This window comes from Ruegeria sp. CE12, assembly GCF_056537525.1.
This window is the reverse complement of record NZ_JBQFRS010000004.1, coordinates 115344-230686: the sequence shown is the minus strand read 5'-3', so window position 1 is coordinate 230686 and position 115343 is coordinate 115344. Positions and strand designations below refer to the sequence as shown.

Sequence of the window (115343 nt, the reverse complement as noted above, 5' to 3'; positions counted from 1 at the left end):
GCTGCTTGATGCGCAGAACCAGACCATGGTTCCGGCCATCGTTGGCATGTTCAATCGCGAGACGACAACAACCGATCAGGTCGTTGCTGTGGCAGCTGCCGTGTCGATTACCGCGCCGTTGATCTTCCTCGTGCTGATTTTCCAGCGCCAGATTGTCAGCGGTCTGACTGCCGGGGCGGTGAAAGGCTGATGAGCAAGAACGCCCGACATAACGCCATGTCGCGCCACCCGGCGCTGAACAGGATGCCGAGGGACTTTCTGAGCATTGGGGTCGCATATCCCAATCCCTCCCCTCGGCAACCTGAAAGGATAGAAAGATGAAAGGTTCCCGTCCCGAACAAGCGGTTCTGACCCGCGACACGGACATGAGCAAAACCGACGACACACGCCGCGTCATCGAAACAATGGTTGATGGTCTGAACGACCACCGCATCGACGATATAGGAGAGTTCTTCACCCAAGGATTCCGATGGATGGGCAATCAGGGCTGTGGCACCAAGACCGGCCTGCAAGAGTTTCAGGACAATTGGCAGCGCCCGTTTCAGGCCGCGTTCTCAGATAAGGTCTGCATCGACGAAGCGCGCCTTTACATGGGTGAATGGGCTGCAGCTTTTGGACGCCAGGAAGCGACCCATTCGGGTGAGTTTCTGGGAATTCCCGCCACCGGTAAACGGGTCGAAATCCGCTACATGGATTTCTGGAAAGTTGTCGATGGCAAGATCGTCGATAACTGGGTCAATGTCGATTTCGCCCATGTTGCGGCACAGCTGGGCGTTGATGTGTTCAACGGTGAAGGTTGGGAAGCATTTGACCGGGGGGAAAAACTTCCACCCCGGCCCGAAAACTGAGGATTGAAAACATGGCAATCGAGTATCTTAAACGCGGCAAATCCGATGCTGACCGGGCACAAGACGATGCCAAGACCCGCGCCGTGGTTGAGGCGACGCTGAAAGACATCGAAACTCGTGGTGATGCAGCGGTGCGTGAGCTGAGTGAGAAGTTCGACAACTACTCACCTGCTTCGTTCCGCCTGAGCCAACAGGAAATTGATGACCTGATCGGGCAATTGTCCGATCGTGAGTTGGCCGATATCAAATTCGCGCAGGAACAGGTGCGCAACTTTGCCCAGGCGCAGCGCGACTCGATGCTGGATATCGAGGTCGAGACTCTGCCAGGTGTCATTCTGGGGCATAAGAATATCCCTGTACAATCAGTGGGTTGCTACGTTCCTGGGGGTAAGTTCCCGATGGTCGCGTCGGCGCATATGTCCGTGGCTACAGCCTCGGTCGCCGGTGTTCCCCGCATCATCGCCTGCACGCCTCCGTTCAACGGTAAGCCAAATCCAGCTGTGATTGCGGCAATGCACCTTGGAGGCGCGCATGAGATCTATGTCATGGGCGGCATTCAGGCGATTGGCGCGATGGCACTGGGTACCGAGACGATTGATCCCGTTCACATGCTGGTTGGTCCCGGCAACGCGTTCGTGGCCGAGGCCAAGCGTCAGCTGTTCGGACGTGTTGGTATCGACCTGTTCGCAGGTCCGACCGAAACGATGGTCATCGCTGACGAGTCCGCCGCAGATGCAGAACTCTGCGCCACGGATCTGCTTGGTCAGGCCGAACATGGGTACAACAGCCCCTGTGTGCTGCTGACCAATTCGCGCAAACTGGCCGAAGACACGCTGGCCGAAGTTGACCGTCTATTGGGTATCCTTCCAACAGCAGACACCGCCAAAGTGTCATGGGATGAATATGGAGAAGTGATTGTCTGCGACACCTATGATGAGATGTTGCAGGTTGCCGATGACATTGCCTCGGAACATGTGCAGGTGATGACTGACCGTGACGACTGGTTCCTTGAAAACATGACCTGCTATGGGGCGTTGTTCCTTGGGCCACGCACCAATGTTTCGAACGGGGACAAGGTGATTGGCACCAACCACACGCTGCCGACCAAGAAGGCTGGGAGATACACCGGTGGTCTTTGGGTTGGTAAGTATCTGAAGACACACAGCTACCAAAAGGTCCTGACTGATGAGGCGGCAACGCTGATCGGCGAGTATGGCTCACGCTTGTGCATGCTTGAGGGGTTCGTTGGTCACGCTGAACAGTGCAACGTTCGTGTGCGTCGATATGGCGGGATAAATGTTCCCTACGGTGCGCCAGCGCCTTACCGGGACGCTGCCGAATGAGTGACAAACACACACATCACAAGGCCCTGATCGAACCGCTCAGGGCTGCGATGTATGATTTCAACGAGGCTGGCGTGCGTCGGGTCCTCGCGGATATCACGTCATCGGATGCCGTGTTCCGTCTGTGTCATCCCTTTGGGGACAGCATCGGCAGTGATGATTTCTATGACACCGGCTATAAGGACTTGCTGGCCGCCTGGCCTGATCTTGAGCGTCGGGATTACATCGTCATGGCCGGGCCGGATGAGTTCGGCGCAGATTGGGTCGGATGCGGCGGGTATTACACCGGTGTTTTCGCCGGCCCCTGGCTCGATATCCCCCCAACGGGTCATCAGGTCACGATGCGGTTTCATGAATTCTTCCGCTTCGAAAACGGCAAGATTGTCGAGATGCAGGCACTATGGGACATCCCCGAAGTCATGATGCAGGCGAATGCCTGGCCGATGGCGCCAAGTCTGGGCCGTGAATGGCACATCCCCGGACCCGCCACTCAGGACGGGTTTGTCCCCGGTCCTTATGATGAAGCCAAGGGAAAACAGACCTGTCAGCACATCATCGACATGCTTGATCATCTGAAAAAGCACCCGTCCGAAGGTGGACCCGAAGTGATGGAGATGGAGCGGTTCTGGCACCCGCGCATGAACTGGTACGGTCCATCAGGCATTGGCACCGGACGCGGTATAGCAGGTTTCCGCAACTGGCATCAGATCCCGTTTCTCAACGGTATGCCGGACCGCGGAAAATATGTAGACGACATCACCTATCATTTCTTTGGTGACGGGGAATATGCGGCCGTGACCGGCTGGCCCAACATGATCCAAACCGTCACAGATGACGGTTGGATGGGTATCGCGCCATCAGGTAAGAAGATCACCATGCGCAGCCTGGATTTCTGGCGTTTGGAAGGCGGCAAGATCCGGGAAAACTGGGTGCTCGTTGATTTGTTGGATGCGTATCGTCAGCTTGGCGTTGACGTCTTTGCCCGTCTGCGGGAATTCAATAAAGCCCGAAATATGGGTCGTATTGAAATACCGGATGGAATGAACTGATGACTGAATTGCCGCGCACCCCATCATTTTCTCTGAGTGGAAAAACCGCCCTTGTGACCGGAGCCTCGTCAGGTATCGGACAGGGGTGCGCGGTAGCGCTGGCCGAGGCGGGTGCACATGTTGTTTGCGCGGCCAGAGGGGCGGATCGGTTGAATGAGACAGTTACCGCTCTGAAAGAGCAGGGATGGTCTGCCGAAGCGCTTGTGATGGATCAGGGTGATCTGGACGCCCTGAAACAGCTTTTTGATCACCGCATCTTCGATATCGTGGTGAATTCAGCGGGCGTGGCGCGCCACAGCCCGGCTATCCAGACAACACCCGATGACTTTGATGTTGTCACCAACATCAATTTGCGTTCGGCCTACTTCTTGTCGGCCAATGCCGCCCGCGCTTTGATCAAGGCAGGAAAGCCGGGTTCGATCATCCACATCTCCAGCCAGATGGGGCATGTTGGCGGGGTCGACCGGGCGCTTTATTGCGCGACCAAGCATGGGTTGGAGGGCATGGTCAAATCCATGGCCATCGAATGGGGCAAACAGGGCATTCGGATAAATACGGTCTGTCCGACTTTCATCCGAACGCCGCTGACCCAGTCCACATTCGACAATCCTGAACGTGCCGCATGGATCATGGAGAAGATCAAACTGGATCGCGTGGGCGAAGTCGAAGACATCATGGGCGCGGTACGCTACCTCGCCTCGGACGCCTCGGCACTGGTTACCGGCACCTCAATGTTGATTGACGGAGGTTGGACGGCAGACTGATGGCTGAGAAAGTAACATCCCTCCAGGTTGCCCAATTGGCCGGCGTTAGCCAGTCTGCCGTTAGCCGCGTGTTCACGCCCGGTGCCTCTGTCAGCAAAAAGACCGAGGAAAAAGTGCGCAAGGCGGCATCTGAACTCGGTTATCGCCCCAACGTACTGGCACGCGCGATGGTGTCCGGCAAAAGCAGGATCATCGGTTTGGTGGTCGCCTATCTGGACAATTACTTCTACCCCGAGGCGCTCGAGAAACTGTCCAATGCCTTGCAGGAACAGGGCTATCACGTCCTGATTTTCATGGCCTCCAGAACCGCTGGGAACATAGACGACGTGATGGAGGAAATCCTTGATTATCAAGTCGATGGCGTCGTTCTGGCATCCGTTGCCATGTCTTCAGACATTGCCACCCGCTGCCAGCAGGCAGGCGTGCCCGTGGTTTTGTTCAACCGCAGCCAGGACCTCGACGGGATCACGTCTGTTACTTCCGACAACTATGCCGGTGGTCGCAAAGTTGCGGAATTTCTGATCGCCGCCGGGCACAGTCGTATCGCGTATATTGCCGGTTGGCAGGGCGCCTCAACCCAGCGGGACCGCGAGGCCGGCTTCCGCGCCGCGCTCAACGATGCAGGCCGGAAATTGTATGCGCACGAAATAGGAGATTTTCACACCGAGAAAGCGCGTTTAGCTGCACGTCGGATGTTTGACGTCGAGCCGCAAAAAAGACCCGATGCAGTATTCGTCGCCAATGACCATATGGCGCTGGCCGTAATGGATGTCATCCGTTTCGAGTTGGGAATGCGCGTGCCCGAAGACGTGTCTGTCGTTGGTTACGATGACGTCCCTCAGGCCGGATGGCTTGCCTACAACCTTACGACCATTCGTCAGCGGGCCAATTTGATGGTTTCCGAGACCGTTGATGCTCTGCTGGATCATATCGAAAACCCGACAGCTGCGGCGGCACGCAAAGTCGCCATCGATGGGCCGCTGATCGTGCGCACATCGGCACGTCTGCCCAAAGGCTGGACACCTCAAAGGATGAATTCATGAAAGGCTTTGATCCCAAGTTTCGGGATTTCCCCGACTATATCATCGGTATCACCAAAGAGATCTGGGAAGATCGGGGTATCGCGACACTGCATGAGTATTACAGCGAAGACATCGTGGTACGCTCACCTGGATCGGTGGTGTTGGGCAATCAGAATGTAATCGGCGCAACCATGGCGACGCTGGCCGAGTTTCCGGATCGGCAGTTGCTGGGCGAGGATGTGATCTGGTCTGGCACACCGGAAGAAGGGATGCTGAGTTCGCATCGAATCATCTCGACGGCCACCCATTTGGCCGAGGGTGTATATGGTAAACCGACCGGCACTAAGCTGCGCTATCGGATTCTGGCCGACTGCCATGCCATCGATAATCAGATCAACGATGAATGGTTGATCCGCGATCAGGGCGCCATCGTCCGGCAGATGGGCTGGGATCCCAAGGAATACGCCGCCGATCTTATCGCCCGCGAAGGAGGCAAGGAAAACTGCGTCAAACCTCTGACCCCTGAAATCGATCAGCCCGGACCGTACAAAGGCCGTGGCAACGACAACGAATGGGGGCAGCGCTATGCCGATATTCTGACTCGGATCATGAACGCCGACATGGGTACGATTGAGGCGGAATATGACCGGGCCGTTCAGTCAGAATATGTGGGCGGCGTCACCGGGCATGGCTGGGATGCGGTCGACCGTTTCTGGATGGGTTTGCGGGCAAGCTTTCCGAATGCTGAGTTTAAGATCGAGCATCAGATCGGGCGTAGCGATCCGGATATGCCCCCTCGTGCGGCGATCCGCTGGAGCTTGTGGGGCAAACATGACGGGTGGGGCGTGTTTGGTGCGCCAACGGGCGCGCAGGTTTATGTTTTGGGGATCAGTCACGCCGAGTTCGGTGCACTGATTGGCGGTCAGCCGCAGCTGCGCCGCGAATATACTTTGTTCGATGAAACGTCGGTCTGGAAACAGATCCTGTTGCAAGGCAGCGAGGACTAAGTGGTTCACCCGGTCACATATCGCATACTTGTGGATGGTCTGCATGAGACCGGGGCCAGCCGACGGTTCCACATGTTCCGTCAAAGCCTGCGCGCACGCCGATTGAACCTGCGTCCACCGGGAGAGTGAGGACCTGTGCTGCACGAGCACAAGAACCTCCTTTCCTGAAAACGAAAAATCGGAACAAACGTCATGACCAAGTCAACCATTTCTTCCCGTATTGTTCGCTACGGTGAACTTCAGCCCTGTAAAACTGCCTTCATCGATGCCCACACACCAGGCAGCGATCAGAAAGAGAACTTTACGATCATTGGCGGCGGTGTCTCTGAATCCCCTGACCAGCACGTACACATCACCGACAAGATCGGCTTTAATATTGGTGCTGCGGGTCAGCCGCCGAAATGCCGAAACTCGCTGCACAGCCACACGACGGCTGAGGTGTTCTTTGTCGCCAAGGGCCGTTGGCGGTTTTTCTGGGGGCGCTACGGAACGGCAGGCGAGTTCATTGCTGAAGAAGGCGATATCTTCAACATCCCGACTGGTATTTTCCGTGGTTTCGAAAACGTCGGTCAGGATTACGGTATGATCATGTCGATCCTGGGCGGGGATGATGCCGGTGGCGGTGTGACCTGGGCTCCGCAAGTCATTGAAGATGCCCAAGCGCATGGCTTGATGCTGGGCGACAACGGCGTTCTCTACGACTCTAAAAAGGGTCAGGAACTACCCCATAATGTGCGCCCAATGCCGTTGCTGTCCGAGGAGGAGTTGAAAAACTACCCTGAGGTTCCGGTCGAAGATGTCGTTGGAAAATACGTCGCGCGGTATTGGGACTTGATGGCGTTATCGGCCAACAAACCCGCACAGGTGATTGGTGAAAACGGCCTGATCAAGGACAAACCTGGTTTCGACGTCGACTTCCTAGGACGTGGATCCAGCGTGGCCGACCCGGTGGCTGCAGATAAACCGGTTGTTCTGATGCCGGCCAGTGGTCATTGGCGTGTCTCGATTGATGGACATGTAGTCACTTTGTCGACCGGAGACACAGCTTTGGTTCTGCCCGGCGAATCCTATAGCGTACAACCATCAATGACCGGACAGGCGGGCCTGTACCGGATCACTGCAACCGATGACCCGGCAGGAGCAACCTGGACAGGATGAACGCAAACCCCGATGACACCCATGCCGTCTACGAGCGGCAGGCCACCGAGTACGACAAACGTCGTTCAAAGGCCTTGTTTGAAGCGCGCTGGTTGGCGCGCTTCACGGCCAGCCTGAAACCCGGCGACCATGTATTGGATCTGGGGTGTGGCGCCGGTGATCCTATTGCACGCTGGTTCATGGCCGAAGGCTTTGACGTTACAGGCGTCGATTTTTCCGAGGCGATGTTGTCCATCGCACGGGAACGCTGGCCAGAGGGTGATTGGCGATACGCCGATATGCGTGATTTCGAACTGGATCAGAAATTCGACGGCATCATTGCATGGAACAGCTTTTTCCATCTCACGGCGGACGAACAGAAGGCCTGTATCGCACGCATGTCGCATCATTTGCGGCCCGGTGGGATGCTCATGCTGACTGTCGGCCCAAGCGAGGGCGAGGCAAGCGGCACGGTAGGGGCGGAGATCGTTTATCACGCTTCGCTGTCCCCCGCCGGTTATGCCTCGTGTCTGGAGGAAAACGGGCTGCTGCTAACCGGCTTTCTCGCCGAAGACCCGGAAACCCAAAGTCATACCATTCTGATGGCCCGAAAAATCTGAGGAGGCTCTGATGACCGTCAAAACCACACATGTTGGGTCTCTGCCCCGCACACAGGAAGTGGTGGATTTTATCTTCGCCCGCGAAAACGAAAAGCCCTACGATGCCAGCGCGTTTGACAGCTGCATGGCAAAAGCCGTTTCTGAGACTGTGCGCAAACAAGTTGAGGCTGGTGTCGATATCGTCAGCGATGGCGAGACCTCAAAGATCTCTTATGCCACCTACGTAAAGGATCGCTATACGGGCTTTTCCGGCGACAGTCCGCGAAATGCCCCTGCGGACCTGAAGATGTTCCCCAGCTTTCTGCAGCGGCTTGCCGATGATGGTGGTACACCGCAATACGCACGCCCGATGTGTACCGGCGAGGTACGGTCCAAGGGGCAGGGTGAGCTTGAGAAGGATATCGCCAACCTCAAAGCAGCGATGGCGCAACATGGTGCGGAGCGCGGATTCATGAATGCCGCATCGCCGGGGGTGATCTCTCTTTTCCTTCAGAACGATTTCTACCCTACGCGCGAGGCCTATCTGAGCGCGCTGGCCGATGCCATGAAAGAAGAATACGAGACCATCGTTGGCGCCGGTCTGGATCTTCAACTGGATTGCCCGGATCTGGCGCTGTCACGCCATATGCTGTTCACCGACCTCTCCGATGATGAGTTCGTCAAGATTGCCGACATGCATGTTGCAGCGCTGAACCATGCGCTTGAGAACGTTCCGCAGGATCGCGTTCGCGTTCATATTTGCTGGGGGAACTACGAAGGCCCGCATTGCTGTGACATCGCTATGGACAAGGTGTTCAATACCCTGATGTCGACCAAGGCGCGCTATGTTCTGTTTGAAACCTCAAACCCGCGCCATGCCCATGAATGGACTGTCTTTCGGGATCGTAAGACTGAAATCCCGGACGATAAAGTCCTTGTGCCGGGGGTGGTTGATACGACGACAAACTTCGTGGAACACCCGGAGCTTGTTGCGCAGCGCATTGAACGCTTTACCGACATCGTGGGCGCAGACCGCGTGATTGCGGGCAGCGACTGCGGCTTTGGTACGTTCGCAGGTTTCGGCGCCGTTGATCCGGAAATCGCCTATGCCAAACTGACTTCCTTGTCCGAAGGCGCAAAGCTGGCTGCGCGATGACACCGCTGGTTCTTTTGCCGGGGATGATGTGTGATGCGCGCCTGTTTGGGCCGCAGATCAATGCGTTGTCCGGCTCAAGACCGTTGATGACGTTTCCTCTGTCGGGGCAAGAGAGCATTGAGCTCATTGCCTCAGAGATACTAGAAAACGCACCGCCCGTATTTGCCTTGTCTGGTTTGTCGATGGGCGGGATCGTTGCAATGGAAATCTTACGGCAGGCGCCTGACCGGGCTGAGCGGTTAGCGTTGCTGGACACGAACCCGCTTGCTGAAACTGATGAGGTAAAGGCACGACGAGGCCCTCAGATTGAAGCTGTTCGCGATGGCAGGCTTCGGCAGGTTATGCGGGATGAGATGAAGCCGAATTACCTTGCCGATGGCCCGAGACAGGGTGCCATTTTGGACCTTTGTATGGAAATGGCGATGGACCTTGGGCCTGAGGTTTTTCTGCGTCAGTCCATGGCTCTCATGAACCGCGCGGATCAAACGGAAACACTGTTGAATTATCAAGGGACCGCATTGGTCCTGTGTGGCCGAGAAGACGGGTTGTGCCCCGTTGAACGGCATGAATTGATGCATGATCTGCTGCCCAACAGCACGCTCGAAATCATCGAAGATGCAGGGCATTTGCCCACTCTGGAAAAACCCGACGAAACAACGGCGGCCCTGATCCGCTGGCTGGAGGATTCATGACACCGTCCCTTTTGGCATTGCTGCGCAAAGTTGATACCCCAACAGTCTGCAACGCCATCGAAGTCGCGCAGGGTAAACGCGGTTTTGATAGTTTCACACGCGGAACGATGCTGTGCTCGGCCCCGTCTGAACCCGCTATTGTCGGCTACGCCCGTACTGCAAAAATCGCTGCCGTAAATCCGCCATCCGAGCCGTCAGAAATCATCAAAGAACGTCGGATGGCCTACTATAAATACATGGCCGAAGCGCCCGCTCCGTCAGTCGCGGTGATCGAGGATCTGGATTATCCCGATTGCATCGGCGCGTATTGGGGCGAAATCAACACTACGGTGCATAAAGGGTTTGGTATGTCGGGCGCGCTGACAAACGGGGTCATGCGCGACCTTGGAGACCTTCCTGACGGATTTTCCGTTGTCGCGGGGTCGGTTGGGCCAAGCCACGGTTTTGTTCATGTTCGCGAGATCGACACGCCTGTTTCCGTATTTGGTCTTAGGGTCAACCCCGGTGATCTGATCCATGCGGACCGGCATGGGGCGCTGGTCATTCCACCCGATTTGATTGAGCTACTCGAAGCAGCAATTCAAAAACTCTTCGCTACTGAGCGCATAGTTCTAGATGCGGCCACACAGCCGGGTTTCGATTTCGACAAGTTTCGCCAGGCTTGGGAAGAATTCGAGCGGGCGCGGGTTTGACATGAGCCATCAGCTGTAGCAGCCCACAGACCGACACACGGGCCAATACCCTGGCCAGTCGGAAGGCGATAGCGCCGCTATATCACGCCACTCATGGAACAAGTGAATCTGTCCGCCGATGCGAACCCATCGGCGGACAGGAGTGACCGGCACTTACGTTGTGTAATGGGGTGCTTCGACATCAAGGCGTCTGCGAATGGCCAGCCATTCCAATTCGCCTTCATAGCCATACCAATCACTGTTGTTCATGTCTGTCAGGTGACGCTGGATCTCATGTTCAGGGATCTCCCGAATAGTGGCGCCACCGGCTGCGGATTTCTGAACCTCAAGCTGCACGGCGCAGGCCTGATCGAGATAGAAGGATCGAAAGAATGTTTCGCCGGCGGTTGCTCCGAATACAAATGCGCCATGCCATGCCTCGACAATAGCCTTTTTGCCGATCCCCGCCTTGAGCAACCCGGTGAGAAAGTCATCAGTGCACTCGAACTCGTAGTCGGTGTATCCAAGCACGTCGCCGCCACCGATCATCAGATAGGCTTGGCTTAGTGGCTGCAGACCCTCTTTCTGAGCAGACACTCCCATTATCGCCTTTGTATGGATATGCATGATGCAGTTCATGTCAGGGTTGGCTTCAAAAAAGAGCTTGCCTATTTCCGTGGCCGATGGGTTCGGTTCACCGTTTTCCGGATTGTGGTTGGTGCGATCAAACCCAACTTTGATCAGATTGGATGCAGTGACCTCTTCGTGCATCCAGCCGTAGTGATGGGTCAAAAGAGCATTTTCACCGGGCACCCGAACGGCGTGCCACTGGTTCGTAAGATCCGTCAGACGATACTTCACCAGCGCGTTGTAGATGGCAGCGAGCTCGCAGCGAGCCTCCCATTCTGCATCACTACAGTTTGCTGGGCGCTGGCCGCTTGGCTTCGGGGTCATGATATTCATTGCGATTCCTCCAATCTGCTACCACCGTAAAAATCCAGAGCGGTGATATTTGTCTTGATTTGCCCCAAATTATGCGCCGAATACCCATGTATGAAAAAAGTCAGCTTTGTCCTTTTCCCGGAATTCCAGATGCTTGCCTATGTTCTGGCGACCGAGACCTTGCGGATCGCGAATAAATGCGCGGGCCGAAGCGAGATTGTCTGGCAAACCCGCACCGCAACCAACACACCGGTTCAGGCTTCAAACGGGGCAATGATAGCGCCGGATACACTTGATTGGTCGGGTGCGCCCGATGCCGACCTCGTGGTTCTTTGTGCGGGGTACAGTCCGCTGGATTATCTTACGTCACGCGTGCGGGCGTATATTGCCCGCGCCGCAGCTGAGGCACGCGTGCTGGGCGGGCTTGATACCGGGGCGATCATTCTGGCTGAGCTTGGATTGTTAAACGGCAGTCAGGCCGTCTTGCATCATGAGGCCGAAGCGGCCTTTCGCGAGCGTTGGCCCGAAATCATCATCGCGGATAAGATTTTCTGTCTGGATAAACAGAGGCTCACGGCGGCAGGAGGCACAGCGACCGGTGATGCCATGCTTGCCTGGATCGCCCGTGATATCGATCAGGAACTTGCGGAGGCAACGGCAAACGGGATGATCCATGGTGGACCCCGGAGCAGTGAAACCCCCCAGCGCCATATTCGAACAGCGGATCCAGCGCTTTTGCAGATGCATCAATTGATGGTGGACAACATCTCAGACCCATTCACCGTTCAGGATATCTGCACCAAACTGGGTCTGTCGCAAAAACAGTTACGGCGGCGTTGCTGTGCTGCCTACCAGATGACGCCGTCGGAATACTATCGCCGCAGGCGGTTGGAAGCGGCCCACCAACTGCTGGTTAATTCACAACTATCAGTGACCCAGATCGCACTATCTTGCGGGTTTGAAACGGTTTCGAGCTTCTCGCGGGCTATGCATCAGCATTTTGGGAGCCCGCCAAAACAAATCCGAAAGCGGTACTTGGGTTCGGGCTAAACGATCACGTGCTTCAATGCCCACAATGATAATCAGGGACGTTGTTTATAACCCGAATTCACACCAAAGCGGCAAATGGTCCGATACCCTGTGTGAGATCGAATTCCTGCTGAAATCGGTATCGGTGTAGACGAAGGGAAGAAAATCAAAATTTCCACCGGACCGCAGTTCAATATCAATCAGCGCGCCGGAACCGGTGGTGAACCAGGCAATCTGGTCGTAGTAGTTATCATCACTTGGATCGCCGGGATCATCAAACACTGTTCGTGGCAGATTGCGCAATTGATCCGGAATGCGCAGGCCGGTCGATGTGAAGGCGTCAAATAACGGGCTACCTTCGCGATCGATGTTGAAGTCGCCCAGACAGATGAGGTTGTGGTGAAACCTGTTTGATCGTCTGGCCCAGTCTCTGAAGATGTCAGCGATTTCAGCCAGTTCCGGAATTCTGTCTGCGGCTACATCTCCGAAGAGAATGTGAAGCGTGACAAGAATGAAGGTGGTGCCCGACCTACGAAAGCTGACCGCGTACGGAGTTCTGACAAACTGCTCTCGCAGGGCATCCGCCCCCACTCTTTCCAGCCGATCCGGGGGCACAACCAACTCTGCTGCCAATCCGGATGGCCTGATGCGGGTTCGGTCGAAAATGAAGGCCAGACGTTCGTTGTTTCCGGCTTCCCCAGCGGTCACATCCGTCATCAGGAAATCCCAGTCATCCCCCAGAAATCGCATCGTATCACGCAGGGCACGGAGGTTACCTTTGAGCTCCTGCACGGCGATTACATCGAAACGCGAGAGGATCTCGATGATCGCGCGCAATCCGCGCAGGTCACGCTTGGGTGAATCGTCTGAGGACGCGGTCCACTTACGCGTCAGGGACGAGAAAGAGCGGATGTTCCAAGTCGCGATGAGCAGGTTATCAGCTTGTTTGGCTGGGATTTCTGAATCCAGGCTTGTCGCAAGCGCGTTCAGATCATCTTGAATTGGGGCGGGGGGATTGTCGGTAATGACAGGCAAAATACATCTCCGGTATCGTGTTGATCTTTGAAATAAGTTTATCGGATATCATAATGTTTGCTCGAAATGCGTAGTGTTTTGAGCTGTCACATAGTGCCAGATCGACAGGGCTCGGACCAAGCATATCTTTCGAAGATCTGCAGACTTATATGTGCCAACCGCAAATACATCGTCCGAGGTCTGTTTTCTCGTTCGTGGTTGCAGTTCTCTTCACGGAGTGATCCCGCCGGTTTGAAATGTGGTTATAATTACAAGCTTTTAATTGACGATTGAGCCGTCTAAGCTCAGGTCTCAGGCGCCCTCCGCCATAACTGGAGCTGCTATGCGTGTCAGCGTAGGCATCGCTGTAACAATGCTTGTTGCGCTGTCGATCGGTGTGTCGACATTTGTTGTGCACTCGTTGTGGTGGACAACCGCCCGGGAAAACAGCCGGATGCTTGCGGCAGAGATCAACAGTCAGATCGCAAATACAGTGCGGATTGAAGTTGGTCTGACTCTCAGGTCCGCAGAAGCGGCATGGGCCGCAGTGCGAACCATTTTCGTTCAGAACGTCATCACCACCCGACAAGCTGACAAACGTGAGTTCGTCTTCCTGTCTCAACTACAGGCCCAACCCAACATCTCGTGGATCATGTTCGGCTGGCCGGATGGGAATTTTTTTGCGGCACATCGTCTGGGCGATGGTGGGCTTGAGATGATGGAAATTGACGATGAAATCCGCGACGGGATGCTGCGCCGGGATCGATATATCTTCATTCCGGGCGACATACAGTTTGAAGAGCGAGATTTTTCGGCAACGAATTTCGACCCACGAGAACACGCCTGGTACGCGAACTTCATCGGGCGTGACGCCACGGATTGGATAGAAGCCCGCGACTTACCCGGCAGTCAAAAGACGGTCTACGCCTATGCGGGTCCGGTCGACGTGAACCGAAGGCGACAGGGTGTGTTGGCCGTCGTGATCGAAACCGACCGGTTGTCGCGATTTTTGGGAACGTTACGGCCGGGTGAGTTCGGCGCGGCATTCATCCTTGATGCAGACGGAAATGTGATTGCAGCACCCGACCCAAATGCAGATGAAGTTACGCCCGCTCGTATGGGTGAAGGAGATCTCTACGAAATCGCGAAAATGTCCGGTGAGCAGTTGCTAGGCGGATCCGACATGCCTCCGGTTGCCAATTCGACGACAAGGATTGTCAATGATGGGGTTCCTTACGCGGTCGCTTTGACACCACTTGGTTTCTACGGGTGGCGAGTTGCGACGGTAATACCGGAGTCTGCCTTCCTGTCCGGGATCGATGCCGCACTGTTGAACCTGATATACATATTGATTGGCGTTGTTGTCGTGGCGACCGCACTTGCGATCTGGCTTATGCGGACGGTTGTCGCAACGCCGCTTGCACATATCGTTGAAGATCTCAGCAAGGTTGAACGCTTTGATATCGAACAGATTGCACGCCGCCCTTCCAAGCTAAAAGAGCTTTCGAACCTGTCGGCGGCGACTGTGAATATGGCCGCTGGCCTGTCGGCGTTTCGAAAATACGTACCCACCGACCTTGTTCGAAGCCTGGTTGCCGAGGGTGTCGATACCCAGCCCGGTGGAGAGATGAAGCGGATTTCGGTGCTGTTTTGTGACGTTGCCGGATTCACTGGCTTGTCCGAGCGGATGGGGCCCAAGATCGTTCAATTAATGGAGCCGTTTTTCAGTGCGACCTCATCGGCCATCGCGCGTCATGACGGGACGATCGACAAGTTCATGGGTGATGCGGTGATGGCATTCTGGGGTGCACCGCGCCCCGATCCAAAACACGCTGAAAACGCCTGCCGGGCCGCACTGGACCTCGTGGCGACCGTCGCTGCGACGGGGATCCAGGATGATACCGGATCGCCCTTGCGCATTCGTTTGGGCCTGAACACGGGTGAGGCGCTGGTCGGCAATATCGGATCGGAAGAACGGCTGAATTACACAGCCATTGGTGACGTAGTGAACGTCGCCAGCCGTTTGGAAGGGGCCAACAAAGTATATGGTACCGCAATTCTGATTGGCCCGGAAACACGGCGTGCTGCAGGTGATACGGTGGTTGTGAGAGAACTGGATACGCTGGCGGTTTTCGGCCGCGCCGAGGGCCTCGTTATATTCGAATTGATCGCAATGACGGACAGTGCCGATGGATCTTTTGGGTGGATCGCGACCTATGAGGAAGGTCTGAACCACTATCGGAACCGGCGTTTTGACAGAGCGTTCGAAGCATTTGAGGCTGCCGACAAGAAACGTGGTGGAGATCCTGCTTCTGCTGTCATGAAAGAGCGTGCCCAAGCCTTTCAAACCGAGCCGCCGCCTAGTGACTGGGTGGGCGTTGCGATTGCGGACAAGAAGTAAGGTGGCTTACACAACAGGGTCAAAACAAAGCGAAGCGCTGGATTGGGTCCTGTTCTTTGCTTCTATCTGCGAAAAAAACACCACACCATTGAGCCGTGTGACCCGTCTTGAGTGATCGAGCGTCTGGGATTTTGCCCGAAGGGCTTCTAGTCGTCGGGCAATTGCTGCATTGGGTCTTCAGGGAGCTATCCGATAGTGAGGTCATGCGGCTGCTCTTTGGAATGCAGTCCTCTGGCAAGTAAACTGTAAATACTTGGCTCATATTCAGCCCGACTGAGAGTCGCACGTCCTGTAGATACATATCTGCCGGGTGGGCGTGGTGCTAAACTGCGCACCACCGCCCCGCGCTATCGGGGCGATACAGTTCCGGAAACCCAAAACTCGTTTCGTCTGGATCTGATCCGTTCGGCAAGAAAGTCGACAAATAGTCGGACGCGTGCCGTGTTTCGAAGGTCGCGATGCAGCAAGAGCCAGATGTTCCGATAGGGTATAGGCTTTTGGAACGGCGCGCGGATTAGGTTGGGGTGACGGTCGCCAAGGTTGCACGCAAGGTAGGCCATCCCCAAACCTGATGCCGCCAAAGTGATCAACGGAACCAAATCCGAAACCCGGTGTTTTAACGTGGCCTTTGGGTAGTAGCTGTCTTTCACCCATTTCGCCGTGGTTGCCTCTTCGGGTTCGTGCCAGCCGATCAGGTGCAATCCTTCGCCACCATTGTCGCAGATTCGTTCAGCGTATTCGCGCGTGCAATAGGCTGCCTGAGACATCTGGACCAGTTTCCGCCCGACCACATCATCTGTCACTTCGTCAGCTACACGCAAGGAAACGTCGGCTTCCCGACGCATGAGATCGCGAACATCGTTTGTGAAATTCATATTGAGGATGATGTCCGGATAAAGATCGGCAAAGGCAGTAAAGTCATCCATCAACGAAGTCATCGCCAGCCCGTGGGGCAGGGTCACGTAGACTGTGCCGGACGGTTGCGCATCCCGGCCCACAATGACCCGCGATGCAGCGGTCATTTCTGCCTCAACGCGTTCGGCATGAGGCAGCAGGTCTTCGCCAAGCTGTGTCAGGGCGAGGCCAGACCTGGTACGGTCGAACAACCGACTGCCCACGCGCTCTTCCATGACCGAAAGCCTACGCGTCAGCGTGGTGTGGTTCACCTGAATGCTGTCTGCCCCACCCCGAAGGGTTCCGGTTCGTGCAACCGCAAGAAAGTACTTCAGATCGTCCCAGTTTAGGGAATGGCTTTCCTTTATCGACATGAGACATGTGTTTCATTTTTGAAGCACGGTGTCCAGAAATACCCATCTACAGATCAAATAATGGGCGCCTTACCTTGGCTTCATCAATCTTGACCCAAAGGAGCCCAACCCATGAACCAGATCCAATCTGTATTGATCACTGGCGCAAATGCCGGACTGGGTCGCGAGGCCGCCCGACAACTCGCCCTACAGAAAGGTATTGCCAAAATCTATCTGGCTTGCCGCAACCGGAGCAAAGCAGAGGCCGCTAAAAAGGCACTGGAGCATGAGACCGAGCGTAAAATCTTTGAAATCGTTCTGATGGATGTGACAGATCCCGCTTCGGTTCGTAAAGCGGTCGCTGAACTCTCTACCCCGATTGATGCTGTCATTCTCAATGCCGGTGGCACCGGCGGACCACATCCCAACGGCCTCACCAGGGATGGCGTAACCAATATCTTCGCGACCAATGTTCTGGGCCATGTCGTGCTGGTGGACGAGTTGATGGAGCGCCAGTTGGTAACGTCCACAATCCTCTACGCAGGTTCCGAGGCAGCCCGGGGTATTTCCAAAATGGGTATGCACCGCCCTGATCTGTCCGAAGGTACCGTGGACGAGTTCAGATCAATCGCCGATGGCAGCAAGTTTGGCCCCGAGGGCGATCCGATGCAGACCTATGGTTACGCAAAATTGACGGCGACACTTTGGATGGGGGCGATGGCCCGTCGGCACCCGCATGTTCGCTTTGTCACCATGAGCCCGGGTGGCACCACAGGTACTGCGGGCTTTGATGATCTGCCTCTGATGAAACGCATCTTCTTCAAACATGTGGGCGGAGTACTGATGCCTCTGTTCGGCATGATGCACAGTGTTGAAACCGGGGCAAAACGGTATCTCGACGGATTGCTCAACCCGGAATTCAAGACCGGTCATTTCTACGCCAGCCAGGCAGGTTATCCCACAGGGCCGGTCGTGGATCAGGCCAGCATTGATGGCGCTCTGTCAGACATCAACACCCAAGACAACGCCGATCTGGCGCTGCGCCAGTTTGTCTAATCCAAAGGAGATATGAAATGGAAACTACACTTAACATACTCGTCGTTCTTGCAACTCTCATGTTGGCTGGCCTCGGCCTCACCTCGATGTTTGCACCCCGTCGAATGGTCGCGAACTTTGCCATCGAACCGGTGGGAACAGCAGGGCTCAGCACAATTCGCTCGGTAGTTGGGGGGCTATTTCTGGCGTCAGTTGCCTTACTGGTGATTGGCCTGACGACCGGCCAGACTCAGGGCTATTTGGCGGTTGCAATCCTGATGGGTGTCGTAGCTATAGGGCGTATTGTCGGTATTCTGGCCGACGGGTTCGACAAGGCCGTTCTGCCGCCGCTGCTTGCAGAGCTGGTGATCATGGCGGTGTTGATCACGGCCCATAGCCAACTGTCCGTTTAGACGGTCGGAGATCATTCGGGCGGCGGCTAGGGTGAAATCGCCGCCGCCCTCTCAGTTTTTGGGTCAAGCAAAACGGCAGATGGCATGGATAGCTTCCGCAGCGGAAGCTCGCACGCTGCACACCAGACAAATGCCCCGTTCTTAATCTCGCCACGTCAGGCTTTGTGTTGAAATGCTGCGTCACGGAAGGCTTGGATTTGGGTGTATTCACATTGTGAACAGAAGCGACTAAATTAAGCTATTGTCATCAGACCGACCCAAATCTCTAGCGGTTTTTTGGCGATCCTTGACAGCTCTGCACAGCTGTTACGATTTTAGAGTAGTACGTTTGAACGAAACGGAGGCTTTGGCCACCAACAAACCTAAATTTCATTTGCGTGATACAATCGGCATTAACCGCTCCGTTTTCCAGCGCATCAATCAGAGACGCCAACAGCTAATGCATTTTAACGATATCGATTTTGTGATTATTGGCGCCGCGAAGTCGGCAACCACATGGCTTCAGAAACAGTTGCAGACGGATCCGGCCGTCTACATGCCCGACCCGGAGCTTCACTATTTTTCCAGAGAGTACAGCAAGGGACAGGACTGGTATTTTTCGCAGTTCGACGAACAACTGCTCGATAGGGTCGTTGGCGAGAAATCCAACTCCTACCTTTATGAACCCGAAGCAGCGGCCCGTCTTCACCGAGACCTGCCGCAGGTGAAATTGATCGCGCAACTGCGCAATCCGGTTGAACGAGCCTATTCCAGCTACTGCATGCGGTTCAGGCGCGGCGAGGTCGGGAAGGATATAGAATCCTACCTCGATCCTACGTTAGGTGAGAACCTCAAGTACCTGATTTCGGGAAAATTCGCGTCGCACCTGCAGACCTTTGTCGACCTCTATGGCCGAGAAAAGCTTCTTATCTTGTTTTTCGAAGGCGTCTCGCTCGACCCGGAGGCTCAGATGGCTCAGGTCCGATCCCACCTTGGCCTGCCGCCACGTCCGTTTTCGTCAATCGGGCGAGAGAAGGTAAAGGACAAGACATCACTGATGGTCTCTCCCCGATTGCGCAAGCATCTTGCGTGGGTAAAACCCATAGTTCGCCCCTTACGGGGGACGTCCGGGTTCGAGACTGTCCGGGGATTGGTTACCCAGCAGACCCGGTATCCGAAGCTGACAGACGAGTTGCGAAATCGTCTTTATGATTACTACCACCCCTCGATCGAGGCCCTGGAAAAGATGAGCGGCCAGTCGCTCAGCCACTGGTATGGGCCGTTGGATCGGGCCAGCTGATGAGACACTCGCTTTATTCAGGTCTTCAGGCCCGGGTCCACGATCTGTGCGGGGCACATGTAGTAACTGGATACCTTACAGGAAGCGACACCTGCGACAGTTCTGAAAGACAAGGAGGAAAAGTGAAAGCCTAACGTCTTTCACTTATTGATATGAAGAAGTTTATTATCACCGGAATTCAGATGAGAAACAAAGGCTCACAAGCCATGTTTCTATCTTTGTGCTATGGCTTGAAGTCTATTTACAAGGACTGCGAGGTTATTGGTTTTGCTAATAAATATGACTCGCCCGAGCAGTATTCGTTCAAGTTGTTACCCTACGACTACTACACGCGTTTGATATTCAAATATCATTTGTACAAGGTGCCACTGTTGGAGCCGCTGCTAACGCGTTTTGCCGGTTTCTGGAGAAAAACTGACAAATGGAACGGCAAGGTTCCGGAAATGGTAAAAGCTTTGAAAGACGCGGACGCCATTCTCGATGCAAGCGGCTATACGCTTGGCTCTGGCTGGCCCAAGGGCGGCGGCGAGTTGTTAATGCAAACGATAAAAATCGCAAAACGTTACAATAAACCAGTCGTCCTGATGCCCCAGAGCTTTGGTCCGTTTGATTGGCCCGACGGTAATAATGAGAAATTCCTTAAGAGAGTGAAAAAGGAGTTAACTTACGCCACCAAAATCTATGCCCGCGAAAAAGAAGGATATGAGTGCTTAAAATCTCTGGACCTGGACAATGTCGAGCTGTCTACGGATATGGTTATCCGGGAGAAGGTTTTTCCAACAGCCAGCGATATCTATGCTTCGCACGAGAATGACGAGATAGACTATCCAGCCCCCAATTCTGTCGGCTTCATTATCAATGAAAACGTATTCAGGATTGGTGATTCCAGTTCGGTGTTTGATCTCTATGCAAAGATACTTGATAGGTTGGTCGACAATGGCGAAAATGTGTACATCCTGAACACGTCCACCGCCGATATTCACCTTGTCGAAAAGGTTCTGAACAAAACCAGGAACAGAGACAAGGTAAGCTTGATTGCCAAAGAATACGCGAGCCCGGAACTGATCGACATCATCGGAAGGTTCAAATACGTGATCGCGTCGCGCTATCACTCGGTGGTATTCGCTTATCGGAGTGGCGTTCCTGCAATTATTCTCGGATGGGCCAGCAAATACACTGACCTTGCAGAGCATTTCTTGCAGCAAGATTACGTATTTGACATCAGAAACCCGGGTGTTGATCAGATTATCGAAAAAATCGACAACATGGGTGAGAAACATGAACAGGAATCGCGCCGCATAGCTGGCCAGCTAGAAAAGCTGCAGGCCACTTCGGTTGTGCAAGATGCCATGGATGCTTTGAAGGGATGAGCTTCCTTGAACCGTCGTCCCGCAACGGTCACTCTTCCCGAAAACCCGCTGCTTTGAAGCGGGTGTTGGCTGCTCCAGTTGTGCAGCGTTTCGAGTGATGGAGGGTATCTGGTTCATCGAAGCCAGTTTGTTGTGGAGATGAACCAAGAAGTCCGGAACGCCTATTGATGCCGCTGATTAATTGATCAGGGGCATCGATAGAAAAACTCGTTAGTAGACTCAGTTGAAAAGGCGATTAGGATTGCCCGGCTCGGCTTGCGCACCTGATCGACAAAAGCGGGATGACGATCGGGGCTCAGAAGCTTTGCTGCAAGCACTCGTGTAAACCGTCTGTTGCTTTCGGTGCTAATCGGATGCGCTTTTCAAAGAAGCCATCAGGTTGTGGAACTTTTCCCCCTGTACGGCGACATGCGCGCGCAATGCATTTGCCGTATCCTCAGGGTGACCACTGTCGAGCGCGCGTACAATGTCTTCATGCTCAGACATCGATTGTGTCATGCGGCCCCGAAATCGAAGCTGTTGCCGCCGGAAGGGTTTGAGGCGTCTGTGTAGCTTGGACGCCTCTTGTTCCAGAAAAGAATTGCCGGACTGGTTATATATGATTCGATGAAACCGTTCGTTCTCAAGGTAGTATGTGTCCGGGTCCCCGGCATCGACCGCCATCTGACATCTTGTATTGGCGTCGGTGAGGTCTTTCAAAGCTTCATCGGAAATGCGCAGCGCTGCTAGTCGGCCGCAAACGGCTTCGAGCTCGGCCATGACTTCGAACATCTCCATCAACTCTACCGGGCCCGGTTGCCGGACAAAAGCACCCCTGCGCGGTATGAGGTCAACCAGACCCGATAGGGCAAGCCGCTGAAATGCTTCTCGAAGTGGCGTTCTTGAAACGCCAAATTGCTCTGCCAGTTTAACTTCGTCCAGCCGGTCTCCGTCCGCAAATGTTCCGTCAAAGATCAGCTCTTCCAGATCCTGAGCAATAGTATCGGCAAGTCTTTGGTCCATAGTGTTCTGTTTTACTCGTGATCGATTGGGAGCTCAAGAATTCAAATCTTGTATACAAAAATATTGACTTAAAAAACATAAGGACTTTATGCTTCTGTTCATCCCCGGCAGGCCCGGGTTTGAAAACGGGAGGAGAAAATGAAAACCATGTTCAAAACAGCCGTCGCTGCTTTGGCGCTCGCGACCGCTGGCACTATGGGTGCTTCGGAAGAGCTACGACTGTCACATCAGTGGTCGAACAAGGACATCCGTCACCAAGTCGCTCAGATCGTTGCAGATGAGGTTGCCGCGGCGGATGTTGATCTGGAAATCAAGATTTTCGGCTCGAAATCGTTGTTCAAACCACGGGAGCAATACAAACCGCTTAGCCGTGGGCAGTTGGACATGACTGTTCTGCCGCTGAGCTATGCCGGAGGTCAGCAACCAGCCTACAACCTGACCCTGATGCCGGGTCTGGTGAAGAACCACGATCACGCAGCGCGTTTGGCCGACTCACCCTTCATGGAAGCGTTGGAAGAGAAGATGGCCGAGGACGACGTGATGGTTCTGGTCCATGGCTATCTGGCAGGTGGATTTGCTGGTAAAGATAAATGCATCACAAAACCTGAAGATGTCGCAGGCCTTCAAACACGCGCGGCAGGTAAATCCTTTGAGCAGATGCTGGCCGGCGCCGACGCCTCAATCGCCTCGATGGCGTCGTCGGAAATCTATAACGCCATGCAGACCGGCGTTCTGCAGGCTGCCAATACATCGTCCTCGTCTTTTGTCAGCTATCGTATTTACGAACAGGTCAGCTGCTATACCCCCGCCGGTGATGTGGCGCTGTGGTTCATGTATCAGCCGCTCCTGATGAACAAATCCACTTTCGAAGGCTTGAACGAAGATCAGCAGGCTGCGCTGCTGGCAGCCTCGGAAAAGGCACAGGCATACTATCTGGAAGAGGCCAAGAAACAGGACGCAAACTCAGCCAAGGTCTTCGCAGAAGCAGGCGTTGAGATTGCCGAGATGAGCCCTGAGGATTTTGAAGCCTGGCGCGCGCTGGCTCAGGAAACATCCTACAAAGCTTTCGTGGAAGAAGTAACTGATGGGCAGGAGCTTCTGAACAAGGCTCTGGCGGTCGAGTGACACCACTCAAGCCGGGCGGGGCAGAACCCGCCCGGCACCCGATTACTTGTCTGATTTTCAGACCTCCCTGCATCTCAATTACAGGAGGCGCACATGGCTGGCCATAGCTCTGCCGTTGCTTCTCACACCGGGAACAATCCCTTCCTTCGCTTTGTCGCGGCGCTTTCAACTCTGGCGGGCTGGTGCTCAGCAGCAATGATCGTCGCCGCCGTCGCAATCACCTGTCAGATGATTGTTGTGCGCTTTGTTCTGAATGGTTCGACCATCTGGCAAACCGAGGCCGTCATTTATCTCGTCATCGCTGCCACGCTGGTTGGTCTGCCTTATGTGCAGCGTTTGCGTGGGCATGTGAATGTAGACCTGATCCCAATCTCACTGGCCCCGCGTCCCCGCTTTTTCATGGCGATCCTGACCTCGGTCCTGTCCATCGCCATCGTCTCGGTCATGCTGTTCTACGGCTACGAATACTGGCACTTCGCGTGGGAGCGCGGTTGGAAATCCGACACTGTCTGGGGTGTTCGCCTGTGGATTCCCTACTTGTCCATCCCGGTCGGCTTCGGGCTGCTGCTGTTGCAGCTGATCGCCGACCTCGTCGCCGTTCTGCTTGGCATCGATAAACCTTTTGGTCTGGAGTAAAGCCGATGGATCCCCTTCTGCTCGGCGCTATTGTCGCCATCGCAACCATCCTAGTTCTATTCTCGGGCGTGTCCGTGGCCATCGGTCTGCTGATCGTTTCCGCCGGGTTCCTGATCATCTTTGACGGCCCCCGGTCGCTGGAACTGATGCCCGAGATCCTGTTCGGCAAGCTGGACAACTTCGCACTGCTCTCGATCCCGATGTTCATCATCATGGGGGCGTCCATCGCCTCAACAAGGGCAGGGGCCGACTTGTACGAAGCCCTCGAACGCTGGCTGACCCGTGTCCCCGGCGGACTGGTCGTGTCGAACCTTGGTGCATGCGCGTTGTTCGCCGCCATGTCCGGTTCATCGCCTGCCACCTGTGCTGCCATCGGTAAGATGGGCATCCCCGAAATGCGCAAGCGTGGCTATCCTGACGGTGTGGCCGCCGGTTCAATCGCCGCAGGTGGCACACTGGGCATCCTGATCCCGCCGTCGGTCACGATGATCGTCTATGGTATCGCCACCGAGACCTCGATTGGCCGCCTGTTTCTGGCGGGCGTAATCCCCGGGCTGATGCTGGTGGGTCTGTTCATGGCCTGGTCGCTGTATTCGACCTGGAAATCCGGCGATGCGACCCGCCTGGGTTCCGGTAGCTACACCTGGAGTGAACGCTTCGAGATCCTGCCGCGCGTCCTGCCTTTCCTCGGCATTATTCTTGGTGTGCTCTATGCCATGTATGGCGGTATCGCCACGCCGTCGGAGACTGCCGCCGTTGGCGCGCTGCTTTGCCTGATGATTGCGATGATCATCTACAAGCTTTGGAATCCCAAGGATATCTGGGTCGTGCTGCGCGATAGCACCAAGGAAAGCGTGATGATCCTGTTCATCATCGCCGCCGCTGGGGTTTTTTCTTATATGCTCAGCTCGCTGTTCATCACGCAGGCGATTGCGGAGTGGATTGGCACACTGGACGTGAACCGCTGGGTTCTGATGGGTGCGGTCAACGTGTTCCTGCTGATCGCCGGGTTCTTCCTGCCACCTGTGGCCGTGATCCTGATGGCGGCCCCGATCCTGCTGCCGATCATCACCACCGCTGGATTTGACCCGATCTGGTTCGCGGTCGTGCTGACGATCAACATGGAGATCGGCCTGATCTCGCCCCCCGTCGGCCTGAACCTTTACGTGATCAACGGCATTGCGCCGGATATCTCATTGAAGACCATCCTAACCGGATCACTGCCTTTCGTGGCCTGTATGGTGGTCGCGATAGTCCTGCTGTGCTTGTTCCCGGGCCTCGCCACGTGGCTGCCTGATCTGGTGATGGGGGCAGCGGTATGACTCTGCTGGCCGATCTTCTTTCAACCGTATTTGAGCGGCGGTACCGTCGCTCGGGCGCGGCAGCACTTGACGGCCGCCCGCTGTCCGAACTGGCCGCCGCGCTGGTTGGGTCGGCGGGGGAAACATCTGGGTTGGCGTTGGCCGAAGAGATACTCAACCGGTTCGACACGCTGGAGGATGACGAAAAACTGGAGTTCTTCCGGTATCTTGCCACAGCGATGAATATCGATCCCGAGGCGGTGCGTTCGTCACTGGACGAATACGAGCGCGACCCATCGAAAGCAACCTATCGCTGCTTTGCAGCTGCGGTGGAACCGGCCCGGCAAGAGCTGATCCGTCGACTGAACCGGGTACCCGGTGCGACCGGAGCGTTGGTGCAGATGCGTGCCGATCTGCTGCGGCTGGGCGGCAAGGAACCCGAATTGCAGGCGCTGGATTTGGATTTTCGGCACCTGTTTGCCAGCTGGTTCAACCGGGGGTTTCTGGTCCTGCGTCCGATCAATTGGGAAAGCCCGGCACATATCTTGGAAAAAATCATTGCTTATGAGGCGGTACACGCCATCGACAGCTGGGATGACCTGCGCCGCAGGTTGGAACCCACCGACAGGCGCTGTTTCGCCTTCTTCCACCCCTCGATGCCCGATGAGCCGCTTATCTTTGTAGAAGTCGCTCTGAACAGCGGCATTCCCGGATCGGTTCAGGCGCTTCTTGCCGAGGATCGCGATCCGATGCCTGCAGAGCAGGCTGACACAGCCGTGTTCTACTCGATCTCGAATTGTCAGGCGGGTCTGGCCAGTATCTCGTTCGGCAACTCTCTCATCAAGCAGGTGGCGTCGGATCTGGCGGCAGAGCTGTCAGAGTTGAAGACTTTTGTCACCCTGTCACCGATCCCGGGATTGACCCGGTGGCTGTCTCAGGAAGGTCTCGATTGGGACATCGAACAACCCGATCAGATGAAGGTGCTGGCCGCACACTACCTGTTGAACGCCAAAGGCCGGGGAGAGCTGCCTTTCGACCCAGTGGCTCGGTTCCATTTGGGCAATGGCGCGCTGGTCCATGCTGTTCATGCCGATGCCGATACTTCTGACAAGGGGCGCGCCCAGTCTGGCGGCACTATGGTCAACTACCTCTATGACCTGGCCCGCGTAGCCCAGAACCACGAAGATTTTGCCAACACACGCTCGATCATCGCTTCGACCGAGGTCAAGTCGCTCGCGGCATCAATCTCTCTTTCTACGACACAAGAAAGGTAAACCTTATGGCCAATCCTCTCTATGACGGTTTGTTTGGCATTCATGCTGGTAGAGACACACCTTTTTTGCATCTGCTTGACGGGTCAACTATCACGCATCAGGACTTTCTGAGTATAGCTGCTCAGATAGCGCACGTGGCAACCCAATTAGGTCTGAAGCCAGGCGACCGGGTCGCGGCGCAGATCGAGAAATCGCCCGAAGCGCTGGCGCTTTATGCGGCCTGTGCGCAAGGCGGTCTGGTGTTCCTGCCGCTCAACACTGCCTACACGGTGGATGAGCTGACCTATTTCATCGAAAACAGCGGTGCTTCTCTGATCGTATGCGACAGCAGGAACGAAACGAAGCTTGCCCCGGTCGGCGTGCAATTGGGAGCAAAGGTTGAAACGCTGAACGCCGATGGCTCGGGTTCACTGATGGACCAGGCTGCAGCAATGCCAGCCAGCTTTGAAACCGTTGATCGAGACGGTGAAGACTTGGCGGCGTTTCTTTATACTTCGGGCACGACGGGCCGGTCGAAAGGTGCGATGCTGACCCAGAACAACCTGTTGTCGAATGCACAAACGTTGGTCACAGAATGGCGTTTCACTTCCGATGACGTGTTGCTGCACGCGCTGCCGATCTTTCATACTCACGGGCTGTTTGTGGCTACTAATGTCACACTGGCGGCTGGCAGCAGCATCGTATTCATGCCCAAATTTGATCTTGATGAGATCATCGGGCGGATGCCGCAAGCCACTACAATGATGGGTGTGCCGACCTTCTACACCCGCTTGTTGGATGATGACCGGTTCACCAGGGAACTGGCTGCGGATATGCGTCTGTTTGTTTCCGGTTCCGCGCCGCTGCTGGCGGAAACACACGCGCAGTTTGAGGATCTTACCAGCCATCGCATCCTCGAACGCTATGGTATGACCGAGACCAACATGAATACCTCGAACCCTTACGAAGGTGAGCGCCGTGCAGGTACGGTGGGTTTCCCGCTGCCGGGGGTCGAACTGAAAATCTGCGACTCTGATGGCAATGGCCTTCCACAGGGTGAGATCGGCGAGATCGAGGTGCGTGGACCAAACGTATTCAAGGGCTATTGGCAAATGCCCGAAAAAACCGCCGCTGAACTGCGTGAAAACGGGTTCTTTATCACAGGTGATCTGGGCCGGATCGACGAGGATGGCTATGTTCATATCGTTGGCCGCAACAAGGACCTGATCATCTCAGGCGGCTACAACATCTATCCCAAGGAAATTGAGCTTGTGCTGGATGACCAGCCAGGAGTGCTGGAAAGTGCGGTAGTCGGTGTGCCCCACCCGGACTTCGGTGAAACGGTTCTTGGTGTGGTTGTCGCTGAACCGGGTGAGGTCCCCAACCTTGAAGAAATGCAGGCTGCAGTATGCAACAGCCTCGCGCGATTCAAGCACCCCCGCCAGTTGATCCTGATGGATGAACTGCCACGTAACACCATGGGCAAGGTTCAAAAGAACATCCTGCGTGATCAATACAAAGACATGTTCGTGGAAGCGTAAGAAAACACTCCCCAGCCCGACAGCTCTCTTCTCGATATTGCTGTGGGCCAAACATCAACGACCTAAAGGTCCGAAATCTATGTCTTCGAGCCGTTGATTGCTCTCTCGGCAGGGGCTTGCAACGAAATGCATCTGAACATCCTTGTTGCGGTTTCTCTGGATGGAGTCCGTGTCACTGCATGTTCAGTGCAAGTTGCGCGGGCGCTTAAAACCGGCGATGGTCACATCACATTCTGACACGTCGTCGAACATCTACCTCAATACAAGAATAACATGCTGACACACAGCCGATGTTCGTATTTAGGTAAACAACTATCATCAGCCCGAGAGATATGAGTGCTGCTGCAACCGGGCGCTCGATTAACTCCCGTCAACCATCTCCCGAAGCGGAAATCGACCGAAGAAAAGCAGCGCTTGCTTCGTCAGAGGGGAAGAACAGCTCGATCTTCAGGTCGTCAAGCGTCACGTCTGTGACCGTGCTGAATTGTGCGATGGTGCCAAACATAGAAACCCGCTGATTTCCAAAGCGATAGACCGCAGGAACCGTTGGCCCAATGGCCCTGTCCCTGTGAGTTTTCGCGTATGGTGCAAGCGCCCTTGCGGCCGCATCCAACTCAGGCAACCCGCCGGCATTCGCGCTTTCCGAGCGCAGTCGCAGCATCGTATGATGCGCAACCTCGGGCCAGTTCTCTACAAGCTCCGCCATAACCGGATCCGTCACAAGCGACAGCAGGTTTTGCCCGATTTCGATCCCAAGTGGTGCAAAAAGCACTTCGGCGGATCTGTTCAACCTGACGATCCTCCAGACCCGATCCAGCACCATCCCTGGATACGGTTCATGCCGTTTTAGCGTCCATTCAACCGCATCGCGGATTGGGGCCATGGCGTCGTCATCAAGGGGGGTCGCGGCAAACCGAGCTGCAAATCCTTCCGCTCGCATCATCTGGTTTCTGGCATCGACAGGAATATCCATGACGTCCGACAGATGTAGGATCATATCCGGGCTGGGTCGGGACCGGCCGGTTTCGAGAAACGAAATATGGCGCGCACTCACATCGGCTTCGGTCGCCAGATCGAGTTGGCTCATTCGCCGACGTTTCCGCCATTCTTTCAGCAAACTGGGATACGGAGTCATCGGTCGAGTTTAGCAACCGTGTGAACAGAAATCACTTACCTCTGACGTAATTGATTTCTACCCAGCGTCAGCCGCATGAAAGACATTATCTGAAGGAGGATGTCATGACCCCGCAACAAACCGCCATGCGCCTGTCCGGCACAGTTCTGATTGTCACCGGAGTTCTGTTTGCACTGACCGCACTACCAGCTTTGCACGTAATTGCTCATATCTTTCTGACAGTGGCGTATTGGCCGATCCATTCCGTTCCATCTGACATAGTTGTCCCATCGCCATTGTTGCTTGCAATTGTCGGTGGCCTGACCGCCGGGTTGGGAGCGATGCAATGGGCCTTGGGAACCTATGTTGCGTCCCTGTCGTCTACTGTGGCGGCAAAGGTGGCAAAGATCACCGCGTGGGTTTGGTTTTGTACTGACAGCGCTGGCTCTGTGTTGGTGGGAGCGCCGGTTAATGTTGCGCTGAATCTCTCATTCCTGCTTTTAATCCTGCTGACTAGCCGACCTCAAAATGACGGTAGCAGTTAATAGCCAAACGCCTTTGTTCGTGCCGATCGTATCACTGGCAGAAGGGCTGTATCGACGCATGTTTGGACCGCGTTTTGTGGGTCAAAGTGCAAATGGAAAAGGATGCCGCATCAATCCCAATGGAAGAACAGAGCCCATTACTTCTGTTGAACTTGAAACCTGATCAACTTGAGTCTCGTCTAGATCACTAATCAATAGCTCATGTTGCTCGACGAAGCCCGACCCTGGCGTTAGGTTGCTCGAGCAGGTTGGCGAAACGATCAACCACTTATGAGCGGATTGGGCGGAGGCGAATAAGTATAGTGTCTGAGCAAAAATTTCTAACATCGCAATTAAGGCAATTCTTCCGAAAAGCACTTGGCCGTAAGCGCAATACTCAAAGGCTATCTGATGAAGGCGAAAATTTCGTCGCCAACGCAGCCTCGGATATGTTGTCACAAATTCAGTATGAAGCGGATTTGCGCGCGGCCCGTGGCAACGAGCCACTATCTGTTCGTCTGGTACCTCAAGTACCAGTGCGGGACGTTGATGCAGCGGCAGGTTGGATCGGCGGGGGGGCGTGTTTGCCCATTGGGACGAGCTGGCCCATACTGGATTCCCCAACGCAGCTTTTGGCACAAATCAATTGTGGCAAGTTGCCAGAAGATCTTTGGCAAGGGCTTGGTCCACGCGAAGGTTGGCTTGCGATCTTTCTTGATCCCGTGAGCTTTAAGTTAACGGCACTTCACTTCGATCAAGCCGGTCCTTTTGTTCCCTCACCTGAAGTCGATCAAGAGTGTTACATTCTCGGCATTGACCACTCTCGACGGACCCCAAATCGCACTTGGCGTTTTACACGTTGGCCGGTGGATATCGTGCCTGTTCGACTGGGGCAGGATGATCCGCATTTATACGGTCGGTGTAAAATCACCAACGAACGCTACAAAGAACGCCATGATATCGTTGAAAAGTACCGGTTGCCATTCGATTGGCCATCGACTCAGACGATGATCGATAAGGCGCTCTCTTTTGTAGAATCGATGATCGCCACTGGCGACCTGCCAGATCATTTGAAGCCCGAAAGTATCGGAGCAATGAAAAGGCGTGTTGAGCAGGCAAAAAAGAACGGCGATCCAATTGATGAAATTGCAAAGATGACTTTCGACTACGAAAATCATTTCGCTTTAATTGAATCATTTAAGTTTCGGTCTGAGAATGGACCCAAAGTTGTCAAAAAGCTAAAGGCGATAAAGTCTGAAGTGGACAAGATGGCGTTAAGCGGCGATTTTTCACAGGAAAAAATTTCGCAGTTTACGATTGAGCTGAGTCAACTGAATTGGATGTATGTAAAGACACCGCCGTGGACAATTTCTCACGTTGAACGCATGAAAGAAGGTGTGAAGGTATTTGAGTTGCCTCTCACGACACATGACCCAAAAGCGTCACCCAACTGGATTTATTCGTTTGAAAGTGAATTGTTAGACGCTGCGAAAGCCCCTTATTTGCAGCAGGACGAGCAATTGCCCGACGCACTCATTTCAGACTGCGAAGAGGTTTGGGCTGCCCAAGCCCGTCATGAAATGGGGGGCATGGGCCATACGCCATGGGGTTATGTTCACCAGTTCAACAGCCGGCAGGAAGTAACCCTGCTCGAATTGCCTTCGAGCGATTTGATTGGTTGGATGTTCGGAGACGTTGATAATCTGGTGATCACAATCAAGAAGCGTGACCTGAAAAGAGGGGATTTCTCGAACTTGAGTGTCCAAGTAACAAACTAGCTTATTTAGGTTTCAAAACTCGCGCCAATGCTTTCGTTCTTGTTGGTTAGGATTTCCAGAATGAATCACTTTCGGCGGGTAGGGCTTCAACCATCCAAATGCGTGTGATCTGGCCTTTGCTGACCGACATAAGAAAGGCCGCAAAATTGTGAAGTGTCCGGCCTTTGCGTTTCGCTCGAATTTCAACCATCGCCATCACCTGATCGGAAGAAACAGGCGCGATTTGCGTCGCCTTGATACTTGGGCGAACTGTTGCGATATCCATTGCGTCTATGGATCTCATGTATCCGTCTCGCCCATGGACTTGTTTGGTGCTGCCATCGGGTTGGGTTATTTCGGCTACGAGATCTTTGGCCAAACATGCGACGATGCGATCACGATCCGCAACATCGAAAGCTTTAACAAAGTGTGCGGCGACAGTGGAAGGATCATCGAGACTTTTTGCCATTAGCTTTTCTCGCACTTGCTATTTTGTTTGGTTGAATCGTCAGCCGCAGCTCAGAATAAGTCAACACAGGCCAAGGCCACTGTTCTCTGTTGCATGCTAGGGTAGTCCCGCCAAACCCAAATCGATCGGTAGTCGTACTCAGCGAATTCTCCCGGAGCGGCAGGCCGCAATAGGCGTATACCGGAGTAAACAGTGTGACTCACAAACAGCTGTGATGCGGATGAAGTGAACTATCGCTGCCTCAGCACGAGTTTCTGCTGCGAAGTGGTTCAGATGATCGCGTTATCGATCAATCGGTAGAATTCTTCTTTAGCATGAATTTCCTGCCATGGCTTATGTCCACAACGTTCAAGTTCGACGAACTTTGCCCATGGAAGCGCCGTCAACAATGGAATCTGAACGCCTTCCGATGGTCTTGGATCATAATCGCCATGGATTGCGAGGACGGGGCACTGAATGGTCGCGATGGCCTCTAGCAGTGAGCCGTTAGTGCGCATCTCATCCGCTTCGCGCCAGATCGCTGCGTGAATTTCGCCATCGAAAACAACAATTGGAGGGGATGATGAATCACGCGCATAGGTATCTTGCAGATCGCTGAGTTCGATAAACCTTGCAACGTCCTCGATGTTACCTTCCGAAGTGCCAAGCATGTTCAGTTCCGACCGCTGCTTATTCGTCAAACGGGAGTTTTTCGTCGTTCGAATAGCAGAGGCAAAACGCGCTTCAAACGGCCCGCTGCCCAGAAGGATGAGATTGTGCACCAAAGTTCTATAGCGTGCAGAAAACAAGCATCCGAGCCATGCGCCCCAGGACCATCCGATAAGTGTCACAGGTGGCGAACAATGTGCTTCGATCTGGGCTTTGAGTTGGTCCACCTGTCCGCCAACCGAGTGACGGGTCTGAAAAGGTTCTAAGACAGCATGGCCTCTTTTGCCCAGCTCACGTGCAAGGGGTTCGATCTCACCCGCGCCCCCTGGTCCGCCGTGAAGTACGACGACCCGAGAGGTTTTGCCTCCATACTGACGAACGTCCTGTCGAATACCGGTCATCCAGCAAACGTCACCACCCAGGCGCGGTATTGTCAAATCGAAACCAAGCGTGACGTGCTGAGCACAAAGTTGACATTCATTCTTAACGCAGCATCGGTCATTCGGGCTCATAGCCGTCGGTCTTTGCAGCAGGCATAGGCGGCTAAGAAGAAACCAAAGACTCCGTGGACAACACTTTAGTTTATTGCTCGTTACGCAAATTGCGAACGTCACTCACCACACGCTGGGCACCACCGGCCGGCTTTATGCTGGATACAAGTCTTCCGATGGTAGCTCTGAGCCGTAGTGTTCTAAACAAGTCCGAACCCACTCCGCAAAGTTGTTCTGCTATACGGTCTTAGTAACACCGCTTTCTTGACTCAGGGCTAAGCCTTCGACACGACTAACAGGAACACACCCGGATCACACAATACAGTAACCAACTAAATTGAAAAAAGACTTCTTGTATTACGCAACAGGCGGATGGTTGTTTCTAACTGTCATGGCCGGAGTTTACTACCTGTTTCAGGCAATGTTGCCTTCTGCAAACGTCGCAAGTGTTCCACGGCCTACTGTCTACACTTTGGATGTGGAGAGCTTTGAACCCGGCCAATCTGCAATGTTCAGGCTTGACGAAGTTCCAGTGATTATCTGGCGACGAAATTTCGAGCAGAAAGTTCAGGCGCTTGAGCTCCTTGGTTTTGAGTTCAACAGCAATGCGAGCCTTCTCGACGAAGTTCGGGCTAACGAAGAGATAGAAATCGAACCCAACCGCGTTTTGAGGTTTGAGTGGTTTGTCGTCAGTCCAATCAACACTGGCGGATACGGGTGCATCGTACGGCCAGATGCAGGAGACTTGGGTGGTTTCTACGACCCATGCCAAAATGTTCATTTTGATCTTTGGGGGAGGGTCGGAAAAGGACCAACTGAAGTGGACCTTCAGACTTTGCCATGGAGCATTTCTGACGATAGTAACGCAATAACTGTCGATGTAAGCAATGCGCCACGGCTTGAATGGTAGCGCCGCAAACCGGCTATAGTGCTAGGGCAGCTCTGAAGCCATTGCCGCCGTCGATCAGACATCAGTCATTCGCGTGTGCAGTAGGTCGCGAGCCGCAGATTCCAGTCATTCAGGACCAGGTGCACATGGCAAGTGAGCATACAAACCCACCGTTCTTTACGGCCGCCAAACGACCGCTTTCATTTGCAACGGCCGCGTTACGTCAGGTTCTGGAAAGTTAGTGTAGCGCTGGGTCGGCGACAGGTACTTCGTACCTCAAAGTGATCTTCTTTTCGGGCAGACCAACTACGATAACAAAATCCCACCAGCTTTCTTGCTCATCATTGTTCCAAGAAGTGGCAGGGGCATTTTCGGGGATGTCGACCGAGATTCTTATCTGGACGCCACTCATCTCTTCCGCCTGACCTGTTAGTTTTTGATCCACGACTTTCTCAAATGCGACTCCGTCACTTTCTTCTCGGCGTACGACTTTCAGGTGCTCCAACCACGCTTCGACTTGGTCAGTCCGCCGAACACCAACCACTTTAATCACTGCCGAGAACTTTGAACCTATCCATGCAGGTCGGGTCTCGGAAATCAGGTTGACGTGCCGCTCCAGACTCCAAGTTCTCCAGGCAATATAGGTGCTGCGCGCGAAGTAGAGCGCACCTGCGATCGGAATGAAGTTGAGCAGTACCCAATAGTTTCCTTCGGGTAGTCCTGCTTGCAAGGAAACAATGCCGGAGAGGGCAAACACTCCCAAAATAAGAGTGAACGCCAGACTTCCCCAGAATTCCGGTTTGCTTCGAGACGTCATTTTGTCTGTCCGCCACCTCTTGCTTCTCATCCAGGGCTCATCTGGAAATTTACCTTCGGATGCGCGGCGAAATCTGTCTTCGCGGTGATCCAAGAAACATACCCACAGGATTCCGGCGAAGATTGTAAGAAACAACAATCCGAAGGGGAAAACCCACCAAGAGAATTGTTGATACGCGATTGCAGCGACCATGATTGCCATCATGGTTACCACCCCAATTACGATAACCCCATTGGTCGTAACACGCATTGGACGGTCTCCGAAAACCCAAGCTCGTGGGACTATTACGCTCGCCCGGCACGTTATTTTGACTTTGAGACGAAGATAAGGCGCAAGCTGGCAAAGCAAGCATTCGTCCATTTCGCCTCACCGGTCGAAGTGGGCTTCTGCCGCCATTCTCTAGGGTGAGCTTGTCCAAGTTCTTTGAGACCATCACCGCCGTCGGCCAAACATCGGCATTTCGTTTGTACAGCGCGTCGCGAACCGGACATTCAGGATTAGTTGGCCAATCACGAGTGGCACAACAAAGCTACCTTTCGCGGCGTTGGCACTCAGGTTTGATTCAGAACACTTAGTGCTCCTGTGGGGCGCCAGTCATCGCAGTGTTAAACGACTAACCCAAAGATCCAACCTGCCGCCATTGAACCGGTTACCGCAAGGGAGAGGTAGAGCAAAAACGGCTTTAACTTCAGCACTGGAAAGATTGCCATCGCACCCCAGATACTCACGACGCCACCGGATACCAGAAACGCCATGGCTGCACCGGATGACATGCCATGGTCCATGAGGGAGCGGGTCAGCGGCAAAGCAGCGTATCCATCCAGATAGGCAGGCGCGCCAACAAACACCGCCAGCGGAATGGCCCACCACACATCGCCACCCACGTAAGAAGAAAGAGCTTGGGGCTCCAGCAGGCTTTGCAGAACAAATTCTGCAGCAAAGGCGGGGATCAGGCAAATCAGGACAAGACGTGAAATGGCGATGAACTCGGTTCGAAAGTGAGTGCGATGTTCAGGTGACCGCCAAACAGCCCATTCTATTTCATCTGCCTGGCAAACCCGCCCGAGGCTTCCGACCAAGGCATTGTCGCGTAGTGCTGACTGGGCCCAAGACCGGTTGATGAGCAGAGCGGTTACGCCTCCACCAAACAAACCCATCGCCATCGCAGCGAGGGTCTTGCCGATGGCAAAGCTCATCCCCAAGGTTGCGGCGGTTGTAGCCAGCATGGCCGGATCGGTGACTGGCGACGACAGCCAGAATGCCATGACCGGTGCAAGCGGCACACCTGCAGCCAGCAATCCGGCCATCAAGGGCAGAACGGTGACACCGCAGACCGGAGTGACCGCTCCGATCAAGGAGGCTGCAACAATTGTTTTGAAAAGGTTTCCGTTGAACACCTCGGCGATACGACTGCTGGCACCGCTGGCGCTGACCCAGGCCGCTATCAGAATGCCGGGTATAACAAGAAGCGAAACCTGAAGCAGGCTGATTGCTACAAACTCAAATGTCTCGAGGGCTTTGGTGGGAAAGGCGATAGAGATTGCACCCACGGAGACTAACGCCGCAACAATCAGGATTTTCGCTGTAGAGATTCTGGAGTTAAGGGCGCTGTCGTTCGCCATGGCACTTCCTTTCAAGGGCTGCATCATAGGTAGCAACTTGAAAGAAATCGGGAAAACGAATAGTTTTAAACTCAGATATAAGAAATGATGAAACCTCACGATGCCGCATCTAGATAGCGATCTGCTCAGGACCTTTCTTGCTGTCACGGATACCGGCAGCATTCTGGCGGGTGCGGAGAGAATTCACCGCACTCAGTCTGCCGCCAGTATGCAAATCCGAAAGCTAGAGGAGCTTCTGGGCCAAGACGTATTTGTGCGTCACGGTCGAGGTGTGCGTCTGACAGCTGCCGGTGAAAAGCTTGAACCCGTTGCCAGAAAGGTTGTTAGCGACCTTAACGACATCTATGCGGAACTGACCGGAAAGGAACTGACCGGGGTACTTCGAATTGGTATCCCCAACGATCATAGTTCTGAATTGTTGTCTGAAATCATCGCAGATTTCGCCCGAGAAAATCCCAAAGTCGAACTCAACGTGCAGCGCTCATTAAGTACAGGGTATTCGGCTGCTCTGGCGTCGGGGCAAATGGATATCGCGGTTCATGAGGTTGCAGAGCTGGGTCCCAACATGGAGTCACTGAAAGATGAGCACATTGTCTGGGCAACGTCACGGGCACATGCCGTTCACGAAGCAGACCCATTGCCTGTTGCCTTGTTTGACCGCGACTGCTGGTGGCGCGACGTGGCGGTGAATGCGCTGATTGAAAGCGGCCGCAACTACCGGGTTGTCTATTCCAGTGAAAGCGCCACCGGCGTAGCCGCAGCCGTTCGGGCGGGCGTGGCTATTGGTGTTTTGAATGCGGACATGCTGACGGCCGACATGGTGCAACTGGCCACCGAGAACGGATTTCCCAAGCTGCCTGCATCTAAGCTGGTGATTGAATATGGTCAGAACATCGATTCCGAAATTTGCGGAGCGATGGCGGATGCAATTCGAAGAGCGTTCGGGGTCGCGAGTTGATCCGGGCATAATGCAGCAAATTGAACCGTGCAGAATTGTCAGCCGAAATGGCTTTGGTGCGAGCGGACTTGGAGTTTCCAATTTAGGAGTTTCTTGACCACAATACAAAAATGCGGCCCAAGCAGGTTAGGAAGTATTTATGTGTTTTGGTTATGTGGAACACCTGCTTGGATATGAATCCGCGTCGTGGAAGCACCAGCCTTGCACCGCGAGGTTTTTGACCAGCGGTCAGAGGGTTAGTTCGGAACCCAAAACCCCAGTGACCAAACTTCGGTCCTTTGCATATGCGGCACTTCGCCAACCGCGCATTCTGGACGTCCAGCACCGAGTAGAAATGCAAGGTGATCGCGACAAAGCGATCACCTTGCGTTGGGCCGAGTTCCGTTCCCAATTCCAACCAGCACCAAATCGGTTTCGATACGACCGTCTTTTTACTGAGTCAGTGTATCAAGACTTGGTCGATTTCGTTCTCAGGATCGGCGACCGGATCAAGGACAAGCACAAGTCGCGTTTCTCCGGACCCTTCAATAGGTGGCGAGCGATGCAAAAGGCCTGACCTCGGTTGTTGAGGCCAGCGTGTTCCTCGCAATATTATTGGTGCAGCAGTAGGAACCGTGAAGACGCTACCTGGATCATCTCCGTCGGTGGAGATGCCATATTGAGTACCCGTGCCGCGATACGTGCAGACGAGGCGGGCAGTGACCGCATCTATGTGAAACCTACGACAGGCATTCGTGGTCACGACATCTAAGCGCAGGCGCAGCCATTCTGCGTTCATCAAATCTGCGAAGATCTCCGACAGCGCGGTGACGTCATCAATCAAGCGGTCGCATTCTTGGGCTTTCGGAGTTCCGGAGAGCTCACATATTTCAGAAACCGCCTGCCGAACCGATCCCGGGCGCAGGACCAATCGCGCTTTTGGCAGGTTTTCAGGCGGTATTCTGTCGATCCACGATTGAAAGCTGTGCACGGGGTTCCTGCGCCAGACCACAGCAGCACAACCGGGGTGATGGATTGCTGACAAACCTTCGGGCGTTTCCGCGACACCGACGCCGATTGCGGCATCTTCGATGATCTCACGAGCATAGTTCATGCTGCGACCTCGGCGCGTCGCCACAGGGGGAACGGATCGGGCAGGTTTGGTAAGTTCTCGGGTCGGTCTGCAACCTGCGTGGGCAGCAAGGCTGCGTCTAACCGGGCCTTTAGAGTTGGCCAATCTATGCCGCTTCCGATGAATACGATTTCCTGCCGCCGGTCGCCCCATGGCTCTTGCCAGTGTGCCTCCATGTAAGCGCGGGCGCTTTCGTGATCCGGGCGCCGGTCTTCCGGAACAGTTACCCACCACGTTCCAAGCGGTTTGACTGAAGACAAAGAGCCGGCGAGTGAAAACTCGGCAACCCAATCCGGACGGGTGGCAATCCAGAAATGACCCTTGGCGCGGATTACGCCGGGCAGTTCCCCGTTCAGAACAGTCAGAATTTTTTCAGGTACGAACGGCTGCCGCGCGCGGTAGACGAAACTTGTTACTCCATATTCTTCAGTTTCGGGAACATGGTCCGCAAACCCATAAAGCTCTTTTGCCCACATTGGGTGTTCATGCGCTTTCTCGAAATCGAAAAGGCCGGTGTCCAGAATTGCATCTGCGGGTACATCAGAGTGATCGGTCTCAACGATCTGAGCATCAGCATTCAGACTCCGGATGATCTTGCGTGCTGCATCCACACGATCAGGCCCGGCATCAGTGATTTTGTTCAGAATCACAACGTCCGCAAACTCGATCTGGTCTGTAAGCAGATGAACCAGAGTGCGCTCGTCTTCCTCGCCAAGCACCTCACCACGGTCACTCAGGAAGTCGTGGCTGGAAAAATCTCTTAGCAGATTCACAGCGTCAACAACGGTGACCATAGTGTCTAATCGCGAAACATCCGAGAGGCTATTTCCATCGGCGTCCCGAAAATCGAAGGTGGCAGCGACGGGTAGTGGTTCGGAAATTCCGGTTGATTCAATTAGCAAATAGTCAAACCGATTCTCGGTTGCCAATCTCCTGACCTCATCCAGAAGATCGTCGCGAAGCGTACAACAGATGCAACCGTTAGACATCTCCACCAGCGTTTCGTCCGTGCGGGATAGCTCTGTATCGGCGCGCACAAGGTCGGCATCGATGTTGACCTCGGACATATCGTTAACAATTACAGCGACCCGTCGCCCGTCACGATTGTTCAGCACGCGGTTCAGAAGAGTTGTTTTACCAGCACCGAGGAAGCCGGAGAGGACGGTGACAGGAAGGCGGGTGTCTAGCATGAAGTGTATTCCTCATCTGGATGGTTCGGACGGATCGTCGGGTACGCGGGATCTGACTTCCTACAATCCGCACACACATTTGTTATGTTATTGCATAACAATCAGCAAGGGGCGATTTACTGGAAAATTGAGTTGCGCCCAAATCCTGGAAGGTCTTCGAGCAGCCTATGGGCTCTAAACTCCCACCAGATCAGAAGAAAATACAGCGTGGAAAGCTGACGAAGTTAGGCTCACTGCCACCATCCCCTGCCAGGCGCTTCAATTGGTCGAACGAGCCCTTACCCGTTATCCGAAAAGGTAACAGTTTATGCATGTGAGGCATGATGCCAACCCGGCAGAACCCAGAGATTGCTTGCGTATCCCGATCGTTGCCGGATGAAAACTGTTTGCTGCCTTTGCTGCGTGCCAAAGGACAGTTCGGTAAGCAACAGCGCGAAGGCGGGAACCTGTACTATCTGGGTTGATCGAAGATACAGCCGTATCTCAATCCAGTCGTCCTCTTTGCAGCATTGGTGTTACGCCAAATGCCGCCCTGTATACGCGGGAAAAATGGCCTGCACTTTCAAAGCCGCAAGCAAAAGCGACATCCGTTACTGATGCCTCAGTCTGTATGAGAAGGTGGCGCGCGCGCTCTAACCGCATCTCCATAAAGTACTTTTTCGGCGATGCGTTGAGGTACTTCCCGAATAAACGTTCAAGTTGCCTGGTTGAAATCCCAAGTTGCTCGGCGATGACGGATGGCGAAACCGGGTTTTCGATGCGATCGTGCATGATCTGGATCGCCTTTGCCAAATGCGTATTCCGCATTCCGTTGCGCGACTGAAGAGAAACGCGTTGTTCGGCGGTTGCATTCCGGACCGCGTTGTAAACCATCTGATCCGCCACGGCGACAGACAGGTCATAGCCGTGGTCACGCTCGATCAGATGCAACATCAGATCTGCAGTAGCCGTACCGCCCGAAGCTGTGACGTGTTTTTCATCAGCCACAAAGACGCTGCGGACCAGGTTCACCTCCTGGAACGCCTCCATAAAGGCGTCATGGTATTCCCAATGGATCGCGGCTTGCATGCCATCCAGAAACCCGGCCTCGGCAAGCACCCAAGCGCCCGAACACAATGCGCCGATCGCTGTTCCCTTGGCCCGCTCGCGCCGCAAACTGCTCAGCAAGGTGCGCGACACGTGATTGCGCATGTGTATGCCTGACAGCACAAAAATCTGATCGCATTTGGGAAGCAGATCGAACCCTGAATGCACCAAAGTGACAGATCCGTTTGAACAAACGGCCTTTTCACCTTGCTCCGAAGCAAAGGTCCATTTGTACAACTCGTGCCCGCTGACAAGGTTGGCAATGCGCAATGGTTCGACCGCACAGGAAAACGCCAGATGCGAGAATTCCTCAACCAGCATGAAGTTGTAGTGCTGCGTCTGAGCTTGGATCATGATTACGTCACCCTCAGAAAGAAACTGCGCGAGCTTCAGCCCGCGCAGATCCCAGTTTGGCTGATAAACTTGATTATTGAGCAGCAGCCTGCGCCGCTTCAAGCCAGCTGTTGTAAGTTTCGCGGTTCGCTTCGATCCAGGCTTCGACGTGACGGTCGATATCATCCGAGCCGTCTTCGCCATCAGACACCATCTTGTTCTGCGCTGAGATGTCGTTGATGTCGATCTTGGCTACCTCAAACAGCTTGGCTGCCGCGGGGTTGGCGTTCAGAAAGTCATCTGTGGCGACAACACGAATACTGTCTACTGCAAAACCCAGATCTTTGCCGTCAAAGGTTGTTTCCGCTGTGGCCCCATCCGGAAGAGAGGAATAGGGAACAGCCAGCCATTCCACATCTTCACCCGGAACCAGCGCACCTGACACCCAGTACGGTGTCCATGTATAGTACAGAACGTTTTCGCCTGCAGCGTTGCGAGCGATCGTGTCTGCGATGATAGCGTTATAAGCGCCTTGATTGTGGGCAATGGTATCGCGCAGTCCGAACTCATCCAACTGATGTTCGATCACACGCTCACAACCCCAACCCGGCACGCAACCTGCCAGATCAGCTTTGCCGTCGCCATCGGCGTCGAAAAGCTTGGCCTTTTCCGGGTCTTTCAGGTCGCCAAGATTCTGAACGCCCGCATCATAAGCCGACTTGTTGACAAGATAGCCCTGTAGCGCGCCGTCAATCAGCGTACCGACTTTTTCCAGAACGTCATCGCCACCGGATTCCTGATAAAACGTGTCGTGCAGTTTGTTCCAATGCACGGCCGTGAAGTCACCGTCACCGGTACCCAGGGCCAAGTGGATCGTCTGGTACTCAACTTCCTGCGGATCAGCGATCTCATAACCCAGGTCCTCGAGTGCGGCAAACAAGATGCGATGTTGGAAGATTTCTTCGACCGACGGCGCCATCACAGGGCGAACGGTCACGCCTTCGCCCGGTTTATCAGACGCAAATGCGACGCTGGTCAGCATTGTGGTCGCTGCAAAGGCCGCGATCGCTTTGGTTTTGAGCATAGAATTTCCCTCCCTAGGGTGTTGTTGAATTGTGAAGCTCAGGTTTTGTTGAAGACGCGCATCACGGCACCTACTGGTCCGGTTTGCCACCAGTGGCGATGGCCGCGTTCGCGACCGGACTGCCCCATGCCTTGCGTAATTCTGTCGAGGACGATGGCCAGGATCACGATGCCCAAGCCGCCAACCAGCGCCTTGCCCGCGTCCAGGCGACCCATGGCACGCAAAACCTCGTTACCCAGCCCTTTGACGGAAATCATCGATGCAATCACGACCATCGACAGCGACAACATTATGGTTTGGTTGACTCCGGCCAGAATGGTTGGTGTCGCCAAAGGCAGTTCGACCTTGAACAGAATTTGACGGGGGTTCGCACCAAAGGCACGGGCAGCTTCAACCACGGATGCATTCACGCCGCGAATACCCAGCGAGGTCAGCCGGATCAGGGGCGGCAGAGCGAAGATTATGGTGACAATGACACCCGAAACGTTGCCAATGCCTATCAGCATGACGACCGGCACGAGATAGACGAAGGCAGGGATGGTTTGCATCGTGTCCAGAACAGGGCGGATCGCGGTTTCGAACCGGTCGTTCTTGCCCGCCAGAATGCCAAGCGGCAAGCCGATGATGAAACACAGGATAACGGCCGAGATTACAATCGCCAGCGTCGTCATCGCCAGCCCCCAGGCATTCGGCGACAGGAAGCCCAGCACCGTCATGCTGATAGCTACCAGAATGGCGACCCGACGGCCTGCGGCCTGCCACGCGATCAGCACCAATAGGACCAGCATGATCAGCGGCGGAACCGCATTCAAACCGTTGTCTATGCCAACTATCAGGTCATTGAAGAAGTTCTTGATTGGTTGGATGATGCCTCGATTGGAAATCGCCCATTGTTTTACACCGTCAGCTGATTCCGCCAGCCCTAGATCGACCGAGGAAAACGGGTCTAGAATATTGAATTCTGTATCTGCCATAACGTTTGGTCCTCAGTGCTTTAGGGTGCTGGCGTCTTCGACGTCGCCCTGAATGCCGCGCAGCAGGGCGTTCTTGGTCACGATCCCGATAGCCTTGCCATCCGCCTTGACCACGACCGGGTGTTGGGTGGAGATCGACAGATTCACCAGATCGTCCAGCGAATGATCCGGATGCGCTTCGGGCCAGTCGCTTGCATCGAACGGACCGCTATGGCGTTCGAAGGCCTCGACGGGTTCCATGATTTTGCCGGCTGAAATCAACTCAAGTTTGGAAATGCCCGCGACGAAATCAGCAACATACTCGTCGACCGGGTTGGTCACGATATCCTCGGGTGTGCCAACCTGCACCAGCGCTCCGTCTTTCATGATCGCGATCCGGTCACCGATGCGAATGGCCTCGTCCAAATCATGCGTGATGAACAGCGTGGTTTTCTTCATTTCGGCGGACAGGGACATGAATTTGTCCTGTAGTTGCCGGCGGATCAGAGGATCGAGGGCTGAAAAGGGTTCGTCCATCAAGAGAATTGCCGGGTCGGCGGCAATAGCGCGGGCCAAACCAACTCGCTGCTGCATGCCGCCAGACAGTTCGTCCGGGTATTTCTGATCCCAGCCATTCAGATCTACAGCATCAATGGCGCGCAAAGCGTTTTCGCGACGTTCGCGCACATCATGCCCTCGTACTTCCTGACTGAACGAAACGTTGTCCAGAACCGTCCGGTGGGGCATCAGCGCCATGTTCTGGAACACCATGCCAATTTTCTCGGCGCGCAGTTCGCGCAGGTCACGGGCAGACAGGGTGTTTACGTCCTGACCTTCGATAAAAAGTTGCCCCGAAGTTGGCTCGATCAGCCGGTTCACATGGCGAATCAGAGTGGACTTGCCGGATCCCGAAAGTCCCATGATGCAGAAGATTTCACCGCGATTGACGGTGAAAGTTGCGTCCTGAACGCCCACGACACAGTTGAACTGATCCCGAACCTCAAGCTTTCCAAGTCCCTGCGCCTGAACGGCTTTCATCGCCTCATCGGCGTGTTTCCCGAATATCTTCCACAGATTTCGGCAATCGATCACGGGTTCTTCCACGCTGCTGCCCACCGGCGCTGTCCTCCTCCAGTTTTTTTGTATGCTGCATAAATTTCTATTGTGTACAAGTTGTATTTTTGAAAGATACACGGTGAACGCCAATTGTGTTTGCCGCACGATTCGTCATTCTGGCATCCCGGCAACGCAACATGAGGACATGCGATGAAAGACGAGGCGAAAAAGCGGAAGGATGAACTGAGAGAGCACCTGAAGGTGTCGATCCTGACTTTACGTCTGCGCCCAGGTGCTGATCTGGATGAGGCACAGCTGTCTGACGCCTTTGGCCTGTCCCGGACGCCATTGCGCGAAGTCTTCCGGCAGCTTGCGGGTGAGGGTTATCTGGATCTGCGCACAAACCGCAGCGCCCGCGTTTCTGAGATGTCCTACACGACGCTGCGCGACTTCTTTCTCGCCGCTCCTATGATCTATGGGGCTGTCTTGCGCCTCGCAGCACAGAATGCGACGCCCGACCAAATCGAAGAGCTTAAAACATCCCAAGAAGCGTTCAAGGCTGCGTTGCGTAGCGGCTCGGGCGAAGAGCGAGCACTGGCCAACAACCGCTTTCATGAGATCACCGGCGAAATGTCGGGGAATATCTATCTACTACCCTCGTATAACCGACTGCTGATTGATCATTCCCGGATCGGTATGACCTTTTATCGCCCGCAAACAGCGGAGATGTCGGAAAATCTGTCCGAAGCCAGCCAGCAGCACGACGCCATCATAGCTGCAATCGAAGCGCGTGATGAAACAGCAGCAGCTCAGCTGGCCGAAGACCACTGGAACCTTTCTCGCGACCAGATCGAACTGTTTGTAATGCCCGAGGCCTTGGACGTTCCGATGGGCGCGTTGCCTCGATCAAAACCAGCATGAGGACTGAATGAACCCGATATTCAGATTTGAGGGGATCTATACCCCTGTCGTCACGCCATATCACAGTGACGGAACCGTCAATTGGGATGCGTTAAATGACGTGATCGACTATTTGATCGAAAACGGCGTGCACGGCCTGATATCGGGGGGATCGACCGGCGAAAACTATGCGCAAACCGTAGAGGAACGCCTGGAACTCGCTCGTTTCACTCATGAACGTTTGAAGGGACGTCTGCCGCTGGTTGTCGGAACCGGTTCCATGCTGACAGCGGATTCAATCACTTTAGCTAAAGGTGCAAAGGATCTGGGAGCAGATGCGATCCTGCTTGCAAGCCCTGCTTATTCAGTGCCGACAGACCGGGAAAACGCACTGAATGCACTGACCATCGACAAAGCCGCCGATCTTCCGGTGATGCTGTACAATTATCCGCACCGCACCGGGACAATGATGGGTGAGGAGTTCCTTGACCGCGTGGGTCGCAGCCGCAACTTCTGTGGCATTAAAGAAAGTTCAGGCGATATCAATCGGGTGCACCTGCTGGCCCGCGACTATCCCCATATCCAGCTTGGCTGCGGCATGGATGATCAAGCGTTGGAGTTTTTCGCATGGGGTGCACCATTTTGGGTGTGTGGAGGGTCGAATTTCCTGCCTGCCGAGCATGTTGCGCTGTATCAGGCCTGCGTGATCGAAGGCAATTTCGCCAAGGGTCGCCGGATCATGTCCGCAATGATGCCGCTGATGCGGGTGCTCGAACAGGGTGGCAAGTTCATTCAAACCATCAAACATGGCGTGACCATGAACGGTATCGATGCGGGCGCGATGCGGCCTCCGCTGAAAGGCCTCAACAAAGATGACAAGCGCGCGCTGGAACAGGTGACACGTGTGCTGAAAAAGACAATCGCAGATATCGTGGCGGAGGGTTAAGGCATGGAATTGCTGACACAGGACGAATACAAATCCATCGCTGCCGGCCTGACCTTGCCCACGGGCGCCTTCATTGATGGCGCGTACCGCCCTGCGATCTCTGGCGAGACTTTTGAGACTGTTAACCCGGCGACTGGCGAAAAACTGGCTGACATCGCGGCCTGCGGCGCGGCGGATGTAGACTTCGCCGTAGAAAAGGCACGTGAGGCGTTTGACGATGGCCGATGGTCGAAGCTCCACCCATCCGATCGCAAAGACGTGCTGATCCGGCTGTGCAAGCTGATAACCCGTAACGCTCGCGAACTGGCGGTGATGGAGAGCATCGACAGTGGCAAGACGATCTATGACTGCGAAACCGTGGATGTGCCCGAAACCATCCACTGCCTGAATTGGCACGCCGAGGCGATCGACAAGATCTATGATCAGGTCTCGCCCGCCAGTGACGATCACATTGCCATGGTGGTCCGAGAGCCTATTGGCGTTGTGGGTTTGGTATTGCCCTGGAACTTCCCGCTGCTGATGCTTGCATGGAAGATTGGGCCTGCTCTGGCAGCAGGGTGTTCGGTGGTGGTGAAACCGGCAGCCGAGACCTCTCTGACCGCTCTTCGTCTGGCCGAGTTGGCGATGGAAGCTGGATTGCCACGTGGCATTCTGAACATCGTTCCGGGTGGCGGTGCGGACGTCGGCGAACCCATCGGGCGGCACATGGATATCGACATGGTCTCCTTCACCGGCTCAACCATCACCGGCAAACGTTTCCTGACCTATTCTGCCGAAAGCAACGCCAAGGAAGTGGTGCTGGAGATGGGTGGAAAGAACCCAGCCATCGTGATGGACGACGCCGAGAACCTCGACCGCGTTGCCGTGCACGTGGTGAATGGCGCGTTCTGGAATATGGGCGAGAACTGCTCGGCCTCATCGCGCCTGATCGTGCATAAGGATGTGAAGGCCGAACTGCTGGAGCGCATCGCGCACCACGCTAAACAGTGGAACATCGGCGACCCGCTGGACCCGGAGACCCGTATGGGCGCGCTGGTCAGTGAAAGCCACTACAACAAGGTTTGCGGCTATCTGGATCAGGCTGAGAGTGTGTTAATCGGCGGCAAGGCTGATAACGGATTTGTCGAAGCTACCGTGGTCGAAGTACCCGGCAACGATGCTCCCCTGGCGCGGGAAGAGATTTTTGGTCCCGTGTTGTCGGTGATCGAAGTCTCGGGGTTCGATGAGGCCCTCAGGATTGCCAATGACACCGAGTATGGGCTTTGCGCCTCAATCTTCACTGCGAACGCTAAACGCGCCATTCGTGGCGCGCGCGCGATCCGGGCAGGAACCGTGACCGTCAACAGCTTTGGCGAGGGCGATATCACCACGCCTTTTGGCGGTTACAAGCAATCGGGGTTTGGTGGGCGCGACAACTCGGTGCACGCCCACGACCAGTACACTCAGCTGAAGACCATTTGGATTGATCTGGCCGATGATGCGGATGAGGCCGTGGATTGAGTAACTATTCCGCGCGACAACAACCTGTCCATCGTGGGGCGGCTGCCTGGAATGCCATTTTGGGCAGCCAGCCACCGGCACAAGAGTTAGATACCCACATAACCGCCGATTTCGCCGTAGTTGGTGGAGGGTTCGCAGGTCTGACAGCAGCCCGTCGTCTGCTGCAATTGCAGCCAGACGCCAGGGTTGTCGTATTGGAAGCAGGGCGCGTGGCTGAGGGTGCGGCTGGCCGCAACTCAGGCTTCATGATCGACCTGCCTCATGATCTGTCCTCGTCGGATTACTCGGGTTCGGGGGACGACAAGGCGGTGATTGCGCTGAACCGACAAGCCATCGCATTTGCCCGCGGCGCAGTCGAGGAATACCAGATCGACCCGAACTACTTCGATCCGGTTGGCAAGGTGAACGGCGCCGCCAGTGCGGCCGGCCAGACACATAATGAAAGTTACGCCAAGCATCTGACAGATCTGGGTGAAACCAGCGAGATGCTGGACGTGCAGCAGATGTATGAACTGACCGGATCACGCCACTACGTTTCCGGACTTTACACGCCAGGTACCGTGATGCTGCAACCTGCAGGTTACGTTCGCGGGTTGAGTGCCGGCCTGTCCGGGGATGGCGTTAAGGTCTGCGAAAACTCGGCCGTTATCGGGTTCGAAAAACAGGGTGATGCATGGCTTGTCAAAACGCATCGTGGCTCGGTCAGCGCAGGAGCAGTCTTGTTGACCGTCAATGGTCACCTGGAAAGCTTCGGTATCGAACGGGGACGATTGATGCAGCTCTTCCTGTATGCCGTTATGACGCCAGAGTTGGACGAAAGTGATCTGTCGCGTCTCGGTGGGCAATCGCGCTGGGGCGTGACCCCATCGGATCCGATGGGCACCACCATGCGTCGGATCGATACCGGACAGGGTGGCAATCGCATCATCACCCGCACCTGCGCGACTTTGCGCCCCGACATGAAGGTTTCCAAGACCGATCTAACCCGGGCAACGAAAGTCATGCAGCGCAAATTCGACAAGAGATTCCCGAAGCTTGCGGGAATGCAGATGGAATATAAATGGGCGGGCCATCTTTGCCTCAGCCTCAATGGTGTCTCAGTCGCGCGCGAGATCGAGGAGGGTGTTTTTTCCGGCTGTGTTCAGAATGGGCTGGGAACAGCGCGCGGTACTCTGACAGGGATTGCAGCGGCAGAGATGGCCTGCGGGCACAGCTCGGACATCACTCGGTTTTTTGAGGGCGCAGACAAACCAAAACGCCTACCGCCACAGCCATTCCGAGAAATCGGGGCCAACATGGTTCTGCGTTGGAAAGAATGGCGCGCCGGTGACGAGTAGCAGCGGCGTACCCAAAGCCAATCAGGGCAGGCTAAGCTTGGCCATTCGCCCGCCGTCAACAGTATAGACCTGACCTGTGATAAAGCCGGATTCTTCTGCGGCCAGAAACGCAACGAGCGCAGCGACCTCATCCGGCGTTCCGGTTCGGCCGACGGGATGGATATCCCCGATATTTCGGCGAAACGCCTCGGGATCCGGCATGGAGTTGATGAAGCTCATGTTGAGTTCAGTGTCGATCCACCCCGGAGCAATCGCATTGCAGCGTATACCCTCGGCCCCGTGATCCACAGCCACGGCGCGAGTCAGACCGTGCAATCCGGCCTTTGACGCACAATAGGCCGCGTGGCCAGGATTACTTCCCAGCCCTTCGATCGAGCCAACGTTGACGATGCTGCCGCTAGTTTTGCGCAAATATGGCAGCGCTGCTTTAATCATCAGGAACGGCGCAGTCAGGTTTACCATCAGGTTGTTCTGCCAGTCCTCAACCGACATATCCTCGACAGTGGATTCCTGCATCATCCCGGCGTTGTTCACCACTACGTCGAGCTTACCTGCTGCCTCTATGACCTGAGAGATCACGGCGCTGGGGCCGTCGGGATTGCCAAGATCCATTTCGATCCCTTCGAACTCTACCTCCGGTCCGCGCTGTGCTGTGAATACGCGGGCACCCTCCTGCCGCAACCGCTTGGCAATCGCTCGTCCGATACCGCTGCGCCCGCCGGTTACCAGCGCGATTTTTCCAGCGAACCGGTTCATGATACCGGCTTCCCACCATTAACCTCGACCAGCGAACCACAGATGTATCGCGACGCGTCGGACACGAGAAACATAACCACGTCCGCAATATCGTCGGGTTCGGCAATCCGGCCCAAAGGAACCGTCTGTCCAAGTTCTGCCACCGCTGTATCCGGATCGAAGCCACGTTTGGCAAAACCGGTGCGCAGCATTGGCGTGTTCACCTCGTTCGGACAAACTGCATTGACGCGAATGCCCTGATGCGCGTGATCCATCCCCATACATTGCGTCAGCGATGCGATGGCAGCCTTGGTCATGCAATAAAGCGCGTGATTGCCACCCGGTCTCAATCCCCAGCACGAGCCGGTGTTAACAATCGCCCCGCCGCCGTTTTGTGCCATGATCGGAATTGCCGCCCTGCAAATACGGAACGGAGCCTCGACATTCACCCCCAAAGATAATGACCAGTCTGCATCCGAAGTATCCGTAACTGGTCCGCGTGTGATCACCCCTGCATTGTTGATCACGATATCTAACCCGCCCAGCAAAGCAGTGGCGGCTTTTGGCAATTCGTCCGAGTATCCCGGATCCAACAGATCACCGGGCAAATGCGCTTCGGCCTCGACATCCGCAACCGAACGATCCGCAACGGCGACGTGAACGCCCGCAGACCTTAGCTGGCTGACGATGGAGATGCCCAAGCCACCAGCCGCACCCGTAACCAGGGCTTTCTTGCCCTCAAGGTCCAATTTACTTCCGGTCATGCGAACGACTCCACAGGTGCGCCAAAGTTGCTTTCATCAGGCTGGATGCCCAGCCCGCTTCCCGTTGGAACCGAGATATGCCCGTCATTGATTTGGATACCTTTTTCGGTGTCGTAGTGACCTTCGATGTAAGGCTGAGCAAGCCAAACCCCCTCTAACAGATCGGAACGGACTGTCGCGCCTATATGGGTGCAGGCCGCGGCAATGATGTCGCCCCCCCAGCTGTCATCACAGGTATGAGGGAGGTTCCGCGCTTCACAAAGATCGCGGAAAGCGCGCATCGGCTGTAGACCACCGATACGGGTAATCTTCATGCCGTACCCGTCGACCAGACCAGTGCCAGCAGTCGTGACCGCAGCATTCAGGTTAACCCCACTTTCATCCATGTAAATGGCGTGACCTACTTGAGGGCGGATCATCTGAATATCCTCAATCGTATTGCAGGGCTGTTCCATCACAAATGGGATGTCAGGGCATTCGCGGCTGACCCTCAGTGCGTCGCGGGTGGTCCAGCCCCTATTGCCGTCGACTGCCAGGCGTATACCCTTACCTCGTACTACCTCCCAGACTTTGCGGATGGTTTCGATATCCAGGTCAACCGGGCGACCGCCAACCTTGATTTGTAAGCGGGGGAAACCTTCAGCGACCTTTTCTGCTGCCAGTCTTGCGATGTCGTCCGGTTCACCAACACCAGTTGCATAATAGGATGGTATTCTGTCCGTCGTTGCCCCACCCAACAGCGTCGCGACACTGATACCTAAATGTTTGCCCAATGCATCATGCACAGCGATATCAATCGCTGCCTTGGCATAGTTGTGACCGTTCAACAATTTATCCATCTGACGGTGCACAGGCAGAGGCAGAACCTCGGTGCCGATTAGTCCCGGAGCCATCTCTGTCAGCGCCGCACGTGCGCCGCTCGCGTGTGATTCAGCGTAGGTGGGGCCAACGGGACAGGTTTCACCCCAACCAATCAAACCGGTATCCGTTACCAGTTTGACCAAGGTCGTATTCAGCGACCACACTTGGGCATTTGCCATCGTGTAAGGGCCGTCTTTTACCGGCAATTCGTAGCTGTAGATATGTAGCTCGGCAATCTTCATGGCTGGATCTTTCAAAGCAATTGAGGAAACCGCCCCCGTGTCCGCGAGCGGTAGAAACCGTGTCCTTCAATAGGTCTGGTTCAACTCGTCTGCTGCGGGGATCTCACGCTCTCTGCGCGCTATGTAGTCGAGCAGTGCTTCGTTCTTTGCTTCGTCCAATTTGGGTTCTTCATACTCAGCGAGCAGTTTACGGGCACGTTTCAAAGCTCGCTCGGTAATCTCGACTTCGCCTTCAGCAGCCCACTGTTCGATTGAGTTGTTGTCGAACAGTTCTGGCATAAAGAACGCATCCTGAAAGTTCTGTTGTGTGTGAGGGTGACCCAGATAATGTCCGCCTGGTCCTACATCCGGGACGGCTGACACAGCCTCATCAAAGTCATGCCATTTGGGACCTTCGGCCATGCGATAAGCCATTGCACATTGTTCAGCATCAACGATGAATTTTGCGACCGAGCAGTGCATTCCAGCCTCGTTCCAGCCAGCGCTATGCCAGATGTAGTTGGCACCGGAATGAATGACGGCTTGAAGCGTAGTGGCAGACTCGTACCCAGCCTGCGCATCGAACGTCTTGGCACCACCAAGTGTGTTCGAGGTCCGCCAAGGAACCTCATAGTGCCGGGCCATTTGACCGATCATGAAGTTCATCAGACTGATCTCGGGCGTGCCCGCCATCGGAGCACCCGACTTCATCGAAACTGTCGACAGATAATGACCATAGATAGCGGGTGCGCCTTTGCGAATAACCTGCGTATAGGCCAGTGCAGACAGTGCCTCGGCATTCAACTGCGCCACCGTTGCGGGCACTGATGCGGGCGTGTTGGCACCACCCAGCACAAATGGCGAGCACAGAACCGGTTGATTGCGCCGACAGAACGCGCGCATCGCACCCAGCATGGTTTCATCCCAAACCAGAGGCGAGTTGCCGTTGCAATTGCCGGTGGTAACCGGATGGGTTTCCAGAAACTCCTCACCGAACAGGATGGCGCACATTTCCATCACGTCCTCGGCGTTCTTGGGAGAGGTCGTCATGCCCATGAACGTTTTGTCCGAATACTTCATTGACGAATAGGTAATCCGCAGATGCCGCTGACTGATCGGATGGTCGTAGGGCTCGACAATATGATGGGCCGAACTGTGCAGCGCCGGCATCATGTGTGCCAGCTTGTGAAACATCGCAAGGTCATCCAGCGTCGGATTGCGGCGCACGTCCTCCAGATCTCGCAGGAAAGGAGCCCCCGTCATCGGGACAAAGATCGAATGGTTGCCACCCAGGCGGACATTTTTGTGAGGGTCGCGCGCGTGGTAGGTAAAGTCAGACGGGATGGTGGAAATCAGTTCGCGTACGAGATGGCGATCCAGATAAACAAGTTCGCCCTCTACCTTTGCACCGGCCTTCTTCCAGTCCTCCAGTGCGATTGGGTCACGAAACTGAACTCCTACGTTTTCCAGGATGTCCATTGACGCGTTATCAATGCGTTCAACCTGGTCGGCATCCATGACTTCGCAATTCGGGATGTTGCGCTTAAGGCCGGGAAGCATATCAAATTTTGGTGCTGTCCGCTGTGCCCGACGGGCTGAACGCCCTCCGGCGCGGGCTCTTGTGGCTGTGGCAGAGGTAGTCATGTTGGTGATCTCCTTTGCCGCTATTTTTTTCGAGTGATCGTTTCTCCACATGCAGGAATGCGAAATGATTTTGCAGAATCCGACGCGACACGTTTGTCGCCACATTTTTGATGTGCAGCCAACTCAGCCGACCGGCACAACCTTTAGGTCGGGCGCGGGCATAATTGCGTGACAATGTCAGCGCCCACCCGCGTTTGGTGCAGGTTGCACTACTCGGTAGGTGTGGGCCCGAAGCAGTGGATTTTGCAGAAACTCTGAGTCCGTTCGTCGAGTTTGTTGTGCCTGGCACCACGGATGGCGATAACGCGCAAATTCGTGCGACCGAACCAGGATCGACAGTCCAAGAACGCTATTCACAGGGTGCTATGATCTAAAAAGAGAGACTTTGATTGAGCTCACCTGTAACCGATGTCTTTGCACTTAAGCTGAAGCTATTTGCCTATTCAGGCTCAACTAGTGGCAAAAATGCGACATAGTGAACTGGCAAATTCCTGCCGGGGAATTGACGGGTCTCTTTTTATAATCCGATAAATCGCCGTAAAACACCCTAACCACTCAAACCGGCAACTAAGTCTCTTGCAGATCAGCATTAGCAAAACCAACACGATTTGGCCGCGCCTGACCGGCGTCACCCGCGCTGCGATTGCGCTGGGATTTATTGTTCTCGTCTCTGCCTGCGCAAAGAACCCTAACGACGTGGATCTCGATCCGGAACGCCAGGCAATGGCACTGCAAGAGGTCTCAAAAAAACGAGCACGTGGGCAAAGAGTTTGGTGTGTGCCCTACGCACGAAATCTCAGTGGCATCGAAATTCGCGGCAACGCCAAGGACTGGTGGGGCAAGGCGCACAATATCTTTCAGCGAGGCAATGAACCGGTTGTCGGAGCAGTGATGTCATTCCGGGCAACCCGCGGTATGCCTTTGGGCCATGTGGCGGTCGTATCCAGTATTGTCACTGACCGGGAAGTCATCGTGAATCATGCCAACTGGCACCGCAACAAGGTGTCTTTGAAGATGGGCGTCAAGGATATATCCAAAAACAATGACTGGACGTTGGTCCGGGTAGAAAGCCAGCCAGGTCAATATGGCAGTCTCTACCCGGTAAACGGGTTCATCTACCCGAAAGCTGTTGAGTAGCCCAAATCAACTTCTTATTGCAGCCACCGCGAACCCCAGGAATGCGTCATGGGAGGCTCGGTGAGGAAGCTATCGAGGGCTGTTCTGGATGGGAATTCGAGGATGGCGATCAACGTACAGTCTTTTATTTCACCTTCGAGGGTCTCAGTGTTTCCGCTGCGTGAAAGATAGCGTCCGCCGTGCTTCTCAACCAGATTGTGGACGTTGAACCCGTCCGGTCCAGCTATCATCTGTAACTTTGATTTCCGCGATCAAGTAGACGCTCATTTTCGATTTCTTGCACAAGGGGCAACCGGGATGGTTCGCTCAAGTTAAGGAAGGGTGTCAACTCAGCCGAATCTCATCCAGTCACAGAACTGGATCGTACAGTATGTTCAGTGCTAGCTTGTTCTCTACGCTATTGCCCAGACTCAACCCACTCATGCACGGTGAAGCGCCCTGCCATGAGTCAGGCCATTCACTTTCTCGAGAATAGCGTCTGCGTCAATGCAGTGGTGGCGATATAGATCGCCGATCGTTCCGGTCTGACCAAAATGCTCGACACCCATTGGGATAGTCTGATGTCCAAGCACTGCCCCGAGCCAGGATAGAGTTGCAGGATGACCATCGATAACGGTGACGAGCTTGCAGTGTGGCGGAAGGTCGGACATCAGGGTTTCGATGTGAGAGCGTGCCGCTTGGTTGCCGCGAGAACGCGCTCGTTGCGCGGCGGTCCATCCGGCATTCAGGCGATCTGCGGATGTCACGGCCAATACCCCTATGTCGCGACGTCCTTCACCCATCATACCGGCGGCCTTGATTGCCTCCGGCGCGACTGCTCCTTGATAGGCGACTACAACTTCGCAATTGGGTCCGGGTTTCCGCAACCAATAGGCCCCATCGATGGCGCCTTGGCGGAACTCATCGTCGACACGCTTTCCAGGCTGTTCAATCGGGTTGGTCGTCAGGCGCAGGTAGACAGACCCTCCGGTTTCATCGCGCAGCCATGTGCGCTCGTCGGGCTGTCCTTCGCCATCGCGCTGCAGGTAGTCGAAGGCCCATTCCATAATCACCGCCAGCTCGTCGGCAAAGGCGGGTTCAAAAGCGGCCAACCCGTCTTGGCTCATCCCGATGAGCGGTGTTCCAACGGACTGGTGTGCTCCACCTTCTGGTGCGAGTGTGACGCCGGAGGGTGTGCCAACCAGCATGAAACGCGCGTCCTGATAACAGGCGTAATTCAGTGCATCGAGGCCGCGGCTGACAAATGGATCATAGACGGTGCCAATTGGGATTAGCCGCTTACCGAACAGCGAATGCGACAGACCCGCCGCTCCCAGAAGCAACATGAGGTTCATTTCGGCTATGCCAAGCTCGATATGCTGCCCTTCCGGCGCGAATTCCCATTTCGCCGTCGAAGGGATCCGGTGTTCTATAAAGGCGTCGGATTGTTCGGATCGAGCAAATAGCTTGCGCCTGTTCACCCAAGGACCAAGGCTTGTCGTGCCTGTCACATCTGGGGAGGTCGTCACTATGCGTTCGGCTAATGCGCTGTCGCCTTTTGATAGATCGTCAAGGATCTTGCCAAACGCCATCTGTGTCGAGATTTCGCGACTGGTGTCGATCTCGATGGTCGGCACATCCAGCTTGTCATCAAAATAGCGGCGCGGACCTTTGGCAAAGAACGGGGTGCTGGCCAGAAAACTCTTGAGCGCGTCTGGGTCTTGCACCGTCGCAAGCGGCTCCCATTCTTCGCCTTCTGGCACACCCATATGCGACTGCCACGCGGCGAACTGGCTGTTGTTCATCAGCCCGCCGTGATTGTCCTTGTGGCCTGCAATAGGGGTGCCCCAACCTTTGACTGTGTAGGCCAGGAAGCATGTCGGGCGATCATGATCGATGGCGGCAAATGTTTGGGCCATGGTCTCGACGCAGTTGCCGCCGAGGTTCTCCATAAGGGCTGCAAGCTCTGCATCCGTGCGCCGTTCGATCAGAGCGGTCACATCCCCTTGATCCCCCAGATCGTCCATGAGGCGCTGTCGCCAATTCGCACCACCCATGAAAGTTAAAGCGGAGTAATCCTGGTTGGGGCAAGCATCGATCCAGTCGCGCAGTCGGTCGCCGCCGGGCTCGTCGAAGGCAGCACGTTGCAAGACGCCATATTTCACACGAACGACATCCCAACTGAACGCATCGAAGATTTTCTCGATCCGTTCAAACAGTCCTTCCCGGACAATACCGTCCAGCGACTGTCGGTTGTAATCGATGATCCACCACGTGTTTCGTAAGTCGTTTTTCCAGCCTTCTTGTAATGCCTCATAGACGTTGCCTTCATCCAGTTCGGCGTCGCCTACCAGGGCTACCATACGACCCATTGGCGCATCTGAGCCCCAGCTTTTGGCCTTGATGTAGTCTTGAATGATCGAGGCAAACGAGGTGATCGCGACGCCTAAACCCACAGATCCGGTCGAGAAATCAACATCGTCAATGTCCTTGGTCCGGCTGGGATAACTTTGCACACCGCCAAATCCGCGGAAATTCTCCATCTTCTCGCGGGTCTGATTACCCATGAGATACTGCATCGCATGAAACACCGGCGAGGCATGCGGTTTTACTGCAACCCGGTCCTCAGGGCGTAAGGCCGAGAAATAGAGCGCGGTCATGATCGATACCATCGAAGCAGACGAAGCCTGATGGCCACCGATCTTGATCCCATCCACCTTTGTTCGGACATGGTTGGCATGGTGGATCATCCAATGAGACAACCACAGCAGGCGCTGTTCGACGATCTTTAGTTGTGTGGGATCAATGTGCATGGTGGTCTCCGGGTTCAGGCGGCGCTGCGGGCAGGGTAGGGCAAAGCCTGCTCTAGGTCTGTAAGGATATCTTCGACATCCTCTAGCCCGACGGACAGACGGATCAGGCCATCGCTGATCCCATGCTCGGCCCGCTCTTGCGGCGTATATGTCGAATGAGTCATGGATGCCGGGTGTTGGATCAGTGTTTCCGCGTCGCCCAAGGACACCGCACGCTGGATCATGTTCAGGCGGTTCATGAACTCAATCCCGCCGGACAGGCCGGACTTGATCTCGAACGCTATCATAGCGCCCGGTTGGGACATCTGTCGCTGCGCTACATCGTGCTGAGCGAAACTCTCAAGACCGGGGAAATAAACCTCGTCGACGGCAGGATGCGCTTCGAGGAAGTCTGCGACGACCTTGGCAGAGTCACAATGACGATCCAGACGAAGGTTCAGTGTTTTCAGACCACGTAGGATTAGCATCGCGTTGAAAGGCGCCATTACCGCGCCTGTCATATCCTTCATCCCAACAAGGCGGATCTCAGCAATCTGTTCAGCGGTTCCGACAACCAAGCCTGCGACCACGTCTCCATGCCCGCCGAGATATTTGGTAGCGGAGTGTAGGACGATATCTGCGCCGTGCTCGATCGGACGGGTCAGATAGGGGCTGGCATAAGTGTTATCGACGACGACCGTTGCACCGACCGAGTGCGCAATTTCGGCGCTGGCGGCGATGTCCACCAATCGCATGTTCGGATTGGCCGGGGTTTCGAAATAAACCACGCGGGTTTTGTCAGAAACGGCTGCTTTCAGGTTCTCGGGGTCTGTCATGTCGACATGTGTGATGGTGACCCCCCATTTTGCCAAACCGTGACGCATGAAGGCGAAGGTGCAGCCATAGAGCGTTTTATCCACGATGACTTCGTCACCTGGCGACAGCAGGGTCCAGAGCACTGCTGTGATCGCCCCCATGCCGCTTGAGAGAGCCAGCCCAGCCTCGGCCCCCTCAAGCACGGCAATGCGTTGTTCAAGAAGGTCGCAGGTGGGGTTTGAAATACGGCTGTAGATATGACCTTCACGCTCGCCCGCGAACATCTCTCCACCAGCCTCCGCGGTTTCGAAGGAAAACGTGGACGTCAAGTGCAGCGGCGGCGTCAGCGCGCCGTCATTTTCCAAAGGGTTGTAAGCGTGGTGAATGGCGCGGGTGGCAAATCCGGTTGAACGAGTCATTGCAAGCTCCTGATACATGTTGGAGCCAGTTTGCGCCTTTACTTTGGGCTATTGGTTGCGAAATATATCAATCTAATTGATACAATTGGCATATTCTGCCAAACAAGAGGGTAAAATGGACGCTAAGGACAGGCAGATCATTCGAGCGCTGCAGAGAGACGGGCGCATCACGAACCAGGATCTTGCCAACGAAGTGAACTTGTCTCCCTCGCCGTATTTGCGCCGGGTCAAAAACCTAGAAGCCAACGGAGTGATAAAGGGATACAGCGCCGACGTTGACGCTGCCGCGTATGGGATGGCCATTACCGTCTTCGTACGTATCCGGTTAGAGCGACACAATGAAACGGACGTTCAGAACTTCGAGAAACGCGTTCGGATGATCGATGAAGTTCTTGAATGCCACGTTCTTACCGGCGCAATGGACTACCAGTTGCGGGTTTTGGTATCGGATCTCGAGGCCTACGAGGAATTTATTCGTCACCGAATTCATCCGATCGGTGGAATAGCCTCGATCGATACCAGCTTTGTCTATGGAACGGTAAAAAAGACCGCTGTTTTTCCACCCGGATAGGAAGAGCGAGTCAGAATGAATTGTTCCCAACTGGCTAAATATCTTTTCTGTTTGAGTTTTTTTCGTCGCAATTTCCGATTGTCAGCTTCGCTATAGCCCCGAGTACCTGCGTAAAGCTGCCAGTGCGTTAGAGTTCTAGTAATGCTCAGGTTCAACGAACCTCGGACGCTGTCTTGAAAACAACAAAGGACCCCTCAGGGTCCTTGTTTTATTGGTCGGAGTGAGAGGATTCGAACCTCCGACCCCTGCCTCCCGAAGACAGTGCACGCCCTACAGGTGCATGCTTCAGTCAGTCGATGTCTGTCGCTGCACGACAACTGCGCGATAGCGCGCGGCCCTTGTTACATTGACACATACAGTGTCGCACGCTGTGTGCATGTGTTCAACAGTGTGTGCGATACGAATGGTTTGCTCTGATGTTTCACTTGGTGCGCAGCGAGTGACAAGAGTGACACGAGAGTGACAACACCTCTGCGACTGAGTTTATCAAACAATGGACAATTGCCGAGCGGCCCGATCAAGTGAGTTGAGCGACCTGTTACAACGTTTGCTGCACCTCCCTCCAGCCGCTTCGGTACGCCCCCCGCCCAAATCCAAACAAGGGCGTATTGCTGCGTTCGCCTGTAGGGCTGATGTCAGCCGTCCCCCTGTATGTACGTGACACTCGTGCGAACTGCGACGATCTATTCGTTGTTACGCGACTGGTCTCTCTTCTCAACAGTGTCTAGTCTATGCACAACTCTGCGATGCAAACGCAGATACAGCACAACAATGCAAGACAGTGAGGAGGGTCGATGGCCGATCCCAAGGTGGGCAGTTTAAGTTCGTTCGTATGGTCAATCGCCGAGATACTGCGCGGCGACTTCAAACAGTCAGAGTATGGCAAGGTTGTTCTTCCGTTTGTCGTCTTGCGACGCCTCGACTGCATCCTTGTAGACAGCAAGCAAGCAGTACTCGATGCAGAGGCGAGCCTGCCTGAAGGCGTCGATGACGCGACCCGCGACATGGTTCTGTTCGGATCGGTCGGCGGTGATGTGAAGGTATACAACCTGTCGCGCTTCACGTTCGAGACGCTGAAGGGCCAAGATCCGGGTCAGCTCCATGCGAACCTAATCGACTACATCACCAAGTTCTCTGCGAACGTCCGCGACATCTTCCTCGACAAGTTCCTCTTCACCGACCAACTGAAGCGTTTGAACGACGGCGGCATCCTCTGGAACGTGTTCGAACGCTTCTCCGAGATCGACCTGCACCCTGACACAGTGTCGAACATTGAGATGGGGTATCTGTTCGAAGAACTCATCCGACGGTTCTCGGAGATCAGCAACGAGACAGCGGGGGAGCACTTCACGCCGCGCGAGGTCATCCGCCTCATCGTCGACCTGATGATTGCCAATGACGACACCAAGCTGACCGGGCGAGGCATCATCAGACAAGTGTATGATCCGGCTTGCGGGACGGGGGGCATGCTCGCGCTGACGGAAGAGGCACTCAAGGAGTTCAACCCGTCGATCCGCGTCGAACTCTTCGGGCAGGAACTCAATGGTGAGAGTTACGGTATCTGCAAGTCCGACATGCTCGTCACAGGCCATGATCCCGAACAGATCGCGTTCGGCAATACGCTGACACAGGACGCACACAGCTCGAAGCGCTTCCACTACATGCTCAGCAATCCGCCCTACGGTGTCGATTGGAAGAAGTATCAGGACGCGATCAAGGACGAGCACACGGAACAGGGCGACGAAGGTCGGTTCGGCGCAGGACTGCCGCGCGTATCTGATGGTCAGCTGCTGTTCCTGCAACACATGATCAGCAAGATGCGGGACGACGAAGCCGGATCGCGCATCGGCATTGTTATGAACGGGTCTCCTCTCTTCACCGGCGGCGCTGGTTCCGGCGAGAGCGAGATACGTCGATGGATGCTTGAGAACGACTGGGTCGAGGCCATTGTCGCGCTGCCGACGGACCTGTTCTACAACACCGGCATCCAGACTTACGTGTGGCTACTGACGAACCGCAAACCTTCCGCACGTCAGGGCAAGGTGCAGTTGATTGACGCCAGTGGCGAAGGGTTCTGGAAGTCGATGCGCAAGTCACTTGGTTCCAAGCGGCGCGAGATACCGGACGAGGCACGTGACGAGATCGTGCGCATCTACTCTGCGTTCACGGAAGCGAACGAGGAAGTGTCGAAGGTGTTTGATGCCACTGACTTCGGCTACCGCGAAGTGCGTGTTGAGCGTCCATTGAAGCTGAACTTCCAAGCATCCGACGAGCGGATCGCGGGCCTTGCCGACGAGAAGGCGTTCATGAAGTTGGGTGAGCATGAGCGCGACGCTATCGAGGCGGCACTGCGCGGCATGCCCGACGAACTGATCACTAACCGCAACCGGTTCGACACTGGTTTGTCGCAGACGCTCAAGGCAGCGGGTATCAAGATCGGTGCGCCAGTGAAGAAGGCGATCCTGTCGGCGCTGTCAGAGCGCGACTATGATTCAGACATCTGCGCCGACAAGAAGGGCAATGCCGAAGCCGACAGCGACCTTCGCGACCATGAACTCGTACCGCTGAGCGAGGACTGGCAGGACTACATCGCACGTGAAGTGACGCCGTTTGTGCCGGATGCTTGGGTCGACGAGACACACGTCGACGCCAGTGACGGTGAGGTCGGACGCGTCGGCTATGAGATCAACTTCAATCGGTACTTCTACAAGTACGTGCCACCCCGGCCACTTGAAGAGATCGATGCAGAACTGAAGTCGCTGGAAGCAGAGATCGCTGGTTTGTTGAAGGAGGTCGCGGCTTGAACTTGACCGGTAACTTCCCTCGCTCACAGGTTAAACGACACCTTGACGTCAAGTTGGGCAAGATGTTGCAACCCAAGCAACAGAACCCTGCAGACGAACTTCTTCCCTACCTTCGAGCAGCAAACATCGGTTGGGGGCGTATCGACTATCTCGACACCAAGGAGATGTGGTTCTCGCCGAACGACAGGTCAAGCTACGAGTTGCGCTCGGGTGACATGGTCGTTCTTGAAGGAGGAGATGTCGGGCGAGCAGCCATTGTTGACGAGATCGCAGGGTTCTTCGGCTTCCAGAACTCCGTTCACAGGGTTCGGCCCAAGCCAGGTGAGGATATCCGGTTCGCATCGTATTGGATGCGTCACCTGAAGGATAGGGGATACATCGATCTTGTGTGTTCCAAGGCGACATTGGCGCACTTCACTGCGGAGAAGTTCCTACGGTCGCCGTTCCCGTCCGTTAACTACGACAAACAAAAGACCATCGCTGACTTCCTCGACCGCGAGACCGCACGCATCGATCAGTTGATCGAGAAGAAGGAGCGGTTGGTTGGGTTGTTGAACGAGCGAGTAAACAGCTCACTCTCTGACGCAGTATTGCGTCCCTCCGAAGCAGGAGCAATTGAGGAGCATGGCCGCCATGATTGGCTCGGCCCGGTTCCAAGTGCTTGGCCACTCAGTCGCGTTGGATGGGAACTGGAACGCATCACCTATGGGTTCACCAACCCAATGCCGACAGAGGACGATGGCCCATATATGCTCACTGCCAATGACATTGGAGACGGTGAGATCCGTTGGTCGAGCGCGCGCAGAACTTCGCGTTTGGCATACACAGACGACCTCACGGACAAGAGCCGTCCGCGCAAGGGAGACGTCTTGCTAACCAAGGATGGCACGCTTGGGAGAGTTGCGGTACACGACGGACGCGAAGCATGCATCAATCAATCTGTCGCGCTACTACGCGTGAGATCAAATCGGTTGCTGTCAGACTTCTTGGCAGAGCTGCTTCGGACGCCGACATACCAAGATCGGATGATCTTCGAGGCCGGTGGGACTACCATCAAACATATCTACATCACCAGATTAGCTCGGATGCCCTTGCCCTTGCCTGACCTTGAGCAACAGAAGCTGATCGTGGGCACTGTCGCTCTGGTTCGCGAGCGATCCATGCTGCCCAGACGGCTTGTCGTGCAATCAATCGAACGACTGCAAGAGTTCCGCTCAGCATTGATCACGGCTGCCGTCACCGGCCAGATCGACGTCACCAAGTGGGGGAAGCAGGGCGGCACCGACCGCCGCCTCGATCAGATTGAAGAGGAGATGTCGGCATGACTAAGCGCCTCTGGCTTGTGCGTCTCGGACGACACGGTGAACGCGAAGATGCGGCCCTCGAGAACAACATGCTCGGTATCGGGTTTGGCCTAACCAGCGACTTGTCTGCAGCGAAGGACCGTGACGCCATACTTGAGCACATTGTGTCCGTGCATCCGAACGCGAAGGTGGGCACACAACGCAATTACGCGGCGCAGGTGAACCAGTTCGTCAATCGCATACAGGTTGGTGACATAGTCGTGTCGCCGCTCAAGAAGCAGGGAGGTATCGCAATTGCTGAGGTTACCGGGCCGTACGTGCATGACGGTTCGAACACCGGTCCAATGCGACCAGTGAAGTGGCTTCGTACTGACGTGCCACGCGACACGTTCAAGCAAGACCTTCTATATAGCTTCGGCGCGATCATGACAGTGTGCGAAGTCAGCCGTAATGACGCGTTGAACCGCGTGCTCAGCGTAGCCAATGGTGGAAGTGATCCGGGTTACGGTGCAACACCGGACATGCCGGTACAAGCGACGCCTTCCGACGAGAACGGTGGCGAGGCAAGTACACAGTCCGTCGATCTGTCTGAGATTGCACGCAATCAGATTGAGGCGCGCATATCGAGCATCTTCACCGGTCATGAGTTGACGGCACTTGTCGCCGCAATCTTAGAGGCGCAAGGGTACGTTGCGAACGTATCGCCGCCCGGTCCTGATGGTGGTTACGACATCGTGGCAGGGCGTGGCGCGCTCGGGTTCGATGCACCACGCCTCGTTGTGCAAGTGAAGTCTGGCAACATCGTCGTTGATCACCCGACATTGCAGAGCCTCAACGGTCTCATCCAAGATGCGAGCGCAGATCACGGGTTGATCGTTAGCTGGTCCGGCTTCAAGCACACAGTGCGCAAGGAGACAAACCGGCACTACTTCCGCGTTAGGTTCTGGGGACGCGACGAGCTGATAGACGCCCTGTTGAGTGTCTATGATGACCTGCCAGAGGACATCCGTGCAGCGTTGCCACTCAAGCGCATCTGGACGTTGGTGCCGGAAGACGACGAGGACGCCGGATGACCACTCACTCAGCACAGTCGGCACACAGAGAGTTTGTCGTTCAGCAGCACCTGATCGATGAGTTGGTCAGCGGTGAAGGCTACGTCGAGCGCGATCCAATTGCCGACTATGACCGCAAGCGCGCGATGGACACGGGATTGCTCGTCCAGTTCCTGCAGTCAACGCAGCGCGATGAGTGGGACAAGTTGATCGCACAGTACTCGACTTCCGCCGAAGACACGCTGTTCAAACAGCTTGAGAAGGAGTTGAAGGCTCGAGGTTCACTCGATGTCATGCGCAACGGCATCAAGATTGTTCCTGGCATCAAGTTCTCGCTCTGCTTCTTCCGTCCCGCGAGCGCACTGTCACCTCAGCGCGTTGCTGAGTACGAAGCCAACATCCTCAGCGTCATCAAGGAGGTCGAGTACAGCGAGAGGCATGGCAATCGCATCGACATCGTGCTCTTCGTCAACGGCCTGCCAATCGCAACGCTGGAAGCCAAGAACACGCTGACAGGCACGACGTTCAAGCATGCCGAGAAGCAGTACAAGACGGACAGATCGCCAGCGGGTGAACCGCTTCTGACGTTCAAGCGTGGTGCACTTGTTCACTTCGCGTTCGATGAAGACAACGTGTCTATGACGACGCGGCTTGCGAACGGCAAGACACGGTTCCTACCCTTCAATCGCGGACGTAATGGCGGCGCAGGCAACCCGGACGTCGACGGCGAGTTCCGCGTTGCGTACCTGTACAAGTCAGGCGACTGGGGCAAGGCGATCTTCTCACGAGAAGTGCTACTCGACATCATCGGACGATTCATGCATCTCGAGCGCGATGGGAAGCAGGATGTCATGATCTTCCCGCGCTTCCAGCAACTCTCCGCAGTTCGGAGTTGTATTGCGCATGCGGGTGCTATCGGTGCCGGTCACAATTACCTGATCCAGCACTCAGCAGGGTCAGGCAAATCGAACACGATTGGTTGGCTGGCGCACCAAGCTATTAACTTGCACGACGCTTCCGATCTCGCTGTGTTTAATACCGCCATCATCGTGACCGACCGCATTGTCCTTGATCGACAGCTTCAGGCTAATGTTTCGCAGTTTGAGCAGGTCGCTGGCGTCGTGAAGAAGATCGACGGCACTTCGCGCCAGCTCAAGGAAGCGATTGAGAAGGGCGCGAGGATAATCGTTACGACGATCCAGAAGTTCTCAACTGAGCACCTTGAGGCGATCACAGGACAGGGCCAACGAAGGTTTGCGGTAATCATCGACGAGGCTCACAGCAGTCAGTCTGGTAAGGCGGCGCAATCAATGGCGCAGGCGCTCACGCGAGAAGCGGATAGCAGCGACGATGTTGAAGATATCATCGCCGCGTATCAGCAGAGCCGTGGTCCGCAATCAAATCTCAGCTTCTTCGCGTTCACCGCGACCCCGAAGAACACAACGATGCAGCGCTTCGGTACTGTCGGCGCGGACGGCTTGCCGCATCCGTTCCATACGTACTCGATGCGGCAAGCAATCGAGGAAGGCTTCATCCTCGACGTGCTGCACAACTACATGACCTACAAGGCGTACTACGAACTCGAGAAGGCCATTGATGACAACCCAGCGCTGAGCAACCGCAAGGGGCAGCGCAAGGTTGCACGGTATGCTTCTCTGCACCCAACCGCCATAGGTCAGAAGGTCGAAGTCATCGTTGAACACTTCCGCCGACATGTGATGAACGAGTTGAGCGGACAGGCGAAGGCGATGATCGTCACGCAGAGCCGCGAGCACGCTGTGCGGTACTACCTCGGTGTGAAGAAGTATATCGCGGATCAGGGATACGATGATCTTCGCGCGCTCGTTGCGTTCTCCGGTGAACTCGAGGTCGATGGCGCGCGCTACACCGAGCCTGATCTGACAGGCTTCGCGGAGAGCGAGCTACCGGTTCGATTCAACGGTGTGAAGAAGGACGGCACACCGTACCCTGAGCAGTATCAAATCCTCATTGTCGCTGAGAAGTATCAGACCGGGTTCGACCAACCCAAGCTGTGCGCGATGTATGTCGACAAGAAGTTAGCCGGACTTCAAGCGGTGCAGACGCTATCGCGGTTGAACCGCATTAGGCCGCACAAGAGAACGTTTGTTCTCGACTTCCAGAATTCCATTGAGGACATACAGACGGCGTTCAGGCCGTACTTCGAAGTCACGGCACTCGAGTCCATGACTGACCCAAATCAAGTCTACGAACTCGAGGGCCGACTAATGACGTTCGGCTACCTTGACCGGCAAGAGATCGAACGGTTCGCGACGACGTTCTTCCGCGGCGAGTTGTCAGGCACGGATCGCGCGACACTGCAAGGTTTGGTCAAACAAGCAGTCGACCGTTTCGAGGTCGATGACGACGAGGGGCGGCAGGAAGAGTTCAGGCAACTGTGCCGAAGCTATCTGCGCTTCTACACCTTCATCGCGCAGGTAATGAGTCTAGGCGATACCGACTTGGAGAAGCTGTACGCTTATCTGTCATGGCTGCTTCGCATGCTGCCCGATAGACAAGTTCCACCTGAGATCGAGATCACAGACGACATGTTGTCGTTGCAGAAGTTCAAGATTGAAGAGAAGGAGCGCGGCGACGCGTCGTTGTCACCGGGTGATAGCGAACCGTTGAAGGCAATCGAAGAATTCGGTGCCAAGCCATATACCGAAGATGAACAGAAGGAGCTGTCGGAGATCGTCAAGGCGTTCAATGACCGACACGGCACCAAGTTTACAGAGGCCGACATGATCCGGTTTGAGCAAGTCAACCGGGACATTATGGACGACGATCTGACCGAGATGTTGCGCAACAACCCACCAGACGTAGTGTTCAACGCATACTCGCAAGCATTCTTCGCGAGTGCCGTGCGCATGTTCCAACGAGAGACGGAGATGCGTAACGTCATCATGACGGATCAAGAGGCTCGGGAGAAGGCAATCAAGCACTTCTTCAATCGTGCCATGCGCGAGGCTAGAGGCAACGACGCAGCGTGAAATTGTTGTGCATTGGACTACGTCTTAAGTTGCAACATTCACCGGTCGCCACAGCAATCGTTGAGTGTGCATAGTCATTCTGCCGTGAGTTTGGCTGCACACTTGACTGCTGCGACAGCTGCAATACTGCCCGTTAGCCAGTACCGATAGTCAAGGTATCGCTCGCACAAGAAGTCCAGCGCGCCTTCGGCGGGATTGGGTACAGGTCAGTCACTCATGCCGCATTCTCGATCTGTCAGGTAATGTGCAATGGCCCTCAATGCGTACCGTTGCTGGCTTATCCGCCGGTAGTGCCGCCGAACGCAACAACTTCGCTTGCATACGCACTCGCGAGCTCAGTTTCGGCAATTCGGAAGAAGGAGTGAGCGAGGCTGCTGAACACGCGGTGCAGGATCACAACGCCCCCTTCGGTGCGGCGTAATAAGCCGCATTCTTGTAACTCACGAACCGCATCAACAGCCATTGATCGGGGCAACTTCGTCACCGCCCATGCCTCTGCCAGACAGGCATCGGACTTCCCGGTTCGGGTCGTAACCTTCAACATCCCGTTCAGGAAGACCGTCGCGTTGTCCGATAACTCTGTGAACGCACGCAACGCTGCTGCGTCCGATAGTCTAATCACCGCATCCGGTGCTGGCTCCTTGTCGCGGCGGTTGCTGCGATGCACTTCTGCCTTGCTGCTCTTGGTCATCTCTGCAACTTCTCCCGCTGCTCTCGCGCCGGCAGTGCTTCTAGTTCGATGTCGCTGAACCGCGCTGAATCGATGTCTGGCGCAACCTCAATCAACATCAGTTCCAGCTCTGCGATACGAGCGTTCTTCGCCTCGTTGTCTGCAATCAGTGTTGCGATACGAAGATCACGTTCTTCAACACGGCGTTGCAGACGCTGGTTCTTAGACAGTGAGCGCGGCTTCTTCCGCTTGCTACCCTGTGTGGTGCCGGGTTCCGGAGCGTTCTTGATCTTCGTTCCGTCGATGGTCCCATCGTCGTCTAGAAGCGTAAACCGCTCTGCGTGGGAGTCCATCGTATGCGCCACACTACTGACCATCCCAGCTGGCATCTGACCGAAGTGCGCTGGGTGCACCACCGGCACGTCACTCTCTGGCAGTGCAATCAGTCCGAGTTGCACCAACTGAGCCAAGCCTGCTTCAGCTTGCTCGTGCGCCCACTCCGGTCGGTTGCCGATCTCGTCGAACAGGCGCTGCGCATCACCGGTCCAGCCGTTCAATGCACCGTCACGCATCAACTGTTCCATCATCGGCCTGTCGGGGTTCATCGCATCTACCAGCTTGTCGAGGGTGAAGTCGGGCGGGGCGATGCAACGTGTAGGTACTAGCGTCACATGGTTGCGTCCGTGGCCGATGTCGGCCCGCACGTGCGCGGGATCGACGAACTTCTCCTTGTTGCCGATGGTGACACCGTGAACGCGGTCGCGTCGGCCTGCGAACGACAGTAGCTTCACCATTGCCAACATCACGGCAGCGACCGCGTCGGTGGTTTGCAAGAGCATCACGTTCACACCGAACTCAGACATCATCACGGGGTGGAAGCGAGGTGCACCGAAGTCCTCCGTCACTTGCGGATTACCGCGGCCGTCGAGACTGACGAATGGCTCAAACGTCAGGACGCCGACGCGTTGGTTGAGTCCCGCTACGTGGATAAGCCATCCGGGTTCACCTATTAGAGGTACAGGGTGGTTAGTTGACGTAGGAGAAGAATACCTACGTGAAGTAGCCACTCCCTCGGAGGCTGTCCGATCTGAACCGAATGACCGAACGTTCATCAGACCAATCCCCAAGAGGTGGACCATACATCTTGCTCAGAAACCGATACCTCACCCGCTTCTGTCTCGGGGAATCGATCCACTACAATCGCCCTGGCACCGCTCTTGACGGCCTCGGCCATCTTCCGTAGCCAAGCGGTCTGTTCGGTCTTCTGAGGCAACTGGTCCACGTTTGAACTAGCCTCATCGCATACTCGTTCTGTTGGCCTCATGTGCTTGGTTCCTTATGCCCAATCGCCCGACAAGCAGCACTGACAGTAGCCACCACATATTCCGGTCGTCTTGATGCCTTGTTGCTTACTGCTACTAGCCACGCTTCCACTACCGCACGTTCCTCTAGTGCTCGCAGCAACGTGCAACAGAATGCGAAATCAGCAACGGAGCGGTCGTCTACGTGCTTGTGCATCAACTCGGCGTGCAGCACGCGGACGGCGCTTGGCACCTGATCGACCGTGATTTCGTTCTCTGATTTCAGCAACTTCGGTTGCGCTGTAGTGAGGACGTTGCTGTCGCCGACTGAGCGTGAAGCGTATTCAAGTAACGCTCTGCTGGCCGTGAACTTCGCCCGCCTCTGGATCACTAACGGGGACGGCGACGGGTGCCTCCAAGGCTTCGAGCATGTTGTTGCAGGCATATGTAGGCTTGCGCCTACGTGAGCGCTGCCAATGTCGCCGCAAACGCGACCTACCAACCACCGGGAGGCAGCCTTGTGTATTTCAGGTGTGTGGTTTCGATCGGGCAATGTGAACACCAAGTGATGTCGATTGGGCGAGGTTTCATGGATTACGGCGGGTCGAACACGGTCGAGGGCCAGCAAGTTCAACGCTTCGTCCAGCGGTGTTTCGTCCAAGTCGAGCAATACGTGCGTCATCGCGCCGATAGGTTGCATCAACACTTCCCGACCGTAGCGAGACTGCTCGGTGATCGTTGACAGGAGCGAACGCTCGGCCCGCTTGCCCTGTGGATGCGTGTTCGCCACCATCTTGTGCAAGAGATCGTGCGGAGAGACGGTTTCGTCGAAGTGGCAACGGCTCCGATTGATCATGTGTGTCGTTCGACCCCGCTTGTCGGTCTGCTCGTCAGTCCAACGGCTGATCACTCGGATACGCCATGCATCGGCGGGTAGTGCCTTGAAGAGTTGGTCGAGCAGGTATGTATGGTGACGCGCCATTAGACCACCCACCTCTGGCAATGCGCCTGCATCCAATCCCCAAGGGGCGGCTTCTTCTGTGCGCTTGCTTGCATCATGTCATCTCGTCGTACACGTGCCGCCAAGTGACGCCGTTCAAGATGTTGCTAATGGTCGTAGCGCTGACCCGGAACCGTTCTGCAATGCGCGCCTGCTTCATGCTGCCCGCCAGTTGATGCACCTCTCGCACATCGTCTTGAGTCAATCGGGCGTTGGGTGCACGTTCACCAATCGGAGCAGTTCCCTGCTCGTGGCGGTCGAGCGCGTTGTCTTGTCTGGTGCCTGACCGGAGGTGGTCTGGGTTCACACATGCACGAACATTGCACGTGTGCCGCGTGTCCCACTGGTCACGCATGTCGAGTTCATCTCGCACGGCAACGAGGAAGCGAGCGACCCGCATCTTGGTATAGTTTACACCGATCTGCGGCCTGCCGTTGCTGTGATTGCCACCGTTGACGAACAGACAGCCGCGAGCATCGAAGTGCGAGTAGCGCGCGGCAATCTTGTCGAGCAACACTCGATCTTCAGGGTGAGCTTCGAACTTAGCCAAGTGGGCTGCGAGAGGGTTCATTGGCCCACCTCAAGTTCGGAAGGCTCACATGCTCGGTTGTTGATCCACGCCTCGACATCGCTGAGCCTGAACCGCCATGTTCGTTCGCTAATCTTATGTACTCTCGGACCACGTCCTTGGCGCACGATACGACCGAGTGAGCCACGTGCAATGCCGATCCGGGCCGCTGCTTGAGCGGTCGTTAGCCAATTGGTGTTGATAGTCGAAATAGACACGATACCGCGCCTCCTTCTTGGATGGCGCGGCCACGGCTGGTGCCGCCTCGGTCCGACTTATCATGAGGATAGGGGCCAATGGCTCCCTGAGATCACCTTGGCACATTGGGCGCCTTGGGTCAAGCGAATAGGTGCCATATATTGTGGTAATTTGGCGAAATGGACACACGATGCACAACATGCAGTGTAGTCAATTGCATGTAACTTCACTCAGTGCCATGCATTCGCTTCACTACATCTGTCGCTCGCAACCGCGCGTATCGTTCGAGCAGTACTCCCGCATCGCGGTGACCGGTTAAGACCTGCACTTCTGCGACAGACCAGCCCTCGAGCAACTTGTCCGTCGCAGCTTGCGCGCGCAGATCATGCAACCTGATATCTTCAACACCCGCGCGTGCTCGAAGACGCTGCCAAGCTAACCGGACTGCGTTCGTACTCACTGGTAGCACGTACTTGTCTGTTTGCGGCAACGACTTCAGAATTCCGATTGCGACGGGAGACAACGGCACGAACCTTGCGTGCCCGTTCTTAGTCTTGGGCAACAACACCGTGCATGCATCAAGATCAACATTTCGCCACTCAATCGAGAGTAGTTCGCCCCGACGCATCGCGGTCTCACGCGCCAGTATCAAGAGCGGGCGCATCAACGGGTTCGCGCACTGCAGCGCCGCATCGAGCAACCGCTGCCACTCATCGTCGGTTAGCCTGCGCTCGCGCCTGTCGTCAACACGTGGTCGCTTCACTTGTCTAACCGGATTGTATGTGGCTTCAACGTGGGCCATATGACTTGCCGCGCGGTCGATTGCTGTCTGCATGATCGAGAGTTCACGAACTACAGTTGACGGCTTGGCGTCTCGCAACCGTCGATCACGCCACTTCGACACGTCAGAAACTGTGATTACTTGGATGCGCAACTCGGCAACGAGCTAGAGCGTGCAGCCGCCATCGTTCGTTTGGCATTTCGTCTCTGAGTTCGAGAAGTGCGTCGGCGAGAGTGATAACTTGCAACGCATCGGTGTGCTTCTGCTTCCGCGTTGGCAACTTGCCACCGAATGCATCCGCTTCTGCTTCGACTGTATTGCCCCACTTCACCGCGTCGCTACGTTTACCGAACGACTTGCTGGCTGTCCTGCCGTCACGTCTAACGATGCACTGCCACTTGATTCCACGCTTCCTAATGGTTGCCATACTGCTTGCTCCGTAGAACGGGCAACGCGCGGATGCGAGTGACGAGAGAGTGACAGACACATGCACGTCGGTGCGTGCTGTAACCTAGAGCTGACGAAGATGCGTTACACATCAAGCAGTTGATTTGGTCGGAGTGAGAGGATTCGAACCTCCGACCCCTGCCTCCCGAAGACAGTGCTCTACCAGGCTGAGCTACACTCCGACCGTGGCGGGTGATCTATACCCGGTGATGCTGATGCGCAAGGGGGATTTTCTCTCGGTTTGCACGAATTGATGCCGTCAAGGAGAACTGTGATTGACCATAAAATTGCAGCTGAAAAGTCGCGCGATTGGCGGCATTCTAGGCCACTATGGCAAGGCTTCTGTGCGATATAGTCGTATTTTGGTGCCGCCGTGATCGACTACCGGGCCAGCGGGCAACAAAGGCAGTCGGGTCGCGCGGGCGAGGGATTGGTTGCTGGTCACTATTCCGACCTGCCAACCGTGGAATCGGGACATTAATACCTTACCAAGACTACCGTACAGAGATCGCAGCCGCTTCTCATCTCCGATACGCGCGCCGTATGGCGGATTCACTATCACGATACCGGCAGGTTCTTCGGGTGGCTTGATGTCACTGACCGAGCGGTTCTGGAACCTGGTAACAGCACCAACTCCTGCCTGTTCGGCATTGGCTGATGCAGCCTCGATTGCGCCCGCGTTTCGGTCGGACCCTAGAAACAGCAGATCTGTTGTGTCGGGCTGCGCACCGCTGCGCATGCCTTGCCATGCGGCGCTGTCGAAGGTTGCAAGCTCCTCAAAAGCAAATCGGCGTGTTCGACCGGGAAACAGCCCCAGGGCGATCTCGGCAGCCTCGATCACGAAGGTACCCGAGCCGCACATGGGATCCAGGACAGGCTGGGTTCCGTCGAATCCACATTCATGCAGAAACATCGCCGCCATAGTCTCGCGCATTGGCGCTTTGGCGACCGCGGTTTTGTGTCCGCGTTTGTGGAGTGGATCACCAGACGTATCGACCGAGAAGGTGCAGAGGTCTTTTTCGATGCGCAGCATCACCCGCACCTTGGCATCCGACGAGACCGGAGCACCAAGTGTTTCTGCAATCGCTGTTTCAATACGCTGACGGGCCGCTCCGGCATGATAGATTCGCGATTTGCGACTGGTCGCCTCAACCTTTACCGGGACATCGGGCCGCAAAAATTCAGCCCACGGAAACTTGCGCGCTCGTTTGTCCAGCTGAGCAAGGTGAACCGCCGGAAATGAACCCAGACGCACAAGTACCTTGTTCGCACCCCGAAGTTGCAGATTGGCGCGCCAGACTTCGGACCAGTTACCTCGACAAGATACGCCGCCTGGCACTACCTTGGCATCTGCAAACCCATGTTCGATTGCTTCGGCACCCAAAGGCGCTTCCAGCCCGGGTGTTGCCACCAGAAATATCTCGAGGTCAGTTTTTTCCATTCCGGTTGCTTACACCGGATGGACAGAAGGCGCGATACGCAAATTGGGTTGTGAGATTTTGGACACCTGATCGATCAATTCAGTTTAAAGTGAACCCAATTCCCAGAATTGAGCGGGAACGGGTTTGCGTTTAGTGTCATCCCCGCGTAAAGGGGCCGTGATCGGAATTACGCTAGCGGATTCCAGTCGGTTTATGACGCAATCGCGACCACCCCGGCTGAAAGATTCGCGCTATCTGGTGCCGACCTTCGATCGGTCAGGGATAGCAGGCACAGGAAAGAGGCTTGGAAGAACGTAGCGACATGCAAACTTTCAAACTGAAGAAAGGGTTGGACCTACCGGTAGAAGGTGCACCCGAACAGAAAATCCAACCGGGGCCAGAATACTCGAGTGTTGGCGTATTGGGCGGGGACTATATCGGTCTCAAACCACGTATGCTGGTGCAGGAAGGTGATCAGGTTCAGCGCGGCACTCCGCTGTTCTGTCACAAAGATGCGCCAGACGCGATGATGGTCGCGCCGCTGAGCGGTAAAGTGGTTGCCATCAACCGGGGCGCTCGCCGCGTGTTGCAAAGCGTGGTGATCGAGGTTTCGGACGCCAACGACAACGGTGTGGATTTCTCAGGTATCGGCGATGCCGACACAGCCGAGGGCGTGACCGCCAAGCTTTGCGCCGCTGGTCTGTGGACAGCATTCCGGACACGGCCATATTCGAAAATGCCCGAGCCGGGCACCAAGCCTGCCGCTATCTTTGTTACGGCGATGGACAGCGACCCTCTGGCAGGTGACGCTGCGTTGATCATTGCAGACGCCGGCGAAGCTTTTGCCAAAGGCCTTGAGGCGGTCGCAAAACTGACCGAAGGCAAGACCTACCTGTGTCAGAAAGACGGCGACTCGATTCCGGGCACTGATCTGCCGGGTGTAGAAGCGGCGGCTTTCTCAGGACCGCATCCGTCGGGACTGGCCGGTACGCACATCCATTTCCTGGAGCCGCTGGCCGGCGACAAACAGGTTTGGACCATCGGCTATCAGGATGTGATCGCCATTGGCCGCCTGATGCAGACCGGACATCTGGACCCCAGCGTTGTCATCGCGCTGAGTGGCCCCGGGGCACGGCAACCGCGCCTGATCCGGACCGTCATGGGCGCCTCAACCGACGATCTGACCCGCGACGAGGTCAATGTCGATGGTGTGGCGCGTATCATCTCTGGTTCGATCTTGTCTGGCGGTCATGCTGAAGGACCGCACGCGTATCTGAGCCGTTTCGCGCGTCAGATCACCATCATTCGTGAAGATCATGATCAGCATACTCTGGGCTGGATCCTTCCGATGCCCTCGAAATACGCGGTGCAGCCGGTTCTGGGATCGGCATTCGCCAAGAAGCTGTTCGCATTTACCTCGAACCTGAACGGTGGTCGCCGCGCGATGGTGCCGACCGGCACGTTCGAGCAGTTGATGCCGCAGGATTATCTGCCCACGCAATTGCTGCGCGCATTGCTGGTGATGGACACAGATACCGCACAGGCGCTGGGTGCGCTGGAGCTGGACGAAGAGGATCTGGGCCTTGTCGGCTTTGCCTGTCCGGCGAAGTATGAATATGGGCTGGCGCTGCGCGACTGCCTTTCCAAGATTGAAAAGGAGGGCTGATCCGAATGGGTTTGCGAAACTTCTTTGACCGGATCGAGCCGAACTTTACCAAGGGCGGCAAGTACGAGAAGTATTTCCCCATCTACGAGATGGTCGAAAGCTTCATCTACACTCCGAAAACCGTAACCACTGTTGCGCCCCATGCGCGGTCTTATGTGGATATGAAGCGGATCATGACTTACGTCGTGATCGCAACAATCCCGTGTATACTTTGGGGGATGTACAATACCGGGTACCAAGCGAACTCGGCCATTGCCGCGCTTGGTCCGGATTCCGCGACAGGTTGGCGGATTGCCATCTTGCAGATGTTCGGCATCTCACTGAACCCCGACAGCATCTTTGCCAATGTGATGCACGGGTTGATGTACTTCCTACCGATTTACATCGTCACTCTGGTCGCTGGTGGTATCTTCGAGGTCATCTTTGCAACCGTCCGTGGACACGAGGTTAACGAAGGTTTCCTTGTTACCTCAATGCTTTATACGCTGATCATGCCCGCATCCGCACCTCTTTGGCAGGTCGCGTTGGGCATTATATTCGGCGTAGTGATCGGTAAAGAAGTGTTCGGCGGTACAGGCAAAAACTTCCTTAACCCGGCACTTGTCGGCCGCGCGTTCCTGTATTTCGCTTATCCCGCGAACATGTCGGGGGACACGGTCTGGACACCTGTTGATGGTTTCTCGGGTGCGACGGCGCTGTCGGTTTCCGCCTCAGAAGGGTATCAGGCTCTGGCTACTGAAGGTTTGACCTGGTGGAACGCGTTTCTGGGTCAGATGCAGGGTAGTTTTGGTGAAACCTCAACGCTGGCCTGTATGATTGGTCTGGCATTTCTGCTGATGACCCGCATCGCCAATTTCCGCCTGATTGTCGGCTGTCTGGCGGGGACTATCGGTCTTACTCTACTGTTCAACTTAATCGGGTCGGATACCAACCCGATGTTTGCGATGCCTTGGTACTGGCACATCGTTGTTGGTGGCTATGCCTTCGGTCTGGCCTTCATGGTGACCGAGCCCGTTTCGGCCAGCCACACTAACATGGGACGCTACATCTACGGCGCTTTGATCGGTGTCATGGTTGTGTTGATCCGTGTTGTTAACCCGGCTTTCCCGGAAGGCATGATGCTGGCAATCCTGTTCGGTAACGTCTTTGCACCGCTGATCGACTACTTCGTTGTTCAGGCAAACATCAAACGGAGGGCGCGTCGCCATGTCTGATACGCAACCCCAAGAACCCAAAGGGGCGATTGCCCGGTTCCTGGCGGCCTCGCCGGATTCCGTTGGCAAGACGATCTTTGTTGCCGTCGCCGTCTGTCTGGTTGCCTCGATGGTCGTTTCGGCCGCTGCTGTCAGCCTGCGCCCGGTGCAGGAAGCAAACGCGCTGAAGGACAAGCAGGTCAACGTTTTGCAGGTTGCCGGTGTTTACGAGCCGGGCATCAACGTGAGCGAAGCCTTCGCCGCGTTTGAACCTCACGTACTGGAATTGGCTACCGGCGAATTCGTTGACGATCAATTCGATCCAGCGACCTTTGACGATATCGCTGCCGCCAGCGATCCCGAGCTGAGCGTTGCACTGGACAATGATCCGGCAGGTATTGGGCGCAAGTCCAAATACCGTGTGATCTATCTGCTGCGCGACGACGCCGGTGACCTGGATAAGGTCATCCTCCCGCTGCACGGTTACGGACTGTGGTCAACGCTCTATGGCTTTATCGCGCTGGAAAACAACGGCAACGATATCTTTGGTTTGCAGTTCTATCAGCATGGTGAAACCCCTGGCCTTGGCGCCGAGGTCGACAACCCGCGCTGGAAAGCACTGTGGAACGGCAAGAAACTGCGGGATGAGGCAGGCGATCTGCAGATCACCGTGTCCAAGTCACAACCCGCCGCTGGCCCTGAGTTCTATGTTGACGCGCTGGCCGGTGCCACGCTGACTTCGGTTGGTGTCGATAACCTGGTGAAATTCTGGATGGGTGATGCGGGCTACGCTCCGTTCCTGGCCAAACTGCAAGCAGGAGAGATTTGATGTCCCAGACCAAGAAAGAGATGCTGGTCGACCCGCTTGTCGACAACAACCCGATTACCCTGCAGGTGCTTGGCATCTGTTCGGCGCTGGCGGTGACCTCTTCGCTGCAGGTTTCCTTCGTGATGGCGCTGGCGGTGACCTTTGTGACCTCGTTCTCGTCCTTCTTCATCTCGTGCCTGCGGAACCAGATTCCGGGCTCGATCCGGATCATCGTTCAGATGGTGATCATCGCCTCGCTGGTGATTCTGGTGGATCAGGTTCTCAAGGCCTACGCCTTTGAGATTTCGAAAACCCTGTCGGTTTTCGTCGGTCTGATCATCACCAACTGTATCGTGATGGGCCGCGCCGAAGCGTTTGCAATGAAGAACCCGCCGGTCGCGTCCTTCATCGATGGCCTGGGCAACGGCATGGGCTACGGCCTGATCCTGCTGCTGGTCGGTTTCATCCGCGAGCTTTTCGGAAACGGATCGCTGTTCGGCGTCACCATCCTGGAGACGGTCAACAACGGCGGCTGGTATGTACCCAACGGCATGTTGCTGCTTCCGCCATCGGCGTTCTTCATCATCGGTCTGATCATCTGGGCCTTCCGCACATGGAAGCCGAACCAGGTCGAGGAACGTGAATACAAAATTCAGCAGGTAGAGGCCCACTGATGGAAGGTCTGATTTCACTGGCCGTAAAGGCCATCTTTGTTGAAAACCTCGCGCTCAGCTTCTTCCTCGGCATGTGTACCTTCATCGCCGTGTCCAAGAAGATCTCAACGGCGCTGGGACTGGGTATCTCGGTGATGGTTGTTCAGGCGATCACCGTACCGACGAACAACCTGCTGCTTAGCTATCTGCTGAAGCCGGGCGCGCTGGCTTGGGCTGGCTTCCCCGATGTGGATCTGACCTTCCTTGGCCTGATTTCCTACATCGGCGTGATCGCGGCGATGGTTCAGATCCTTGAGATGGTCTTGGATAAGTACTTCCCGCCGCTCTACAACGCGTTGGGGATCTTCCTGCCGCTGATCACCGTGAACTGCGCCATCCTTGGTGGCTCTCTGTTCATGGTCGAGCGTGACTATAACTTTGCTGAGGCAGCGACCTATGGTCTGTCTTCGGGCTTTGGCTGGGCGTTGGCGATTACTGCAATGGCGGGTGTGCGCGAAAAGCTGAAGTACTCGGACATTCCGGATGGTCTGCAGGGTCTTGGTATCACCTTCATCACCGCGGGACTGATGGCGATGGCCTTCATGTCCTTCTCGGGCGTGAAGCTGTAAGGAGAGGCTCGCATGGAAACTTTTAGCCTAGGCGTCGTCCTTTTCACCCTGATTGTTATCGCACTGGTGGCCATCATTATGGCTGCCCGTTCGAAACTGGTGTCGACCGGTGATGTGAACATCACGATTAACGGCGAGAAAACCATCTCGGTTCCTGCGGGGGGCAAACTGCTGCAAACACTGGCGGCCGAGAAGCTGTTCGTCCCGTCGGCCTGTGGTGGCGGTGGTACCTGTGCGCAGTGCCGCGTGCGTGTGCATTCGGGTGGCGGATCTATCCTGCCGACCGAAGAGAGCCATATCACCAAGCGTGAAGCGGCATGCGGCGACCGCCTGTCCTGTCAGGTTGCGGTCAAGCAGGACATGGATATCGAAGTTCCCGAAGAGGTCTTCGGCGTCAAGAAATGGGAATGTACAGTTCGTTCTAACGAAAACGTGGCGACCTTCATCAAGGCGCTGACGCTGGACTTGCCCGAAGGTGAGGATGTGAACTTCCGCGCCGGTGGATACATCCAAATCGAAGCCCCTGCGCACGCTCTGAAATACACCGATTTCGATATCGAAGAAGAGTACCGCGAGGACTGGGATCGCTTCAATCTGTGGCAGTATGAGTCGGTTGTGAACGAACCGATCGAACGTGCCTATTCGATGGCCAACTATCCGGACGAAAAAGGCATGATCATGCTCAACGTTCGGGTTGCTTCGCCACCTCCGGGGTCAGAAGGCATCCCGGCCGGTCAGATGTCGTCTTACATCTTCAACCTGAAGCCGGGTGACAAAGTGACAATCTCGGGTCCGTTCGGTGAATTCTTTGCCCGCGAAACCGAGAAAGAGATGGTCTTCATCGGCGGTGGTGCTGGTATGGCACCGATGCGCAGCCACATCTTTGACCAGCTCAAGCGTCTCGAGAACCGCAACCGCAAGATCAGCTTCTGGTACGGCGCGCGTTCAAAGAAAGAGATGTTCTTTGTCGAGGATTTCGACACGCTGGCCGCAGAGTTCGATAACTTTGAATGGCACGTAGCCCTGTCGGATGCGCAGCCTGAGGACGATTGGAAAGGCTATACCGGCTTCATCCACAATGTCTTGTTTGAAGAGTACCTCAAGAACCATCCGGCACCAGAGGACTGCGAGTTCTACATGTGTGGCCCGCCAATCATGAACCAGTCGGTCATCAACATGCTGCTGGACCTGGGCGTGGACCGCGAAGACATCATGCTCGACGATTTCGGCGGGTAAGAAACGAAAAACCGGCGCTAATGGCGCCGGTTTTGTTTTTCAGACAGTGCTTGAGCAGAGCAGTGTCAGTGATTCGGTGGATAAAGCCAAAACGCCATGAGGCGTGTAAATCTCGGCATTATGACGTATGTCATCAGGACCACTACGATGGCCACCGCAATTCCATTTCCTAAAATCGTTGGAAGCGCTCCGAATTCAGGAACGTATGCTAAGGCGGCATGGACCAGCAGGATCGTCGGAAAAAGCGCAATGTAAGTTGTGATGGCCATCTTATATGCCGGTGGCCTTGCCCCTGCGTTAGCCGAGACCGGCAAGGTAAACCAGGTCTCCAACCCGGTCAGCCAGGTCCGCTGAGGCTCACCTGCCGTAAACTCGTCAGCAGCTGTGACGAGGCGCACATGGTCATCAGACGCCTCCCAGGCCTTCAAATGCACATCGCTGTCGAAGGTGCAAATTACTCGGTATGCAGGCTGATGCGGCAGGGAGGGACGAACGACATGAACACTGTTGAGCCCATAAGCGTTACGCATGGCATCGATAATATCACTGATCGCAGCTTCAAGTTTCTGCTCCTGACCAGCCTTCGGTATTCTATCGATGATTTTCGTTGCGCCCTCGCTAACGTGATCGCCAGTTGCACTGCTCATCAATCTCGTTCTCCCGAAACAAATCTGTAGCTATGTTAGCACCTTTATCCCACACAAACTGCGGTGTGTTGCAAACTACTGAATGACAGGTTGGCGTCTTTTCGTGAGCGGTTTCTGACTGTTATAACCTCAGATCGCTGGCCTCTCGCGGCAGGCATGACTTTACGTCGAACAGGATGTTCTTCGATTTACCATAGGACCGGATTTCTTCCGGAGACAGCGTAAGAAACTCCCGATGCGCGACTGCCAATACGATCCCGTCATAGCTGTCTCGCTGAGGTTCTGACACGAGCGTGATACCATGTTCGTCCAGCGCGGCCTGCGCATCGGCGTGAGGATCATGAACATCCACCGTGACACCGTAATCCTGCAGTTCATGGACAATATCGACCACGCGGGTGTTGCGCAGATCGGGGCAATTCTCCTTAAAGGTCAGACCCATGACCAACACCCGTGCTGACCCTACGTTGATCCCATCGCGCGTCATGCGTTTGACCAGTTGCGAAACCACATAGCTGCCCATTCCGTCATTCAACCGTCGCCCGGCGAGAATGATCTGCGGATGATGCCCAACCGTTTCGGCCTTGTGTGTCAGGTAGTAGGGGTCGACTCCGATGCAGTGTCCGCCCACCAGACCGGGGCGGAATGGCAGGAAATTCCACTTGGTTCCGGCGGCACGCAACACGGCGTCAGTGTCGATATCCATCCGGCCAAAGATCATGGCCAGTTCATTCACCAAAGCGATGTTCAGGTCCCGCTGTGTGTTCTCGATGACCTTAGCCGCTTCGGCCACACGGATGCTTTCGGCCTCGTGCGTGCCCGCCGAGATTATCCTGGCATAGAGGGCATCCACCAGATCGGCGACTTCGGGCGTTGATCCAGAGGTTATCTTGCAAATATCGGAGATCCGATGGGTTTTATCCCCGGGATTGATCCGTTCGGGGCTGTATCCCGCGAAGAAGTCCTGATTGAAGCGCAAGCCCGAGACGCGTTCCAATACCGGAACACAGTCCTCTTCGGTTGCGCCGGGATAGACCGTGGATTCATAGATCACCAGGTCACCGCGCTTCAGTACACCGCCTACTGTTTCAGACGCGCTTAGCAGCGGGCTCAGATCAGGCTGCTTGCCCGCAGTGATTGGTGTTGGGACAGTAACAATGTAAGTATCGCAATCTGCCAGATCCGCAGCGTTGGTGGTGAAATTCAGGCCTGTGGCAGCGGCAAGGTCTTCCGGCTCAACCTCAAGCGTTGAATCCGCACCACGCTGCAGTTCCTCGATACGTGCCTGATTGATATCAAATCCAACTACCGATCCTAGTTTTCCAAACGCCACAGCCAGTGGCAGCCCGACATAGCCAAGGCCGATGACTGCGATTTTTCGGGAATTGGGGTTCGTTTCCATCATCCGGATCTCTTGGCTCATTTTCCGTGGTAATCGCGGAACCATTCTACAAATTGCGCGATGCCATCCTTGAAATCCGTTTGCGGACGGTATCCAGTCAGTCGCTGCAACAGGTCCGTATTGGCCCATGTAGCAGGGACATCACCCATCTGCATGGGCATGTAGTTGCGGATCGCCTTTTTCCCGACGGCTTCTTCGATGGCTTCTACAAAATCCAGCAAGCGCACCTTGTCACCGTTTCCTATGTTCACGACCCGATACGGAGCAACCGGCGACAGGCTGTCGCCTTCTTCGATATCGTCGGCACCCGCAGGCCGGATTGGCGGTGTATCAATCAACAATCGAATGCCCCGGACCAGATCGTTGACGTTGGTAAAGTCACGATACATGTCACCATGGTTGTAGATATCGATCGGACGACCGTCCAGAATCGCATCGACGAATTTATAAAGTGCCAGATCAGGACGTCCCCAGGTGCCATACACGGTGAAGAACCGGAACATTGTGGTCGGCAGGTCCCAGAGGTGAGCATACGAGTGCCCCATCGCCTCATTCGCTTTCTTGGTCGCCGAGTAGATGGTCAGCTGAGTGTCCGCCTTTTCGACCTCGGTAAAAGGCATCTCATCGTTTGCGCCGTAAACCGACGAAGTGGATGCCATCAGCAAGTGATCCACCTTATGCTGACGGGCGGCCTCCATCACGTTGAACGTACCGACAATGTTGGAATCTATGTAGCTTCGTGGTTGTTCCAGACTGTACCGAACTCCGGCCTGCCCGGCGAGATGGACAATGACATCGGGTTCAAAATCGTCGGCGACCTGCATCAGGCGTTCGTGGTTTTCCAACAGGTCTTCGGTGGCGGAGAAACCGGGTGTCTGCAGCAGCATCTGGTGACGGCGTTGCTTGAGGCTGACATCGTAATAGTCGGTCATCCCGTCATAGCCATGCACCTGAAACCCCTCTGACAGCAACAGCTTTGCCAGATGGAACCCAATGAACCCCGCTGTACCCGTAACCAGAACCCGTTTCATGAAACCCTCGAACGTTATCCAAACACTGTGACCATCAGGGACCCTTTCCATCCGGTGAGGTCAAGAGGATTTCCCTGTCGGCGACCGTCATATCAGCCGGGCAGAGGTCAGCGTCAACCAGTTGGCTTATCAGGAGGAGATTGACCAGAACAGGCAGAAGATAATCCAGCACGCGACCTCATTGGTGGTGGGTTGCTTTCGGATGGAAGCGAAACAGTCGATGCGCGATATCTGATAGAGACTGCTTGTCGTTGCTCGCAAATCAGGTCCGGCGCTTGTTGATGTGTTGAAGACTCCTAAGTAACCTTTGGCAGTTGGGAATTGCCGATAACGACCGGGCAGGGTACTGAACTTCAGAGATGATTAAGGAATGGATCAGAAAACTCGCTAAGCAGTCCGCTGCCCAGGATATGGGAGCTTCGCTTGCCGAACTCGCACCGGATCAGCGGTTTTATGCGGTTGGTGACATCCATGGTCGACTTGATCTGCTGCAGGCGTTGCTTCCCCGTTTGGACCGCCGATACCCTTTGGTCTTTGTTGGTGACTACATCGATCGGGGAGAGTACAGCGCACAGGTCTTGCATCATCTGAAACACCTCAGCGAAGACACCAACCGTCAGGTCGTGTGTCTGCTGGGCAATCACGAAGAAATGCTGTTGAAATTTGTCGATGACCCCAAGCGGATGGGACGACTGTGGCTGCAAAATGGTGGCTTGCAGACATTGGCTTCTTTTGGGCTTGGTAATGTCACCGAAGCCGTTATCGGCAAGGATGCGGTGGAGGTTGCAGGGCGATTGCGGGCCAGAATTGGCGACCGGGTTCTCGACTGGCTGCGAGGGTTGCCTCTGACCTGGAGCAGCGGAAACGTGACCGTGGTTCACGCCGCTTTGGATCCCGCCTTTCCCCTCGATGATCAGCCCCGGCAAGTATGTTTGTGGGGGCATCCACGATTTCGTCTGGATCGTCGCACTGATGATCAATGGGTTGTGCACGGTCACACAATCGTTTCCGAGCCTCGCATCAAACATAAGATTGTATCGATCGATACGGGCGCTTTTGCGACCGGTCGATTGACGGCGGCTGAAATCTCGGCAGGCGAAATTCGATTTATTTCAGCTGATCAGAAGTAATCGGTACGGTATCTGATGACTTTCCCATAACTGACAAGTCGGTTCAGGCTGCACACCCAAAAGACCACCCCATGAGGTCGTCAGCAACAATCTGCACAATTGACAACACCGACCAACGGGCAGGCCGTGAGGTCCTTGCCCGTTGCAACGAGGTTTTTCTGTCAGCCGACAATCATCTGTTTCATGCGCAGGGCTTCATATTCCAGCTCTTTAAGTCGGAAATGCACGACATCTCCGATGGTAATGACTCCTTTGAGGTTGCCATCGCTGATCACTGGCATGTGACGAAACCGTCCTTCGGTCATGGTTTTCAGCACATCCATCAGCAGATCATCCGGAGCGCAGCTTTTCACCTCGCGCGTCATCAGATCTTGGACAGATTGCGGTAGCGTCTGACCGGGTGTATCGGCCATACGCCGAACGATATCCCGCTCGGACAGGATACCCTGCAGCGCACCGTTCTGGTCTGTGACGACGACAGCACCGATGCGTTTTTCCTTCAGGATGTCTACGACTGAATGGATCGTATCGTTTGGACGTACCGCGATCACCGCATTTCCCTTGCCTTCCAGCAATTTCGCCACCGTCGTCTGAGTATGTGACAGGTTCGACTCGACGGATTGGCTGTAAGTACTGGACTCGGCCTTGTCGCCACGCGTCGGGGGCTGGTAAGAGCTTGGGGCCATGGGCGGTCTCCTCCTTTACCGGATTTGGCTTATACCTCCACCTTAGCGCAGGTACAGAACCTGTATAGGGTGCAATTTCACAAACTGGCGTAACTCCGCCACTTCGCAAGGAAAATTGGCTTCTTGGACCAGCTGTATCTTACCCCTCCCGTTGCGGCGCTGATCTTTTTCTTTGTGGTGGTGTGTGGTCACAACTTCCGGAAAACCTGGAAACAGCAGGAGTCAGGCTGGCAAAAACGCGCGTGGCTGTTCGGGGTGCCTGCCGCCGTTGGGTTGTTGGCATTGGGCTTTCTGCCGCTGAAAATCTGAAGCCGGTTTGACTCTTTTGGGGACCGCTGGCATACGCCGGTCACAGTTTTCCCAGGAGGTCGCCTAATGCGCCGTTTGACTGCACTGGCCCTGATGCTTCTCGTTTCCGGCTGTCTGTTCGATAAAGAACCCGAGGTGGTTCGTCTGTCGGGTGAGACGATGGGAACCACGTTCAACATCACTGCGATTGGTGAGGATATCGACGAGACAGCGCTTGCAGCGTCCGTTGAAGAAACCCTCGCGCAGGTCAATGCCAAGATGTCCAACTGGGATCCGAATTCCGAGGTTTCGACGTTCTCAGCCTCGGACAGCACAGCGCCTGCTGATGTATCCGAAGAATTCGCGTATGTGATTGCTGCTGCAAATGAGGTTCACGAGAAAAGCAACGGTACCTTTGATGTGACCTTGGGCCCGCTGATCGAGCTGTGGGGCTTTGGTCCACGTAAACCAGAGGACCCTGTACCTGCTGACGCCGACATTCAGGCAGCGCTGAATGGGGTAGGCCAGGCGCGCTTGCTGACACTGGATAGCGCGGCTGGAACGCTGGCGAAATCCAACGCTGATGTTGGCATCAACCTGTCCGCCATTGCCAAAGGTTACGGAATCGATGCTGTAGCTCAGAGCCTCAGCGATGCGGGTCTTGAGAACTACATGGTCGAGATCGGCGGCGATCTGGTAGCCAAAGGTCAGAATGATAAAGGTGAAAGCTGGCAGATCGGCGTGGAAAAGCCGGAAACCGGTAGCCAGATCATTCAACTGATCGTCCCTGTAGACAATCTGGGCATGGCAACATCCGGTGATTACAAGAACTTCTTCGAACAGGATGGTGTGCGCTATTCACACATCATTGACCCGACGACCGGGCGCCCGATTACGCACCGCACAACCTCGGTCACTGTACTGGCTGAGAATGCGATGATGGCTGATGCGTGGGCAACGGCAATGCTGGCCTTGGGTCAGGAAGAAGGCTTGAGACTAGCCGAGGAGCATCAACTTGCCGTGTTCTTCATCTCGCGGGATGTTGCCGCTGGCGAAGATGCTTATATCACGGTACAAAGCAGTGCGTTCAAAGACGCGCTGGGAACCAACTGACAGGTAGGAACCGGGATGAGCACTTTTATTCTAGCTTTCGTGCTTTTGCTGATCATCATGGTGGGCATGTCTCTGGGTGTCATGCTGATGGGCAAGACAATCAAAGGCAGCTGTGGCGGTCTGAATGCGATATCCGGTGCCGACAAATGTGTCGTCTGCAAGAAAGATGTCGATCCGAACAGCCCTCTGCGTGATCAGTTGCAATGCAAGCGCGCGAAAAAGATGCTGCAGCAGATGGAAAGCCAGACCTGAAATTTGGATCGCCTTGAAATTTTGTCTTCGCTGATAGGCCATGACCGGTTAAGTTAGCATGTGAAGTAAATTTCAGGGACACCACTCGTGATGGCCAAAGCCAGGAACATTCTGTTCATCATGTTCGACCAGCTCCGCTGGGATTATCTGAGCTGCTACGGCCATCCACATCTGCATACACCGAACATTGACCGTCTGGCGTCGCGCGGTGTCCGCTTTGATCGCGCCTATATCCAATCTCCGATCTGCGGTAGCTCCCGCATGTCCACCTATACCGGGCGGTATGTCCATTCTCATGGTGCATCGTGGAATGGTATCCCCCTGAAGGTGGGTGAGGTGACCATGGGCGATCACCTGCGCAAGGCAGGGATGGATTGCTGGCTGGTCGGCAAAACGCATATGCGGGCAGATGCCGAGGGTATGGAACGGCTGGGTCTGGAACCAGACAGTCTGATCGGTGCCCGAGTGGCCGAATGTGGTTTTGATGTTTTTGAACGCGATGATGGGATGCGGCCCGAGGGGCCGGATGGCTTTTATGATCCTGAAGGCGCTCGGGAGTACAACAAATACCTGAACGCGAAGGGGTATGAGAGCGACAATCCCTGGCACGACTTTGCCAATTCCGGCCTTGACGCAGACGGGAACGTTCTTTCGGGTTGGTTCCTGAAAAACTCTCCCGAGGCTGCAAACATCGCAGAAGAGGACAGTGAAACCCCATATCTGACCACCCGTGGAATGGCGTTCATGGAAACCCACGATGGCCCGTGGTGCTGTCATCTCAGCTATATCAAACCTCATTGGCCCTACATCGTGCCGGAGCCTTATGCGTCAATGTATGGACCCGAACACGTACTGCCCGTGGTTCGATCTCAATCCGAGCGACAGAATGCACATCCCGTGCTTGCAGCTTTCATGAACACCAAGATCGGGCAGACATTTTCACGTGACGACGTGCGGGATGCCGTCATTCCAGCTTATATGGGGCTGATCAAACAAGCCGATGATCAGATCGGGCGTCTGCTCGACTGGATGGAAGAAACGGGTCGGATGGACGATACGATGATCGTACTGACTTCGGATCACGGTGACTTTCTGGGTGATCACTGGATGGGGGAAAAGACATTCTTCCACGACGCCTCGACCAAAATGCCCCTGATCATCTACGATCCATCGGACGAAGCGGATGCCACGCGCGGGACTGTCAGCGACGCGCTGGTCGAGTCGATTGATCTGGCACCAACCTTTTTGGATGTGGCAGGTGGTCAAGTGGCAGACCACATCCTCGAAGGTCATTCCTTGCTGCCCATTCTGCACGGTAAAACCGAGGCCACAGCCCGGGAATATGTGATCAGCGAATACGACTACTCTGCCTCACCCATCGCTGACATTCTGGGGGTTTCGGTTCGGGACGCGGTGATGTTCATGGTGGCGAACAGGAAATGGAAGCTGATCCATTGCGAAGGCGGATACAGACCGATCCTGTTTGACCTAGAAAATGACCCGGACGAATTGGTTGATCTGGGCACCAGTGCTGAACATGCGGATGTGATTGCAGAGATGTATGATCATCTGTTCGCGTGGGCTCGCAGGCCGTCGCAACGCACCACGCGCTCGGAACAGCAGCTGATTGAGATGCGCACAAAAAGCCGGGGAAAAGGCGTGGTGTTGGGTATCTATGATGAAAACGATGCGCCGCTGGATCTGACGGTCAAGTATCGTGATAGAAAGGCCAAGCCGTATCGCGATCTCATCGATAAGGGTTAGGGCGGCAGAATTAATTCTGGCAACCCGGACATAAAAGACGGTTCACGCCCGCGCGGGCAGGGGGTAGAAGACTGCGCAAGAGCAGTAACCGGAGATCTTCTATGACCGCCCCCAAGCCCGTTGTCCTGTGCATTCTCGATGGATGGGGTCTGTCGAATGACACACGGGCCAACGCGCCTTTTCTTGCCGAGACGCCAACCTTTGACGCGATCATGTCCAAGGGACCGCATGCAACGCTGATCACGCATGGCCCGGATGTAGGGCTGCCGAGCGGTCAGATGGGTAATTCCGAGGTCGGTCACACCAATATCGGCGCGGGCCGGATCGTCGCGATGGATTTGGGACAGATTGATCTGGCGATCGAAGATGGATCGTTTTTTGATAACGCGGCGCTTCAGGATTTCATTAGCAAGGTCAAGGCTGCCAATGGTACTGCGCATCTGATGGGTTTAATCTCGGATGGCGGGGTACATGGTCATTTGAATCATATCATCGCCGCTGCAAAGGCCATCACCGATGCAGGTGTCCCTGTGGCATTGCACGCTATGACAGATGGGCGCGATGTATCGCCCAAATCGGCCTTCACATACGTTGCCCAGCTTGAAGAACGCCTGCCCAAAGGTGCAAAGATTGTCACTGTCAGCGGGCGTTACTTTGCCATGGACCGCGACAACAGATGGGAACGCGTAAGCGAAGCCTATGACGCGATGATCAATGCAAAAGGGCGCGAGGGTAGGACCGCTCACTCTGCAGTGGACCATGCGTATAATCAGTCAGAAACAGACGAGTTCATCACGCCAACGGTGCTAGCAGGCTATGACGGTGTTAAGGATGGGGACGGTGTCTTCTGCCTCAATTTCCGGGCCGACCGCGCCCGTGAAATCCTGCGTGCCATTGGTGAGCCTGGATTTGCGGATTTCGATACCGGCCAGCGGCCACACTTGTCCGCGCTGCTGGGTATGGTCGAATACTCAGATGGCCACAACGACTATATGACAACCGTTTTTCCAAAGCGCGACATCGTGAATACTCTGGGCGAATGGGTGGCAAAGCAAGGGCTACGGCAGTTCCGACTGGCCGAGACCGAAAAGTACCCGCATGTGACCTTCTTCCTCAACGGTGGCAAAGAGCAGCCGGAAGAGGGCGAGGATCGCTTCATGCCCAAATCTCCCAAAGTTGCCACCTACGATCTACAGCCCGAGATGTCTTCTGCCGAAGTCACAGCCAAGTTTGTCGAAGCAATTGAAGCGGGCTACGACCTAATCGTCACCAACTATGCCAACCCCGACATGGTTGGACATACCGGAGATTTGCAGGCCGCGATCAAGGCCTGTGAAGCGGTGGATCAGGGATTGGCTCAGGTCGTCGCTGCGCTGGAGAAGGTGGGTGGTGCGATGATCGTGACTGCTGATCACGGGAATTGTGAGATGATGGTCGATCCCGAAACGGGTGGCCCACATACAGCACATACCTTGAACCCGGTTCCGGTGGCTCTGGTTGGCGGACCAGAGGGGGCTAAACTGCGGAATGGTCGTTTGTCCGATCTGGCACCAACTCTTTTGGAGCTGATGGAACTGCCTAAACCACCCGAGATGACCGGAGAAAGCTTGCTGTCATGAGGTTTCTTGCGCTTCTGTTTGCAACTGCTTTGGGATCTGCGCCCGCATTCGCGCAGACAGATCCTGCTCAGGCGGCGTTGGAAGCAGCGCAGATGCTGGAACAAGCTTCAATCTCTCTGACCGAGGCGGATAGCGCCCGTGATCGGGTGCGTGCACTGACCGAAACACTGCAGGCCTATGAGGCAGGTCTGACCGCCATGCGTGATGGGTTGCGAAAGGCTGCTACGCGTGAAGCCCACCTGACCGCAGAACTGCGCGCACGGGAAAAGGATGTCGCGCAGCTGTTGGGCGTTCTTCAGACTATCGAAACCACTGCGCCGCCGGTGTTGATGCTGCACCCATCAGGCCCATTGGGTGCCGCACGCACGGGGATGATGTTGTCCGAAGTAACACCAGGCCTGAACGCCAAGGCGCAGGCTTTGGCGCACGACTTGCAAGAAGTGCAAACCTTGCGACAGTTACAACAAAGTGCAGCTGAGACTCTGACAGAGGGCCTAATTGGTGTTCAGGATGCGCGCGCACGGCTCAGCGAAGCGATTGCCGACAGAACTGATCTGCCGCGCCGGTTTGTCGAAGATCCGGTGCGCACGGCAATCCTGATTTCATCAACCGAAACTCTGGACGGTTTTGCCAGCGGGCTTTCCGAAATCTCCGAGGGTGAGATCGTGGAAACCAATGCCGATGTAACGGATCTGAAGGGGCAGATTGCATTGCCCGTTCAGGGGGTTCTTCTGCACAAGGCGGGCGAGACGGACGCGGCCGGAGTGACACGCCCTGGACTTGTCATGGGAACCCGTCCCCGTTCGTTGGTAGTTTCTCCCACAGCTGCAACAATCCGTTATCGTGGGCCATTACTGGATCTCGGGAACCTCATAATTCTGGAGCCTCAGCCCGGATTATTGTTTGTGTTCTCAGGCTTGCAGGAAGTTTACGGCGAATCCGGACAGGTGATCCCAGAAGGCACTCCGGTGGGGTTGATGCCCGGCGGTACGCCAGAAATAGGCGCGATTTTGTCAACATCCGGTGATGGCACTGGAACTGACCGGTCAGAAACGCTCTATATAGAAGTAAGAGAAGAAAATACGCCCGTGAATCCGGAATCGTGGTTTCGGACAGACAAGGATGGATAAACGAGTATGAAGAAATTTATTATGGCCGGTCTGGCCGGAACCGTGGCAGGGATTGTTGCAACGACACAAATCGCCGGACCGCTGCTGGCGCAAGAGGCTGAAAACAAGGCCAGTGTCTATGAGCAACTGGACCTGTTCGGTGACATCTTTGAACGGATCCGTGCACAATATGTCGAAGAAGTCGAATCTGACGAACTGATCGAAGCGGCAATCGATGGCATGCTGACGTCGCTTGACCCGCACTCCAGCTACTTGTCGCCTGATGACGCTGAGCAGATGCGCGTTCAGACTCGCGGAGAGTTCGGCGGTCTGGGCATCGAGGTCACGCAGGAAGAAGGTTTCGTCAAAGTGGTATCACCCATTGACGACACACCAGCGGATGAGGCCGGGATCGAAGCCGGTGACTTCATAACCCATGTCGATGGTGAGAGCATTCTTGGCCTGACGCTTGATAAAGCGGTTGACCTGATGCGCGGGCCGGTTGGGTCCGAAATCGTCATCACGGTGGTTCGTGAAGGCGAGCAGGAGCCATTCGATGTCACCATCATCCGTGACACGATTAAGCTGACCGCGGTGCGCGCCCGTACCGAAGGCACCAGCGTTGTTCTGCGCGTGACCACCTTCAACGATCAGACCTATCCGAACCTTCAGGCCGGGCTGGAAGAGCAAATCGAAGAAGCTGGTGGCATCGACAAAGTCAACGGTTTCGTTCTGGACCTGCGTAACAACCCCGGCGGTTTGCTGACACAGGCAATCAAGGTGTCTGACGCGTTTCTGAACGAAGGTGAAATCGTCTCGACCCGTGGCCGCAACCCCGAAGAGGGTGAGCGCTTCAACGCGACACCAGGTGACCTGGCCGAGGGCAAACCGATTGTGGTTCTGATCAACGGCGGTTCTGCGTCAGCGTCCGAGATCGTTGCCGGTGCTCTGCAGGACCATCACCGCGCGATTGTTGTCGGCACCAAGAGCTTCGGCAAGGGATCGGTGCAGACTGTCATGCCTCTGCGTGGTGATGGAGCCATGCGCCTGACGACCTCGCGCTATTACACCCCTTCGGGTCGCTCGATCCAGGCGCTTGGTGTCAGCCCTGACATCATCGTTGAGCAGCCGCGCCCGACGCCGGAAGCCGAAGAGGAAGAGACCAACACGTTCTCGCGCTCTGAGGCCGATCTGCGCGGCAGCCTGAACAATGACAGCCTAAGTGAAGACGAAATTCGCCAGATCGAAGAAGACCGTGCCAAGGCCGAAGCAACGGCTGAACTTCGGGAAGAGGATTATCAGCTGGCTTACGCCATCGATATTCTAAAAGGTCTGTCCGCCTTCAACCCGAACGGGCCATCACAGTAAGACAAAAGGGCCGCGCCACTGTCGCGGCCCTTTTCATTTCCAGGTCAGCTTTCGACTTTGTGCAGTTTGTTTTCGTCCAGCATCAGGGCCAGCAAAACGCCGATAGATACGGATACAGTCGCAAAGATAAACGCCATATTCATACCGCTGTCGAAGGCTGCATTTATCGCGTTTCGAACCTGTTCTGCCTCAGTGGTACTAAGCTTGTTTAAAACGTCCTGAGCAGAAGCTGTCGAAAGTGTACCCCCATTGATCGCGCGTTGATCAGCCTCGGACATGCTAATGCCCGCGGCACTCAGTCGTTCGCGGAGTGATGAAAGACTGGTGACATACATAATCGCAGTCGCACAGGCGACAGAGATGGCACCATAGACCAAATGGGTCATGAAGCTGAGGCCGCCAACCAAGCCCGCGCGCTCAGGCTTGACGGCACAAACTGCTGCAGTCCCTGAAGGACCAACGGTAAGCGTCGCTCCAAGTCCAATCATCGCCATTCCGGGCAATATCTGAAAATACCCTAACCCTGCAGGCAAGATCACCACGCTGGCCGCTCCGAGCGTTGCGCACATATAGCCCCAAAACAACAACCGCTTGGGGCCAAAGTCGTTGTAGAGAGTGCCAGAAATAATCGATCCGACCGCCAGCAATACCGTAAGTGGAGCCAATCCAAGCGCTGATTGAAAAACCGACCAGCCCAGAACCTTTTGCATGTATTGGGGAAAGTACAGCAAGCCAACAAACGCAGCTGACACATTGAACATATTCAGACCAAGGGTGATCAGAAACTCTCGGTTCTGCATCATTTGGGGCAGCAGCAGCGGTTCCTTCACCCGTTTTTCGACCCTCGGGAACAGCAGGAACAGCACAGCACTCACGAAAAACAACAAAAGCAGCGGAACCGAAGTCCAGCCCCAGTCCGCGCCCACATCCAGCCCATAAAGCAACAGCAGAACCGCAAAAGACAGGATGCCCATTCCAGCAAAGTCGATGTGTTCACCTTGTTTGTGGGTCTTCTCGCGCTCCATAAGTATAAGGGCGGTCGCCATCGAAATGCACGAAAACACAACGTTGGCCAGGAAGAACAGGCGCCAATCTCCGAGATTGACGACAAACCCGCTGATCATCGGCCCAAAGACGTTTCCGGTGGTAACACCCGCAAGGATCAACCCCATGACCATGGCGCGGTGTTCCTCTCGGGATACTTTTGTTGCACCAAAGGCCAAGGTGCAGGGCCAGACGCATCCGGCACCGATGCCTTGCAGTGCACGTGCCCCAACCAGAAAATCCAGACTGGGTGCAACAAAACACATAATGGACGAAAACAGGAATATCGAAAGACCGATGATCATCATCTTCCGATGTCCGAACATGTCACCCAACCGACCACCAGCAACCATGGTCATGGCAAAGAACAGGGCGTAAATGTTCAAAACCCACTGCGTGCTGGTGATGTCTGCGTCGAATGTGTTTTCGATGGCCGGAACCAGCATAAGCGCGCCCGTGAAATCGATACCGATACCAAAGGCAGTCACCATCAGGGCGATGACCTTTACAATGCTGCTGCGTTCCATGGGGTCACCCGAAATGTGCTGGATGCCCATTATGATGCATTGTTCCGGCTAAAAAGATAGAAAAATCGGACGATTACCGCTTTCTACCTAGTGTCATACCCAACCCGGATCAGGGGTTGTTTCCACCGTGAAGCCGGCGAAACGCGCGTTTCAACATATCCAGTTCAGCACGTAGCAGAGACAATTCAGCCCGCATGTCTTCTGCGACTGGTGAGCCAGAGATAACTGTGAAATCACCTAGTTTGTGGTTGGAACGCTGATCCCAAATAACAACGCTATGTACACCTTCGGATAACAGGCTCGAGGGGACCGGGACGCGCAGCGTCCATCCACCTTCGGCCTCTACCAATTCAACATCCGGCAAGGTTTGATCCCGATAGCGCACTTCAATCTCAGGCGTATCTTCCGAGGCCAGATGCCCTTCCCAGATGGCATTTTCAAAGCGAATGGGGGTCAAATTCGTTTGTGTCATTTATTGAACTCTCACAAATCAGCCCGATGATGGCGGCACAGGGTCAGGTCGCGCAGAACGATCCGGTTCATTCTCGGATCGTTTATGATGAGATCCAACCAGATTTTCTCGACCCGGCGTTCGTTCAAATGGAGATGAGCCAGATCGAAATCTACCGACATAGAAGAATCAGAGTGGCTCAGTTCACGCAGCACTTGTTCGGTGTTGGGCCCGTGCTGAATGTTGAGGCGTGCGAACATGCCTGTTGGTCTTTCACACTCGATCTGGGCACTGGCGCGTATCAGATGCTGCCGTGTAAGGCCAATAGTGGCTTCGGTAGGCAGTTCGATGGACAGAGACAGGAACGAACCGGTGAATTCAAAAATCTCCAGTGCAAGACTGAAAGGTGCCAGATCCTTGTCCGCAGTGTTTCGGGTTTGCCGGATGGCGATTTCGCCAAGATCGCAGTCATGAAACAGGGTAACCTGCTTATCCATTGACGTTTTGCGCGAAAGTGATGCGTGGCCATGCTTTGCCAAAGGTCCGCGCCATAAATCTGGTCGCCACGCCCAGTCGGTACCAAGTGGTTTGGGAAAACTCGTCGATCCGATCAGGGGGCGGGTTAGTCTCCCATCGGCAACTTGGATCAACCGCTCCAGATGCAATCTGAATTGACGGGCTTCATCTCTCTGCCGTCGCAACAAATGCAGCGCGGTAAATGGCGCCGACTGCGCCGCCTTGCGCCAACGCCCCAATACCTTGCGGCTTACATATTGATCCAGAATCTTGCCCATGGCTCCAACGTTTGAAACTGCATCTGTTTAGCCAAAGAGAACGGGTGGGATAAACCCATGTTTCGACTCAGACTTCAGAATTTTGTGATTTGTTAAGGTCACGACCAGAGGGCGAGCTCTTATTCGAAATTTGTAGCTTCTGCCATTCTTGAAATAGTCGAACCCAGAGCTTACCGTCAGGCACCCGGTCGCAGTGGATCCCCCGCAACGTGCCGAAGATCACTCAAGTTCATGGCGAGGCCGGGGTATGGAACCCACTCTATTCGCGTTCATCTGGAAACACTCAAAAAAGCAGCAGTTAATCCTGCTGTTGCTGACTGTATTGTCGTTTCCGTTTCTGTACGCCTCGCTTGAGTTGCCGAAGCAGATCATCAACGACGCAATCGGTGCACCGGGTGATACCGTCACCAAATTTGGCATAACGGTCACCCAGATACAGTATCTGCTGGTCTTGTGTTTCGCATTTCTTGCGACAGTGATTACCAGCGGCCTGATGAAAATGCGCATCAATACGATGAAGGGCATTCTGGCCGAACGGATGCTGCGCCGGTTGAGATTTACGCTGATCAGCAGGTCCATGCGGTTTCCCAAGTCATATTTTGCCACCACCAGCCAGGGTGAGCTGGTGTCGATGATCACGTCCGAGGCCGAACCCATGGGCGGGCTTATGGGTGATGCCATTGCACAGCCGGTGTTTCAGTTCGGACAGATGATGACCATCGTCACCTTCCTGTTCATGCAGAGCGTTTGGTTCGGGCTGGCCAGTATCGCGCTGATCCCGCTACAGGCCTGGCTGATCCCCAAGCTGCAGCGGCAAATTAACCTGCTGAATAAAGAACGTATTCAGGAAGTCCGCCAGCTTAGTTCGGAAATTGGTGAAAGCGCGGCCGGGATCAGTGATCTGCGCACAAACGGTGGCTGGCGGTATCGTCTGGCGCAATTCAGCCATCGGCTAGGGACTTTGTTCGAGATCCGGTTCCGGATCTACAACAAGAAGTTCTTCATGAAGTTCCTCAACAATCTGATCACTCAGATGACGCCGTTTCTGTTTTATTCGGTCGGCGGCTATCTGGCGATCACAGGTGAGGTAACGGTCGGTGCGCTGGTCGCCGCACTTGGAGCCTACAAGGATCTGAGCGGGCCTTGGAAAGATCTGCTGACCTATTACAACCAAGTACAGGACATGTCCCTGCGCTGGCAGATCGTGACCGAGCGGTTTGCCCCGTCAAACATGATCCCCGAAGATCTGTTCGAGAATGAGCCCGAGACGATCCCGCATCTGAAAGGCGATATTGAGCTGCGGAATGTGACTGTCCGTGACGATGACGGCAAGACCGTTCTGGAAGATATCGACCTGACCATACCCAGCGGTGCGCGCGTCGCGATTCAATCGACCCACGCTGCGGAACGCAATGCACTGGCTCAGTTGCTGACCCGTGAGCTTTTGCCGACTCAGGGCGAAGTCGTTTTGGCCGGACATAATCTCAGAGAATTGCATCAGGCAGTGATAGCCGCGCGGATCGGCTACGCATATTCCAGACCCTATCTGTTCGACGGCACATTGGGCGATAACCTGATGATGCCGCTTCGCACCCACCCGCAGCACGAAAGCGATGCAATCAAAGCCCCCACGCGACGCCAGATCGAGGCCGTTCGTGCGGGTAATCCACCGGACTCGCTATCGGATGAATGGGTTGATCCGGGCCTTGCCGGGCTGGATGACATTGACGAAATTCGCGACTGGTGGTTCCAGCTGGTTGAAGCGATGGGCATTGACGAGTTCATGTTCCGGCGCACCTTGCGCTCGCAATTTGACCCTGAACTGCATCCGGATCTGGCTGGCGAAATCGTAAGGTTGCGAAATATGGTTGCCGAGCGGCTGGAAGAGCGTGATCTGGACCAATACGTCTACCGATTTGATCCGGACCAGTTCAACCCGGCCGTACCTTTGGGTGGAAACCTGTTGTTCGCTTCGCCTTCACGGGATATTTCGCCTGACATTCTGGCCGGTGATGGTCGGTTTATGGCGATGCTCAAGGCGCATGATCTGGATGATGATGCGATGGGAATCGCGAATGCGGTTCTCGACACGCTTCACAAGACATTTGGGCGTGATGGCACCGATCACCCGCTGTTTTTACGGCTGGGCATGGCCAAGGATATGTTCCACCGGCTTCTGGATATTGAAGAGCGGCGCAAGTCCAAAGGGGATGCAGACCTGAGCGATCAGGAACGTGCTTTGCTGCTGACAGTACCCTTCCTTCTGACTGCTGAACAAATCGGTCCGAGTTTCCCCGAGGAATACAAAGAGAAAATCCTCTCGATCCGGAAAAGCCAGGCTGAAAAGCTTCATGCATCTCTCAATGGGCTGTTCATCCCTGTCACTCCTGATGTCTACGTGCCGCGGCTGACTGTCATTGAAAACGCTCTGTATGGCCGGATTTCAATCATGGCCGGTGCCCACGCGGATGAGATTGAAGAGGTCGTGGCCGAAGTCCTGAACGAAGCTGGCCTGAGACGTCGCGCGGCCGCCATTATCTATGACCTTCCATCGGGCTTAGGCGGGAACAACCTGCCGACAGTGTTCCAGGAGCGGGCAGCATTCTCACGCGCAGGCATCAAGCGTCCGGACATTCTGATCCTCGATAAAGCTCTGGCCAGCCACGATTCCGAGAGCCGTCTGAGAACCCGCCTCAGACTGCGCGAGCTGCTGCCGGATTCGATCATGATCTTCATGGAGGATCATTTTGCGCATCCCGAGGCATATGATCTGTTTGTCGAAGTAAAAGATGGCCGCATTGATGGTATTTCACGCACACAGCTCGAAACCGAAGAGGAAACCTCAGACGACCTGAGCCGCAAGCTCAAAATCATATCTTCGACCGAGCTGTTTTCGCGCATCGACGCAAAAAACCAGCGTCTGTTGGCGTTTTCAGCCCAATGGTACGATGCTGCGGCCGGTCAAACTATTTTCGCACGCGGTCAAAACCCGGACGCCGCCTATCTGTGTATCTCAGGTCAGGCCAGTCTGAACTGGACACAAGGTGACGGAGAAAAAGGATCAATCTCGATCGTCGAACCGGGCCGGCTGATCGGTGATCTGTCCATCATCACCGGAGACCCGAGACAACTGGATCTTGTCGCGTTGACCGATTGCTCGTTCCTCAGAATCGGAGCGGAGGAGCTGCGTGCCGTGGTCGAAAGTGATGCAACAGTGGCGGTAAAGCTGCTGGAAACCGTGGCGGGATACCTGACAGAACTTGCTGAAATCATGCGGGAATCCAACACGCTGATACCTACGGATTCAGTCACTGCAACCACCGAGCAAGTCAATGAGGGATGAGCGGTCGATAGGCGTTTATGCCAACCATGAACAACTGGTGGCAAAGGCCCGTCCATATCCGGATCTCTGGCGCCTGTTGGTCGGTCTGGCGATTGTTGTTGCAACCTATACTATTCTGAACCTGATCTTATTTGGGCTTGCCGCCGGGCTGGGGCCAAGCGGTTGGCAGACAGGCCTGCAGAATGGCTCATCACCGCTGGCTATGCTGGTATTGCTGGCAAGTTTTGGATTTGTGACCTTTGGTGTCACACTCGCTGCCAAATGGATGCAGCACCGTACCCTGACCTCAGTAATCGGCCGGTGGTCAGCGACGATTCCGCAATTTCGTGTCGTTTTGCGAGCCTTGTTGATTCTGGGCGCAGTTATTTTTGTTTTACCACCCTACGATTACGGCGCTCCTCTGGTGCCGAACCTGGCTTTTTTTACCTGGCTGGCGCTGCTCCCGCTGTCAGTGCTGGTGGTTCTCATCCAAACGAGTGCCGAGGAGATTCTGTTTCGCGGCTATCTTCAACAAAGCCTTGCCGCCCGTTTCCGGTCTCCGCTGATTTGGATGGGCCTTCCGTCCTTGCTGTTTGCCGTTGGTCACTACGCACCCGCAGCTGCAGGCGACAACGCGATGCTGGTTGCGGTTTGGGCCTTCATATTTGGACTATTGACGGCTGATTTGACTGCAAGGGCAGGGACGTTAGCACCCGCTATAGCACTGCATTTCTTTAATAATGCGGTGGCTCTTCTGGTCGTGTCACTGCCAGATAGCCTCAGCGGCCTCGCGCTCTATCACCTCCCATATGACATGACGGACACTGGGGTTCTCAGACAATGGCTCATCGTTGATTTCGCGGTGATGATTGTCAGCTGGCTGACAGTACGTCTTGCACTCAGGCGTTGATTGCATTTCCTTCCGTTGCGTCTTATTTGACGTCAACGCCGCATAACAAGGTTCCGACATGAACTGGATCACAAACTACGTCCGCCCCCGGATCAACTCGATCTTCTCGCGCCGGGAAGTGCCTGAAAACTTATGGCATAAGTGCGATGAGTGCGGAACGATGCTGTTCCATCGTGAATTGGCGGAAAACCAGAATGTCTGCACCCAGTGCGATCACCACATGGCGATCACCCCGCGCGATCGCTTCAAGCATTTGTTTGATGGCGGCATATTTACCGAAGTTGCGGTTCCGGCCCCCAAAGATGATCCGCTGCAATTTCGCGACCAGAAGAAATACCCCGATCGCATGAAAGCAGCCCAGAAAAAGACGGGCGAGAAAGAGGCGATGCTGGTGGCAACCGGTGAAATCGGGCGTACACCCATTGTGGCAGCAGCTCAGGATTTCTCGTTCATGGGCGGATCGATGGGCATGTATGTCGGCAACGCCATCATCGCGGCTGCGCAAGAGGCGGTGAAGCTTAAACGCCCGCTGATCCTGTTTTCTGCCGCAGGCGGTGCCCGGATGCAGGAAGGCATCCTCAGCCTGATGCAGATGCCACGCACCACTGTTGCGGTGGAGATGCTGAAAGAAGCAAACCTGCCTTACATCGTTGTTCTGACCCACCCGACCACGGGTGGTGTGACCGCTTCTTATGCGATGCTGGGCGATGTTCATATTTCAGAGCCAAACGCCCTGATCTGTTTTGCCGGTCCTCGCGTGATCGAACAGACCATCCGTGAAAAACTGCCCGAAGGCTTCCAGCGCGCCGAGTATCTGCTGGATCACGGCATGCTGGACCGTGTGACCAAGCGGACCGAGATGCGGGATGAACTGATTACCATCACCCGAATGCTGATGGGGATGTCCCCTGCGGTCAAAGGCGATCTGCCTGCACCCGCAGCCGAAGAAACCCCGGCCGAGACCGCTGCTGAAGACGCAGGCGAGAAATGACCACTCAGACTTCGGACGTCATCCTTGATCGGATGATGGCGCTGCACCCCAAGATCATTGACCTGACCTTGGATCGTGTCTGGCGTTTGCTGGCCGCGCTCGACAACCCACAAATCAAGCTGCCATCGGTTATCCACATTGCCGGGACCAACGGCAAGGGATCAACTCAAGCGATGATCCGGGCGGGTCTGGAGGGCGCCGGTCTATCGGCACATGCCTATACTTCACCGCATCTGGCGCGTTTCCATGAACGTATCCGCCTGGCGGGCGAACTGATTTCCGAAACCGACCTGACTGCGGTTCTGGATGAGTGCTATGCCGCCAATGGCGGAGAGAACATCACCTATTTCGAGATCACAACCTGCGCAGCGTTGCTGGCCTTTGCCCGCACAAAGGCAGATTACACGTTGCTTGAGGTTGGTCTGGGTGGGCGTCTGGATGCAACCAACGTCATCGAACAGCCTGCGGTGACGGTTATCACGCCCATCTCAATCGATCATGAGCAGTTTCTGGGCGATACACTTGGAAAAATCGCGGCTGAAAAAGCTGGCATCATCAAACCTGGTGTTCCATGTATCGTCGGGCCACAGCAGGATGAGGCACTGGAAGTCATCGAGTACACAGCCGCTCGTCTGGGTGCGCCGCTGCTTGTGCATGGTCAACATTGGCACGTTCACGAAGAAAACGGACGCCTGATTTATCAGGACGAAACTGGTCTGCGCGATCTGCCGCTTCCCAACCTGTTGGGTGCCCATCAGATCCAGAACGCAGGCGCAGCTGTCGCTGTTCTGCGCCATCTTAAACTGGGCGATGACGCCTACGAAGCAGCCGTGAGCAAAGCCGAATGGCCCGCACGGATGCAACGGCTGAAAACCGGTCCCTTGGTCGAACAGGCACCTCAGGCCGAGCTTTGGTTGGATGGGGGTCACAACGCGGCTGCCGGGATCGCCCTGGCGGACGTGCTGTCGAAACTGCCCAAACGACCGACCCATATGATCTGCGGCATGCTGAATACCAAGGATGTCACGGGTTATCTGGCACCGCTCGCTGCACAGGCAGAAAGCCTGACGGCAGTTTCAATTCCGGGTGAGGCCAATACGCTCAGCGCCGAAGACACATCCGCTGCCGCAAACCAAGTGAACTTACCTTCTGATACGGCTGACAGTGTTGCAGATGCTTTGGCGGCGATCACTGCCAAGGATCCGCAAGCACGTGTTCTGATTTGCGGCTCGCTTTATCTCGCGGGCAACATTCTGCGCGAAAACGGATAGACTACTTCCCGTTGGGTAGGTTCTGAAGCGTTGCCCATGACTGGGCAGCGCCTTTACTTGCCCCAATCCTTGTCCTGCATCTCACGCAGGCGCGAGGCGGTACGTTCAAACTCAAAAGTTCCTTCGCCTTCGACATAGAGCATTTCCGGCTCTGCGGCGGCGGAACAGATCAACCGAACTTTGGCCTCATACAGCGCATCGATCAGCGTCACGAACCGCTTGGCTTCATTGAAGTTGTTCCGCGATAGGCGAGGAACATCTTCAAGTACCAGAACCTTCAGTGCGTCTGCGATCGCCAGATAGTCGCCCGGACCCAACATACGCCCGCACAAGTCATAGAATGATGCCCGAGCGACACCATTCCTGAATGCCGGCAGCACCACTTCACGGCCCTTGACCTGCAAGCTGAGCGGTTCTGCGGGCCCGCCAGACAGGTCATTCCAGACAGACCGGATCTTCTCTCTGGCTTCAGGTCCGATTGGGGTGAAGTAGACCGGCGATCCCTCTAGGCGGTTTTGCCGATAATCGGTCGGGGAGGTCAGTTCCCATATCACCAACTGCTCTTTGATGTGATGGATAAAGGGTAAAAACAACTGGCGGTTCAGACCGTTCTTGTAGAGGTCATCAGGATGCCGGTTCGAGGTCGTGACAATCACGACACCGCCATCATGCAGCATATCAAACAGGCGACCGACGATCATCGCGTCGGTGATATCGGTGATCTGCATTTCGTCAAAGGCCAGCAACCGAACGGTTTTGATCACCTTTTCAGCAACCGGTGCAAGCGCGTCCTGAACACCATCTTCTCGCGCCTTGTGCATTCCGGCATGAATTTCCTGCATGAAGGCGTGGAAATGAACGCGGCGGGCAGGGATATCACCCAACGTCTCGACGAACATGTCCATCAACATCGATTTGCCGCGCCCCACACCGCCCCACAAATACAAGCCTTTTGGTGGCGGGGGTGGCTTGCGGAACAATCCACGCTTTACCGGTGTGGCCAGAGCCGAGCGAATGCGTTCGAATTCAGGAAGAACAGCCTCTTGCGCGTCGTCCCGCGTCAGGGTGCCATCTGCAATGCGGGCTTCATAGAGCGAAATCAAATCCGTCATAACCGAGCCATAGCGCTAGCTCAGCGCCTTGAAAAGCAGACAATTTCGGCACGCATCAAAAATGGTTAAGCGTAACCGCAAAACTCCTGAATTGACGCGATCAGCATTCCGGATAATTTCTGTCCCGATATGTAACGGAGGCCCCATGCCGCAATCAGCCCGCTTGCTGAACCCTGTTCTGATCGTTGGATGTATCATCATCACGGTCAGCTTTGCCGTGCGTGCCTCTTTTGGGGTTTTTCAGATTCCGATTGCGGATGAGTTCGGTTGGTTGCGAACCGATTTCTCTCTGGCAATCGCGATTCAAAATCTCGCCTGGGGTATCGGGCAGCCGATATTTGCAGCCATCGCCGAAAAGGTCGGCGACAGACGCGCAGTGGTTCTGGGCGCGCTGACCTATGCAGCAGGGATGGTTCTGTCTGCCTGGTCGGTTTCGCCATTCGGCCATCAGATGTATGCATGGCTGGTTGGCTTTGGCATCGCAGGTACCGGATTTGGCGTTGTACTGGCCGTGGTTGGGCGTGCGTCATCGGACAAAAACCGATCCATGTCTCTGGCAATTGTCACCGCCGCTGGCAGTTTCGGTCAGGTGATCGGCGCGCCAACGGCGGAATGGCTGCTGTCCTTCCTGCCGTGGCAGCAAGTCTTTGTTGTCTTTGCCGTATCGATCCTCGCACTCGTGCTGACGCTCCCTTTCATGCGTGCACCTACGCCGGTCAGCAAAGCTGAGCTGGAAGAAAGCATGAGCCAGATACTGGGCAAGGCTTTCCGTGATCCATCCTATGCGCTGATTTTTCTTGGTTTCTTCAGCTGTGGCTATCAGCTCGCATTCATCACCGCGCATTTTCCGGCTTTCGTGACTGAAATGTGTGGTCCGATCCAGCCCGGTGGCGTTCTACACTCTCTAGGCATCACAACGACATCCGCACTGGGTGCAGTTGCAATTTCATTGGTTGGGCTCGCCAATATCGGGGGCACTCTGCTGGCGGGTTGGGCAGGCAATCACTTCCCAAAGAAGTATCTGCTGGCCGCCATCTACACAGCCCGAACGATTGCAGCAGCCGCGTTCATCATGATGCCGATCACACCCATGTCGGTCATCGTATTCTCGATTGTCATGGGCTCGCTCTGGCTTGCGACCGTTCCGCTAACCTCCGGTCTTGTCGCCCATCTTTATGGCCTTCGCTACATGGGTACACTCTATGGCTTCGTATTCCTCAGCCACCAGATTGGCGGATTCCTCGGCGTATGGCTGGGTGGTCGGATGTATGATCTGTACGGGGATTACACCATGGTCTGGTGGATCGGCGTAGCGGTAGGCGCCTTCAGCGCCATCGTCCATCTGCCAATCCGTGAGAACCGTACGGCTGAACCTGTTGCCGCCTGAGTCAGGCGGCTTCTTCAGGGCTCAACAGCCCTTCGGCAACCAACCGGTTCGCCCACCCCTGTGGCCCATTAAAGTGATGGGTCTGCCAGCCACGCGCTCTGGCCGTTTCGATATTGTCGATACGGTCGTCTGCAAACAGCAGTGTTTCAGGTGAATGCCCGCAATCCGCCTCGACCATCTCGTAGATAGGAGAATGAGGCTTCACATTCTTCATCCGACCCGAAACATAAAGACGATCAAACTCATTCAGAAACGGGTAGACGGTCGTCGCATAGTCAAAATTCTGCACACCGAAATTGGTCAGAGCAAACACCGGAACGCCCTTTTCGCGTAGGGCACGTTGCAATCGGACTGAATGCGGTATCTCAGGCGAGGCAAGCTTGATCCAATCGTCATGCCACATACGAATTTCATCGCGCCATTCCGGGTACTTGTCAGCCCAGTTGTAAATTGTATCAGTGAAATGATGGCCTTGATCGACCAGATCGTTCATGCCGTGCAGGTCAACCTCCGAGAACATCGCCCGGCGGCGGTCTTCTCCAATCACAAGATCATAATAGCGCTCGGGCTGCCATTCGATCAGAACATTTCCGATATCAAAAATCACGGCTTCAACGGGCATGGGGCATTCCTGTCTGCTCGGGTTTGATTGTGATGACTGAAGCAAGCCCTGTCGCCATATTCAAGGCGGAACCGCACCGCGCGGTCCTTGTCCGGCCCAACAGGAAAGAGAGCATCATTGATGCCTCCTGCCCTAGCGGTAGCCTCAGCTTCGCATTGCGGCGCGGATTTCCCGTTCCAGGGCATCCAGAAAGCGTGATCTGTCCGCCTTACCAAACGGTTTTCCACCGCCTCCCGCACCCAGCGGATTTGCGGCGCGCAGGTCCGCCATCAGATCGCGCATTGCGAGCTGCTGCCCTATGTTGGCGGCGGTGAAGGCCTCGCCATTGGGGCGCAGGACCCGCGCGCCAGCTTCAACGCACTTTGCCGCCAATGGTATGTCGGAGGTCACGACCACATCTCCAGGACCACAGCGCTCGGCTATCCACTTGTCCGCTTCATCTGCGCCCTCAGCCACGATGATGACCTGAACCAGCGGGTTCGCGGATGGGCGCAACCCGCCGTTCGAGACCAGAGCCATGGGCACCTTATGTCGCATAGCGACCCGTTCAGCCTCGGCCTTGACCGGGCAGGCATCACCATCGACATATAGGGTCGTCACGCTTTCTTCGCCTCTTTCTTGGCGGGTTCGGCTTTGACCTCTGCCGGTTTAGCCTCTTTCTTGCGCACCTTGAACTCATCCGGGATTGGCATCCGGTTGAAGGCATCCAATCCGGCAATTTTATAAGCCTCGGCCAATGTGGGATAATTGAAGGTGTTCTGAACGAAGTAATCGACCGTACCTTTGAGGTTCAGCACCGCCTGAGCAATATGGATCAGCTCAGTCGCGCCTTCACCAACAATCTGCACACCCAGAACTCGGCGGGTTTTCAACGAGAACAGCATTTTCAGCATGCCGTGCTCCAACCCCATGATGTGGCCGCGCGAAGTTTCGCGGAATCGCGCCACACCAACTTCGTAAGGGATGCCACGTTCCTGCAGTTCTTCCTCGGACATGCCGCAGGTCGAGATTTCAGGAACGGAATAGATACCGTAGGGGTACCAGGGGCTCTCGGGCAAAGTAGGAGTTTCAAGGGCGTGGCAAGCAGCAACCCGGCCTTGCTGCAGCGAAGTCGAGGCCAGCGAGGGGTGGCCGATCACGTCACCCGTTGCATAGATATGCGGCACCGAGGTCTGATAGGTCTTCCGATCCACACTGATGCGGTTTCGGTGATCCGTCTCAATACCCACTGCATCCAGATTGAGAGCTGAAGTCGCGCCCATACGCCCGGCTGCGAACAGCAGCATCTCAGACCGAACATGACGCCCGTTTTCCAATGTGATCTCGACGTGACTTCCTGCGTCTTCGATCTTTTCAACGGCCGAACCCAGTCGCAAATCCACGCCATTTTCACGGATCTGATGCGTGAATTCGTGGATGATCGTGTTGTCGATGAAATCAAGAAACGAGTCGCGTGGTTCTATCAGGGTCACCCGGACATCGAGGGCCGAAAACATCGTCGCATATTCAACGCCGATCACGCCCGCACCGACCACACACAACGAACGGGGGATTTCCGCCATCTCAAGGAAATCATCACCATCCACAACAGTCTTGCCGTTGAAGGGAACATATTCCGGCCGATAGGTTTTAGTCCCGGTGGCGATCAGGAACTTTGCGCCCGTCAGGCGCGTCGTCTCACCTGAATCGGTAGCCACCTCAACCTCGTGCGGACCAACGAATTTGGCCAGCCCTTCCAACGTTTCAACGTGGTTACGGTTGAACTGATGCTCCAGCACATCGACCTCATAATCGAGGGTCATATGCAGACGCGCCTTGAGGTCCTCTGCTCGGATCTGATCTTTGACGCGGTAGGATCGGCCGTAAAAGCTGCGCTCACGCCAGCCCGACAGGTTGAGAACGGTCTCACGCAGGGTCTTGGATGGGATCGTACCGGTATGTACCGAAACACCGCCCAATTTGTCCTTGCGATCAATGACAAGTACCCGACGCTTGAGTTTACCCGCCTGAATCGCAGCGGACCGTCCCGAAGGGCCGGAACCGATGATGATCAGATCATAGTCGTATTTACTCATGCATCAGTCTCCGTAAAGAGCATCTGCGTGGAAGGACACGTGGTCTTCCATGAAAGTCGAGACAAAGAAATAGGAATGATCATAGCCCGGCTGCAGACGATTTGTGGCTTGCTGGCGACGCTCGGCGATGGCCTGCGCGAGCGCTTCGGGGCGCAACAGATCGATAAATTGATCATTGGTGCCCGTATCGATCAGGATCGGCCCGTCAAAACCTTTTTCCTTCATCATTAGCGTTGAATCGTGCTTGGCCCATGCAGCCTCGTCATCACCCAGATAGGCTGACAGCTGCTTGCGGCCCCAATCGGAACCTGTCGGGTTCGAGATCGGAGCAAAGGCCGAGACGGAGCGGAATCTGCCCGGCAGGTTCATGGCCAGTGTCAGGGCTCCATGACCACCCATCGAATGACCCGTGATAGATTGGCGCTCACCATCAATGGCGAACTTCTCGGTCAGCAAGGCGGGCAGCTCATCTGCCACGTAGTCCCACATATTGAAATGCGGCGCCCACGGCTTCTGCGTGGCGTTCACATAAAAACCGGCACCCTGGCCAAGATCATAATCATCATGATCTGCCACATCAGCCCCACGCGGAGAGGTATCGGGAAACACCAGTGCAATCCCTTGCTCGGCAGCCCAGCTTTGCGCACCGGCCTTGGTCATCGCGTTTTCATGTGTGCAGGTCAGCCCGGACAGGTACCACAGCACTGGAACCGGACCATCCTTGGCCTCGGGCGGAAGGAACAGGCCGAAAGTCATGTCACATTGGCAGGCCGACGAAGCATGGCGATAAACGCCCTGCACACCGCCGAAACATGCATTTTCCGATAGGGTTTCCATCTGGCATTGTCCTTGCGTTAGGTCTGGCCCATGGCTAACGGTCCGCGGTCCCGGCGTAAAGTGCGCGGGCTTGTTACGGCGGCTTTTTTCGAGGGTGACACCCTAGATTGCACTCACCCAGGCGATCACAAACGGTAAAGTGATGATGCTGGCGATGGTGGACAACAAAATTGCGGCCGAAGCGCGATGCGGTGCGATCCCATAATGCGCCGCCAGCATGTATACATTGCCCGCAACCGGCAGCGCGGCGGCAGCGATGGCAACGGACGCGGGGAAGGGTTCAATCGGGATAATCCAGATCAGAACGATCGCCACGCAAACCGGATGAACAATCAGTTTGCAAAAGCTCAGCCAGGCGGCAATCTGCACTCTTTCAGCAGACTTGGTGGCCAGCGAGGCGCCGATAGCGAACAAAGCACCCGGTGTTGCCGCCCCGCCAAGAATGGTCAGAAAATCATTGAGAGGCGCGGGTACAGGCAACCGCAGGGCTGACCAGATCAGACCCGACGAAATCGACACGATCATCGGGTTCTTCAGCAGGCCAACACCGATCAGTCGCATCGCGCGCAGCGTTAGCCGACCATCGCGACCGCCGTTGATCAGGATGACGATCAAGGACGAAAACACCACCAGATCGACGGCAAGCACCAACATAACCGGACCAATTGCCGCCTCAGAGAACAGCAGCGCCAACATTGGCAGGCCAAGAAAGCCAACATTGCCGATAGCCGCACATTGCGCCTCAACCGCAGCCGTCGGGATGTCGAGACCACGAAGGTAAGCAACAAGCGTCGCCAAACCATAAACGCAAAGCGTTCCGATCAGATAGCCGATCACCAGTCTTCCATTGAAGATATCGGCAAAGGGCAGAGTGGCCGCAAAACGAAACAGCATTGCGGACAGTGCAAAGTAGAACACGAATTTGGTCAGGTAGGCAGTGGCTTCTTCACTGAAAAAACGACTGCGACCGGCCCAGTATCCAAGGCCGATGATCGCGAAAAAAGGCAGGGTGCGCAGAAAGATATCGACCATGGGCGAATTGGTAACATGAATTTACCGCACCGCAAGCAGGACATCAGCCACTGCCGATCATAATACCTGCAGCCAGCACCAGTGAGCCACCCAGCACAACCTGAAATGCTGCACGGAAGAACGGAGTGTCCATGAAGCGGTTCTGAATCCACGCGATCGCCCAGAGCTCGCAGAATACGATCAGGAAGGCGATGCTGGTGGCCGTCCAGAATTCTGGGATGAGGTAGGGCAGGGCATGCCCCAGTCCTCCGACAGTAGTCATGACCCCCGATGCCAGGCCGCGCTTTACAGGAGAACCCCGCCCGGACAACTCTCCATCATCCGACGCCGCCTCGGTAAACCCCATGGAAATCCCGGCACCGACCGAGGCTGCTAGACCAACAAGAAACGTGGTCCAGGTATCCTGCGTTGCAAAGGCAGTGGCAAAGATCGGTGCCAGTGTGGATACGGACCCATCCATCAGCCCGGCCAGTCCTGGCTGGACCCATGTCAGCACAAACTGACGACGCGAGACCGCCTGTTCAGATTCCTGACTGTCCGGATCTAAATAGGTTTGCTCCAACTCGGCAGCGGTGGCCTGATGGCCTGCCTCGGCCACGGCGAGATCGCCCAGCAGCTTGCGGGTTGCGGTATCGGTGCTGCGCTCAGCGGCGGTCAGATAAAACCTTTCGGCATCGCGCTCCATCATTTCGGCTTCTTCGCGGATACGTTCGATGCCCAAATTCTCAATCAGCCAAATGGGCCGTCGCGCATAATATCCTGCGACATGCTCGCGACGGATCAATGGGATCACTGACCCGAACCGCTGCTCATGCAACCCGATCAGAAGGGACCTGTGCTGATCCTCTTCGGCGGCCATGCCGTCGAACACCTTTGCACTCGCGGGATAGTCACTTCGCAGCATTTCAGCATAGGACCGATAGATGCGCGCATCGTCTTCTTCGGACGAGATGGCAAGCGCAATGATCTCCTGTTCGGTCAGGTCGCGGAAGTGTTTTCGCTGGGTGAAAAAACGCATTAGCGCCTCACTATATTAGAACGATTCCAATTTACCGAACGTAACGAAGCTTTCAACCAGAACCGAAAATCGTTGAAACTAAACCGAACGGTTTATAGATTTGGAATACATCTAGCCAAGGAGACAACATGACCCAAGCCGCCACCATTCTGCGTACAGGCCGAAAATTCGATCAGGTCTTGCGCGGAGCCCGAGAGGTTTTCATGGCGGATGGCTTCGAAGGTGCCAGCGTGGACGATATTGCCCGCGCTGCAGGCGTCTCAAAGGCAACGCTCTATAGCTATTTCCCCGACAAACGGCTGTTGTTTATGGAAGTGGCTCAAACCGAATGCAGCCTGATGGCTGAACGTATCATCTCGATGATCGACGAGACCAAACCAGCGCGTGAGGTCCTGACAATCGCAGCGACTCAGCTGACTGCCTTTCTGGTGTCAGATTTCGCGCAGCAAGTGTTCCGGATCTGCGTAGCCGAAAGGGATCGGTTTCCTGAGCTTGGTAAGGCTTTTTATCAGGCTGGTCCCGAGAACGGTCAACGACAGCTCGCAGAGTATCTGGAAAAGGCCGTCGCCAATGGCGAGCTGGTTATCGAGGACATTCACATCGCTGCGGAACAGTTTTCTGAACTTTGCAAAGTCCGACTGTGGGGCAGAGCAGCTTTTGGCATCCAGTCAAGCTTTTCGCAGGAAGAGATCGATGAGGTCGCCCTGCAGGCGGTGGACATGTTTATGGCCCGCTACGGGACCTGACATACAAATCTTTGGTGCGGGTGGAGGGACTTGAACCCCCACGCCTTGCGGCGCCAGAACCTAAATCTGGTGCGTCTACCAATTTCGCCACACCCGCAACCCGGCGCCAATGACCCCGGAATGTGGCGCTGCATAACAAAGCTTCCAGACAAGTGCGAGAGGTAAATTGCGGTGTGATGGAGTTTATTGACCCCCACATCGCAACAATACATCGCAACCGATCAGGGAACTTCTGGCTCGAACTAGCGAACAGCAGCAAGCGCTCCCTCGAAGCGCATCGAAACAAAATACATGATTTATTGGAATCTAGGCGCGCTCACATCCTAAAAAACCTGTCAAAGTCTTATTAGGAAGGGGTTGCCACAAATTGCCTCTATTGTTGCCAATTACGAGACATTAAAATTTACCCGCCAGATTCTTTTAGCCCGCTTACGTTGAGTAATGCTGAATCAACAACGTTCCGTACAATGCCTTTCAAAACCCTAAAAAGTTTCACTCCAGATCAAAATGCACTCTAGATCAACTAAAGGGAGAGCCGCATTGGTGTCGATTACATATTATTAACGTTTATTATCAAGTAATTAGTGATATCATTAGCCACATTGCGCAGCCGGCGTCTAAAAGGTCAGGCGCTCGTCCGATCGATGCCAACATTGTCGAGTACTCTCCCATTGGTTGAGGCATTAATAAGTAAGTGCAAACACAATTGCGCCACAATTCAACCGCCAAAAAATCTTATTCACGTCAAAATAACACCGCCTTAAAGGTTGTTATTTCTAGCAAGGAGTTAATGAGTCTTTTCGCCGCGAGGCATTGTTACGAGTTCCTGCTCAACTCCAACACAAGGGTCTCCGTCGTGACCGAACAGATCAACTCCGCTGCCGCCGAGCAAGACGCTGTCTTTCTTGCACGTGAGAGCTTTATCGGCGAGCTCAAAACTCTGAACAAACAACACCCTGATACGGGCTTTGGTATCGCGCTCAAGACGCATTCAGGCGAACAGTATCTGCTGGCCAATACCCGGATGCCGCTGCCATCCAGCAAATCCGATGGCTTCCCGACAGGTCGGCGCGTAGCCTGCCTTGAGAACGGCGACCGGTTCAGCTCGATCGAAGTTCTGGCTGACTCACAGGCCTACGAATCGATCTCTCCGCGCAAAGAAGCCGCGATCCTGGGTAACGCTCTGGATCTGATCGCGCGGATCGACACACTTACCAGTATTCCGGCTGGACGTCTGTCGGACGTTGCAGAGGCACAGATTCCCGCTACTGGCACCGGAGGCTAAACATGGCGCGTAACGATCACCTTCTGTCTGTAGGGAACGAAACACTTGCGCCGATGACATCGGCCATGTCTTCGCTGACGACGCAGATCGACCAATTGACAGAGGTGGCGGATGCGCGCTCCTCGGCCCGACTTGCAACGCTCAAGACGCGGATGGAGAATTTCACTGCCAGCGTCACGATGGTGGGGCAGGTCAAAGCCGGCAAATCCTCGATTGTGAACATCCTCGCGGGTCGCCCGGGCTTGCTGCCATCGGACGTAAACCCGTGGACCTCGGTCGTTACCACGCTGAACATCAACACCCGCACACCGGGTGATACCAAGTCCAAGTTTACCTTCTTTGAGCAGGAAGAATGGGACAACCTGATGGTCGGCGGCGGCCGCTTGGGTGAGCTGGCCAACCGCGCCGGCGCCGATGACGAAATGGACGATATCCGGCGTCAGATCGGCGAGATGAAGGCCAAGTCCGAAGAACGGTTGGGCAAGCATTTCGACCTCGTGTTGGGCCAGAGCCACCAATACGACTATTTCGATGAAGAACTGATCCAGCGCTATGTCTGTCTGGGTGATGAAGACGACCCGGACATCGACCCCAAGACCGGTCGCTTTGCAGATGTGACAAAATCTGCGGAACTGTACATGGATATTCCGCAATATCCTATTTCGCTGAAACTGTGCGACACGCCCGGCGTGAACGATACCTTCATGGTGCGCGAGCAGATCACACTGCGCAGCCTGCGCGGATCAGAAGTATGTATCGTGGTTCTGGCTGCCAGCCAGGCGCTGACCACCATGGATATGGCGCTGATGCGGATCATCGCGCAGTTTGAAAACCGCCAGATCATCCTGTTCGTAAACCGCATCGATGAACTGTCAGACCCGGTTAATCAGGTCCCGGAGATCCGTGATCGTATTCAGGACACGCTCAAGCAGAATAATATCGATGCCAACACCAGTATCGTGTTCGGGAGTGCCCTTTGGGCCGAGGCTGCTCTGACTGGTAATCCTGATGTTCTGAACGAGGAATCGCGTCAGGCGTTGAACACTTTCTATCTGGCTGCCGGGTTTGGTGAACAGGCGGCTTCGCTGGACAAGATCTGGGCGCTTTCGGGCCTGCCCGATCTATTGCTCGCGATGAATGAACGCATCGCCGAAGGAGCGGGCAATCGCTTGCTGGATCGTGTGCGTCATCGCGCGCGCAATATCGCGAGCCAGATTCGCGCCACGGCTGTTGCCAAGAACCTCTCGAGTGGTGAGGGCGTCGTACGCGATCTGGATGGCGTATCCCCCGAAGACGCGATTTCGGCAGTTTCCGCTGAATATGAAAAGAAAGTAGCCGAACTAACGACAGCGTTGCGCGACAAAGTGCTCGAACGGCTCGCTTCGGCTGAGGCAAACTTTGTCAAACGCGCGACAGACTCGCTGATTGCACATCTCGAGCAGAACGGCGAACAGGGCACCTGGCAATATGATCCAGCCGGACTTCGCACCCTTCAGAAGGCAGCATATTTCAGCTTTGCACGGTCAATGCGCAAAGACGCAGGTGCGCTGTATTCCTCTGCCGCAGGTGACGTTGAAGCGCTGTATCATAAGCTGTTGGGCAACCACCTGGGTGAGTTCAGCATCGAAGCGCCGATCGTTCCGCGCGTGCCGCCGCCACTGGGGATCGGGCGTACAATCGCGCTGGATCTTCAAAGCACCTGGTGGCGCCGCTGGTGGCAAAAACGCAAGGGCTTTGAAGCGTATGCCGCTGACTACAAACGACTGATCGCGTCCGAGGCGAATTCGATCACCAAGGACATCGAGGAAAACCAAATCGCAGCCGTACTTGAAAATGTACGTGCCATTCTCTCGGACTTCATGCGTGAACAGAAGGAGACACTGCTGAGCATCTCGCATTCGGCAGAAAAGGATCCCGCACGCAATGCCGAGTTGATGGCAGGGATGCAGCCCACGAAATCACGTGATGAGATCTTGGGCGACATCCTCAAAGACCTTAGTAACGAAGCAGCATAAGAAGAGTTATGGTAAAAGATTCTACAACCCGCTTCGTCTCTCCTCGGGCATGGGAGCGTATCGAGCAGTGGTCCCGCCGCAAGCCCGTTTTCGCGCTTATGGGAGAATTCAGCGCTGGTAAATCCACGCTGATGAACTTCCTGTTGCGCACGCAGGCCCTGCCAACGCAGGTTACGGCAACGCAATTGCCGCCCGTTTGGTTCAGTTGGGGCAATCAGTCCGCGTATGTCAAAGGCCACGATGGCAGCACTCGCAATATTGAACTGGATCAGCTGGATGAAATCGGCGTCAACGATGCACAGTTCATCCGTATCTATCTTGAGGCCGACATTCTTGAAGCTGTTGACCTGATCGACACGCCTGGCATCTCGGATCCCAAGATTTCGACTGATGTGTGGCGCCGAGCGGTTGGCCAGGCAAACGGGGTATTGTGGTGCACCCACTCGACGCAGGCGTGGCGCGAAACCGAACGTGCAACCTGGGTGTCGTTGCCTGAACGCCTGCAGCACAATTCGCTGCTCCTGGTCACACGTGCGGATGCTTTGGGGCCGAAAGATCGCCAGAAAGTGCTGCGCCGCGTGAACCGCGAAGCAGGTCATCTGTTCAATAGATCGATCCTGTTTTCGGCGCGTGATGCGATTACCGCGCGTGACCAGACAGGTGATGCCGAACTTTGGTCGCGCAGCGGCGGCGGCAAAATGATCGACAGTTTCCTCGAGATCACCGAGCAGATCATGGACAGCCGTGCCGATCAATTGGCCCGATACCAGATCGACAAGAGCCTGTCCGAAGCGCCCAAGGTTCAACCTTTGCGGCCAAAACAACAAATGGATCAGGCAGCACCAGCGTCGGTCGAAGCAGATCAGAGCGCTCCGCTGAAACTGATGAACCCACTTGAGGATACTGAGACCCCCATCAGTCCGACTGACGAGGATGATGTCATCACCAGCTTCCCGGTACGTCCAGCCCGGGTCGAGCGGAGAAGCGAAGAACCCGAACGTACCCGTATTGACTCGGATGAGGCTGAACGGCTGCGTGCGGAAATGGCTCCTGAAACCAACCTCGAGGAAGACGCTGCAACGGGCACATCCGAAGATGAGCTGCGAGCTTTCTTCAAGGATACAGCGAACGATCCGTTGGAATTGTCCAATCTCGGACAGTCCATGTCTGATAGTGACGAATTCGATCTCGATTATATCGACGACGATGACGATCAGGACGAGGAAGTGCTTCTTGAGGCTGAAGATGCCCCAGCGCTGTCTGAACCGACGAATGAGACGGGTTCGGATGACCTGCTGGTGTCGTTGGCCAGCAAACTTGCAGATCAGCCAATAGCGATTGCAGAAGATACTGAAGCTGAAGAAACGCCTGTTTCCGAAATCGAAGTATCGGTTTCCTCGATTACGGCATTGCTAAGCGAGCAATCCGAAAACAATGATGAGTATGAACCGGAGCCAGTGTCAAACGCACTGAATGGGGCCGAAGTCGTGTCGATGCCTGACGTGACACCCGAAGCTGAAAAACCGGAAACTCTGGCCGAAACCAGCAAAACCGAAACCGCGTTGGAAGAGCTTTTGAACGTGCCTGCAGGAACACCGCTGAGCGCGGCGGCCATGTGGCGCGAGATCGCAGCCAACGAAGATCTGCCCGAGGACACTCAGGGACTGAAAACCGTGTTCATGGCATTTCTGGAAGAGTTCGACCAGATCGCTCTGGAGCACAACGCAAAGCAGACGAAGGAGGCCCTTCGGGCGCTTCCGAATGCCAACAAGAACAGCGGAGCGGAGTGGCATGTCTTGTGACCGTCCGCCTCCTTTCTGGTCGCATGTCGATTTTCATTTGCGGTGTCGGATAATGATGTTAATCAGCGGCGCGACGGTTATAACCCGTTGCGCCTGAAGGATTTTTATAGGGATGCAGGTTTTTAGATGACAATCGAAGCTGCGTTGACAACAGCAATGGAAACCATCCCCGACTGCATCGCAGCCGGATATGTGGATATGGAAACCGGAATGCTGTTGGGAACCAAAACCACACAGCCAGAGAGTGAGGAAGTTCTGGACACTCTGGCAGTTGCGGTGGCCAATCTGTTTCAGGGTCAGGGCGTGAAAGCATTCGAAAAACTTCTGCGTGCAGCAGGTGTTCAGGATTCG

Annotated in this window: 105 protein-coding genes and 2 tRNA genes (2 of these 107 cut by a window edge); 62 read left to right on the top strand and 45 right to left on the bottom strand. The window is 55.2% G+C overall.

The window, feature by feature from the left end; genetic code table 11:
- The 12 genes from ACR0IO_RS12105 to ACR0IO_RS12050 form a co-directional block, all read left to right on the top strand.
- Positions 1-190 carry the 3' portion of a carbohydrate ABC transporter permease gene (locus ACR0IO_RS12105; RefSeq protein WP_480741910.1) on the top strand. It extends 965 nt beyond the left edge of the window, so only the last 190 of its 1155 coding nucleotides appear in the window; its start codon lies beyond the left edge, outside the window; it ends in the stop codon at positions 188-190.
- A gap of 127 nt (positions 191-317) precedes the next feature.
- A complete protein-coding gene (locus ACR0IO_RS12100) occupies positions 318-848 on the top strand; it encodes an ester cyclase (protein WP_155148326.1) in 531 nt (176 codons plus the stop codon).
- An 11-nt stretch (positions 849-859) separates the two neighbouring features.
- The gene (hisD, locus tag ACR0IO_RS12095; RefSeq protein ID WP_480741909.1) at positions 860-2191 is read left to right on the top strand and encodes a histidinol dehydrogenase; all 1332 of its coding nucleotides are present in this window, start codon (positions 860-862) and stop codon (positions 2189-2191) included.
- Positions 2188-3240 (top strand): ester cyclase, encoded by a 1053-nt coding sequence (locus tag ACR0IO_RS12090; protein ID WP_480741908.1) that lies wholly within the window; start codon positions 2188-2190, stop codon positions 3238-3240. The genes hisD and ACR0IO_RS12090 overlap by 4 nt, the downstream gene beginning before the upstream one ends.
- Complete coding sequence (locus ACR0IO_RS12085; protein ID WP_480741907.1) at positions 3240-4004, top strand: SDR family NAD(P)-dependent oxidoreductase; 765 nt, start codon at positions 3240-3242, stop codon at positions 4002-4004. Before ACR0IO_RS12090 ends, ACR0IO_RS12085 begins: the two co-directional genes overlap by 1 nt.
- Positions 4004-5047 carry a LacI family DNA-binding transcriptional regulator gene (locus ACR0IO_RS12080; RefSeq protein ID WP_480741906.1) on the top strand — a complete coding sequence of 348 codons (1044 nt, stop codon included), beginning with the start codon at positions 4004-4006 and terminating at the stop codon, positions 5045-5047. Before ACR0IO_RS12085 ends, ACR0IO_RS12080 begins: the two co-directional genes overlap by 1 nt.
- Positions 5044-6033, top strand: a complete 990-nt coding sequence (locus tag ACR0IO_RS12075) for a nuclear transport factor 2 family protein (RefSeq protein WP_480741905.1) — start codon at positions 5044-5046, stop codon at positions 6031-6033. Before ACR0IO_RS12080 ends, ACR0IO_RS12075 begins: the two co-directional genes overlap by 4 nt.
- A 192-nt stretch (positions 6034-6225) precedes the next feature.
- Positions 6226-7191, top strand: a complete 966-nt coding sequence (locus ACR0IO_RS12070; protein WP_480741904.1) for a cupin domain-containing protein — start codon at positions 6226-6228, stop codon at positions 7189-7191.
- Positions 7188-7790 carry a class I SAM-dependent methyltransferase gene (locus ACR0IO_RS12065; RefSeq protein WP_480741903.1) on the top strand — a complete coding sequence of 201 codons (603 nt, stop codon included), beginning with the start codon at positions 7188-7190 and terminating at the stop codon, positions 7788-7790. The genes ACR0IO_RS12070 and ACR0IO_RS12065 overlap by 4 nt, the downstream gene beginning before the upstream one ends.
- A gap of 10 nt (positions 7791-7800) precedes the next feature.
- Positions 7801-8925 carry a cobalamin-independent methionine synthase II family protein gene (locus ACR0IO_RS12060; protein WP_480741902.1) on the top strand — a complete coding sequence of 375 codons (1125 nt, stop codon included), beginning with the start codon at positions 7801-7803 and terminating at the stop codon, positions 8923-8925.
- Complete coding sequence (locus ACR0IO_RS12055; RefSeq protein WP_480741901.1) at positions 8922-9617, top strand: alpha/beta fold hydrolase; 696 nt, start codon at positions 8922-8924, stop codon at positions 9615-9617. Before ACR0IO_RS12060 ends, ACR0IO_RS12055 begins: the two co-directional genes overlap by 4 nt.
- A complete protein-coding gene (locus ACR0IO_RS12050) occupies positions 9614-10309 on the top strand; it encodes an RraA family protein (RefSeq protein ID WP_480741900.1) in 696 nt (231 codons plus the stop codon). Before ACR0IO_RS12055 ends, ACR0IO_RS12050 begins: the two co-directional genes overlap by 4 nt.
- A 153-nt stretch (positions 10310-10462) precedes the next feature.
- Here ACR0IO_RS12050 and ACR0IO_RS12045 read toward each other — a convergent pair whose 3' ends face one another.
- Positions 10463-11251: a class II aldolase/adducin family protein gene (locus tag ACR0IO_RS12045; protein ID WP_480741899.1), complete on the bottom strand. Its 789-nt coding sequence runs from the start codon at positions 11249-11251 to the stop codon at positions 10463-10465.
- A gap of 90 nt (positions 11252-11341) precedes the next feature.
- Here ACR0IO_RS12045 and ACR0IO_RS12040 point away from each other — a divergent pair, with 90 nt between their 5' ends.
- The gene (locus tag ACR0IO_RS12040; protein WP_480741898.1) at positions 11342-12280 is read left to right on the top strand and encodes a GlxA family transcriptional regulator; all 939 of its coding nucleotides are present in this window, start codon (positions 11342-11344) and stop codon (positions 12278-12280) included.
- A 45-nt stretch (positions 12281-12325) separates the two neighbouring features.
- Here ACR0IO_RS12040 and ACR0IO_RS12035 read toward each other — a convergent pair whose 3' ends face one another.
- Positions 12326-13294 (bottom strand): endonuclease/exonuclease/phosphatase family protein, encoded by a 969-nt coding sequence (locus ACR0IO_RS12035; RefSeq protein ID WP_480741897.1) that lies wholly within the window; start codon positions 13292-13294, stop codon positions 12326-12328.
- A gap of 322 nt (positions 13295-13616) precedes the next feature.
- Here ACR0IO_RS12035 and ACR0IO_RS12030 point away from each other — a divergent pair, with 322 nt between their 5' ends.
- Positions 13617-15674, top strand: a complete 2058-nt coding sequence (locus ACR0IO_RS12030) for an adenylate/guanylate cyclase domain-containing protein (protein WP_480741896.1) — start codon at positions 13617-13619, stop codon at positions 15672-15674.
- A gap of 347 nt (positions 15675-16021) precedes the next feature.
- Here ACR0IO_RS12030 and ACR0IO_RS12025 read toward each other — a convergent pair whose 3' ends face one another.
- Positions 16022-16942 (bottom strand): LysR family transcriptional regulator, encoded by a 921-nt coding sequence (locus ACR0IO_RS12025; protein WP_480741895.1) that lies wholly within the window; start codon positions 16940-16942, stop codon positions 16022-16024.
- 111 nt (positions 16943-17053) lie between these two features.
- Between ACR0IO_RS12025 and ACR0IO_RS12020 the strand changes: the two genes are divergently transcribed.
- The 4 genes from ACR0IO_RS12020 (at position 17054) to ACR0IO_RS12005 (ending at position 21018) form a co-directional block, all read left to right on the top strand.
- Positions 17054-17977: an SDR family NAD(P)-dependent oxidoreductase gene (locus ACR0IO_RS12020; RefSeq protein ID WP_480741894.1), complete on the top strand. Its 924-nt coding sequence runs from the start codon at positions 17054-17056 to the stop codon at positions 17975-17977.
- A gap of 17 nt (positions 17978-17994) precedes the next feature.
- Positions 17995-18369, top strand: coding sequence for a DUF4345 family protein (locus tag ACR0IO_RS12015; RefSeq protein WP_170333347.1), 375 nt, complete (start codon positions 17995-17997; stop codon positions 18367-18369).
- Between the two features lie 346 nt (positions 18370-18715).
- Positions 18716-19648 carry a sulfotransferase family protein gene (locus tag ACR0IO_RS12010; protein WP_480741893.1) on the top strand — a complete coding sequence of 311 codons (933 nt, stop codon included), beginning with the start codon at positions 18716-18718 and terminating at the stop codon, positions 19646-19648.
- Between the two features lie 152 nt (positions 19649-19800).
- On the top strand, positions 19801-21018 hold the full coding sequence (locus tag ACR0IO_RS12005) for a polysaccharide pyruvyl transferase family protein (RefSeq protein WP_480741892.1): 1218 nt from the start codon (positions 19801-19803) through the stop codon (positions 21016-21018).
- Positions 21019-21363: 345 nt separating this feature from the next.
- Here ACR0IO_RS12005 and ACR0IO_RS12000 read toward each other — a convergent pair whose 3' ends face one another.
- Positions 21364-22020: a GntR family transcriptional regulator gene (locus ACR0IO_RS12000; protein ID WP_155148290.1), complete on the bottom strand. Its 657-nt coding sequence runs from the start codon at positions 22018-22020 to the stop codon at positions 21364-21366.
- Between the two features lie 138 nt (positions 22021-22158).
- On the opposite strand from ACR0IO_RS12000, the gene dctP reads away from it, so the two are divergent.
- From dctP to ACR0IO_RS11975, 5 genes are all read left to right on the top strand, one after another.
- Positions 22159-23145, top strand: a complete 987-nt coding sequence (gene dctP / locus ACR0IO_RS11995) for a TRAP transporter substrate-binding protein DctP (protein ID WP_480741891.1) — start codon at positions 22159-22161, stop codon at positions 23143-23145.
- A gap of 93 nt (positions 23146-23238) precedes the next feature.
- On the top strand, positions 23239-23781 hold the full coding sequence (locus ACR0IO_RS11990; RefSeq protein ID WP_170333343.1) for a TRAP transporter small permease: 543 nt from the start codon (positions 23239-23241) through the stop codon (positions 23779-23781).
- Between the two features lie 5 nt (positions 23782-23786).
- Positions 23787-25103, top strand: a complete 1317-nt coding sequence (locus tag ACR0IO_RS11985) for a TRAP transporter large permease (protein ID WP_480741890.1) — start codon at positions 23787-23789, stop codon at positions 25101-25103.
- Positions 25100-26356, top strand: a complete 1257-nt coding sequence (locus tag ACR0IO_RS11980) for a malonyl-CoA decarboxylase (RefSeq protein WP_480741889.1) — start codon at positions 25100-25102, stop codon at positions 26354-26356. The genes ACR0IO_RS11985 and ACR0IO_RS11980 overlap by 4 nt, the downstream gene beginning before the upstream one ends.
- 5 nt (positions 26357-26361) lie before the next feature.
- Positions 26362-27876, top strand: coding sequence for a malonate--CoA ligase (locus ACR0IO_RS11975; RefSeq protein ID WP_480741888.1), 1515 nt, complete (start codon positions 26362-26364; stop codon positions 27874-27876).
- Between the two features lie 370 nt (positions 27877-28246).
- On the opposite strand, the gene ACR0IO_RS11970 is transcribed toward ACR0IO_RS11975, so the two are convergent.
- Positions 28247-29011, bottom strand: coding sequence for a helix-turn-helix domain-containing protein (locus tag ACR0IO_RS11970; protein ID WP_480741887.1), 765 nt, complete (start codon positions 29009-29011; stop codon positions 28247-28249).
- A gap of 104 nt (positions 29012-29115) precedes the next feature.
- Here ACR0IO_RS11970 and ACR0IO_RS11965 point away from each other — a divergent pair, with 104 nt between their 5' ends.
- Positions 29116-29535: a hypothetical protein gene (locus tag ACR0IO_RS11965; RefSeq protein ID WP_480741886.1), complete on the top strand. Its 420-nt coding sequence runs from the start codon at positions 29116-29118 to the stop codon at positions 29533-29535.
- Between the two features lie 302 nt (positions 29536-29837).
- On the top strand, positions 29838-31292 hold the full coding sequence (locus tag ACR0IO_RS11960; protein WP_480741885.1) for a DUF1963 domain-containing protein: 1455 nt from the start codon (positions 29838-29840) through the stop codon (positions 31290-31292).
- A 46-nt stretch (positions 31293-31338) separates the two neighbouring features.
- Here ACR0IO_RS11960 and ACR0IO_RS11955 read toward each other — a convergent pair whose 3' ends face one another.
- Both ACR0IO_RS11955 and ACR0IO_RS11950 read right to left on the bottom strand, forming a co-directional pair.
- A complete protein-coding gene (locus tag ACR0IO_RS11955; RefSeq protein WP_480741884.1) occupies positions 31339-31740 on the bottom strand; it encodes a nuclear transport factor 2 family protein in 402 nt (133 codons plus the stop codon).
- Between the two features lie 269 nt (positions 31741-32009).
- Complete coding sequence (locus tag ACR0IO_RS11950; RefSeq protein WP_480741883.1) at positions 32010-32789, bottom strand: alpha/beta fold hydrolase; 780 nt, start codon at positions 32787-32789, stop codon at positions 32010-32012.
- Between the two features lie 427 nt (positions 32790-33216).
- Between ACR0IO_RS11950 and ACR0IO_RS11945 the strand changes: the two genes are divergently transcribed.
- Positions 33217-33789, top strand: coding sequence for a Rieske (2Fe-2S) protein (locus tag ACR0IO_RS11945; protein ID WP_480741882.1), 573 nt, complete (start codon positions 33217-33219; stop codon positions 33787-33789).
- Positions 33790-34006: 217 nt separating this feature from the next.
- Here ACR0IO_RS11945 and ACR0IO_RS11940 read toward each other — a convergent pair whose 3' ends face one another.
- Complete coding sequence (locus ACR0IO_RS11940) at positions 34007-34834, bottom strand: hypothetical protein (protein WP_480741881.1); 828 nt, start codon at positions 34832-34834, stop codon at positions 34007-34009.
- Between the two features lie 356 nt (positions 34835-35190).
- Positions 35191-36207, bottom strand: coding sequence for a permease (locus ACR0IO_RS11935; RefSeq protein WP_480741880.1), 1017 nt, complete (start codon positions 36205-36207; stop codon positions 35191-35193).
- 100 nt (positions 36208-36307) lie between these two features.
- Between ACR0IO_RS11935 and ACR0IO_RS11930 the strand changes: the two genes are divergently transcribed.
- Positions 36308-37165: a LysR family transcriptional regulator gene (locus ACR0IO_RS11930; RefSeq protein WP_480741879.1), complete on the top strand. Its 858-nt coding sequence runs from the start codon at positions 36308-36310 to the stop codon at positions 37163-37165.
- A 439-nt stretch (positions 37166-37604) separates the two neighbouring features.
- On the opposite strand, the gene ACR0IO_RS11925 is transcribed toward ACR0IO_RS11930, so the two are convergent.
- Both ACR0IO_RS11925 and ACR0IO_RS11920 read right to left on the bottom strand, forming a co-directional pair.
- Entirely contained in the window at positions 37605-38258 is a 654-nt protein-coding gene (locus ACR0IO_RS11925; RefSeq protein WP_480741878.1) for a DUF1826 domain-containing protein, read from the bottom strand.
- Positions 38255-39466, bottom strand: a complete 1212-nt coding sequence (locus tag ACR0IO_RS11920; protein ID WP_480741877.1) for a GTP-binding protein — start codon at positions 39464-39466, stop codon at positions 38255-38257. The genes ACR0IO_RS11925 and ACR0IO_RS11920 overlap by 4 nt, the downstream gene beginning before the upstream one ends.
- 323 nt (positions 39467-39789) lie before the next feature.
- On the opposite strand from ACR0IO_RS11920, the gene ACR0IO_RS11915 reads away from it, so the two are divergent.
- Entirely contained in the window at positions 39790-39930 is a 141-nt protein-coding gene (locus ACR0IO_RS11915) for a hypothetical protein (protein WP_480741876.1), read from the top strand.
- A gap of 19 nt (positions 39931-39949) precedes the next feature.
- Here ACR0IO_RS11915 and ACR0IO_RS11910 read toward each other — a convergent pair whose 3' ends face one another.
- From ACR0IO_RS11910 to ACR0IO_RS11895, 4 genes are all read right to left on the bottom strand, one after another.
- A complete protein-coding gene (locus ACR0IO_RS11910) occupies positions 39950-40906 on the bottom strand; it encodes a GlxA family transcriptional regulator (protein ID WP_480741875.1) in 957 nt (318 codons plus the stop codon).
- A 73-nt stretch (positions 40907-40979) separates the two neighbouring features.
- The gene (proX, locus tag ACR0IO_RS11905) at positions 40980-41969 is read right to left on the bottom strand and encodes a glycine betaine/L-proline ABC transporter substrate-binding protein ProX (RefSeq protein WP_480741874.1); all 990 of its coding nucleotides are present in this window, start codon (positions 41967-41969) and stop codon (positions 40980-40982) included.
- A gap of 38 nt (positions 41970-42007) precedes the next feature.
- The gene (locus ACR0IO_RS11900; protein ID WP_480741873.1) at positions 42008-42943 is read right to left on the bottom strand and encodes an ABC transporter permease; all 936 of its coding nucleotides are present in this window, start codon (positions 42941-42943) and stop codon (positions 42008-42010) included.
- 12 nt (positions 42944-42955) lie between these two features.
- Complete coding sequence (locus tag ACR0IO_RS11895) at positions 42956-44038, bottom strand: quaternary amine ABC transporter ATP-binding protein (protein WP_480741872.1); 1083 nt, start codon at positions 44036-44038, stop codon at positions 42956-42958.
- Positions 44039-44188: 150 nt separating this feature from the next.
- Between ACR0IO_RS11895 and ACR0IO_RS11890 the strand changes: the two genes are divergently transcribed.
- Genes ACR0IO_RS11890 through ACR0IO_RS11875 form a run of 4 tightly spaced genes read left to right on the top strand, consistent with a single transcriptional unit; the run spans position 44189 to position 48661 of the window.
- Entirely contained in the window at positions 44189-44899 is a 711-nt protein-coding gene (locus ACR0IO_RS11890; protein WP_170333300.1) for a GntR family transcriptional regulator, read from the top strand.
- Between the two features lie 7 nt (positions 44900-44906).
- On the top strand, positions 44907-45824 hold the full coding sequence (locus ACR0IO_RS11885; protein WP_480741871.1) for a dihydrodipicolinate synthase family protein: 918 nt from the start codon (positions 44907-44909) through the stop codon (positions 45822-45824).
- Positions 45825-45827: 3 nt separating this feature from the next.
- Complete coding sequence (locus ACR0IO_RS11880; RefSeq protein ID WP_480741870.1) at positions 45828-47324, top strand: aldehyde dehydrogenase; 1497 nt, start codon at positions 45828-45830, stop codon at positions 47322-47324.
- A complete protein-coding gene (locus ACR0IO_RS11875) occupies positions 47321-48661 on the top strand; it encodes an NAD(P)/FAD-dependent oxidoreductase (RefSeq protein ID WP_480741869.1) in 1341 nt (446 codons plus the stop codon). Before ACR0IO_RS11880 ends, ACR0IO_RS11875 begins: the two co-directional genes overlap by 4 nt.
- 21 nt (positions 48662-48682) lie before the next feature.
- Here the strand turns inward: ACR0IO_RS11875 and ACR0IO_RS11870 are convergent, their stop codons facing one another.
- The 4 genes from ACR0IO_RS11870 to ACR0IO_RS11855 form a co-directional block, all read right to left on the bottom strand.
- Complete coding sequence (locus tag ACR0IO_RS11870; RefSeq protein WP_480741868.1) at positions 48683-49417, bottom strand: SDR family NAD(P)-dependent oxidoreductase; 735 nt, start codon at positions 49415-49417, stop codon at positions 48683-48685.
- Positions 49414-50160, bottom strand: coding sequence for an SDR family NAD(P)-dependent oxidoreductase (locus ACR0IO_RS11865; protein WP_480741867.1), 747 nt, complete (start codon positions 50158-50160; stop codon positions 49414-49416). Before ACR0IO_RS11865 ends, ACR0IO_RS11870 begins: the two co-directional genes overlap by 4 nt.
- Positions 50157-51263 carry a mandelate racemase/muconate lactonizing enzyme family protein gene (locus tag ACR0IO_RS11860; protein WP_480741866.1) on the bottom strand — a complete coding sequence of 369 codons (1107 nt, stop codon included), beginning with the start codon at positions 51261-51263 and terminating at the stop codon, positions 50157-50159. Before ACR0IO_RS11860 ends, ACR0IO_RS11865 begins: the two co-directional genes overlap by 4 nt.
- 66 nt (positions 51264-51329) lie before the next feature.
- Complete coding sequence (locus ACR0IO_RS11855; RefSeq protein WP_480741865.1) at positions 51330-52886, bottom strand: trimethylamine methyltransferase family protein; 1557 nt, start codon at positions 52884-52886, stop codon at positions 51330-51332.
- A gap of 576 nt (positions 52887-53462) precedes the next feature.
- Here ACR0IO_RS11855 and ACR0IO_RS11850 point away from each other — a divergent pair.
- Positions 53463-54023, top strand: coding sequence for a CHAP domain-containing protein (locus ACR0IO_RS11850; protein ID WP_480741864.1), 561 nt, complete (start codon positions 53463-53465; stop codon positions 54021-54023).
- Positions 54024-54037: 14 nt separating this feature from the next.
- On the opposite strand, the gene ACR0IO_RS11845 is transcribed toward ACR0IO_RS11850, so the two are convergent.
- From ACR0IO_RS11845 to ACR0IO_RS11835, 3 genes are all read right to left on the bottom strand, one after another.
- Positions 54038-54253 (bottom strand): DUF1330 domain-containing protein, encoded by a 216-nt coding sequence (locus ACR0IO_RS11845; protein WP_480741863.1) that lies wholly within the window; start codon positions 54251-54253, stop codon positions 54038-54040.
- A gap of 189 nt (positions 54254-54442) precedes the next feature.
- Positions 54443-56815 carry a 1-deoxy-D-xylulose-5-phosphate synthase N-terminal domain-containing protein gene (locus ACR0IO_RS11840; protein WP_480741860.1) on the bottom strand — a complete coding sequence of 791 codons (2373 nt, stop codon included), beginning with the start codon at positions 56813-56815 and terminating at the stop codon, positions 54443-54445.
- Positions 56816-56829: 14 nt separating this feature from the next.
- A complete protein-coding gene (locus tag ACR0IO_RS11835) occupies positions 56830-58029 on the bottom strand; it encodes a methionine gamma-lyase (protein WP_480741858.1) in 1200 nt (399 codons plus the stop codon).
- A gap of 115 nt (positions 58030-58144) precedes the next feature.
- Between ACR0IO_RS11835 and ACR0IO_RS11830 the strand changes: the two genes are divergently transcribed.
- The 5 genes from ACR0IO_RS11830 (at position 58145) to ACR0IO_RS11810 (ending at position 66771) form a co-directional block, all read left to right on the top strand.
- Complete coding sequence (locus ACR0IO_RS11830; protein ID WP_480741856.1) at positions 58145-58600, top strand: Lrp/AsnC family transcriptional regulator; 456 nt, start codon at positions 58145-58147, stop codon at positions 58598-58600.
- A 794-nt stretch (positions 58601-59394) separates the two neighbouring features.
- Positions 59395-61404 (top strand): type I restriction-modification system subunit M, encoded by a 2010-nt coding sequence (locus tag ACR0IO_RS11825; protein ID WP_480741854.1) that lies wholly within the window; start codon positions 59395-59397, stop codon positions 61402-61404.
- Positions 61401-62729 (top strand): restriction endonuclease subunit S, encoded by a 1329-nt coding sequence (locus ACR0IO_RS11820; protein WP_480741852.1) that lies wholly within the window; start codon positions 61401-61403, stop codon positions 62727-62729. The genes ACR0IO_RS11825 and ACR0IO_RS11820 overlap by 4 nt, the downstream gene beginning before the upstream one ends.
- Complete coding sequence (locus ACR0IO_RS11815; RefSeq protein WP_480741850.1) at positions 62726-63781, top strand: restriction endonuclease; 1056 nt, start codon at positions 62726-62728, stop codon at positions 63779-63781. Before ACR0IO_RS11820 ends, ACR0IO_RS11815 begins: the two co-directional genes overlap by 4 nt.
- Positions 63778-66771 carry a type I restriction endonuclease subunit R gene (locus ACR0IO_RS11810; protein WP_480741848.1) on the top strand — a complete coding sequence of 998 codons (2994 nt, stop codon included), beginning with the start codon at positions 63778-63780 and terminating at the stop codon, positions 66769-66771. Before ACR0IO_RS11815 ends, ACR0IO_RS11810 begins: the two co-directional genes overlap by 4 nt.
- Before the next feature lie 277 nt (positions 66772-67048).
- Here ACR0IO_RS11810 and ACR0IO_RS11805 read toward each other — a convergent pair whose 3' ends face one another.
- From ACR0IO_RS11805 to ACR0IO_RS11770, 8 genes are all read right to left on the bottom strand, one after another.
- Positions 67049-67462, bottom strand: coding sequence for a hypothetical protein (locus ACR0IO_RS11805; protein ID WP_480741846.1), 414 nt, complete (start codon positions 67460-67462; stop codon positions 67049-67051).
- On the bottom strand, positions 67459-68346 hold the full coding sequence (locus tag ACR0IO_RS11800; RefSeq protein ID WP_480741844.1) for a protein kinase family protein: 888 nt from the start codon (positions 68344-68346) through the stop codon (positions 67459-67461). Before ACR0IO_RS11800 ends, ACR0IO_RS11805 begins: the two co-directional genes overlap by 4 nt.
- Before the next feature lie 415 nt (positions 68347-68761).
- Entirely contained in the window at positions 68762-69724 is a 963-nt protein-coding gene (locus ACR0IO_RS11795) for a hypothetical protein (RefSeq protein WP_480741841.1), read from the bottom strand.
- Positions 69725-69797: 73 nt separating this feature from the next.
- Entirely contained in the window at positions 69798-70292 is a 495-nt protein-coding gene (locus ACR0IO_RS11790; RefSeq protein WP_480741839.1) for a hypothetical protein, read from the bottom strand.
- Positions 70293-70309: 17 nt separating this feature from the next.
- Complete coding sequence (locus tag ACR0IO_RS11785) at positions 70310-70528, bottom strand: helix-turn-helix transcriptional regulator (RefSeq protein ID WP_480741835.1); 219 nt, start codon at positions 70526-70528, stop codon at positions 70310-70312.
- Between the two features lie 206 nt (positions 70529-70734).
- Entirely contained in the window at positions 70735-71412 is a 678-nt protein-coding gene (locus ACR0IO_RS11780) for a tyrosine-type recombinase/integrase (RefSeq protein WP_480741832.1), read from the bottom strand.
- A 429-nt stretch (positions 71413-71841) separates the two neighbouring features.
- Positions 71842-71918: transfer RNA gene (locus ACR0IO_RS11775), tRNA-Pro, on the bottom strand.
- A gap of 146 nt (positions 71919-72064) precedes the next feature.
- On the bottom strand, positions 72065-73177 hold the full coding sequence (locus tag ACR0IO_RS11770; protein ID WP_480741831.1) for a THUMP domain-containing class I SAM-dependent RNA methyltransferase: 1113 nt from the start codon (positions 73175-73177) through the stop codon (positions 72065-72067).
- 302 nt (positions 73178-73479) lie between these two features.
- On the opposite strand from ACR0IO_RS11770, the gene ACR0IO_RS11765 reads away from it, so the two are divergent.
- Genes ACR0IO_RS11765 through nqrF form a run of 6 tightly spaced genes read left to right on the top strand, consistent with a single transcriptional unit; the run spans position 73480 to position 79342 of the window.
- Positions 73480-74823 (top strand): Na(+)-translocating NADH-quinone reductase subunit A, encoded by a 1344-nt coding sequence (locus tag ACR0IO_RS11765; RefSeq protein WP_480741830.1) that lies wholly within the window; start codon positions 73480-73482, stop codon positions 74821-74823.
- Between the two features lie 5 nt (positions 74824-74828).
- The gene (locus tag ACR0IO_RS11760) at positions 74829-76037 is read left to right on the top strand and encodes an NADH:ubiquinone reductase (Na(+)-transporting) subunit B (RefSeq protein WP_155145532.1); all 1209 of its coding nucleotides are present in this window, start codon (positions 74829-74831) and stop codon (positions 76035-76037) included.
- Entirely contained in the window at positions 76030-76845 is an 816-nt protein-coding gene (locus ACR0IO_RS11755) for a Na(+)-translocating NADH-quinone reductase subunit C (protein WP_155145534.1), read from the top strand. Before ACR0IO_RS11760 ends, ACR0IO_RS11755 begins: the two co-directional genes overlap by 8 nt.
- The gene (locus ACR0IO_RS11750; protein ID WP_155145536.1) at positions 76845-77498 is read left to right on the top strand and encodes an NADH:ubiquinone reductase (Na(+)-transporting) subunit D; all 654 of its coding nucleotides are present in this window, start codon (positions 76845-76847) and stop codon (positions 77496-77498) included. Before ACR0IO_RS11755 ends, ACR0IO_RS11750 begins: the two co-directional genes overlap by 1 nt.
- Entirely contained in the window at positions 77498-78106 is a 609-nt protein-coding gene (nqrE, locus tag ACR0IO_RS11745) for an NADH:ubiquinone reductase (Na(+)-transporting) subunit E (protein ID WP_010441340.1), read from the top strand. Before ACR0IO_RS11750 ends, nqrE begins: the two co-directional genes overlap by 1 nt.
- A gap of 12 nt (positions 78107-78118) precedes the next feature.
- A complete protein-coding gene (nqrF, locus tag ACR0IO_RS11740; protein ID WP_155145538.1) occupies positions 78119-79342 on the top strand; it encodes an NADH:ubiquinone reductase (Na(+)-transporting) subunit F in 1224 nt (407 codons plus the stop codon).
- Between the two features lie 65 nt (positions 79343-79407).
- On the opposite strand, the gene ACR0IO_RS11735 is transcribed toward nqrF, so the two are convergent.
- From ACR0IO_RS11735 to ACR0IO_RS11725, 3 genes are all read right to left on the bottom strand, one after another.
- Positions 79408-79989: a hypothetical protein gene (locus ACR0IO_RS11735; protein WP_480741828.1), complete on the bottom strand. Its 582-nt coding sequence runs from the start codon at positions 79987-79989 to the stop codon at positions 79408-79410.
- A 121-nt stretch (positions 79990-80110) separates the two neighbouring features.
- The gene (gene tviB / locus ACR0IO_RS11730) at positions 80111-81394 is read right to left on the bottom strand and encodes a Vi polysaccharide biosynthesis UDP-N-acetylglucosamine C-6 dehydrogenase TviB (protein WP_480742016.1); all 1284 of its coding nucleotides are present in this window, start codon (positions 81392-81394) and stop codon (positions 80111-80113) included.
- 14 nt (positions 81395-81408) lie between these two features.
- Positions 81409-82422 (bottom strand): NAD-dependent epimerase/dehydratase family protein, encoded by a 1014-nt coding sequence (locus tag ACR0IO_RS11725; RefSeq protein ID WP_480741825.1) that lies wholly within the window; start codon positions 82420-82422, stop codon positions 81409-81411.
- A gap of 359 nt (positions 82423-82781) precedes the next feature.
- Between ACR0IO_RS11725 and ACR0IO_RS11720 the strand changes: the two genes are divergently transcribed.
- A complete protein-coding gene (locus ACR0IO_RS11720; protein WP_480741823.1) occupies positions 82782-83552 on the top strand; it encodes a metallophosphoesterase family protein in 771 nt (256 codons plus the stop codon).
- A gap of 161 nt (positions 83553-83713) precedes the next feature.
- On the opposite strand, the gene ACR0IO_RS11715 is transcribed toward ACR0IO_RS11720, so the two are convergent.
- On the bottom strand, positions 83714-84238 hold the full coding sequence (locus ACR0IO_RS11715) for a CBS domain-containing protein (protein WP_170333784.1): 525 nt from the start codon (positions 84236-84238) through the stop codon (positions 83714-83716).
- Between the two features lie 123 nt (positions 84239-84361).
- On the opposite strand from ACR0IO_RS11715, the gene ACR0IO_RS11710 reads away from it, so the two are divergent.
- The 7 genes from ACR0IO_RS11710 (at position 84362) to ACR0IO_RS11680 (ending at position 91751) form a co-directional block, all read left to right on the top strand.
- On the top strand, positions 84362-84547 hold the full coding sequence (locus tag ACR0IO_RS11710; protein WP_480741822.1) for a hypothetical protein: 186 nt from the start codon (positions 84362-84364) through the stop codon (positions 84545-84547).
- Between the two features lie 66 nt (positions 84548-84613).
- Positions 84614-85639 carry an FAD:protein FMN transferase gene (locus tag ACR0IO_RS11705; RefSeq protein WP_480741820.1) on the top strand — a complete coding sequence of 342 codons (1026 nt, stop codon included), beginning with the start codon at positions 84614-84616 and terminating at the stop codon, positions 85637-85639.
- Positions 85640-85654: 15 nt separating this feature from the next.
- Entirely contained in the window at positions 85655-85891 is a 237-nt protein-coding gene (gene nqrM, locus ACR0IO_RS11700) for a (Na+)-NQR maturation NqrM (RefSeq protein ID WP_155145553.1), read from the top strand.
- 90 nt (positions 85892-85981) lie between these two features.
- Entirely contained in the window at positions 85982-87655 is a 1674-nt protein-coding gene (locus ACR0IO_RS11695) for a sulfatase-like hydrolase/transferase (RefSeq protein WP_480741818.1), read from the top strand.
- A 101-nt stretch (positions 87656-87756) separates the two neighbouring features.
- Complete coding sequence (gpmI, locus tag ACR0IO_RS11690) at positions 87757-89274, top strand: 2,3-bisphosphoglycerate-independent phosphoglycerate mutase (protein WP_480741816.1); 1518 nt, start codon at positions 87757-87759, stop codon at positions 89272-89274.
- Entirely contained in the window at positions 89271-90404 is a 1134-nt protein-coding gene (locus ACR0IO_RS11685; RefSeq protein ID WP_480741815.1) for a murein hydrolase activator EnvC family protein, read from the top strand. The genes gpmI and ACR0IO_RS11685 overlap by 4 nt, the downstream gene beginning before the upstream one ends.
- A gap of 6 nt (positions 90405-90410) precedes the next feature.
- Positions 90411-91751, top strand: a complete 1341-nt coding sequence (locus ACR0IO_RS11680) for a S41 family peptidase (RefSeq protein WP_480741814.1) — start codon at positions 90411-90413, stop codon at positions 91749-91751.
- A 44-nt stretch (positions 91752-91795) separates the two neighbouring features.
- Here ACR0IO_RS11680 and ACR0IO_RS11675 read toward each other — a convergent pair whose 3' ends face one another.
- The 3 genes from ACR0IO_RS11675 to ACR0IO_RS11665 all read right to left on the bottom strand — a co-directional run bounded on the left by ACR0IO_RS11675 (position 91796) and on the right by ACR0IO_RS11665 (position 94567).
- Positions 91796-93322: an MFS transporter gene (locus ACR0IO_RS11675; RefSeq protein WP_155145564.1), complete on the bottom strand. Its 1527-nt coding sequence runs from the start codon at positions 93320-93322 to the stop codon at positions 91796-91798.
- Positions 93323-93431: 109 nt separating this feature from the next.
- A complete protein-coding gene (locus ACR0IO_RS11670; RefSeq protein WP_480741812.1) occupies positions 93432-93794 on the bottom strand; it encodes a hypothetical protein in 363 nt (120 codons plus the stop codon).
- A gap of 11 nt (positions 93795-93805) precedes the next feature.
- Entirely contained in the window at positions 93806-94567 is a 762-nt protein-coding gene (locus ACR0IO_RS11665) for a DUF6478 family protein (protein WP_480741811.1), read from the bottom strand.
- Positions 94568-94814: 247 nt separating this feature from the next.
- On the opposite strand from ACR0IO_RS11665, the gene ACR0IO_RS11660 reads away from it, so the two are divergent.
- From ACR0IO_RS11660 to ACR0IO_RS11645, 4 genes are read left to right on the top strand one after another with little or no spacing between them, the layout of a single operon-like run.
- Positions 94815-97910, top strand: coding sequence for an ABC transporter transmembrane domain-containing protein (locus ACR0IO_RS11660; protein WP_480741810.1), 3096 nt, complete (start codon positions 94815-94817; stop codon positions 97908-97910).
- On the top strand, positions 97900-98799 hold the full coding sequence (locus tag ACR0IO_RS11655; protein WP_480741809.1) for a CPBP family intramembrane glutamic endopeptidase: 900 nt from the start codon (positions 97900-97902) through the stop codon (positions 98797-98799). Before ACR0IO_RS11660 ends, ACR0IO_RS11655 begins: the two co-directional genes overlap by 11 nt.
- 58 nt (positions 98800-98857) lie before the next feature.
- The gene (gene accD / locus ACR0IO_RS11650; RefSeq protein ID WP_170333767.1) at positions 98858-99790 is read left to right on the top strand and encodes an acetyl-CoA carboxylase, carboxyltransferase subunit beta; all 933 of its coding nucleotides are present in this window, start codon (positions 98858-98860) and stop codon (positions 99788-99790) included.
- Positions 99787-101061 (top strand): bifunctional folylpolyglutamate synthase/dihydrofolate synthase, encoded by a 1275-nt coding sequence (locus ACR0IO_RS11645; RefSeq protein ID WP_480741808.1) that lies wholly within the window; start codon positions 99787-99789, stop codon positions 101059-101061. Before accD ends, ACR0IO_RS11645 begins: the two co-directional genes overlap by 4 nt.
- Positions 101062-101114: 53 nt before the next feature.
- Here ACR0IO_RS11645 and zapE read toward each other — a convergent pair whose 3' ends face one another.
- Positions 101115-102173, bottom strand: coding sequence for a cell division protein ZapE (gene zapE / locus ACR0IO_RS11640; RefSeq protein ID WP_480741806.1), 1059 nt, complete (start codon positions 102171-102173; stop codon positions 101115-101117).
- A 145-nt stretch (positions 102174-102318) separates the two neighbouring features.
- Here zapE and ACR0IO_RS11635 point away from each other — a divergent pair, with 145 nt between their 5' ends.
- Positions 102319-103560, top strand: coding sequence for an MFS transporter (locus ACR0IO_RS11635; protein WP_480741805.1), 1242 nt, complete (start codon positions 102319-102321; stop codon positions 103558-103560).
- Between the two features lies 1 nt (position 103561).
- Here ACR0IO_RS11635 and ACR0IO_RS11630 read toward each other — a convergent pair whose 3' ends face one another.
- The 6 genes from ACR0IO_RS11630 to mbfA all read right to left on the bottom strand — a co-directional run bounded on the left by ACR0IO_RS11630 (position 103562) and on the right by mbfA (position 109144).
- Entirely contained in the window at positions 103562-104182 is a 621-nt protein-coding gene (locus tag ACR0IO_RS11630; protein ID WP_480741803.1) for an HAD-IA family hydrolase, read from the bottom strand.
- Between the two features lie 144 nt (positions 104183-104326).
- Positions 104327-104782 carry a YaiI/YqxD family protein gene (locus tag ACR0IO_RS11625; RefSeq protein WP_480741801.1) on the bottom strand — a complete coding sequence of 152 codons (456 nt, stop codon included), beginning with the start codon at positions 104780-104782 and terminating at the stop codon, positions 104327-104329.
- Positions 104779-106257, bottom strand: a complete 1479-nt coding sequence (sthA, locus tag ACR0IO_RS11620; RefSeq protein ID WP_480741799.1) for a Si-specific NAD(P)(+) transhydrogenase — start codon at positions 106255-106257, stop codon at positions 104779-104781. The genes ACR0IO_RS11625 and sthA overlap by 4 nt, the downstream gene beginning before the upstream one ends.
- Before the next feature lie 3 nt (positions 106258-106260).
- Positions 106261-107094: an S-formylglutathione hydrolase gene (gene fghA / locus ACR0IO_RS11615; protein WP_480741797.1), complete on the bottom strand. Its 834-nt coding sequence runs from the start codon at positions 107092-107094 to the stop codon at positions 106261-106263.
- Between the two features lie 102 nt (positions 107095-107196).
- Positions 107197-108126 carry an AEC family transporter gene (locus ACR0IO_RS11610; protein WP_480741796.1) on the bottom strand — a complete coding sequence of 310 codons (930 nt, stop codon included), beginning with the start codon at positions 108124-108126 and terminating at the stop codon, positions 107197-107199.
- Between the two features lie 43 nt (positions 108127-108169).
- Entirely contained in the window at positions 108170-109144 is a 975-nt protein-coding gene (gene mbfA / locus ACR0IO_RS11605) for an iron exporter MbfA (RefSeq protein ID WP_480741794.1), read from the bottom strand.
- 128 nt (positions 109145-109272) lie between these two features.
- Here mbfA and ACR0IO_RS11600 point away from each other — a divergent pair, with 128 nt between their 5' ends.
- On the top strand, positions 109273-109890 hold the full coding sequence (locus tag ACR0IO_RS11600) for a TetR/AcrR family transcriptional regulator (RefSeq protein ID WP_155145592.1): 618 nt from the start codon (positions 109273-109275) through the stop codon (positions 109888-109890).
- A gap of 12 nt (positions 109891-109902) precedes the next feature.
- On the opposite strand, the gene ACR0IO_RS11595 is transcribed toward ACR0IO_RS11600, so the two are convergent.
- Positions 109903-109987, bottom strand: a tRNA-Leu gene (locus tag ACR0IO_RS11595).
- Between the two features lie 759 nt (positions 109988-110746).
- Here ACR0IO_RS11595 and ACR0IO_RS11590 point away from each other — a divergent pair.
- The 4 genes from ACR0IO_RS11590 to ACR0IO_RS11575 all read left to right on the top strand — a co-directional run.
- Entirely contained in the window at positions 110747-111175 is a 429-nt protein-coding gene (locus ACR0IO_RS11590; RefSeq protein ID WP_170333743.1) for a hypothetical protein, read from the top strand.
- Between the two features lie 2 nt (positions 111176-111177).
- A complete protein-coding gene (locus ACR0IO_RS11585; protein WP_155145594.1) occupies positions 111178-113190 on the top strand; it encodes a dynamin family protein in 2013 nt (670 codons plus the stop codon).
- A gap of 8 nt (positions 113191-113198) precedes the next feature.
- Positions 113199-114992 carry a dynamin family protein gene (locus ACR0IO_RS11580; RefSeq protein WP_480741792.1) on the top strand — a complete coding sequence of 598 codons (1794 nt, stop codon included), beginning with the start codon at positions 113199-113201 and terminating at the stop codon, positions 114990-114992.
- Between the two features lie 126 nt (positions 114993-115118).
- Positions 115119-115343 carry the 5' portion of a hypothetical protein gene (locus ACR0IO_RS11575; protein WP_480741790.1) on the top strand. 177 nt of this gene lie beyond the right edge of the window, so the window shows 225 of its 402 coding nt (coding positions 1-225); it begins with the start codon at positions 115119-115121; its stop codon lies beyond the right edge, outside the window.

Excerpts from the sequence above, each read along its gene's own strand:
- ACR0IO_RS12100 (WP_155148326.1), top strand. The coding sequence starts at position 318 with ATGAAAGGTTCCCGTCCCGAACAAGCGGTTCTGACCCGCGACACGGAC.
- hisD (WP_480741909.1), top strand. The coding sequence starts at position 860 with ATGGCAATCGAGTATCTTAAACGCGGCAAATCCGATGCTGACCGGGCA.
- ACR0IO_RS12090 (WP_480741908.1), top strand. The coding sequence starts at position 2,188 with ATGAGTGACAAACACACACATCACAAGGCCCTGATCGAACCGCTCAGG.
- ACR0IO_RS12085 (WP_480741907.1), top strand. The coding sequence starts at position 3,240 with ATGACTGAATTGCCGCGCACCCCATCATTTTCTCTGAGTGGAAAAACC.
- ACR0IO_RS12080 (WP_480741906.1), top strand. The coding sequence starts at position 4,004 with ATGGCTGAGAAAGTAACATCCCTCCAGGTTGCCCAATTGGCCGGCGTT.
- ACR0IO_RS12075 (WP_480741905.1), top strand. The coding sequence starts at position 5,044 with ATGAAAGGCTTTGATCCCAAGTTTCGGGATTTCCCCGACTATATCATC.
- ACR0IO_RS12070 (WP_480741904.1), top strand. The coding sequence starts at position 6,226 with ATGACCAAGTCAACCATTTCTTCCCGTATTGTTCGCTACGGTGAACTT.
- ACR0IO_RS12065 (WP_480741903.1), top strand. The coding sequence starts at position 7,188 with ATGAACGCAAACCCCGATGACACCCATGCCGTCTACGAGCGGCAGGCC.
- ACR0IO_RS12060 (WP_480741902.1), top strand. The coding sequence starts at position 7,801 with ATGACCGTCAAAACCACACATGTTGGGTCTCTGCCCCGCACACAGGAA.
- ACR0IO_RS12055 (WP_480741901.1), top strand. The coding sequence starts at position 8,922 with ATGACACCGCTGGTTCTTTTGCCGGGGATGATGTGTGATGCGCGCCTG.
- ACR0IO_RS12050 (WP_480741900.1), top strand. The coding sequence starts at position 9,614 with ATGACACCGTCCCTTTTGGCATTGCTGCGCAAAGTTGATACCCCAACA.
- ACR0IO_RS12045 (WP_480741899.1), bottom strand. The coding sequence starts at position 11,251 with ATGAATATCATGACCCCGAAGCCAAGCGGCCAGCGCCCAGCAAACTGT.
- ACR0IO_RS12040 (WP_480741898.1), top strand. The coding sequence starts at position 11,342 with ATGAAAAAAGTCAGCTTTGTCCTTTTCCCGGAATTCCAGATGCTTGCC.
- ACR0IO_RS12030 (WP_480741896.1), top strand. The coding sequence starts at position 13,617 with ATGCGTGTCAGCGTAGGCATCGCTGTAACAATGCTTGTTGCGCTGTCG.
- ACR0IO_RS12025 (WP_480741895.1), bottom strand. The coding sequence starts at position 16,942 with ATGTCGATAAAGGAAAGCCATTCCCTAAACTGGGACGATCTGAAGTAC.
- ACR0IO_RS12020 (WP_480741894.1), top strand. The coding sequence starts at position 17,054 with ATGAACCAGATCCAATCTGTATTGATCACTGGCGCAAATGCCGGACTG.
- ACR0IO_RS12015 (WP_170333347.1), top strand. The coding sequence starts at position 17,995 with ATGGAAACTACACTTAACATACTCGTCGTTCTTGCAACTCTCATGTTG.
- ACR0IO_RS12005 (WP_480741892.1), top strand. The coding sequence starts at position 19,801 with ATGAAGAAGTTTATTATCACCGGAATTCAGATGAGAAACAAAGGCTCA.
- ACR0IO_RS12000 (WP_155148290.1), bottom strand. The coding sequence starts at position 22,020 with ATGGACCAAAGACTTGCCGATACTATTGCTCAGGATCTGGAAGAGCTG.
- dctP (WP_480741891.1), top strand. The coding sequence starts at position 22,159 with ATGAAAACCATGTTCAAAACAGCCGTCGCTGCTTTGGCGCTCGCGACC.
- ACR0IO_RS11990 (WP_170333343.1), top strand. The coding sequence starts at position 23,239 with ATGGCTGGCCATAGCTCTGCCGTTGCTTCTCACACCGGGAACAATCCC.
- ACR0IO_RS11985 (WP_480741890.1), top strand. The coding sequence starts at position 23,787 with ATGGATCCCCTTCTGCTCGGCGCTATTGTCGCCATCGCAACCATCCTA.
- ACR0IO_RS11980 (WP_480741889.1), top strand. The coding sequence starts at position 25,100 with ATGACTCTGCTGGCCGATCTTCTTTCAACCGTATTTGAGCGGCGGTAC.
- ACR0IO_RS11975 (WP_480741888.1), top strand. The coding sequence starts at position 26,362 with ATGGCCAATCCTCTCTATGACGGTTTGTTTGGCATTCATGCTGGTAGA.
- ACR0IO_RS11970 (WP_480741887.1), bottom strand. The coding sequence starts at position 29,011 with ATGACTCCGTATCCCAGTTTGCTGAAAGAATGGCGGAAACGTCGGCGA.
- ACR0IO_RS11965 (WP_480741886.1), top strand. The coding sequence starts at position 29,116 with ATGACCCCGCAACAAACCGCCATGCGCCTGTCCGGCACAGTTCTGATT.
- ACR0IO_RS11955 (WP_480741884.1), bottom strand. The coding sequence starts at position 31,740 with ATGGCAAAAAGTCTCGATGATCCTTCCACTGTCGCCGCACACTTTGTT.
- ACR0IO_RS11950 (WP_480741883.1), bottom strand. The coding sequence starts at position 32,789 with ATGACCGGTATTCGACAGGACGTTCGTCAGTATGGAGGCAAAACCTCT.
- ACR0IO_RS11940 (WP_480741881.1), bottom strand. The coding sequence starts at position 34,834 with ATGCGTGTTACGACCAATGGGGTTATCGTAATTGGGGTGGTAACCATG.
- ACR0IO_RS11935 (WP_480741880.1), bottom strand. The coding sequence starts at position 36,207 with ATGGCGAACGACAGCGCCCTTAACTCCAGAATCTCTACAGCGAAAATC.
- ACR0IO_RS11930 (WP_480741879.1), top strand. The coding sequence starts at position 36,308 with ATGCCGCATCTAGATAGCGATCTGCTCAGGACCTTTCTTGCTGTCACG.
- ACR0IO_RS11925 (WP_480741878.1), bottom strand. The coding sequence starts at position 38,258 with ATGAACTATGCTCGTGAGATCATCGAAGATGCCGCAATCGGCGTCGGT.
- ACR0IO_RS11920 (WP_480741877.1), bottom strand. The coding sequence starts at position 39,466 with ATGCTAGACACCCGCCTTCCTGTCACCGTCCTCTCCGGCTTCCTCGGT.
- ACR0IO_RS11915 (WP_480741876.1), top strand. The coding sequence starts at position 39,790 with ATGCCAACCCGGCAGAACCCAGAGATTGCTTGCGTATCCCGATCGTTG.
- ACR0IO_RS11910 (WP_480741875.1), bottom strand. The coding sequence starts at position 40,906 with ATGATCCAAGCTCAGACGCAGCACTACAACTTCATGCTGGTTGAGGAA.
- proX (WP_480741874.1), bottom strand. The coding sequence starts at position 41,969 with ATGCTCAAAACCAAAGCGATCGCGGCCTTTGCAGCGACCACAATGCTG.
- ACR0IO_RS11900 (WP_480741873.1), bottom strand. The coding sequence starts at position 42,943 with ATGGCAGATACAGAATTCAATATTCTAGACCCGTTTTCCTCGGTCGAT.
- ACR0IO_RS11890 (WP_170333300.1), top strand. The coding sequence starts at position 44,189 with ATGAAAGACGAGGCGAAAAAGCGGAAGGATGAACTGAGAGAGCACCTG.
- ACR0IO_RS11885 (WP_480741871.1), top strand. The coding sequence starts at position 44,907 with ATGAACCCGATATTCAGATTTGAGGGGATCTATACCCCTGTCGTCACG.
- ACR0IO_RS11880 (WP_480741870.1), top strand. The coding sequence starts at position 45,828 with ATGGAATTGCTGACACAGGACGAATACAAATCCATCGCTGCCGGCCTG.
- ACR0IO_RS11870 (WP_480741868.1), bottom strand. The coding sequence starts at position 49,417 with ATGAACCGGTTCGCTGGAAAAATCGCGCTGGTAACCGGCGGGCGCAGC.
- ACR0IO_RS11865 (WP_480741867.1), bottom strand. The coding sequence starts at position 50,160 with ATGACCGGAAGTAAATTGGACCTTGAGGGCAAGAAAGCCCTGGTTACG.
- ACR0IO_RS11860 (WP_480741866.1), bottom strand. The coding sequence starts at position 51,263 with ATGAAGATTGCCGAGCTACATATCTACAGCTACGAATTGCCGGTAAAA.
- ACR0IO_RS11855 (WP_480741865.1), bottom strand. The coding sequence starts at position 52,886 with ATGACTACCTCTGCCACAGCCACAAGAGCCCGCGCCGGAGGGCGTTCA.
- ACR0IO_RS11845 (WP_480741863.1), bottom strand. The coding sequence starts at position 54,253 with ATGATAGCTGGACCGGACGGGTTCAACGTCCACAATCTGGTTGAGAAG.
- ACR0IO_RS11840 (WP_480741860.1), bottom strand. The coding sequence starts at position 56,815 with ATGCACATTGATCCCACACAACTAAAGATCGTCGAACAGCGCCTGCTG.
- ACR0IO_RS11835 (WP_480741858.1), bottom strand. The coding sequence starts at position 58,029 with ATGACTCGTTCAACCGGATTTGCCACCCGCGCCATTCACCACGCTTAC.
- ACR0IO_RS11830 (WP_480741856.1), top strand. The coding sequence starts at position 58,145 with ATGGACGCTAAGGACAGGCAGATCATTCGAGCGCTGCAGAGAGACGGG.
- ACR0IO_RS11825 (WP_480741854.1), top strand. The coding sequence starts at position 59,395 with ATGGCCGATCCCAAGGTGGGCAGTTTAAGTTCGTTCGTATGGTCAATC.
- ACR0IO_RS11815 (WP_480741850.1), top strand. The coding sequence starts at position 62,726 with ATGACTAAGCGCCTCTGGCTTGTGCGTCTCGGACGACACGGTGAACGC.
- ACR0IO_RS11810 (WP_480741848.1), top strand. The coding sequence starts at position 63,778 with ATGACCACTCACTCAGCACAGTCGGCACACAGAGAGTTTGTCGTTCAG.
- ACR0IO_RS11805 (WP_480741846.1), bottom strand. The coding sequence starts at position 67,462 with ATGACCAAGAGCAGCAAGGCAGAAGTGCATCGCAGCAACCGCCGCGAC.
- ACR0IO_RS11795 (WP_480741841.1), bottom strand. The coding sequence starts at position 69,724 with ATGGCGCGTCACCATACATACCTGCTCGACCAACTCTTCAAGGCACTA.
- ACR0IO_RS11770 (WP_480741831.1), bottom strand. The coding sequence starts at position 73,177 with ATGGAAAAAACTGACCTCGAGATATTTCTGGTGGCAACACCCGGGCTG.
- ACR0IO_RS11765 (WP_480741830.1), top strand. The coding sequence starts at position 73,480 with ATGCAAACTTTCAAACTGAAGAAAGGGTTGGACCTACCGGTAGAAGGT.
- ACR0IO_RS11760 (WP_155145532.1), top strand. The coding sequence starts at position 74,829 with ATGGGTTTGCGAAACTTCTTTGACCGGATCGAGCCGAACTTTACCAAG.
- ACR0IO_RS11755 (WP_155145534.1), top strand. The coding sequence starts at position 76,030 with ATGTCTGATACGCAACCCCAAGAACCCAAAGGGGCGATTGCCCGGTTC.
- ACR0IO_RS11750 (WP_155145536.1), top strand. The coding sequence starts at position 76,845 with ATGTCCCAGACCAAGAAAGAGATGCTGGTCGACCCGCTTGTCGACAAC.
- nqrE (WP_010441340.1), top strand. The coding sequence starts at position 77,498 with ATGGAAGGTCTGATTTCACTGGCCGTAAAGGCCATCTTTGTTGAAAAC.
- nqrF (WP_155145538.1), top strand. The coding sequence starts at position 78,119 with ATGGAAACTTTTAGCCTAGGCGTCGTCCTTTTCACCCTGATTGTTATC.
- ACR0IO_RS11735 (WP_480741828.1), bottom strand. The coding sequence starts at position 79,989 with ATGAGCAGTGCAACTGGCGATCACGTTAGCGAGGGCGCAACGAAAATC.
- tviB (WP_480742016.1), bottom strand. The coding sequence starts at position 81,394 with ATGATGGAAACGAACCCCAATTCCCGAAAAATCGCAGTCATCGGCCTT.
- ACR0IO_RS11725 (WP_480741825.1), bottom strand. The coding sequence starts at position 82,422 with ATGAAACGGGTTCTGGTTACGGGTACAGCGGGGTTCATTGGGTTCCAT.
- ACR0IO_RS11720 (WP_480741823.1), top strand. The coding sequence starts at position 82,782 with ATGATTAAGGAATGGATCAGAAAACTCGCTAAGCAGTCCGCTGCCCAG.
- ACR0IO_RS11715 (WP_170333784.1), bottom strand. The coding sequence starts at position 84,238 with ATGGCCCCAAGCTCTTACCAGCCCCCGACGCGTGGCGACAAGGCCGAG.
- ACR0IO_RS11705 (WP_480741820.1), top strand. The coding sequence starts at position 84,614 with ATGCGCCGTTTGACTGCACTGGCCCTGATGCTTCTCGTTTCCGGCTGT.
- nqrM (WP_155145553.1), top strand. The coding sequence starts at position 85,655 with ATGAGCACTTTTATTCTAGCTTTCGTGCTTTTGCTGATCATCATGGTG.
- ACR0IO_RS11695 (WP_480741818.1), top strand. The coding sequence starts at position 85,982 with ATGGCCAAAGCCAGGAACATTCTGTTCATCATGTTCGACCAGCTCCGC.
- gpmI (WP_480741816.1), top strand. The coding sequence starts at position 87,757 with ATGACCGCCCCCAAGCCCGTTGTCCTGTGCATTCTCGATGGATGGGGT.
- ACR0IO_RS11685 (WP_480741815.1), top strand. The coding sequence starts at position 89,271 with ATGAGGTTTCTTGCGCTTCTGTTTGCAACTGCTTTGGGATCTGCGCCC.
- ACR0IO_RS11680 (WP_480741814.1), top strand. The coding sequence starts at position 90,411 with ATGAAGAAATTTATTATGGCCGGTCTGGCCGGAACCGTGGCAGGGATT.
- ACR0IO_RS11675 (WP_155145564.1), bottom strand. The coding sequence starts at position 93,322 with ATGGAACGCAGCAGCATTGTAAAGGTCATCGCCCTGATGGTGACTGCC.
- ACR0IO_RS11670 (WP_480741812.1), bottom strand. The coding sequence starts at position 93,794 with ATGACACAAACGAATTTGACCCCCATTCGCTTTGAAAATGCCATCTGG.
- ACR0IO_RS11665 (WP_480741811.1), bottom strand. The coding sequence starts at position 94,567 with ATGGGCAAGATTCTGGATCAATATGTAAGCCGCAAGGTATTGGGGCGT.
- ACR0IO_RS11660 (WP_480741810.1), top strand. The coding sequence starts at position 94,815 with ATGGAACCCACTCTATTCGCGTTCATCTGGAAACACTCAAAAAAGCAG.
- ACR0IO_RS11655 (WP_480741809.1), top strand. The coding sequence starts at position 97,900 with ATGAGGGATGAGCGGTCGATAGGCGTTTATGCCAACCATGAACAACTG.
- accD (WP_170333767.1), top strand. The coding sequence starts at position 98,858 with ATGAACTGGATCACAAACTACGTCCGCCCCCGGATCAACTCGATCTTC.
- ACR0IO_RS11645 (WP_480741808.1), top strand. The coding sequence starts at position 99,787 with ATGACCACTCAGACTTCGGACGTCATCCTTGATCGGATGATGGCGCTG.
- zapE (WP_480741806.1), bottom strand. The coding sequence starts at position 102,173 with ATGACGGATTTGATTTCGCTCTATGAAGCCCGCATTGCAGATGGCACC.
- ACR0IO_RS11635 (WP_480741805.1), top strand. The coding sequence starts at position 102,319 with ATGCCGCAATCAGCCCGCTTGCTGAACCCTGTTCTGATCGTTGGATGT.
- ACR0IO_RS11630 (WP_480741803.1), bottom strand. The coding sequence starts at position 104,182 with ATGCCCGTTGAAGCCGTGATTTTTGATATCGGAAATGTTCTGATCGAA.
- sthA (WP_480741799.1), bottom strand. The coding sequence starts at position 106,257 with ATGAGTAAATACGACTATGATCTGATCATCATCGGTTCCGGCCCTTCG.
- fghA (WP_480741797.1), bottom strand. The coding sequence starts at position 107,094 with ATGGAAACCCTATCGGAAAATGCATGTTTCGGCGGTGTGCAGGGCGTT.
- ACR0IO_RS11610 (WP_480741796.1), bottom strand. The coding sequence starts at position 108,126 with ATGGTCGATATCTTTCTGCGCACCCTGCCTTTTTTCGCGATCATCGGC.
- mbfA (WP_480741794.1), bottom strand. The coding sequence starts at position 109,144 with ATGCGTTTTTTCACCCAGCGAAAACACTTCCGCGACCTGACCGAACAG.
- ACR0IO_RS11600 (WP_155145592.1), top strand. The coding sequence starts at position 109,273 with ATGACCCAAGCCGCCACCATTCTGCGTACAGGCCGAAAATTCGATCAG.
- ACR0IO_RS11585 (WP_155145594.1), top strand. The coding sequence starts at position 111,178 with ATGGCGCGTAACGATCACCTTCTGTCTGTAGGGAACGAAACACTTGCG.
- ACR0IO_RS11580 (WP_480741792.1), top strand. The coding sequence starts at position 113,199 with ATGGTAAAAGATTCTACAACCCGCTTCGTCTCTCCTCGGGCATGGGAG.